The sequence below is a fragment of the Pseudomonas cavernicola genome, assembly GCF_003596405.1.
GTDB lineage: Bacteria > Pseudomonadota > Gammaproteobacteria > Pseudomonadales > Pseudomonadaceae > Aquipseudomonas > Aquipseudomonas cavernicola.
Window position 1 is genome coordinate 229,675 of the sequence record NZ_QYUR01000002.1, and the last position, 115,343, is coordinate 345,017.

Consider the following 115,343-nt stretch of genomic DNA (forward strand, 5'->3'; position numbering starts at 1 on the left):
TTTCCAACGCATCCGCTCCTCCCGACGCCTCGAAGCTGAATGCCTGCGCAACGTCGAAGTCATGTGGTTGCTCAATCGGCTCAAGCCGGACTTCAAGACCATCGCCGATTACCGCAAGGACAACGGACAAGCGTTCAGCGCGACCTGTCGGGCCTTCGTGCAGTTTTGCCGTCAAGCCGGGCTGATCGCCGGAGAGTTGGTGGCCATCGATGGCAGCAAATTCAAGGCCGTGGCCTCAGCGCGTCGGCATGTGGATCTGAAGAAGCTCAAGCGTCAGCAAGAGAAGCTGGATAAGCGTATCGCCCAGTACCTGGCGGAGCTGGATGAGGCGGACAAGTCCGAAGCCAATGAGGCCGTTGACCGTAGTGCGGTAAAAACGGCGCTGGAGCGACTGCAAGCCAAACAGGCCGACAACCTGACTTGCCAAGCACTGATGCAGGCCCTGGAGCTTGAGCAATTCATCACCACCGAGAGCGATGCCCGGATGATGCGTACCCCTCGGGGTGGGCGCGTCGCTTACAACGTGCAAACAGCTGTGGACGCCGAGCATTGCCTGATCCTGCATCACGAGGTCACACAGGACGGCAACGATACCCAGCAGCTCGAGCCGATGGCTAAAGCCGCCCAGTCCGAGTTGCAGCAGGACGTGCTGACGGTCACTGCCGATGCCGGTTACTCCAACGGCGAGCAGTTCCAGGCATGCGAAGATGCCGGCATTACCGCCTATGTGCCGCCCAACCGGGCAGTTAACAACCGGGGTGGTGATACGCAGCTGTTCGAGCGAAGTGATTTCACTTACGACGCAGAGAGCGACCAGTACCGCTGTCCGGCAGGCAAGTTGCTGACGCTCAAGCAACTGAATCGCGGGGAGCGTATCTACCACGCGGCGATCAGCGACTGCAGCGCTTGCCCGCTCAAGGCACAGTGCACCAACGCCCAGCGTCGCTACCTGAGACGCCATGCCCACGAGGCGGCCTTTGAGCGAATGGAGCAGCGGCTGCAGGCGCAGCCCGAGATGATGGCGAGTAGGCGGTCCATCGTCGAGCATCCATTTGGCAACCTCAAACAATGGCTATTTGGTAATGGTCGCTTCCTGCTTCGCCAATTGAAGGGAGCACGAACCGAAATGGCCTTAGCGGTACAGGCCTATAACCTCAAAAGAGCGATCAACGTGCTCGGCGCACGCCACCTCATCGGATTGATGGGCTGATACAGCCTTTTTCTCCCCTGGGTCCGCACACAGCAAAACGCCCCGAACCAGTCGGGGCGTTTGCTTGGTCAACCATTAGTACGTTTTCGCACAGCCTGAATTGCCGGGCGTTTTTGTGTGCGCAATCGCCAATGCCATCCGTAGGAGCCAGCAGCGAGCTGGCTCCTACAGGGTCAGGCCGTCACCCCAGCGAAGCCCGCGCGGATGCTCTCTTCGGGCAGGTTGTCGCCGATAAACACGATCACGCTTTCGCGCGGCTCGTCCTCACGCCACTCTGCGTCCCAATCGAAGCCATACAGCTTGAGCACACCCTGAAACACCATGCGCCGCGGCTCACCGGTGATGTTCAGCACGCCCTTGTAGCGCAGCAGCGAGTTACCGTGGTTTTCCAGCAGCTCATTCATGAATTCGCTGAGCTTGTCGATATCCAGCGGCTGCTCGCTGCGCAGCACCAGGCTGGCGATCCGGTCAGGCGCGCTGCCGCGAACCGGTAGCAGTGGCCGCGCGGTCAGGCCAGGGCCGAGATCCGCGTTCAGATTGAAGCCGCGCACATCGAGCAGTTCCGCCAGATCGATCCGCCCATGCGTGACCACACGGATTGGTGCACGACGGTTGATCCGGGTCAGGCGCTGGCTGAGCGCCTCGAACGTCGCCTCATCGACCAGATCGCGCTTGCTCACCAGCAAGCGATCGGCAAAGCCAACCTGCGCCTGGGCGATGGCCTGCATCAAGTGCTGCTCGGCGTGCGCGGCATCGACCAGGGTGATGATGCCGTCGAGGATATAGCGCTCACGCAGTTCCTCGTCGACGAAGAAGGTCTGCGCCACCGGCGCCGGATCGGCCAGGCCGGTGCACTCGATGACCAGGCGATCGAAGGCGATCTCGCCGCTGTCCAGGCGCTCCAGGAGCAGGTACAGGGCCCGCTCCAGATCGCCATGGATGGTGCAGCAGACGCAGCCATTGGCCAGGGTCATGACCTGCACCGGGCCATCGCCGAGGAGCTGAGTGTCGATGCCGGTCTCGGCGAATTCGTTCTCGATCACGGCAATCTTCAAACCATGCTCAGCCTTGAGCAGATAGCGCAGCAAGGTGGTCTTGCCGGCACCGAGAAAGCCGCTGAGCACTGTTACTGGAATGGGGAAATGCGACATTCGAAGCTGCTCTCAAAATGAAAGGCTATGCCAGTGCAGCTGTTGCACCGCGGGCTGACTGTGTTGCGGAGTCCGTAGGAGCGAGCCTGTGACCCACTTGGATGTGGGAAATGCGGCAAGCTGTATGGAACGGCTGCCGCCTCGCGAAGCTTTTGCGCTGCCGGCATTCGCTAGCAGAGCTAGCTCCTACACAATGCGGTTGTTCGGCCCAACCCAATACTTAACCTCTACATAGCCAAATGACACGCGCCGCGACGATGCGTGGCGCGTGGATTACAGCAGAAGAGTTCAGCAGCAGCGGATCGGCCTCCCCTTCCCGCCGCCGTAACGCGCTTCTTGGCGTTCGCGGAAGAACTCCTCGTAGCTCATCACCGGTTTGTCTGGATGCTTGTTGCGCATGTGCTCGACGTAATTGTCGTAGTCCGGCATCCCCACCATCAGGCGCGCAGCCTGACCGAGGTACTTACCGAGACGACTCAGATCATTGAACATGCGCAATCTCCTCCAACTAGAAGGCTATCTTTAAGCATCTGGCACCGGCTGGAAAGCGGTTTCCTTATCCGTGCGCTCTTTGTGGCCCCAGGCGGCTATACCGACCTTGAGCGCATAGAACAGGATGCTGAACACCACCAGCAGGAACAAGGTCGTCAGCCCCGCGTTGGTGTAGGCGTTGATGATCACGTGCTGCATCTGGCCGATATCCTTGGCCGGTGCCAGCACCTGACCGGCCGCCAGCGCATCGCTGTACTTGTTCGCCAGCGCCAGGAAGCCGACGGCCGGATTGGCATCGAACAGCTTGATCAGGCCCGCCGTGGTGGTGCAGATCAACAGCCAGACGGCCGGCAGCATGGTGACCCAAACGTAGCGCTGACGCTTCATCTTGATCAGCACGACGGTGGCGAGCATCAGCGCGATACCGGCGAGCATCTGGTTGGAGATACCGAACAGCGGCCACAGCGTATTGATCCCGCCCAGCGGATCGATCACACCCTGGTACAGCAGGTAGCCCCACATCGCCACGCAACCGGCCGTGGCGATCAGGTTGGCAGTCCAGGACTCGGTGCGCCGCAGTGCCGGCACGAAGTTACCCAGCAGGTCTTGCAGCATAAAGCGTCCGGCACGGGTGCCGGCATCCACCGCAGTGAGGATGAACAGCGCCTCGAACAGGATCGCGAAGTGGTACCAGAAGGCCATGGTGTTCTCACCCGGCAACACCTGATGGAGGATCTGCGCGATACCTACCGCCAAGGTCGGCGCACCGCCGGCACGAGACAGGATGGTGGTTTCACCGATGTCCTTGGCGGTTGCCACCAGCACTTCAGGGGTGATCGCAAAGCCCCAACCGCTGACCGTGGTCGCCACACTCGCCACATCGCTACCGACTACGGCAGCCGGGCTGTTCATCGCGAAGTAGACGCCCGGCTCGATCACCGAAGCGGCAACCATCGCCATGATCGCCACGAAGGATTCCATCAACATGCCGCCATAGCCGATGTAGCGGGCGTTGGTTTCATTGTCGAGCATCTTCGGCGTGGTGCCGGAGGAGATCAGCGCATGGAAACCCGACACCGCGCCGCAAGCGATGGTGATGAACAGGAAGGGGAACAGGCCGCCTTTCCAGACCGGGCCAGTACCATCGGTGAACTGGGTCAGGGCCGGCATTTTCAGCTCGGGCATGACCACCAGGATGCCGATCGCCAGCGCGACGATGGTGCCGATTTTCAGGAAGGTCGACAGGTAGTCGCGAGGCGCCAGCACCAGCCACACCGGCAGTACCGCGGCAACGAAGCCATAGCCGACCAGCATCCAGGTGATTTGCACGCCGGTGAAGGTGAAGGCTTTGGCCCACTCAGGGTCCGCTGCGATCTGCCCACCCAGCCAGATGGAAGCGAGCAGCAGAGCAACCCCGACCACGGAAATCTCGCCGATGCGCCCCGGGCGGATATAGCGCATGTAAATGCCCATGAGCATCGCGATCGGGATGGTCGCCATCACGGTGAACATGCCCCACGGGCTGTCCGCCAGGGCCTTGACCACGATCAGCGCCAGCACCGCGAGGATGATGATCATGATCAGGAAGCAGCCGAACAGGGCAATGGTGCCCGGTACGCGGCCCATTTCCTCGCGCACCATATCGCCGAGGGAGCGGCCATTACGGCGAGTGGAGAGGAACAGGATCATGAAGTCCTGCACCGCACCGGCGAGCACGACGCCGGCAATCAGCCAGAGCGTACCAGGCAGATACCCCATCTGCGCCGCCAGCACCGGGCCGACCAAGGGACCTGCGCCGGCGATCGCGGCAAAGTGGTGACCGAAGAGCACATGCTTGTTGGTCGGCACATAGTCCAGACCATCGTTATTCATTACCGCCGGGGTCGCCCGCCGCGGATCCAGCTGCATCACTTTGGTGGCGATAAACAGGCTGTAGTAACGGTAAGCAACCAGGTAGATGGCTACTGCGGCGACCACTATCCACAGCGCATTGATGGCTTCGCCGCGGCGCAAGGCCACGACACCCAAGGCACAGGCGCCGACTATCGCCAACACCAGCCAAGGCAGGTGGCGTAGAACGCTATTGTTATTATTCATCGAGAACTCCGAACAGATGGACGCACAAGTGGCCGTGCAAGTTTAGCCGCTCCTGGGCAATTCACTATCAGACCTTGGTATAGAGCCTCCGGCACGCTTAACTGGAGAGCATAAAAAAGCCGGGCAAAGCCCGGCTCGGTGGGAGCGGATTTCGTTTAAGCAGGTTGCTTGGCATAACGCGCCAGTTGCGAGTCACGGCTCATCACATCGAGGGTGGCAGCCAGCACTTGCTCGCTGGTTACGTCTGCCCTGGGGAAAATGGTGCCGAAGTTCTGATGAGTGACTTGGGCAAAATGCGCCCGGTCAGCCTTCTCAACACCCAGCAGAGTGGCGTAAGCATCCAACGCCTCGCCCTGCCCCTGCGCCATGTCTTCGGCGATGGAGTCGAGCATGCCATTCATGGCGAACAACGAACGACCGCCATAGCCCAGTTTGACGCTGGTGTCGCAGCCGTTAGTGCCGGAGGTCAGACCAAAGGAGGCATTCCCTGAAGTGACGTTGGTGGAAATAGCCAGCAGGTGCGGAACCAGGCCACTCTGGCCTTCGAACAGCATATTGCCCCAGCCGCAGCCCTTGCCGTCGGCCGCTTGGGCCTGAGCCTGAGCTAGCAAACTGGCCGCGCTCAGGACCCCGAGAATCAAACCTTTGCTCAGCAGTCGCTTATCCATATCTGCGCTCCGCAGTGAAATTATTAAAAAACGCTTTAGCAGCTTTGGCGACACTTGCTCACCTGTCAAACCGATGGCGGCATTAGCGCTACACTGCGCGCAGTTTTCTGCCAGAACCTGTTCAAGATCGTCGCGAGCGCAGGTCAGGGCCGCACCCGTTCTCGAAAATGCTCCCGGCATTTTTCCTACCTCCCCCATCCATGGGGTCGCCTACGGGTAGCGGCATTCCCCACCTCCATGCGGGTCACAAGGCGTAGCGAGTCAAACAGGCGAGGGCGCGGAATTTACGAGTTGTAAATGAGCAGTCAGCCTGTTTTCAACGCAGCATGGCCAAGCGCAGCAGATCATGAGCAGGCTCTTAGCTATAGTGGACAAAACTGCCAAGGAGTCATTGCATGAGTGAGTCAGCCAACGAGCGGCGGCGTTTTCAGCGCATCGCCTTCGACGCCAGCACCGAAATCGCCCAGGGCGAACGGCGCTGGGTGGTTGAGTTGCATGACCTGTCGCTCAAGGGCTTGCTGGTAAAGCGCCCGCACAATTGGAGCGGTGACCACGACCAGCCGTTCGAGGCTCGCATTGAGCTGAGTGCCGACGCGCAAGTCACCATGGAAGTGGTGCTGACCCGCATCCAGGGGGACCTGCTTGGGTTTGTCTGCCGGCATATCGATCTCGACTCCATCAGCCACTTGCGCCGTCTGGTCGAACTCAACCTGGGCGATGAAACACTGCTGGAACGCGAGCTGGCCTCGCTGGACGGAGAATAAGGCGGCAACACAGTAGGCTGGGTAGAGTCCACAGGACGAAACCCAGCTTCACAGGCACTGGGTTTAGCTTCGCTCTACCCAGCCTACCCCGAACTTCTCTTTACTCGAACAACGCATCCAACGCCTGTTCAAGACGCGTCACCGCAATCACCTGCAACCCTGGCGGGTTCTCTTTTGGCGCATTACCTTTCGGCACGATGGCGCGCTTGAAGCCGTGCTTGGCCGCCTCTTTCAAGCGCTCCTGACCGCTCGGCACCGGGCGCACCTCACCGGACAAGCCGACCTCGCCAAACACCAGCAGATCATGCGGCAGCGGCCGATTGCGCAGGCTGGACATCACCGCAGCCATCAAGGCCAGGTCCGACGCGGTCTCCAGTACCTTGACCCCGCCGACCACATTAAGGAACACATCCTGGTCGTGAGTTGGAATTCCGCCATGCCGGTGCAGCACTGCCAGCAACATGGCTAGCCGGTTCTGATCCAGCCCCAGAGTGACCCGCCGCGGGTTGGCCAGGTGACTGGTGTCGACCAACGCCTGCACCTCGACCAGCATCGGCCGCGTACCTTCCCAAGTCGCCATCACCACACTGCCCGGCACCTCCTCCTGAGCGCGGGTGAGAAAGATCGCCGAAGGGTTGGAAACCTCCTTCAGGCCGCGGTCGGTCATGCCGAACACGCCAAGTTCGTTGATCGCGCCGAAACGGTTCTTCACCGCACGCAGCAAGCGCAGTCGGCCATCCGATTCGCCTTCGAAATACAACACGGTATCGACCATGTGCTCGAGCACTCGCGGCCCCGCCAGCGACCCCTCTTTAGTAACGTGGCCAACCAGGAAGATCGCCGTGCCGCTCTGTTTGGCATAACGCACCAGCAACGCCGCACTCTCGCGTACTTGCGAAACGCCGCCGGGCGCCGACTGCAATTGCTCGGTGAAGATGGTCTGGATCGAGTCGATCACCATCACTTTCGGCTGCTCGATGCGTGCGGTGGCGATGATCACCTCGATGCAGGTCTCGGTCATCACCTTCAACTGGTCTTCCGGCAAACCCAGGCGCCGCGCACGCATGGCCACCTGCTGCTGAGACTCCTCGCCGGTGACATACAGCGCCGGCAGGCGCGTGGCGATATTGCACAGGGTTTGCAGGAGGATGGTCGACTTGCCGATCCCCGGGTCGCCGCCGATCAGCACCACCGAGCCATCCACCAGGCCGCCCCCGAGCACCCGATCCAGCTCAGCAGACGCCGTGGAGAAGCGCGGCATCTCCTCGACGCTGACCTCGGCCAGGGTCTTGATCTGCGCCTGTTGCCCAGCCCAGCTCGCTCGCCCATTGGCAGCCTCGCTGCCGGCTTCGATCATGCTTTCGACCAGAGTGTTCCACGCTCCACATTCACCGCATTGCCCGGCCCATTTGGGGAAGGTGGCACCACATTCGGTGCAACCGTACATACGCTTGGCCTTGGCCATAGCGGACTCCTGTCAGAGGAAAGTCCGCATGATAGCCGTAGCTGGCACCGCAAGCAGCCGCGGTGGTGTTCAAGCACCTCTGCCGTTGGCCGCCTGCTTCAGTTGCCGAGCGATTTCGACGTTGAGCGTCACCCGTTCGTTCTTCAGCACTTGCAGCGCCTCCGCATCCAACGGCTCGCGGCCGTCCTCGACCCGATAGATGCGTTTGTCCAGCGCCTCGTAGTCCGCCGCCAAGCGGGTGAAATGCGCATCGCTGCCATGCAAGGCCAGCAGCTCGGCATGAAACTCTGGAAACTCCCGCATCAGCGGATGGTATTCGAGCGTCATAGTCTGTCCCCTCCTCCGGTTGGTTGATCTCGTTCTATCAGCCTAGTCCAGCCACCGTCGGTCGACCCTACCCTCGGTCGTACCGTCAGGCAGCAACCCCGTTGGGCCTGACCGCCGGCGCTGGTCAGCTTCGCAGCGCATCGCACACTCGTACTGGGAGGCGCCTTGGCACTGCATTACACTGCCGTCACCAATCTCAAAAACAGGGAGTAAACCTATGAGCGTGCTCAGCGAATTCAAGGCCTTCGCGGTCAAGGGCAATGTCGTCGACATGGCGGTCGGGATCATCATCGGTGCCGCCTTCGGCAAAATCGTTTCGTCGTTCGTGGGTGACGTGGTGATGCCGCCGATTGGTTTGCTGATTGGTGGCGTGGACTTCTCCCAACTGGCCATCTCCCTGAAAGCCGCCGAGGGCGATGCTCCGGCAGTCGTGCTGAGCTACGGTAAATTTATCCAGACGGTTCTGGACTTCATCATCGTCGCCTTTGCCATCTTCATGGGGGTCAAGGTGATCAACAAACTCAAGCGTGAAGAAGCTGCGGCGCCGACGCTGCCGCCGGTACCGACGCCGGAAGAGGTTCTCCTAACGGAGATCCGTGACCTGCTCAAGACTCCACAAAATAAGTAGAGCCCGCGTTGCGCCGGTTCGCTACCGAGCCGTTTAGACCGTCAGACAAAATGGCGCCGTAAGCGCCATTTTCATTGGCTAGCGTCAAGCAGCTAGGGTGGATTAGCCGCGCAACGGCGTAATCCATCAAACTGGGCTAGCTCGCCGCAGTCGGTGGAAGCCCCCGGGGATTCCACCCGACGCACATCGCTACAAGCCATTCGCGTTACCAATAGTTTTCCACCGCGACCTGCCCTGGGCGACGGGTCAGGCTGAGCTGCATATCCCGTGCTTTCAGCAGCGCCCGGCAGTCATCGATCATCTGCGGATTGCCACACAACATCACTCGCGAAGACTCCGGCACCAGCGCCAAGCCAGCAGCGCACTCCAGCTCGCCGTTGGCGATCAGCGTCGTCACACGTCCATGCAAGGTGCCGGCAACCTGCTCACGGGTGACGATCGGCAAATAGGTCAGCTTGTGCGCATACTCCTGCAAATACTCACGCTGCATCAACCGCGAAATCAGCTCCTGATAGGCCAATTCGCCGGTAGTACGCGCGCTGTAGACCAACACGATGCGCTCGAAACGCTCCCATACCTCGAAGTCCTGCAGAATCGACAGAAACGGTGCCAAACCGGTACCTGTGCCCAACAGCCACAGATCTTGGCCATCGATAAAGCGATCCAGGGTGAGAAAACCAAAAGGTTGGCGCTCAACCAACAGCTGATCACCAGCCTGCAGGCGGTTGAGTTCGCTGGTGAACTCACCATCCGGCACGACGATGGAGAAGAACTCCAGGTACTCATCATGGGGCGCCGAGAGCATCGAATACGCCCGCCAGACTTTTGTGCCATCGGCCTTTTCCACCCCAAGGCGGGCGAATTGGCCAGCGCGAAAACGAAAATGCGCATCACGCGTGCAGCGCAGGCTGAACAAAGTCGGCGACCAGGGGCGAACGTCTAACAATGTTTGGCGAGTGAACTTGTCTTCGCTGGCGGTCATACATCCGTTCCCAGTTAACGTTTGACCTCAGTCTCCCGCAAATAGGCGCTCGGCAACACCACCGGCGCTGATATTCGGAACGGTTGAGGTGGTTGCCGAGGCAATGGCTTGATTGGACGACTATGGCAAGTCGCTACCCCTGCGCGCTGAGTCACCAGCTATTCGGGCTGCAAAATCAAGGAACCGACTGCGCAATGCGTGCAGCGGCAATGCCCGCGGAAACACTGAAAGAGTCTGTTTGCGTCATTCCCGCGAAGGCGGGAGCCCAGGGCCCAAAGCTCATCTGGATGCCCGCCGGCGCAAGCGCCGCAGGGTAAGTTAAGCGATACCCGTCGATCACTTATCAGGTGGACGCTGGAGCGTCGAGGGCTGCATTCCCACGCAGAGCGTGGGAACGATCAGGTGGAATACCCCTACTCATTACACTTCAGGAAAGCACTCGGGCATGCCGGCGCTTCATTCGCTTGCCAGAGAGTGAGGGCTAGGGGTCCTTCGGCAGGCAGCAAACATATCTAGCTTAGGATCATAGACATTGGTCTTCACTTCCAGCAGACCAAGCATCGAATGAAACAGGTTGTCATGACTGAACGACTTTGCCCGCTCACCCTTAAGGCAATCATTGTCCAAGGCGAAGGTCCGCTGATAAGAGTCAGAAAACCAGGTCAACATGGCAACATGCGTTTGCTGTTCAGGGGCCATTACATAAGGCGTGCCATGCAGGAACAGGTTGTACTCGCCCAATGATTCGCCGTGATCAGACAGATAGAGCATGGCGGTATCCAGTTTGTCCTGATTGCTGCGCAGTAGATCGATCAGGCTGGCCAGCACATGATCGGTATAGGCCAAAGTATTGTCATAGCCATTGGTAATACTTTCCCGCGAGCAATCACTCAACGCATTACTTTCGCAGACTGGGGTAAAGCGCTCGAACTCTTTCGGGTAGCGCTTGAAGTAGGCTGGCCCATGACTGCCCATCTGGTGCAGAACCAATACGGTGTCTTGATCTAAACGATCGATGTAGCCTTGCAAATCTTTCAGCAGGATTTCGTCATGGCATTCACGATCGGCACACAGCCGTGGGTCTTTGAGATTACTCACATTCTCAAAAGAAACCTGATCACAAACTCCCTTGCAGCCTGACTGGTTGTCCCGCCACAGCACATGCAATCCGGCGCGTTTCAAAACATCGAGCAACCCTTCTTGGCTTTTCGCTTGAGCAGCACTGTAGTCCTTGCGGCCTAGATTAGAGAACATGCAGGGCACAGAAACTGCCGTCTCGGTACCACATGAACTCACATTAGAAAACGCAATCAAGCCGCTCTCCGCCTGTAGCTCCGGTGTAGTGTTGCGCTTGTAGCCAAGCACACCAAAGTTCTCCGCGCGAGCGCTTTCACCCAAAACCAGCACGGTAAGAGAATGCCGCTTGTGCGTAGACCAAGCGGGTGCTTTGACTGCGTCCACGCCAATGGTTTGCAATGTTTTATGAGTTGAGGCGAGCTCCTCACGAAGATAGCCATTGGCTGCTCCGAGGAAGTTACTCGGCGCCACCATCAGCCGCAGCTCGTGGTGATTACGAAACAGTGAAGAAAGCCCTTGGTAATTAGTTAACGCCACCACGCCAAGGACAGAGAAAGAAGCGACACTGACTAACACCTTACTCATCAGTTCACGGTGCCAGGGCCGATAACTAATCGGCATTCTCCACAACCACCAAGCCGGCAGAACACCTAATACAAATAAATGCACCGCCAACTTTATAGAGAGTAAATCGCGCACCTCTGCCACATCGGTTTCGGCAATATTGCGCAGCATTCCCTTATCGAGGAGAACACCATATTGGCTCATAAAGTAAGCCACGCCGGCCCCAATCAATAACAACAGGGTCAGAGCAGGCTTAAACACCCATTTAAAGGCTAACAAGGTCAGCACGAAGTTAAAAATCGCCAAGACCATAAGGGCAAACGCCCCCATCATGACCACGCCTTGCCAGCCCGCCGGGGTAATATCGTGCAGGTGACGCCAGAGCGGAAAATTGTAAAACGCCAACAGACAAACACTAACCAGCAGCGTCACTAACTCGGGGCGTACAGTTTCACGTTTCAACATGATTGGTTCTGCTTAATCCAACTCAGAGATAGGCACGATCCGAATCCGACGGATGCTCTTGCCCAGAATTGGCGAACCCTACTTAAGTAAACTTAAAAATCTGGTGAAAAACTTGTTGGCCAATTTTCACAATCAGGCCCGTAGGATGGGTGAGCGCTCGGCTTGGCCGGGTGTGATTGGACGCTGAGCATCCTGGCTGCGCTCCCACGCTGGGGCATGGGAGCGATCAATTAGGCAATTGATCGGTATCGCTGCGCTCAACCCACCCTACGAGTTGAACCGCGACGCTACCGAATGGGCAAAACCGTTAAGTGCTCGAGCGAAAAACCACATAAACTAGCGGCATGGCGAGTTTTAATCTAAATCAATGACTTGCGTAATAGTCACGATTACAGAGTCCTTAGTTGATGCCTCTATTCAGCACACCGTTTGCCAGTCTCGACCTGTTCCGCCAGCCGCCTCAGCGCGACGACCCGTTACAAGCCTTCGATGCGGCCGACGAATACCTGCTCAACCACCTGGCCGAGCAGGGTGTGACGAGCGAAACACGCCTGTTGCTGTTAAACGACAGCTTTGGCGCGCTGGCTGCCAGCCTGGCTGGCAAGGCCCAGGTCACCAGTAGCGGCGACTCCCATCTAGGTGCTTTGGCGCTGGCGAATAATCTGGCGTGCAATAACCTGGCGGCGGACAGCGTGCGCTTTATCCCGGCCAGCCAGACAGTGCCCGGCCCGTTCGACTGGGTGCTGATCCGCGTGCCGAAAACCCTAGCACTACTGGAAGAACAACTGATTCGCCTGCAAGGCCAGCTGGCACCTGGCGCGCGCGTCGTCGCCGCAGGCATGATCAAGCACTTGCCGCGTACCGCTGGCGATTTGCTGGAGCAATACATCGGCCCGCTGCAGGCTTCACTCGCAGTGAAAAAGGCCCGACTGCTGTTCGCCACGCCCAGCGCGAAAACCCCGGTGAGCTCGCCCTATCCCTCGCGCTACCAGTTGGACAGCCCACGCATCGAGCTGATCAACCACGCCAATGTGTTCTGCCGGGAAGGGTTGGATATCGGCACCCGTGCCTTTCTGCCGCACCTACCGCAAAACCTCAACGACGCGCGCGTTGCCGACCTCGGTTGCGGGAACGGCGTGCTCGGGATCGCCTGCGCCTTGGCCAATCCCAATGCGCGGCTGACGCTGGTGGATGAGTCGTATATGGCCGTGCAGTCGGCGGCTGAGAACTGGCGCGCAGCCCTGGGTGAGCGACCGGTAGAGATTCGCCCGGGCGATGGCCTGGCTGAGCAGGCGGAAGACTCGCTGGATCTGGTGCTATGCAATCCACCGTTCCACCAGCAACAGGTAGTCGGGGATTTCCTCGCCTGGCGGATGTTCCAGCAAGCCCGAGCGGCACTGGTCAAGGGCGGTGAGCTATGGATAGTCGGCAACCGTCACTTGGGCTACCACGCCAAGTTGAAACGGCTGTTCCGTGGTGTTGAACAGGTCGCGGCGAATCCTAAGTTTGTGGTGTTGAAAGCGATCAAGTAGCCGCGAAGCAGAGAGTCTCGGCGTAGGTTGGCGCTGAGCGCAGCGATGCCCAACGAGGAGTCGCCCGCGACTCCCAATACCCCGGCTCGCGTATGAAAGCCCGGCCTTGCCGGCCGGTTGTTGGGCATCGCCTTCGGCTCAGCACCAACCTTGTATGTTGTTTTCCGTCAACCGGGTTAACCTTTCAGGCCCTGCGCTTGACGCAGAGAAACAGTTACTGGGGAGGCCGTTCCAACCTGGAGGTGAGTTCACACTCAACCTCGCCCGTAGATTGGCCCCCCGCCTCATTGCCCACCGCGTGGAGTATCCGGAAGCCAGCTCATTGAGGTGGACTTCGCATCACAAGGTTGCAGCGGCAAGAAGTGCGAGGTCGGGGAACCGGTAGCTATTGTTGCTCAAATGCCGGGCGAGATGAAATCAATGAGCGTATTTGTCGGTGTGGATGTGGGTGCCAAGACAGTTGTCTTGGCATGGCGAAAGGGTGGTCGCACGCGGGGCAAGCTGGACATCCAGCAAACGCCCGAGGGGCACGCCCAGGCGGTGGAGCGGATTAAAGCGCTAAAAGCCGTCCAAGTCGTGATGGAGGCCACCGGCGTTTACTACTTGGACTTGGCCGTTGCCTTGAGCAAGGCCGGGATCGTCGTGTCTGTCATCAACCCCAAAAGCTTCCACCACTTTGCCCAACTCAAGTTGGCGCAAAGCAAGACCGACCCGCTAGACGCGGCCCTCCTGGCCGAGTACGCCGAGCGGATGACGCCAGCCCCTTGGACTGCGCCGGATACCCTCCGTATGGCGCTGCGTGACATCGGCCGACAAATCAATCGGCTGACCGCGACCCGTACACAAGCCAAGAACCGCCTGCACGCCTTGCGCTCCAAACGTGACACGCTGGCGCTGCTGATTGAAGACGAAGTTGAAGCGGTCGAGAGGCTGGATCAGCGCATCGAGCGACTCAGCAACGCTGCACAGCGCCTGATTGCCGAGGACGCCGTGTTGAACAGTCAGTTTCAGCATCTGCTGGCAGCCAAAGGTGTTGGCGTTGCCAGTGCTATTGCGTTACTGGCTGAACTCAGTGTCCTGCCCCAGCATCTGAAGGCGCCGCAAGTCAGTCGCTATGCCGGGCTAGATATCCGCCTGTGCCAATCGGGCAGTAGCGTCAATAAGGCTTCACGGCTGAGCAAGGCGGGTAATGCCTATCTACGAAGCGCCCTCTACATGCCGGCACTGAGCGCGGTACGACATGACCCAAACGCCAAGGCCTTCTACCTGTCCCTACAACGCCGTGGCAAAAAGAAAATACAGGCCGTATGCGCCGTCATGCGCAAGTACCTGACCGGGCTTTGGGCCTGCATCCAACTGGGCGAACCCTTCGACTCCAGCAAGCTATTCAGCAAAATCCATCTGGCTGAAGCTTGACGTCCAACAGAGTATCTACGGCGTACTCAAGCCCGCCGCATTCATGAACAGCCGCAATAACCAGGACACCAGCCCCAGCGCCAACACGCTGCCTGTCCAGATAGCGAGCAACCAACCCAAGCGTTGCCACAGCGGTTTCTTTCCTGAGGTTTCGGCCGCATCGGTGGCCTGTGGTTTACGCATCACGTTGCACCTTCTGTAGGAGCGAGTTCTGCTCGCGATCGGGCGTGGCACAAAAGCATCGCGAGCAGATACAAGAGCACACTAGTGATAGCCATCTTCATGGGTCACCTTGCCGCGGAATACGTAATAGCTCCAGGCGGTATACATCAGGATGAAGGGGATGATGAACAACGCGCCGACCAGGATAAAACCCTGACTCTGCGGTGGCGCGGCGGCCTGCCAGATCGTCACCGACGGCGGGATGATATTCGGCCACAGACTGATACCCAGACCGCTGTAGCCGAGGAAAATCAGCACCAGGGTGAGGATGAACGGCGAGTAGTTGCGGTTGTTCTGCACCGCCTTCAACAGCGCGTAGAGGGTCACCAGCACCAGGATCGGCACCGGTAGGAACCAGAACAGATTCGGCAGGCTGAACCAGCGCTGGGCAATTTCGGCATGAGCCAAGGGTGTCCACAGGCTGACAATCCCGGTCACGGCCAACACCGCAAAGGCCAACGGTCGCGCGAGATCGTGCATATGCTGTTGCAGCCGACCTTCGGTTTTCATGATCAACCAGGTGCAACCAAGCAGGGCATAGGCCGCGATCAGTGCCAGCCCGCAGAACAGCGAGAAAGGTGTCAGCCAATCCAGCGAGCCGCCGGCGTAGGCGCGATTCACCACCGGAATGCCGTCGATGTAAGCGCCCAACGCAACGCCCTGGAAGAAGGTCGCGGCCAGCGAACCGCCGATGAAGGCCTTGTCCCAGATATGCCGCTTGTGCGCCTTGGCCTTGAAGCGAAACTCGAACGCCACCCCGCGAAAGATCAGCCCCAAGAGCATAAAGATCAGCGGCAGATACAACGCGCTCAACACCACCGAGTAAGCCAGCGGGAAGGCACCGAACAGCGCCGCGCCGCCGAGCACCAGCCAGGTCTCGTTACCGTCCCAGACCGGCGCCACGGTGTTCATCATCACGTCGCGCTCGGCGTCATCTTTGACGAACGGGTAGAGGATGCCGATGCCCAGATCGAAACCATCCATGACCACATACATCATGATGCCGAAGACGATGATGATTGCCCAAATCAGCGAAAGATCGAAGCCCATGGTCAGTTCCTCTCGCTCGAGTTGTCGTCTTCCAGCCCTTCGCCCGCTGCGGACAAAGGCCGGGCCGGTGTGCGTTGCTGCCCTGGGCCACCAACGCCCTGCTCCTTGCCTTCATCGGTGATCGGGCCCTTGCGCACCAGGCGCATCATGTAGCCGAGGCCGACCCCGAACAGCGCGAAGTACACCACTACGAACAGCGACAAAGTCAGGCTCATCTGCGCGAAGCTGTGCCCGGAGGATGCCTCTGCGGTGCGCATCAGGCCGTAAACCACCCAGGGCTGGCGACCGACCTCGGTCGTGAACCAGCCGGCGAGAATGGCGATCAGACCGGACGGCCCCATCCATAGCGCCAAATAGAGGAAGGGCTTGGACTGGTACAGGCTGCCACGCGAACGCAGCCAGAGGCTCCACAACCCGGTGAAGATCATCAACATACCGAGACCGACCATGATCCGGAACGACCAGAACACGATGGTCGAGTTGGGCCGGTCTTCCGGCGGGAACTCCTTCAGCGCCGGCACCTGTTTATCCAGGCTGTGAGTCAGGATCAAGCTGCCGAGGGCGGGAATCTCCAGTTTGAAGCGGGTCTCCTCGGCCTTCATGTCCGGCCAGCCGAAAAGGATCAGCGGCGTCGGCTCGGTGCCGACGTTTTCCCAATGCCCCTCGATCGCGGCGATCTTCGCCGGTTGATGTTTCAGGGTATTGAGGCCATGGAAGTCACCAATGACCGCCTGGATCGGCGCAACGATAAGCGCCATCCACATGGCCATCGAGAGCATACGGCGGATCGCCGGGTTATCCCGCCCGCGCAGCAAGTGCCAAGCCGCGGACGCGCCAACGAAGAAGGCCGTGGCAACAAAGGCCGCAGTGGCCATGTGCGCCAGGCGGTAAGGGAATGACGGGTTGAAAATCACCGCCAGCCAATCCACTGGGATCACCCGGCCGTCGACGATCTCAAAGCCTTGCGGGGTTTGCATCCAACTGTTCGAGGCGAGAATCCAGAAGGTCGAGATCAAGGTGCCGATGGCCACCATCACCGTCGCGAAGAAGTGCAGCCCAGGGCCGACGCGGTTCCAGCCAAACAACATGACACCGAGGAAGCCCGCTTCGAGGAAGAACGCGGTGAGTACCTCGTAGGTCAGCAAGGGCCCAGTGATACTGCCGGCAAAATCAGAGAAAGCGCTCCAGTTGGTGCCGAACTGATAGGCCATCACCAGCCCGGAAACCACACCCATGCCGAAGTTGACGGCGAAGATCTTCGACCAGAAATGGTAGAGGTCGCGGTAGACCTCCTCATGCGTTTTCAGCCATAGGCCTTCCAACACCGCCAGATAGCTGGCCAGGCCGATGGTGATCGCCGGGAAAATGATGTGAAAGGAAATCGTGAACGCAAACTGCATTCGGGCGAGATCCAGAGCCTCTAAGCCGAACATGGGACATCCTCAATCAGGTTGTACGGGGCACAGCTTTTTTCAGGCCACACCAGTAGCTCCAAGCATTGGAGAATAGCGCTACGGAATTATTCTTGTGTGGCGGAGGTAAAGCGGAACAGCAGGCCAAAAAGGCCCCACGCAACCCAGAAAATGTGGGTATTGACGTGGATCAATCAACACATAAAGAGTAGCGCTTTGTACCCTGCGAACCGCTGTGGTCGATTGTCGCGCGGCGCAGTCAGCCGCCGGACAAAGCCTCGGGGGTATCCACATCGCGCAGCACGCCCGGATCGTCCAACTCGATGCCCAACCAAGCCTCCTCGTGGGCGTCCAGCACGGCCTTGGCGCCATGATCACCGGTCAGTGCTTCCAGTTCCCGCCAGTAACGCCGACCGAAGAGCACCGGGTGACCACGCTCGCCGGCATACAGGGGGAACACGATGCGCTCGGAATCGGCGGCGTAAGCCAGGTGTTGCAAGCTGGACTCGGCGATCCACGGCATATCGCCAAGCAAGACCGCCACGGCCCTGCTGCGCTGCTCGGCCACAGCGCGCACGCCGGCAGCCAGACTATGGCCCATGCCCAGGTCGGCCGCGGCACAACGAACCAGCCGCACCTCGGCGCCGAGGCCCAAGGCTTGCGGGTCATCCTCCGGGCGCAGCACCACGTAGACCTCGGCAAAACAACGCTGGGCCACAGCCACCGTAGCAGCTAACAGCCGCGCACCATCGGGCAGGCTGGCGCGACGCTTATCACTGCCAAAGCGCCGGCTGCGTCCGGCGGCGAGAATCAGGGCGATGACTGGGGGGCTGGTGGGCATGCTGGGATCACTCATTGAATAACTGAAGTGTAGGCCGCAGCCTCTCAAACAAAAGGCGTTGCGTAGGTTGGCGCTGAGGTAGGTTGGTGCTGAACGCAGTGATGCCCAACAAGGAGTCGCCCGCGACTCCCGCGCCCTGGGCTTGCACATACAAGCCCGGCCTTACAGGCCGGTTGTTGGGCATCGCCTTCGGCTCAGCACCAACCTACGAACTTGCGCAGCCCCTCAAGCAAAAGGCGTTCCGTAGGTTGGTGCTGAACTCAGTGATGCCCAACATGGAGTCGCCCGCGACTCCCGCGCCCCGGGCTTGCACATACAAGCCCGGCCTTACAGCAATGCTGTTCACTTAAGCATGCGTCTTCGCCTTTTATCCCCTCGCCCCTCTGGGGAGAGGGTTCGGGAGAGGGGTGCATGCCAAATGAATTCACTTTTGCCCGCTATTTACCCTCTCCCCCAGCCCCTCTCCCGTAAACGGGAGAGGGGAGCCCAGGCGCACATCGCTTAAGTGAACAACATTGCCTGTTGTTGGGCATCGCCTTTGGCTCAGCGCCAAACAACGAACTTGCGCAGCCCCTCAAGCAAAAGGCGTTGCGTAGGTTGGCGCTGAGCGCTGCGATGCCCAACAAGGAGTCGCCCGCGACTCCCGCGCTTAGGCTTGCACATACAAGCCCGGCCTTGCAGGCCGGTTGTTAGGCATCGCCTTCGGCTCAGCGCCAACCTACATCGCGGGCAATCCCATTGCGCACCCGGACGATATCGGCGAGCACCGCCAGGGCGATTTCCGCCGGGGTCTTGCTGCCAATGTTCAAACCAATCGGCGCCTGGATACGGGCAATCTCGAGTTCGCTCAGGCCACCCGAGCGCCGCAGCCGCTCGATACGCTTCCGGGTGGTCAGACGCGAACCCATCACGCCGATATAGAACGCCTCGCTGCGCACCGCTTCGATCATCGCCAAATCGTCGATCCGTGGGTCGTGGGTCAACGCCACCACGGCGGTGTCAGCGTGACAGCCGCCGGCGGCAATCACTTCGGAGGGCAGTTCGCGGCGGATTTCCACCCCCTCTAACTCGACGCCTTCCAGCACCTCTTCGCGCGGGTCGCACAGCACCACCTCGAACCCCAGGGCTTTGCCGAACTCGGCGCACACCTGCGCCACACTGGAATAGCCGGCTAGCAGCAAACGCTGGGCGGCGCCAATGCGTAAACGCACGCCGTCTGGCTGCCGCTCGACCCGTGGGCCCTGCACGCGATCATCCAACAACCGCCGCGTGCCTTGAGGCAAGGCGATCTCACGAATCAGTCGGCGCTGGCCGAGCAAGGCGCCTTCCAGCTCACGCAGGTGGGCCTGCACCGTGCAATCGGCGGCGAGGTTTTCCACCAGCACTTCCAGCACGCCACCGCAGGGCAAACTCACCCGTGAACGCTGGTCGCTGCCATCGCCATAACGCACCAGCGTCGCCGGCTCGGGAAAGGCGCCCTCGGCCAGTCGCTCGAGAAAGTCCTCTTCGACACAGCCGCCGGACAACGAACCAAGCCATTTTCCCGCCTCGTTCACCACCAGCAGCGAACCCGGCGCACGCGGCGCCGAACCGTAGGTGAACAACACGGTGCACAGCCACACGCGCTGACCGGCCAGCGACCAGGCAAGCGCCTGGCGCACGACGAGCAAGTCGAGGTGCTGCACCTCAGTGCACCGCCGCGTCGCGCAGCTCGGTTACCCGGGCAGTGGTGAGGTCGCCCGGCAGGCCGCCCCAACTTTCGCGCAGGTAATTGAGCAGGTTGCTCAGTTGCTCATCGCTGAGCTTGTCGACAAAGCCCGGCATCGGCTGCATACGCTCGAAGCCGCTGAATTTCTGGGCATGAATGCCGTCATCGATCACCCGCAGCAGGTTGCGCGGGTCAGCCAAGCGCAGGATGGTATTGCCGTTCATCGCCACCGCCACATGCGGCACGCCCTCGCCATTGCCGCCGTGGCAACCGGCGCAGACGTTGAGGTAATCCTGACGGCCTAGTTTGGCGCTGTCGCTGAGCTTATCCAGCGACGGCGGCACCACTAGCTTGGCCGGTGGTGGCTGATCGCCCATCAGGAAGGTAGCCATGGCCTGGTGATCATTCAGCGGCAGGGACTGAGTGCTGTGATGGAACACCGGAAACATCTCGTTGAACATCGAACCCTGGGCGCTGATGCCATATTTGAGGAAGGTCGCCAGATCCGCCGGATTCCAGCCGCGCGCAGCCAAATCGTCGGCCAGCAAGCTGGGCGCCTGATAACCGAGCAACTCACCACCCTGCATGCGCTTGTCCTGCTCCAGCGCACCGCTGATGCTGCGCGGGGTGTGGCATTCGCCGCAGTGCCCCAGCACCTCGACTAGATACTGGCCTTGCTGCCACGCCTCGCTCTTGCCCTCGGTCGGCTGCAGTTGCACGCGATCCCTATAAATCATGTTCCAGAACGCCAGACCGAAACGCAGGTTGAACGGAAAGCTCAGGCTGGTTTGCGGGCTGGGTTTGGCAATCGGCTCCAGGCTCATCAGGTAGGCGTAGATCGCATCGGAATCTTCGCGTTTGATCAGGTGGTAGGAGGTGTAAGGCATCGCCGGATAGAGCTTGCTGCCGTCCGGGCGCTTGCCCTCGGTCAGCGCATTGAACAAGTCATCGGCGGTGTAATTGCCAATGCCGTGTACTTTGTCCGGGGTGATGTTGGTGCCATAGATGGTGCCGAACGGCGAAACCAGTGGCAGGCCACCGGCATAGTCGGCGCCGCCTTCGATGCTGTGACAAGCCACGCAGTCCGCCGCGCGGGCCAGGTATTTACCGCGCTCGATCAGTTCCTTGTCGGCGGCCTGGGCGGCCAGTGGCAGCAACAGGGCGGCGCCGATCAGTAAGGTCCTCATACTCATCCCTCCTTGACCAGGCCAAGATCCTCGATCACCGCACGCGTCGCGGTGTAGTAGCGCACATAGCCTGTGCAGCGGCAGATGTGGTGGCCGAGGGCGCCCTCGATCTCGCCTTCCAGCTGGCTGCGCTTGATCGGCTGACGTTGCAGTTTTTCCACCAGCACCGTAGCCGCATTGACGAAGCCCGGCGCGCAATAGCTGCATTGGAAGCTGAATTGGTCGACGAACTTTTGCTGGATCGGGTTCATCTGCTGCACCGCGCCACTCGCATCGAGCTTGGCGAGGCCTTCGATGGTGCGAATTTTTTTGCCGTCGAAGAAATGCGCGCCGGTGATACAGGTGCGCATTTCCTCACTGGTGCCGTCCGGCTTATCCAGAATCGCCACGCAGGCATGGCAGACGCCCTGGCCGCAGCCCAGGCGCGAGCCGGTGAGGTTTTGATACTCGTGCAGAAAGTCGATCATCATCAAGTCGTCCGCCACTTCGATAGGGCCGACGGCTTGTCCGTTGATCGTCATGCTCAGCGGACGGTTAGCCATTGAGGGCCTCCTTGATACGCGCGGGAGAAACGGGAAGGTCACGGAAACGCTTGCCGGTGGCATGCGCAATGGCGTTAACGATGGCGCCGACCACGGGAATCATCACCACTTCGGCGATGCCCTTGGCCGGGTCGCTGGCGGACAGCGGCGGCAGAATTTCCGCCGTCTGCGACCACACGGCCACATGCTTGGCCAGTGGCAGCTGGTAGCGGTTGAAGTTCCAAGTGCCCTCGCCCGGGCCGCCTTCATACAGCGGCATTTCTTCCAGCAAGGCGTGGCCGATACCCATGGCCACGCCGCCTTCCAACTGCCCAAGCACCAGCTCCGGCACGATGACGCGGCCGCATTCGAGCCAGGAGTGATGATTGAGCACCTTCACTTCGCCACTGCCGCGATTGACCTTGACCTCGACCAAGGTGGCGACCGGGCTGTAGTAGGTGACCATGGCGTTGTTCAGTTGGGTCACCGGGTAGTTCACCGCCACGCGGTCGAGCAGGTGATAACCCTGGGTCTTCATCCGCGATTTCTTCGCGCTATCGGCGCCGTCGCCGTATTTCACCGCTAGCGCATCCAACGGTACGCTTTCGCGCTGACCGTCGATCTCGAACTCGGCAGATGCCCAGCTCCAACGGTTGAAGCCATGCACGCTGACGCCGGTGACCAGGCCCAGTTCGTGGGCCTTTTTCGCCAGCACTTCAAAAGCAATCGGCTGCATGCCGCCCGCCGTCAGCTTGCCCTCGACCCAATTTGCATCCTCGCGGCGCACCACGTAGGGGTTAGCCGCACCACCGAAAATCCCCTGCCCCCAGATGCTCAGCGCCGCCGGCCACAAGCCGTGGTTGAACAGCACCCGCGCCGCCTCACGTGTGGCGTGGCCGGAGTAATAGGCCGAGTTGGTCGCCGAGGATGCCGAAGCCAACTTACCGACCCAGCGCGGGTTCTTCAGCGCCGCATCCTGATCGGCCTGGCTAATGATGTACGGGTTGCCACTGGTGGTCAGCGCCAGCTCGGCCCAGTCGGTCTCACCAGTTTTGATTTCATCCGCCGGGTGGCCGAGGAAGTCGGCCACCAGCAGCGCCTGGGAGGTGGCCATGCCGGTGCCCATATCGATACCGACATGGCGCAGCTTGACCTTGCCCTCGGCACTGAACTCGACGCTGGCCAGCGGCGACTCGGAACCGGTGCCGAAGTCCTTTTGACAGATGGCGAAACCGACGCCATAGAGATGGTCCGGGTCGTCCTGGTCGAACTTCTGCTTGCGCTCGACACGGGCTTTCCAGAGTTCGTGCCGGGCGGCTTTATCGAGGATTTCTTCAAGACGCAGCGCACCGGCCGGGATCGCCCCCTGGGTGTTCTTCATCCCGGTCTTGAGCACGTTTTTCTTGCGCAACTCGATGGCGTCGACAGCCAGCCGCTCGGCCAGTTCATCGACCATCATCTCGGTCGCGGCCATGGTCTGCAGGGTGCCGTAGCCCCGCATGGAACCGGCCTCGACGCCGCGCGAATGGTAGGCGGTGGCCGCCAAGTCGCTGCGTGGCAGGTAATAGATGGACTGCGCCGCAGTGGCGCCGACCGCCGCGACCGAAGAGCTGTAGTTGGCGCGGCCGCCGCCGTCCACGTCCATGTGGGCGCGGAAGATCTGGAAGCTATGGTCCTGCTTATTCACCGCCAATTGATAGTGCATGTCGAAGGGGTGGCGCTTGATGCCGCTCTGGAACTGCTCGTAGCGGTCATTCGCCAGGCGCACCGGCACACCGTTGCCGTATATGGCCGCGAGGGCGGCGTAGAACACGAAGATGTTGTTGTCTTTGGAGCCGTAACCGACGGTGTAACCGGGGTGCAGATTCAGCTTGGCGACGCCGAACTGCGACGGCGCGAGCATGTGCGCGGTCTGCTCAGCGACCTCGAACGGGCACTGGGTGGAGACCACGAAGTGCAGAGTCTTGGTCAGCGGATCGAACCAACCGTTACCGTTGTCGGTCTCCAGTGCGGCCGGTTCGACGGACTGGGTCCGGTAGCGTTCGTCGAACACCAGCCAATCGTCCGGCGGCGACGCCAGCTGCGCCTGCATCTGCTCGGCGTAATACAGGCCTTGTTCGGTCAGGTCGCCATTGATCTTGGCTTGCTGGCTCCAGACCGGCTTACGTTCACGGATCAGCGGGAACAGCATGCTGTCCTTGAGACTGGAGAAGGTGTCATCGGCAAAGGGGTTGTCGCCGCCAACCCGAACGTAGCGGAAGCTGCCATAGGGGTCGGTCTGGTACAGCTCGGCCTTGGCGCCGTAGCGGATCACCTTGTCGTTGAACTTGAGCTTGTTCTTGGCCTGACGGAAACGCTCGAAGTCCTTCCAGATCAACAGCGCCACCGGGTGGCCGATGAACATCGGCACCTGACCTTCCGGCAGGAACGGATCGGGCCCGTGAGATTGCGGCCAGGCGATGCCATCCTTCTGCAGGTCGGCGGCGGTGACGATGCGGTCCGGCTGCAACTCGGCAGGCAGCATCGACAGGTCGAAGCCTGCGTAAAGATGGTCCGCCTTGGTCGCTTTCAGCAGCATGGCGTGGCCCTGCTGGGTCGGCCAGCCGGGCATATCCTTGGCGCGGATGTCGCGGGAGAAGACCTTGGCGCCACAGGCCTTCGACACCCCGTCGATGCGCGCGCGGGCCTGGCCGTTGGCGCTGTACCAGGGTTGCGGGCTGGCGATCACCTGCGGTTCAAATAAGGCGGCGAACGCGCGGCTACCGAGCGGCGCCAGCGTCACGCCGATGCCGGCGATGATACTGCCCTGCAAGAAAGCACGCCGGGAGAATTCACGGTTAGACATACCGAATCCTCAGGGCAGTGGGTTGCACCCTGCCCCGTTAAATTATGGAAGTGTTCAGCACAGCCATCCCTCAGGCTTAAGGGATGGATAAAAGAATAGTCGAGGTAAAACCTGACTTTAGAGTCAATTCTAACGAAGTACATCCGTGCGACAAAAGCATTTTTTGCCCTGAGAGTCAGAAAACACCGTGTTCGACTAATGCAACCCGCCGCTCTAGACCGCGTGCTAGCCTGACGCCCCCCGGAGTTCGCCAGGTAAAAACCGCCCATCATGTCGACCCACGACAAACTCCTGCTGCGCCACCACCATCCGTTTATCGCCTTCTGGCTGGCCCGTGTCTGTACCGCCAGCGGCTTCCAGATGCTCACCGTGGCCATCGGCTGGCACATGTACCAACTGACCGGCAATGTGCTGGATCTGGGCTGGGTCGGCTTAGTGGAGTTTCTGCCGCGCCTGCTGTTCATGCTGCACACCGGGCATGTGGCCGATCGTTACGATCGGCGCAAGGTTGTGGCGCTTTGCCAGGGTGGTCAGGCGCTGGTCGCCATTGCCTTGGTGCTCGGCAGCAGCAGCGGCGAAGTGACCCGCGAGATGATTTTCGTGCTGGCCTTCCTGCTCGGCACTGCCCGCGCCTTCGAGATGCCGGCAACGCAAGCGCTGCTGCCGAGCCTGGTGCCGACTGCGTTGTTCCCCGCAGCGGTCGCCGCTTCGGCTTCGGCGATGCAGACCGCGACCATCGTCGCGCCAGCCCTTGGCGGTTTTCTCTTCGCCTTTGGCAGTCTCTGGGTCTATGCCCCCACTGCCCTGCTGTATGTCGTGGCCTGTGCGCTGATGCTCAGCCTGCCGCGGCGCCAGGAGCCGCTGACTCAGGAACGCCCATCACTGCATTCGTTGCTGGCCGGCATTCGCTTTATTCGCAGCCGACGCGATATTTTCGGCGCCATTTCGCTGGACCTGTTTGCCGTGCTGCTCGGCGGCGCCACCGCTCTGCTGCCGGTGTTCGCCAAAGACATCCTGCTGACCGGCCCTTGGGGCTTGGGCCTATTGCGCTCCGCACCGGCGGTAGGTGCCTTGCTGATGGCCTTCTGGCTGGCGCGCTTCCCAATCGAGCGTCAGGTCGGGCGGATCATGTTCATCTCGGTGGGCGTGTTCGGTGTGGCGACCATCGCCTTCGGCCTCTCCACCTCGTTCTGGTTCTCGCTGCTGGTGCTGGCCATCCTCGGCGCGGCCGACATGATCAGCATGGTGATCCGTGGCGCCTTCGTGCAGTTGGAAACCCCGGATGCCATGCGCGGCCGGGTCAGTGCGGTGAACGGCTTGTTTATCGGCGCCTCGAATCAGCTCGGCGAATTCGAATCCGGCCTCACCGCCCACTGGTTCGGCACCGTGCCAGCGGTGGTACTGGGCGGCGTCGGCACCCTGTTGATCACCGGCGCCTGGATCAAACTGTTCCCGACCCTGGCCAAACGCGAACGGCTGCACGAGCCGCCCACACAGGTAAACGCCCCATAGGCTGGGTAGAGTCCAGCGGGCGAAACCCAGCGGGCCGCCCCCGCAGATCGAAGCGCTGGGTTTCGCTACGCTCTACCCAGCCTACCCGTCTGTTCCCGACCCTGGCCAAACGCGAACGGCTGCACGAGCCGCCCACACAGGTAAACGCCCCGTAGGCTGGGTAGAGTCCAGCGGACGAAACCCAGCGGGCCGCCCCCGCAGATTGAAGTGCTGGGTTTCGCTACGCTCTACCCAGCCTACCCGTCTGTTCCCGACCCTGGCCAAACGCGAACGGCTGCACGAGCCGCCCAACCCGTAGGTTCTTCGTAGGAGCGGGCCATGCCCGCGAAAGCCTCTCAAGCAAAAGCTTCGCGGGCATGGCCCGTTCCTACAGGTTTTGCGCTTTCCGGCTGGAAAGAGAGAAAACCAGCTTCGCGCCTATACCAGCATCGCCTTGGCGATCTCTTTGCGCTTGCCCTTACCCACCAATTGCTCGACCAGGGTCAAGGCGAACTCCAGCGCGGTGCCTGGCCCCTGGCTGGTGATGCAGTTACCGTCCACCACCACTGGCTGGTCGACGAAGGTGCAACCGGAGAGCCGATCACTGAAGGCCGGATAACAAGTCATGCGGCGCTGCTTGAGCACACCATAGCTTTGCAAGGCGACTGCCGGCGCGGCGCAGATACCGGCGAACAGCTTGCCGGCCGCCGCGTGCTCACGCACCCGCTCAGCCAACGGTTGGTGGTCGGCCAGGTGCTGAGCGCCAGGCATACCGCCCGGCAGTACGATCAAGTCGAAGTCCTGCGCCAACACGTCGACCAGCATGGCGTCGGCGGTCAGTCGCGTGCCGCGGGCACAGGTCAGCATCCGCCGGTTTTCGATGCTGGCCACCAGCAGCTCGATGTCGGCACGCCGCAGCACGTCGATCAAGGTCACGGTTTCAAGGTCTTCCACGCCATCGGCGACGGCGAGCAGAGCACGAGCAGTCATGTTGATTCTCCTGAAGAAACCAGAACGAAAGCTGTCCGTTTAGTCATCAATTCAACGCGCCTGATTAAGCGCACTTGGCGAGCTGGTATGATGCGCGCCTTTTTTCAGTCCGGCAGAAAAACAGCGCTGCGACGGCCGTATGACCGAGGGCGGTAGTTTTCACGCAGCCTGGCGACGACTGTGCTTTGCTTTGGCCTGACTGAACATTCACGGCGCTGTGCGCCACGGGGAGCCCACCATGCTGGAAAGACTATTCCAACTCAACGCGCATAACACCGCGGTGCGCACCGAGCTCCTCGCCGGTCTCACGACTTTCCTGACCATGGCCTACATCCTCTTCGTCAACCCGAGCATCCTCGGCGAGACCGGCATGGACAAAGGTGCAGTGTTCGTCGCCACCTGCCTGGCGGCGGCCATTGGCTCGGCGATCATGGGCTTTATCGCCAACTACCCGATCGCCCTCGCCCCGGGCATGGGCCTGAATGCCTTCTTCACTTACACCGTGGTGTTGCATATGGGCCACACCTGGCAGGTGGCGCTCGGTGCGGTATTCCTCTCGGCGTGCATGTTCTTTCTGCTGTCGATCTTCAAGATCCGTGAATGGATCATCAATAGCATCGCGCTGGAGCTACGCTCGGCGATCGCCGCCGGTATCGGCCTGTTCCTCGCCCTGATCGCCCTGCAAAACGCCGGCATAGTGGTGGCCAACAAGGCCACTCTGGTCGGCATGGGCGACCTGAGCAAACCGGAACCGCTGCTGGCCGTCCTTGGCTTCTTCCTGATCGTCGCCCTGGAGGCACGCAAGGTCACGGGCGCGGTGCTGATCGGTATCCTCGCCGTCACCGGCGCAGCCATCGCCCTGGGCGTCTCCAAGTTCGGCGGGGTGGTGTCGATGCCGCCGTCGCTGGTGCCGACCCTCCTACAACTGGACATCAAGGGCGCGCTGGATATCGGCCTGATCAGCGTGATCTTCGCCTTCCTCTTCGTCGACCTGTTCGACAACTCCGGCACCCTGATCGCCGTGGCGAAAAAAGCCGGACTGATGCGCAAGGACGGTTACATGCCGAAGATGGGCCGCGCGCTGATCGCAGACAGTAGCGCCGCAATGGTCGGTTCGGTGTTGGGCACCTCGACCACTACCAGCTACATCGAATCGGCGGCGGGCGTCAGCGCCGGCGGACGCACCGGCTTGACCGCCGTGGTGGTCGCCATCCTGTTTCTCCTGGCGCTGTTCTTCGCGCCGTTGGCCGGTAGCGTACCGGCCTTCGCCACCGCCCCGGCACTGCTGTTCGTTGCCGTGCTGATGACCGCCGGCCTGGCGGAAATCGACTGGAGCGACATCACCGTCGCCGCCCCGGTGGTGATCACCGCGCTGGCCATGCCGCTGACCTTCTCCATCGCCAACGGCATCGCTTTCGGCTTTATCGCCTGGGCCGCGATCAAACTGCTGGCCGGCCGCTGGCGCGAACTGAACCCAGCACTGGTGATACTCGCGATTTTGTTCGTAATTAAACTGGGCTGGTTCAACGCCTGAGCCAGTAGGGTGGGCTTCAGCCCACCACCACCTTGGCATTGGTGGGCTGAAGCCCGCCCTACACAATAGAGTTATCCATGAGTGCTCCACAGTTCGACCCGGCCGCCTACCTGGCCCAGCTGGAAGAAAAGAAAAACCGCCTGATTGCCTTGCTCGCGCCCTTCGCTGCACCGGAGCCGGAAGTCTTCGACTCGCCGCGCGAGCATTACCGCCTGCGCGCCGAGTTCCGCCTGTGGCGGGAGAATGAAGAGCGTTTCTATGCGATGTTCGCGGCCGGCGATAAACACACACCGATCCTGCTCGACGACTTTCCGATCGCCAGCACCCGCATCAATGACTTGATGCCGCGCCTGAAAGCCGCTTGGCAGCTCAGTTCGGCGCTGAGCTTCAAGCTGTTTCAGGCCGAGTTCCTCACCACCCTGGCCGGTGACGGGCTGATCACCCTCTGCTACCACCGCCCGCTGGATGAGCATTGGCAGGCGGCGGCGCAACAGCTTGCGACGGAGCTGGGCGTAAGCCTGGTTGGGCGCTCGCGCGGTCAGCGCCTGGTCATCGGTCGCGACTATGTCGTGGAAGAACTGGACGTCGCCGGGCGCACCTTCAGCTACCGCCAGCCGGAAGGCGCGTTCACCCAGCCGAACGGCGCGGTAAACGAGAAGATGCTCAACTGGGCCTTCGATGCCCTCGGCGAGCGCCAGGACGATCTGCTCGAGTTGTACTGCGGCAACGGCAACTTCACCCTGCCGCTGGCCACTCGCGTGCGCAAAGTGCTGGCCACGGAAATCAGCAAGTCCTCGGTCAACGCCGCGCTGGCCAACCTGGCCGATAACAACGTCGACAACGTGACCTTGGTGCGCCTCTCCGCTGAGGAGCTGACCGAAGCGCTGAATGAGGTGCGGCCGTTCCGCCGTCTACAGGGCATCGACCTGAAGAGCTACCAGTTCGGCAGCGTATTCGTCGACCCGCCGCGCGCCGGCATGGACCCGGACACCTGCGAGCTGACCCGGCGCTTCGAGCGCATCCTCTACATCTCCTGCAACCCGGAAACCCTGGCCGCCAACATCGCCCAGCTGCATGACAGCCACCGTGTCACGCGCTGCGCACTCTTCGACCAGTTCCCCTACACCCACCACATGGAAAGTGGGGTGTTGCTGGAGCGCCGTTAAGGCTACAACAGCAGAATACCCGCGCCCCAACTACCGATGGGCGGCGCGGGTGCTCGGCTAATGGGTGTCCCCTATTACTCCTTTATTGGACTCATTCGATTGCGGTAGATGGGTTAAAGGCTCGGCACGCCCGTGCCGAGCGCCGGCTATGAGTCGCAAATTATTTCCCCCGGCAGCGCCGTATGGGCCTTGCAGTTATAGCGCGGCCGGGCAGCGCGTGCTTCCTGATAGCCCCCATCCCTAGCCACTGGTCCCCAATCGCCATGGACCGAACCCGCAGGGAACTATCCTTTCATTACTGCCCCCAAGGGCAGCAACCCATTCTTGCCGATAGCGTCACGGTGAATGCCATGAAGACAATCCTTACCGGCCTTGCCCTGGCCAGCCTTTGCCCCCTGGCCCTGGCAACTAGCATGGACGCGTCCCATGAACTGCCAGTGGAGGTCTACAACTACTCGATGGAACTGGATATTGCCAAGGTCATCGCCATAGACACCCCGCCTTACGTCTGCGAGGTCGTGCCTACACGCATGACCTATGAGGACTCCAAGGGCCAGCGGCATATCCTTGAATACCTGGTATGGGGTGGTGGCTGCAGCGGCGACTGATGCAGCATTGGACTACGAGCTACGAGCTAAAGAGGTCGGAGTGGTTTTTTTTCGACTAAGTAACTAGTTGGTCAAAAACAAATTACTCCGACCCCTTTATTCTTTTTGGCAGCAAAACTCGCGCGCGACGTGACATGGTGGAAACTCCTTGTCCCGGAACATGACGCCAAAAGATTAGACGAGATCGAATCGGATAACCGTGGTCTGTCCCCTAATACTCTTTCAGGTCCCGTCCCCTTTTCCTTTTTTATGGCCGCCTTACTCCATAGACCGATGCGGCGTAAGCTGCATCTACTTCTTCAGCAGCCCCTTCACTGTTTCCCCGAATATCGGGCGGGGCCTCGGACAGTTCAATGACTGCATCAAGCTCTTTGCAATACACAAGAGTACTGGCCCAAGCGTGATGAATTTGGCTTACGCCATCCGCCAAAGACTGAAGCTTGCCCATATCAACCTGAGTATAGGTTCCGTCAAGCCTTTTGAATTTCAAACCAATCATTTCAACTCTCTCAATTTCCAGTTGGCTATGCTTTCGGAGTTTGTGCCTGGGTAGTTCCACTCCAGTTTCCCACTTGCCGTTTTTCCGCCGCGCACAAATTCAGCATATGGCGCATCCAGCACATTCCTTAATCAGTGAAAAAGGGGACAGATTTATTTATCAGACAGCATTTTCCCGCCAAAAATAAATCTGTCCCCTTTTCTTATCCAGCAGCGGTCATATAACCTTTGAGGCTGTCCCAAGAGAAAGTTTCTTTGACTACGGCTCCCAGATTGCCCTTGTTATTGATAGCACTAACGGTTGCGGCACTAGCCATAGAGGTCAGCGCTGCTGTTGCAGCGACGTTACCAAAACCTGCGGCAGTCCCTCCTGCGACACCTGCCGCCATTGCCGTTCCTGACCCCGCAGTTGCACTAGCCATTGTGCCGAACGCTGGGCCAGAAAAATAAATCTGTCCCCTTTTTCGGTCCTATTATTTTAAAAATCCAGAAAAAAAACTATTGCATATAGCAATAGAGCAACACTTGCTAACGCAGTCCGCCATGCCGGATTTGCATCCTTACCTAGCCCTCCCGGGCCAATAGATACCCTTCCTCCTCTTAAATATCCATAAACAGCCTGAGCAAACCACAATTGCACCATCAAAACAGTGAAGAATTTTTTCCAATCCCCACCAAATCGCCAAAAGCAACTTACCAAAGAAGCAGAAAGCAGCACCCCGCCAAGAATATTCCCATACCTATGTAAAGCTTCAATCATCTCAATCTGCCTTAAGAATCTCTTTTGAATTATCAAACAGTGTATCCCACACACCTGAAAGTCCCAATGCATTCGAAACCTTTAAAGCATCACTGGCTGGCATTCCCTTGGCGATGGCGTAACGCTCAAATCCGTCACTTAGTGCGGCGGTAGTCGACGCCTTAACAAGATCGTCTTTTAAATATCCAGATAAAAACGATGTAATGGTCGAAGCGTTCGACAACCCTACAGATACACCTCCAGTAGTAACTATCGCCCCTGCACTCAGAACATCTCCAAGATCACTAATCATTTTTGCATCTGCGGCCTTTACCCAGCGTAAAGTGCTCACATCACCGAGATCAATATTCGCCCCTGTCGCTACACACTCAGCGGTATTAGGGGACAGACCACGGTTTGCTAAAACAACAAACCAGACTCAGGCATTGGGGGCCAACCTGGGCCGCCCTGACTTTCCTCGCGTTACTCTTGACGAGATCGGATCGAATAACCGTGGTCTGTCCCCTAATACCCGTCGTCCCCTAATACTTTCGATTAATCAGAGCACACCCTCAGTAAAATCGTGGTCTGTCCCCTATTACCCCGTCCCCTATTACCCCGGAACATGACGCCAAAAGATTAGACGGGATCGGATCGGATAACCGTGGTCTGTCCCCTAATAGATCCTTCAAAAATCATATTTTTTTGTGCGACTCCAATAAAAATAACTTCAGGATATCCAGAGCTTGCGCCTCTGTTTTTCCCCAACCAAGCTCATTCCTATTGCCTCGTTCAGAGTAATACACGACCCATTCCTCACCAGATTTCTGCAAACAAAAGGCCTCGTTCTTCTCTTCATAAATCCCGTATGAAGAAGTTGAAATACCCTTCCGATCAAGAAAGCTTATTAATTCTTTGACTGTCCACATTATCGTTCTCCTAATTTTCCTGTATCTAGGTAATACTGAACTCTTCCTGGAAGTTTATCTTGAATTCCAGTACCTCTTTGATCAAACCAACCTGCTGCGTTTGCTCTCTCTACACCTTCAATCACACCATCAACAGAGTAAACGGATGGAGGAGATGTAGGTACGTTTGATAGAGCTCTTGCATCCAATGGAACGCCTACAGGGGATATATATCTACCCGATGTTTCCCCATATCGATCAACTAAAATTAGCGGAGAACCCTCCGGAGAAGGTTGATAGGTGATCGTTCTTTGGGTCCCTGGAATAGCTCCGTCATACGGAGGCCACCACGTCGAGCCATCGGGTTTAACCCATCCTGCGGCTTCTGCCTGCACGCGTTCTTGAGCCAATAGCCCGCGCTCGTTGATATTTAAGTTAAGGCCCCGATAAGTTCGATCCGCATAGCTCTGACTAAATCTCCCATATGATGAAGTTTCATCTGAAAGAGTTGTTCCATACGGCGTTAACTTGCTTAGTAATAGGGGACAGACCACGATTAATCAGAGCACACCCTCAGTAAAATCGTGGTCTGCCCCCTATTACCCCTTACTTTAGTCGGCGTCCGCCTCCTATTATTGCGTGTTTAGTAAGCACCATACTTCAAGAGCACTGAATTTATATCAATTTCTCCATTTCGAATGAACTCAAATTCCTCCTTGGTTATTTCCAACTCTTTCAGTCGCCCCCCCACCTCTCCGGAGATGTATCTCAGCACGAAATTATCACCTGTCTTTCTAACACTCCAGAATGGACCAAAAAACTCATCCTCTGATGCCAAACTCTTTTTCTCCGGATCTAGTACTGGATTTCTCTTATCAAACTCATCCATATACACCTACCATAATTGAATTTCCTCGAAATTAGGCTTGGATAAAAAATTCATTACAGCCTCTGAGGCTCCTCTAGAGAAATAGGGGACAGACCACGTTTTTATAAATGCAAATTCAACTCAGTAAATCGGGGTCTGTCCCCTATTACTCCTTTTTTTGAAGTGGCTGTGCTCTCGAGCAGGAAAAGTCGGGGCCAATTCAGACCACCCTTAGTTTCTGTTTCGACAATGAATCAGCCACGAGAATAGCCTCCTCATACTTTTCTAAGTCTTCACCAACCCACGACTCACCACCACGAGCAACATGAAACTTAACTAGAGCACCGAGTTCGTCACTGGAAATAATTGCTCGAGCTATCTCACTTGAGTTACTGGACCTCCAAGCGTTAAAAAACTCCTCGACAAACAAGCACGCATAGACAACGTAATCACACTCAACATAATCATCTATATGCACAGAATTAACGAAGCACTCATACCCTGTTTTATCCGGAAAATCACTTGCAGATACATTCGTGTCACCTTTTGCAAGAGATGCCAAAAAGGTGCACCCATCCCGTTTAAAAAAGCCGGGAGCAAGCAGTTCTGAAAGCTCAGGCGGCAACATCCTGCCATCCCAGCTTGAGCCCTGAATTACTTGATCCATTTTCTTATTCATCGCAAGCATAGTTACTCACCCAAGTATTTCTTCATGCCTTTCTCGACAGCGCCCTGAAACTTATAATCTTTCAGCAGCTTGTTGACAGACTTAGGCGCGTTCGGAAATGAATTCGTTGCTGGATCATACAAATACTTGTTACCGTCATTATCCTGATAGTGCAACTGTCCAGGACGCTGGCCAGGGTTAGGATTTTCCACATCGAGTCGTTCCTTACCCTTGCCTTTCCAAATCGTTTTGCTCGCAGTTTGAACACCGCTCTCTCCTAACATCCCCCCCTTTGCCGCGGTGGCAGTCCCTTTCGCACGAACAAGACCGCCAGACGCCGCTATTTCCAACAGTTTCGCAGCAGTTGCAGTCCCCTCACCATACTCTCGCAGGATCAGGGCATTCTGCAAAAAAAGGGGACAGATTTATTTCCCCTTGAGCGGTCGCCCCTGTCCTCTCAACTCAACACGCCGCCCGGCAACCCGCTCAACTTCTTCTATAAACTTGGCATTCCCTGTTAACTGTCCACGCTGCAGTGCTTCACGAATCAGCTTTAGTTCCGTCTCGGGAATTGCTTGGGTAACGAAACCCATATAACTCACTCGGCGCTCTTTTTCTGTATCGGCAAGTCCAAGATAACAAGGGTCGCAGTCAAGCCAGCCGCCCCCATCCTCAGCCCCAATCCGGGCACGATAACTCGACCAAGGATAATGGTCTGGGCGTTCCACCATTCTGGCCCGAACAGGGTTCAACTCGATGTAACGACAACAGGCCAGAAGGTACGCGTCGGTCTGCACTACGCTCGATTTGTAACGGCTCTCCCATAGCGTCCCCGAACGACCTTCCAACCTGTTTCGGTAGCGCGTCATCCGCGCCGCCAAGGTTTTCATTAGCTGTCCCAAGCCAGTCATCGACTCGCCCGGCTCCAGCAACAGATGGACGTGGTTGGTCATCAAACAGTAAGCGTAAACTCGCACGCCGAAGACTTCTTTCAACTCTTTCAGATCGGCCAGATAGCGCCGAAAGTCTTCTTCCTGCATAAACACAACCTGACGATTGTGACCCCGCTGCACAATGTGGTGTGGGTAGTTCGGCAAAACTACTCGACCCATCCTGGGCATAAAGTTTTCTCCTTCCTTGGACGAAATCAGTCAGAGGAGATCAGCAGAAAATAAATCTGTCCCCTTTATCCTTTGTGGCCTGTCCCCTATTGTCCTTGGGCATAAGCAAACCTCCCTCCATGAAAGTATCAGCCTAGCAGGCCAGAAAAATAAATCTGTCCCCTTTTTCCGTCCCCAAATACTCCTACTTCTGTATCTTATTCCGCGTATTATACCGCTCCAAAATATAAACAAATTCAACGGGGCAATCTGGATATATCCACCGCTCCCAGTTTGAGATAAGCCAATCTTTAGATATTGCATGTCCGGAAGGTGAGAAACTTTCACGTGGGAGTTGAATTAAAACTAAACCTGCCTTATTCCCAGACGAAACGATGAGAGTATGTCCACACTCCGGATCTGGAAAGTCAACAACCATAAAATCAACAACAGCTTCGTAGGGCCACTTTGCAGGCAAACGAAGAATAGCCCCTCTAGAGATACTTGACTCAGAGTAATCGACAAGCTTCGTACTTTTCATTATTTGACCTTCAAGTCGTGGCCGCCGGAATAGTCTTTCGACCCAGGTACGGACTCCAAGTTAAACTTAACCTCCCCCATATGAGCACCTGTCTTTCCATTAACCACTTCAAAGCGCCCATGCTGGGTATCTACCGCATACAAGCCACCACTTTGACTAACATATACATCTCTCCCATTAGTTCGACTTAGCTTGCTATCTTTCTTCCAACCATAAGAAACAGCAACTTCCTGAGCTGTTTTCTTGACCTCTGCAACACGCTCGCCGGGGGGGAGTTTTACTAACCCTCGTTCGAAGGAGTCGACGGTTTTTCCATTTGGTAAACTCCCCTCACTATACATGTTCCCCGACGGCAACTGATGCTCAGGGTTTGTATAGCTAGTGCCTCCTTGCGGCCCATCCAACTGCGACCCTCCCGTATGGGTCGGGAGCTCAACTCTTCCATCTGCCCCATACCCTCCACCAGCTACATCATTGCCTGAAAGAGGGTCAACAATCGGGTTGACCAGAGGGCCATACTTTGGATCAAGCGTATGGATCGGGAACGCGGTTCCAACAACCAGCGCCCATAGCTCAGCAGATAAACGCACTTGCTCTCGAGCATTTGCTCCTGTCTTAGCAGTAGCTTCCATCAGGGAGTTCGCAGCTTCACTCAAATTCTGCTGGTTACCGGATGTCGCAGCAGCCGATAGAAGAACGACGCCCAGAGCTTCTACTACAGGCACCCCTAATAGAAGAGGGCCGAAATTCTGCTGCACCCCGTTCTGCGGATGCTGCAGCTTCGCCAAGAGGGCCAAGGTCTGCTGAGCTTTCGTAGGATCCTGTTCAGCGAGTTGTGCAACACGATCTGCGACTGCTTGGTTTTCCGCCCCTCCTGCATTCTCAGTAATTACGCCCACTAGTCCTCTAGCCGCTGAAGCCCTTTGCTGCGCATCGCCTTTATTCAACTGCCTTAGTACTTCCACTACCCTCAGATGCCGTTGAATTTCTTCGAGGCTTTTACCCTCTGCGAGGCTCGAGCCTGCAATGATGAGCTTGCCGACGTTCGCTAAAGCCTCCTCACTACTCTCCCCATACCTCTCAACACTCTGTTCCCACTGTTCATAGGTCTCAACCGGATGACTCACCGCATCAACGGACGAACTGCTCGCATACAGATCCGTCCGCTCCTCCTCGTCCTTGGTGACCTCATAAGCTTGGGAGAGATCCCGGTTCAACCCAGCCGTGGAGTCGTTGCTGGTCTCGGCGTCGTTGCGCACGACGACGTCACCCGCCCCTACCGTGGCTCGAACGATCTGATCACGCTCCTTGCGGTAGTCGTAACCACTAACACTCCAGCCACTTTCCCCTTTCTTGCCCTTGCCGACCTGGCTGGGGTCTTGAACGATGCTGGTGCCAGTGGCCTGCCCTGTTTCACCAGAGCTAAAGCCATAGCTACCGCCTACGTTGAGGTAGTAGCCATGCTCCTTGTCTTCGCCCTTGATATCGCGGAAGCCCAGGGTGCCTGTGTCCAGCTTGAGGTTGCCGCTGTCCGAGGCGAGCAGCGCGCCGTCGAGTTGGGTGTGGTTTTCGGTGCGAATGTCCAGCCGGTCCTTGGCGGTGATGCTGGTCTGCTCTTCTATCCAATTGGTCTTGCCGGTAGTTTTGCCGTAACCCACCGAGCCACTGACACTGACACCGGCGCCGACGGTGACCGTGGCGCTGATATCGAACTCCTTGCCTTTGACCTTGCCAGTATCTGGCACCGACGAGACGCTAAGGTCGCCCCCAACTCGCCCGATCACCTCATCGCCGCGCAGTTCGGCACCGGCAATGGTGGTGTCCTTGCCGCTGGTGAAGCTCAGGCGATCACCGGCATAGAGGTAGGCTTCCTGCTGGCGGTCGCCTTCACGCTCCAGCTGGCCTTTGCCCATACTGACGCTGGCGTAGACACCAATGCCTTGCTGGCCGACGGCGATGCCGACCTCACCGCCGCCGCTGCGGCGCGTGGACTCCTCGTCGAACTCATTCCCGGCGGCACGAATCGTCAGATCGTTGCCGGCGTTGAGTTTGATATCGCGCTCCGCCTTGGTCTGAGTGCCGATCAGGGTCAGGTCGTTAGTGGCCTTGAGATCGATATCGCGACCGGCTTGCAGTTGGGTTGGCAGCGAGGTGCCGCGCGTCTGCTCTTCAATCGCTTCGCCACGGCTACCGCCGATACCGACCTTGAAGCCGCCGGCGGTTCCACCATTGATGCCGCCTTGGCCGCGGCTCTCCTTGTTTTCATTGGTAGCGGCACCACGCGCCACATCCAGCGTCACGTCTTTGCCGGCCAGGCTGATGTCGCGCCCGGCGTGCAACTGGCTGCCGCTTACGGTTAAGCCATCACCGGCCACTGCGTTGATATCGCGCCCGGCATCCAAGGTGGAGGCACGATTGCTTCGGGTCTCCTGGCGGCTGCTGGTTTCCTGGCTGGCCGAACCTAGATGAACGGCAATGGTCGGGCCCGACACGAACTGTCTGACCGCATCGACGGCCTGCAGGGCGCTGGAGCCCTTGCTGACTCCGTTATCGCCCTTGCCCGCCCCGCCCACGGCATCCTTGGTATTACCGTAGTTATGGCTGACGTTGACGGTGAGACCAGTGCGTTCGCGCCTGTCACTTTCCTCTTGAACGAAAGTCTCGCGGGCGGCATCCAGGTTGATGTCACGGGTGGCTCGCAGGTTGATATCGCGCTCGGCCTGAAGGTCGGAGCCTCTCTGATTGATATCGCGACCGGCTTGCACGCTCACGTCCTGGCCGGCGCTGATCTGGCTGGCAGCGGCGGTTTCTCGCTGCTGGCGGTCTTTTTCCTGGCTACGCTCGGCGCCGATGAAGAAGTTGACCCCGTTAGCGTCGCCAGAAACGCCGATACCCACCTGCTTGTTCTTTTCCCAATTGCGCTGCGTGCTGGTGTCTTGGGCCGCCACGACATTCACGTCACGCCCGGCGTCGAGGCTGACGTTGCCGCCGGCACTGATGCCGCTGCCGACGACATTGATGTCCCGCTCGGCCTGCAATTTCGCATCACGATCCGCCACGACCTGGCTTCCGACGGTGGTGCTGCTTTGCGCTTCCCTGCCAGCTTTTTTGGCCGAGGAGACGGAAAGGAAGCCTCCCGATGTGGAAAGCCCAACCTTCTTCTTGTACTGCTCGCTCAGGCTGTACGCCGTGTCATTGGCCGACACCAAGTTGATGTCGCCGGTGTCGTTAACCAACCCCGCACGCAGCTCGACATCGTTGCCAGCCGTGGCTTCGCTGGCGCGTAGGCGGATGTCGTTGCCGGCAGCAATCACCAGGTCATTGCCCGCATCCAGTTCGCTGGCGACCTGGGTTGCTGTGGTTTGCAGCTGGCTCTTGCCACTCTTCGACAAGCCAAGGAAGCCAGACTTGGTCTTCTTGCTGTATGAACCGTGCTCTTCGACGCCAGACAGCACGGCGACGTCGCCCGTCGCACCTACCAAGAGGTCATTGCCAGCCTTGAGCTGGCTGCCGATGACACTGACATCGCGGCCGCCATTGAGGCTCATGCTGCCGTCTGCACTCTGGCTGGCGTTGATGGTGAGATCGTTGCCGGCCTTGATCACCGAAGCGACGTTGGTGCTGTTGTAGCTCTCCGACTGCGTACTGCTGCTACGGCCGAAGGAGCCTTTCTTCTTTCTGAAGTAGTAAGAGGAGCTCTCGTCCTTGGCGGAGAGGATGTTGATGTCCTGCTCGGCATCCAGGGCGACGTTGTGCTCGGCCTTGACCTGGCTGCCCAACACCGTCAGATCCTGCCCGGCGCTGATGGAGATGTCTCGGCCCGCGCCCAACTCGGTCGCCTGCTGTTTGAGCGAGCGGGTTTCCTGGGTGACTTTCTTACTGCGCGAGGCGAAGTGATCCTCGTTGGCTGCCGCGGCCAGGGTCACATCCCCCGCAGCGCTCAGGGCGATGTCGCGACGGGCATCGATCTGGCTGGCAATGGCGGAAATGTCGCGCCCGGCATTGATCTGGATATCACGCCCGGCGTTGACTTCGGCACCCAGTTGGGTGACGTGCTCGTTGAGGTAGGCGCTGCCACGGGCCTGCCGGGTGCGTTCTTCGACTGAGGCGATGGTTACGTCACGCCCGGCGTCGATGCTGAGGTCGCCCTTGCTGTCGAACACAGCGCCCAGGTTAACGACATCACGCCCGGCCTTGAGGCTCAGACTGTTGGCGGCCTCAATGCGCGAGGCGCTGTCGACGTAGTCCTGTGTCCGCTGCTGGCCGGCGTAATTGACCTCATGGCGGGTGACGTTACGCTGGTTGAGCAGATCACCGGTGACCGCGGTCAGGCTGACGTCACGCCCGGCGATAATACCGCCCCGGGTGTTGGTGAGATTCTTATCGGCCAGCAGATCCAATCGGTTGCCGGCCTCGATCAGGCCCGTGTTAGCCAGATCACCACCCGCCCTGGCACTGAGGTTATTGCCGGCCCGCAGGGTGCCGCTGTTATTCAGCTCACCGCCACTGATCAAGCTGACGTCCTTGCCCTGAATCAACGCGCCATTGGGGCCCAGCCGGTTATTGGCCTGGGCCAGGTAGAGCACCGGCACCAGCACCTTCTCGCCGTTGACTTCGTACTCTTCGAGCCAGACGATGTCGTGGGTCAGCGCGGCGACCTGTGCGGCGGTCAGGGTGACGCCAAGGGACAGGTTCAGCGCCTGTTTGCTGGCGATGGCATTGTTCATCAGGTAGCGGAACATCGCCTCGTCGCTGGTCAGGCCATTGAGGAAACGCTGGCCTGTGCGTGCGACTACCGCCTCGCGGACCAGGCGTTGCTCGTAGAGGCCGTCGCCCAGGCGCTTCTGGGCCTGATCCGAGTCGTAGCCGAGGTTACCGAGCATGTAGTCGGAACTGAGGAACTGCTTAAGGTTGGTCAGCTCCGGGTTGGTTTCGATCAAGTACTTATGGCTGTTGGTCGGGGTGGCACTGCTGGGCAGGCCCTGCACCTGGGCCACTAGCTGCGCCACGGGGGGAGCGATGGCAAGCTGTGCCTGATTGGCGCTGGGCACGACCTGGGGCACGCCGGCATTGTTCTCGCTGTTCCCCAGGCTGACCTGTTGGCCGCTGACCGCGGTAATGCTCGCAACATTCCCGGCGCTACGTTGGATCTGCTCAGTGGAGCCCGGCAGCGCAAGCGCCCCTGACAGGACTTGGCCGCTTAGAGCGACGGGCGCCGCTGCGCCCCCCGAATCGACCGCGCCGGTGGTGCCACTCGCCAGCAGGCTGCCGCCGCTGTTGCCCAGGCTCCAGGCACTGCCCTCGACCTGCCCGGCGGCCAAGCCGCCATGGGTGGCGATGGCCAGGCTGCGTCCTTGGGTTGCGGTATGGCTCAGGCTCTGCTCGCGCTGGCCCAGGGCAATGCTGCGACCGGACAGGGTGCGGTCGCCTGCGGAGGTTTGCGCGGTGCTGGCGACGCTGCTTTGGGCCGCCTGGCCGCTGAGGCGGAACAGGCCGTTCTGGCCCTGCGGCAGGCTGAAACCAGGCAGAGTTAGCGGGTTGATTTGTTGCTGCTGAAGGTCGGGCGGCAGCTGCGGATTAAGGCTTATTACCGTAGGAACCCTGGCACCACCAGCTTTTTTGTGTCTCAATCTGAAGAGTGATGTCGCGCCGCGACACCAGCACGCGTCCACACCATTTCGTGACTTGTTAGTCGCCGAGAGATATTGACATTCCCCCGCCTGAACAACCGCAAAGCGACAGTTATTTGACGTTTACTTATGAATTAAATCAGAGAAAACACTGAAAGCTTGAATAGCCGCCGGAGCTGCGACTCGTACACCAGAAGAGTAACTCGGATGTGCAACTCACCCACCATACAAGTCAGCCCTACCAACTTCCATACCGACCAGATGCCAAAAGCTGGAATATCCACACAATTTCTCGCGTTACCTTGCCTGACCCGGAACGGATCTTCAACAAAAACTTCCCTTCATCAGGAATTCCAAAAACGAATATGGCCTAACAAAACTCTCCATACGACCCAACCAATCTACCCCCGAATCATAGCCAGAATGCATCTATAAGATTTAATACATAATCTCATTCCAGAAGATCACGCCCAGCATCAGACTAATTATATCTGCCACGAGTATAAATTCTCAAGCTCACTACCTGAATGCTCAAAAGAGAAGCAACTTCTATATTAATATCCCTAGCGGCGCTAACTGAAGAGTTGGTATTCAAAAACATACCGCCCTCAACAACCAAATCCCGCTCAGCAACAATACTGGCAGAAACAGAAGAAGATTCTTGTACAACCTGAGTTGTAAAATCCTCTTCCCAGACCAAATGGGAACTCTCGGAGCGACCAGCACTACCACAACTAAAGCAACGCACTCCTATAGCTCCTGAATTCAATATGGAGGTCGTCTCGAACTTATCCTTCCTATTTATGAAAGAGTCAGCCTTAACAAAGATATCCGCGCCACTTTCGATAGTGGCGGAAATATTCTCGACTGAGTTGGAACGCACCAGTTGATCATCCTTGGCAATGCCCAGCGCCCCCAGGCTATAAACATCCGCATACCTATTAGTGAAGTTATCCACCCGCAGCGCCATCTCGTCGCCGCTGAAAATCAAGCCGTTTTCGTTAAGCAGCGTCGGCGCGTACAGGCGCAACTTCTCCGCACTACCCAAGGTGCCGTAGTTATTCAGGGTGCCGGCGCGCACGGTCAGATCGGCGGCGGAGGTGAGCTTGCCGCGGTTAGTCAAAAGGCCCGAACTGGTGAGGCTGGTCAGCCCGCCGCCGGTGATGCGAGCGGCCGTGGGCAGGTCGATGCTGGCGGCGCTGAGGCTCAGGTCGCCGAGGCTGGTGAGGCGGCCGTTGCCGCTGTAGCCGCCGGTCAGGTTGATGTTGAGGCTGCCATCGCTGGCCAGTAGGCCGTCGTTGACCCAGGTATGGCCGCTGCCGTTGAGGGACTGGGCGGCCAGCAGTTGGCCGCTGGCGGTCTGGGTGAAGGTGCCGATATTGAGGGTCAGGCGCCCGGCCTGGAGCACGCTGCTGTTGCTCCAGCTGTCCGCGGTCAGCGTCAGGGCGCCGTTGGTGACCAAGCTGCCGCCGGCCTGGGTGACTTGGCCGGTGGCGATGTCGAAAGTGCCCGAGCCGGTGTGCAGGATCTTGCCGCCCGCGTTTTGCAGGCTGGCTACATCGAGGGCGAAGGCGGCGTTGGCGGTTTCCAATACGCCGAAGCGGTTATCCAAGGCGCCACTGGTGATCTGCGTCTTGCCACTGCTGCCGAGCGCACGCAGGGTGCCGCCGGTGTTGTCGAGACTGGATGCCTGCAGGCCGAGAGTTCCATCGCTTTCGAGGATGCCGAAATGGTTGTCGAGTGCGCCGCTGAGGCTGAAGTCGATCTGCCCGGCGGCCACCTTGCCGCCCTGGCCCAGCGCTTCGCCGCGGTTGTTGAAACTGCTGCCGGTCAGGTTCAGTCGGTTGGCGGCATAGAGGCCGCCGCGTTGGTTAGTGAAGCCGCTGGTGCGGATGACATTGTCGCCATTCAGCGCCGAGAGGTGACCGGCGCTGTTGTCGATGCCCTGGTCGGCCTGGATATCGAGGGACTGAGCCTGGGTGATGCCGCCGTCGGCGTTAGTGAACAGGCCGCCGGTGACCAGCTTCAGCCAGCTGGAAACGCTGCTGAGCACGCCGCCACGGTTGTCCAAACTGCCCGCCTGCACGGTCTGGCTGCCGGCCCGGCTGAGGATGCGACCGCCCTGGTTGTTCAGCGCGCCGCTCAGGCTCAGGTTCATATCGCCCTGGCTTTGCAGGGTGCCGGCGCTGTTGTCGAGGCTTTGCGCGGTCAGGTTGAGTTTACCGAGCTCGCTGTAGATCAGGCCGTCCTGGCTGTTGTTCAGCTGGCCGCTGAGGCTCAGGGTCAAGTCGTTGCGGCTGGCGAGGGTACCGGAAGCCGAATTGTTCAGCTCGCCGGCGATCAACGTCAGCAGATTCTGGCTGGCTAGCTTGCCGCCACGGTTGTCCACGCTGGCGGCCTTGAGCAGCAGCGGTCCGCCGCTGGCCAGTTGGGCATTGCCGCTGTTGGTCAGGGCGCCAAGCAGGGTCAGGGTCATGGCGCCATTGCTGGACAGTTTGCCCCCGGTGTTATCCAGCGCACCGGCGCTGTACAGGGTAAGCGACTGCCGGGCACTGAGCTGGCCGGAGCGGTTGTCCAGGTTCTGTGCCAAAACGTCCAGCTTGCCGGCGCTGTCGATCAGGCCGGCGTTCCGATTGTCCAGCGTGCCGTTGATAGTCGCCGTGAGATCGCCTTCGGCCGAGAGAACACCCGTGACATTGTTCAGGCTGGCGGCTTTGACCTGCTGGGTGCCTTTGCTGACCAGCGCGCCCTGGTCGTGGTTGTCCAGCGCGCCGCTCAGGTCGATGGCAAGATTGCCTTCGCGGCTCGACAGGGTGCCCTGGGCTGAGTTGTCCAGGCTGCCGCCCTTCACCTCCAAACCCTTCCAGCCGGAGAGCAGGCCGCCGTTGGCATTACGCAAAGCGCCGGCCTGCACGCTCAGTTGCTGGCTGCTGATGAGTCTGCCCTGGTCGCCGTTATCGAGGCTGCTGGCCAGCAGGGAGAAGGATTGCGTGCTGGAGATTTCACCGCTCTGCCGATTATCCAGCGCCCGCAGGTTGTTCACGACCAGCGGGCCACGGGCGGAAAGCAGGCCGCCACGGTTGTCCAGATCGCCGCCCTTGAGGTCCAGCGTCAGGCCCGCTTCGCCGATCAGGCGGCCTTGCCGTTGGATCAGCCGCGCGAGCGTCAGGCTCAGATTGCCCTTGGCGGACACTTCGCCGCCCTGGCTGGAGTCCAGGCTGGCTGCCTGCACGCTTAGCGCGCCGTCGCTGATGATTAGCCCGTTGCTGCGGTTGTCCAGCGTGCCGGCGTTCAGTGTCAGGCCCTGCTTACCGCTCAGGGTGCCGCCTTGGCTGTTGTTCAGATCGCCACTGGCCAGTTGCAGCGTGCCGGCGCTGGTCACCAAGCCGGCGTCACTGTTGTTCAGCGCACCGGTAGTGAGTTCTAGATCGGCGGCGCTGGAGAGCAGCCCCTTGGCGCTGTTGTTCAGCGAAGCGGACTGGACCTTGAGATTGCCACTGGCGACCAGGGCACCGTTGTCGTGGTTATCCAGCTCGCCCTGGAGCGTGGCCTCGATGTCTTCACCACTGGCGAGGGTGCCGCCGGCACTGTTGTCCAGGCTGCCCGCCGCAACCTGCAAACGCTTGGCCGCCGAGAGCGCGCCTTGCAGGTTGTTGATTAGGGCACGGGTGATGCGCAGCTCCAGCGCAGCGCCGCTGATGATGCGGCCGCCGCGGTTGTTCAGCTCGTCGGTGACCAGGCTGAAGCCGCTGGTGCTGGAGATTTCGCCGCCTTGGCTGTTGTCGATCGAGGCCGCGTTCTTCAACAGCAGCGCGCCGGGGGTGGCGATCAGGCCCTGATTGCCGTTGTTCAGTTCGCCATGGTTGAGGTCGAGGGTCAGCGCGGTTTCGCTGACCAGTTCGCCGCGGTCGTGCTGATCGAGACCCTGCAAATCGGCATTCAGCGCGCCCTGGCTGGCGATCCGCCCCTGGCTACTGTTGTTCGCTTGGGCAGCCTTGAGCTGCAGGCGACCACTACTGGTGATGCTGCCACTCTGCTGGTTATCGAGCGCTCCGGTGCCGATGCTGAGATCGCCCTTGGCGCTGATGCGGCCGCCCTGGCTGTTGTCCAGCGTGCTGCTGGCGAGGATCAGTTGGTCATCGGTGACCAGCTTGCCGCCGCGGTTGTTCAGGGTGCCGGTGACGATATCTAGCTTGCCGGCGCTGGAAAGAACGCCGCCGGCATTATCCAGCGTAGCGGAGCGGACCTTCAGCCCGCCTTCGCTGATCAGCGCGCCCTGGCCATGGTTGTCCAGCGCACCGCTGAGCTCGAGATCGAGCCCTTGCTGGCTGGTCAGGGTGCCACCCTGGCTGTTGTCCAGGGTGGTGGCTTTCAGCAGCAGGCCATCGCGCCCGGACAGCAGGCCCCGGGTGTGATTGAGCAAGCGTTGCACGGTCAACGTCAGGCCGGCATCGCCGATGATGCGGCCGGCGCCGCTGTTGTTCAGCTCATTGGCACTCACCAGCACGGCGGCGCGGCTGGAGACTTCCCCGCCGACGCTGTTATTCAGATTCGTCGCGTTGAGGTCGATGCCTTGAGTGGCGGCGATCAGCCCGCCATGGCTGTTGTCCAGGGTGGTGGCTTGCAGCTTCAGCTTGCCCTGGCTGATCAGCTCGCCACCCTGCTGAGTGAGCTCACCCACCTCGGCGTTCAGGTCGCCCTTGCTGGCCACCTGGCCCTGGGCGCCATTGCCCAGCCGCCCGGCCTTGAGCTCGAGCTTGCCGTCGGCGACGATGCTGCCGCCGCTACCGTTGTCGATCTGGGTCAGATTGAGAGCGAGGTCATGCTTGCTGCTCAACAGACCCTGCTGGCTGTTGTCCAGCCGGTTGCCGGAGACGCTCAGCGCGCCATCGGCGATAACGGTGCCGCCCCGGTTATTCAGTTGGTTGCCGTCGAGGTCGAGCCGCCCCTTGCTGGACACAATGCCGCCCTGGCTGTTATCGAGGCTGTCGACCAGCACCTTCAGCGGCCCCTGGCCGATCAGCGCGCCGCCGCCCTGGTTGTTCAGTGCGCCACGCACCTTGAGGTCGATACCCGCCTGGCTGACGAGCGTGCCCTCCAGGCTGTTATCTAGCGATCCTGCGCTCAGGGTTATGCCTTGGCGCCCGGAGAGGATACCCTTGGCCCGGTTGAGCAACAGCTCAACGGTCAGGGCCAGGGCATTGCCGGCGATCACTTTGCCGGCACCGCTGTTATCCAGGCTTGCGGCCTGAATGCTCAGGTTCGCGGCACTGGAGATTTCGCCGCCCTGGTTGGTCAGCGTAGCGGCCGTGATGGCCAGCCCCTGCTGGCCGGCGATCAGGCCGGCGGTGCTGTTGTCGATGGTGTTGGCGCGCAGGTCAAGACGACCGTTGCTGAGCAGCTCGCCGCCGTTGCGCTGGTTCAGCGTCGCGACCTCGACACTGAGATCGCCTTGGCTGGATAGCTGTCCGCCCTCGCTGGAATCCAGGCTGTCGGCAGCAACAGTGGCTCGCCCATCAACGATGAGGGTGCCGCCACGGTTATCCAGCGCTCCGCCCTGCAACAGCAGATTGCCACGGGTGCTGAGCAGCCCGGCGCCGGAGTTGTTCAACTGCTCGAGTGTCAGCTGAAGGTCGCCACCGCTGAGCAAACGACCAGCGTCGTGGTTATCCAGCGTCCCGGTCGTCAAGGTCAGCAGTTGCGCGCCGCTCAAGGAGCCGCCAGCGCTGTTGTCGATCTGCTTGCCACTCAAGGTCAGGCTGGTGTTGCTGGCCAGCAGCCCCCTGAGGCTGTTGTTCAGGCGTTCGAGAGTGGTGTTCAGTCCCACCTCGCCGATGACTCGGCCGCCGTCACTATTGTTTAGCGAGCCAGCCGTGATGCTCAGGCCACGCTTGCTGGAAATTTCGCCGCCTTTGGCGTTGTCGATGCTGGCGGATTCGAGCCGCAAATCGCCCTTGGCGGCGATCAGACCTTGTTGATGGCTGTCGAGGCTACCGGCCTTGAGATCGAGCGAGCCCTCACTGAGCAGTTGGCCGCCTTCGGACAGGTTCAGGCGTTGATCCACCTGAACGTCCAGCGCCCCTTGGCTGGCAACCTGCCCCTTCGCACTGGAATCGAACTGCTCGGCTTGCAGCTGGAGTTTCCCGCCACTGAGCAGTTTGCCTTGCTGGCGGTTATCGATGACGTTCGCTGTCAGCAGCAGGTCGCCACCCGCCCTGACCCTACCCTCGTTGGCGTTGACCAGCTGGTCAGCCGAAAGCGTGAGCAGAGCGCCGCTCAGTACGCGACCACCCAGGCTGTTGTCCAACAGGCGAGTTTCAAGCGTCAGGGCTTTACCGGCACTGAGCACGCCCAGGGAATGGTTGAGTAGGTGGTCGGCTACCAACTTCAGACCGGCCTCGGCGATCAGGCGTCCTTGGGTGCTGTTGTTCAGCTGGACGGCCTTGAGCTCCAGGTTCTGGCTGCTGGAGATTTCACCGGACTGGCGATTGTCGATGCTAGTCGCCTCGACCGAGGCCTCGCCTTTGGCGGAGATCAGCCCCTGGTCGGCGTTGTCGATCGACTGCGCGCGCAGGAGCAGTCCCCCGCCGCTGAGCAGTTGTCCAGCGCCATGCAAACTGAGTTGGCCCGTTAGCCGAACGTCCGCCACGCCATTGGCCACCACGCGGCCAGCGGCGCCCGAGTCCAGGCTGTCGGCCCGCAGGCTGAACTGCCCGCCGCTGAGGATGGCGCCGCCGTTCCGGTTGCTGGCGGTGCCGCTAGTCAGCTGCAAGTCACCCTGGCTGCTGAGCTTGCCGGCGTCGTTGTTCAACGTCGTGCTGTGCAGCTGAGTGGCGGCGCCACTGGCCAGGGTGCCCTGGGCGTTATTCAGCTCCCCGCTGCTGAGCGTCAGCTTGCCGGCGCTCAGTAAGACACCGCCGCGGTTATCCAGCGCGTTGCTGACCAGCAGCAAATCCTTACCGGTGCGCAGGCTACCGGCGGCGTTGTCGAAAGCCCCTTGGATAGTCGCGCTCAGGTTGCCGTTGGTTTGAATCCGCCCTTTGTCCCGGTTAACCAGGCTGCCGGCCTTGAGCGTGAAATCCTTCTCGGCCGCCAGCACGCCTTGCTGGCTGTTATCGAGCAGGCCGCTGGTCTCGAGGTCGAGTTGCCCCTCGGCCGCCACCAACCCACCCTGGTTGCTCAGGCTGGCGCTCTTGAGCGCCAACGACTGGGCGCTGGAAATCTCGCCCTCGCTCCGGTTATCGACGCTACCGGCATCGATTCGCAGCGCGCCCTGGCTGCTGACCAAACCCTGTTGGCTGTTGTCCAGCACACCTGCTTGCAGCGTGAGCGCGGTCTTGCCGAGCAGTTGGCCGCCCTGGCGCTGGCTCAGCCGCCCCAGTTGCGCGTTCAGTTCGCCCTGGCTGCTGACTTGACCGCCCACGGCGTTATTCAGTGCCGCGGCCTTCAGCTCCAACTTGCCGCCGGCGGTGATGCTGCCTTGAGCGTGGTTGTCCAGCTCGCCAGTGACTGCCAGCGTCATATCGCCGGTACTGCTGAGCCGACCCGCCGTGCTGTTGTCCAGGCTGCCCGCGACCAGGTTCAGGCGCTTGACCGCCGAGAGCACGCCGTTGAGGTTGTTCAGCAGAGTGCGGGTGATGCGCAGTTCCAACGCCTCGCCACTGGCGATCTTGCCGGCGCTGTTGTTCAGCTCGGTGCTTTCCAAGCTGAAGGTCCGGTCGCTAGAGATTTCGCCGCCCTGACTGTTATCGATGGTTGCGACATTTTTCAGCAGCAGGCTGCCGGGGGTGGCGAGCAAGCCCTGGCGACTGTTGTTCAAACGCCCGCCGGCGAGGTCGAGGGTCAGCGCGGTTTCACTGAGCAACTGTCCGCCGCCCTGCTGATCCAAGCCCGCCAGATTGGCAGTTAGCGCAGCCTTGCTGGCGATACGGCCCTTTTCGTTGTTATCGACCTGCCCACCCTTGAGCGTCAAACCGCCTTGACTGACGATGACGCCCTGCCCGCGGTTATTCAGATCGCCCGTCAGCTCCAGGTTGAGGGTGCCGCCGCTGAGCACTTGGCCCCCAGTGCTGTTGTTCAGGCTGGTGGCCATCAGGGTCAGCGCCTGCTCACTGGCGATGCTGCCCTGGGCGCGGTTATCGATGGCGTCGGCCTGCAAAGTCAGCACACCGGCACTACCAATCACGCCGCTCTGGGAGTTGTCGAGCTGTCGCACTTCAAGCCCGAGAGCGCCGCCAGCGGATACTTCCCCGCCGTGGTCATTGCTCAGGCGTTGCGCTTTGATCTGGGCCCCAGTCTTCGCCGAGACAACGCCGCCGGCGCCGCTGTCGATGCTCTGCGCGCTAAGGCTCAAATTGTCGCCGGCGATCAAGCGACCGCCCTCGCGCAGATTCAGTCGATCTTGCAGCTCGACCTGCAACGCGCCCTTGGCGCTCACCTCGCCGCCGTTACCTGCGTCCAGGTCAGTGGCCCGCAGGTGCATACGGCCAGCGGAACTGATCCGCCCTTGTTCGCGGCTATCGATGCTGCCGCCGGACAGGTGCATGTCGCTCTGGCTGCTGAGAGTGCCGCCCTGATTGTTCAACTGTGCCGCCTGCACGTTCAGCTTGGCATTGCTCGTGAGCAGGCCCTGCTGGTTCTGCAGCGCAGCGGCCACCTTCAGATCGGCATCGCCCTGACTCTGGATCAGGCCGCCCTGACGGTTGTCCAGCGTCCCCGCTTCGAGGGCCAAGGGGTTATCGGCAAGGATCCGCCCCTGCCGGTTGTCCAACTGCCCGGCGCCGATCTGCGTCTGGCCCTTGCCGTTCAGGGTGCCGCCCTGGTTGTCCAAAAGCTCAGCGGTCTGCACGCTGAGCTGGCGGTTGGCGACCAGGCTGCCGCTATTGCGCAGGCTCTGGCCGGTCAGCGTCATGTCGCCAGTTGTATTGCGGCTGCCATCGGTATTCACGCCCGCTTCGATGACGCCCTGGTTGGTGAGCTGCCCTGCCTTCAGAACAATAGCGTCACGCGCAGCCAGGCTCTGCCGGTTGGTCAGCGCGCCTGTGGCCTGCGCATCGACACTGCCGCCGGCATAGAGCTTGCCGTTGAGCTCGGCACTGCCGGCCTTGAGCTGGATATTGCCGCTGGCGGCGGTCTGCGCCAGGCTCAGGTGGCCGTTGGCATCGATCCGGATATCGCCGGCACTGGCGGCCATGTCCCCGGCCAGCTTCACCCCAACCCCCTGTTCGGTGCCGACCAGGCGAATGGCGCCGGCGTACATGCCGCCGAGCGCCGAGCTGTCGATGGCCAGTTGCGGTTTGGCGCTGCCATCGTCGGCCTTGGCGGTGCTACTCAGGTCGTCGGCCTTGACCGCGTTGCGCCCAGTGATGACGTTGAGCTGGTTGGCGTACAGCGCGGCGTTGAGCTTGGCGCTGTGGGTGATCAGATCGAACTGGCTGATGTTGGCAGCATTCAGGCCGGCGCCTTCAATGGCGATCTCGCCGCCGTCCACGTCGAAGCGATCCAGCCGGCCGTTCTCGATCATCGGCTTGCCGGTGGTCAGGGTGGCGCGCGGGGTGTTGATGAAGCCACAGCCGTTGCAGGTGATGCCGTGCGGGTTGGCCACGATCACCCGCGCCGCCTGCCCGGCCACCTCGGTGTAGCCCTTGAGCTGGCTGGCAGTGCCGCCGCTGACTTCGTTGAGGATGAGGCCGGCCGCCTGACCCTGGAGGTTGGGGTTGCCGAGGACGAGGCCACCGAGCTGGGTGCCCTGGGTCCGGTCGGTGGCGTTGTTGAGGATCAGCCCCTGCGGGTCTACGTTGTAGGCGCTGAACCGGTTATGCGACAGGCCGCTGCCATTGGGCGTGGCGATATTGACGATGGGCACGCCATTGCCGGCCTGGCCCAGGCTGGTATTGCCCCCAGCGGCCGCATCCACGGCCAACTCGGCGGCGGTGGACATGATCGGATTGAGGAACATCACGCCGATCAAGACCGTGGCGATGTTCTGGAACCAGGGGCTGCGGACGTCCATGTGCATTACTCCTACCTTGAAGCTAAATCAGAAGAACAGCTCGAACCGGAAGTACACCGGGTGCTCGCGCCGTTCGATGCTGTCTGGTCGCTCCAGCGAGCGGGCGAAGGTCAGGTTGGCGGCCAGGTGCTGGCCGCGGGTGGAAAGCTCGACGGCGTTGCCTGAGAGGCGGCCACGCAGTTCGGGGTTGTAACGGCCGCCGTGGATCACGCCGACGTCGTAGGCGAAGGCGACGCTGTATTCGTGCATGAACGGCCGCAGCGACTCCCAGCCCACCGGCCGCCGCCAGCGCAACTGATTGCGCCAGTAGCCGCCGGTGTCTCCAGAGAGCGACTGCTCCTTGAAGCCGCGCACCGAGCTGAGCCCGCCGACACTGATGCGTTGCGGGCTGAACAGCACGTCTTCGCTCTTCTGGCCGCTGGCCAGGCTGTCGAAACTGAAGGATTCGCCCCACGCCTGGAACGGCTGCAGAACGCTCGCGGTGAGGCTGTACTTGTTGTAGCGCGCGACCGGTTCGCCGCCGTGCGGATGGCCCTCGTGCTGCGCGTCAAAGGCACCAATGCCGTGCTGCCAACCGAGATCGAGGTTGGCGAAGGCCGAGCCAATCCGCCGGCCGTGGTTGAAGCCGAGCTGACCTTCCGACAGGCGCTGGCTAGAGGCGTCGATAAGGCTGTCTTCGATGAAATTGCGGGTCCTAAGCTGGCTGACGCCGACGCTGGCAGCCGTTTTGCTGACGCTGTCGCGGTGCAGCACACGCTCGCCACGCAGTTGATGGGTCTTGCTCTCGCCGTCCAGATCAAAGGCGAAGCCGTTGGCCTCGTTGCGGGTCCGATAATAGCTTTGGCTGTAGCTGTAGCTGAAATTCCACCAGCCGTAAGGCAGGCTGTAGAACAGGCTTCGATTGGTCGAGTGACGGAAGCGGTCGCTGACGGTATCGCCACCACCGCGCAGGCTGAGCTGGTCAGCCAGACCGAGCGGGCTGTCCCAGTCGAGGCTGGTACCCCACTGCTGCTCGCCGGTACTTTGCTCGCCATCGTTATGGCGGTTGAGGCCGACCCGCCAGGGCTTGGCCGGCTCGCCCTTGAGCAGCACGCGGCTGCCGCCGACCTGCTCGCCCGGCACCAGCTCCAGTTGCGCAGGCCGCGAGGGCAGGCGGCCCAACTGATCCACCAACTGCTCCAGCTCGCGCAGGTTGAGGACTTCGCCGGCCCTGCCGGGGAACGTCATGGCCATTTCACGTGGACTCGCGATGACCGACTCGGCCAAACCTTCAAGTCGCCCTTCAACGACAAGCACCTCAAGCTCGCCGTCGGACAAGTCCTGCTGCGGCAAGTAGGCACGCGAGGTGACATAACCTCGGTCGAGGTAGTACTGGGTGATGGCTTTCAGCAGCTCGTTGAGTTGCCCGCTGCCGAGGCATTTACCTTCGAAAGGCTCGAGCAATTCGCGCTGACGGCTTGCGGAGATGAGCGATGCGCCTTGCAGACGAATGGTGCGGATCTCGAAGCAGCGCTCGTCTGCACTGGGAGCGGCTGGCTCGGCCGGTGCGTCGCGCCCCGGCAATTGCTGCAACTCTTCTAGGCGCTTGCGCTGCTCTTCCAGCACGCGCTCCTGACGGTCGCGGATCAGGTCGCGATCACCGGGCAATGGGGCGCTCCCCGGCGCAACAGCCGCCTGGGCCGAAAGCTGGGAAAACAGCAGAGAAAAACCAGCAGCGAACAACGGCTGACGCATCGCAACCATCCTTGGCGAAGTAGCACCTCAATATCAGGCCGTCATCTTTAATGGCGCCAAAAGCATTCCTCAAGCGGTTTTCCGGCTTGCCCGTAGCTGCTCATCGCTTTGGGAAAAGTCCTACATCAGCCGTGGAATGGTCGCGATTCCACCGTCTCGGATGAACAGTTCCTGGCATTGCGAACGACAGGTCTTCAGGCAAAAACACGCGGCCAAGCGACGGTCTCGTAGGTTGGCGCTGAGCATAGCGATGCCCAACAAGGAGTCGCCCCGCGACTCCCTGATATTCGGAGTCCCGCAGAACAGCCCGGCCTTGCAGGCCGGTTGTTGGGCATCGCCTTCGGCTCAGCACCAACCTACGTTGCGCTCGCCCGATGGCTTTGCGCAGATCAGGTGGGTGGGCGGCAGCGCTTCGTAGGTGCGAGCCTGTGCCCCATATGGATGTGGGGAATGCGGTAAGCCGTAAGGAACCGCTGCCTCCTCGCGAAAGCCCTCAAGCAAAAGCATCGCGGCCAAGCGACGGTCTCGTAGGTTGGCGCTGAGCATCGCGATGCCCAACAAGGAGTCGCCCCGCGACTCCCTGATATTCGGAGTCCCGCAGAACAGCCCGGCCTTGCAGGCCGGTTGTTGGGCATCGCCTTCGGCTCAGCACCAACCTACGTTGCGTTCGCCCGATGGCTTTGCGCAGATTAGGTAGGTGGGCGGCAGCGCTTCGTAGGTGCGAGCCTGTGACCTATATGGATGTGGGGAATGCGGTAAGCCGTAAGGAACCGCTGCCTCCTCGCGAAAGCCCTCAAGCAAAAGCATCGCGGCCAAGCGACGGTCTCGTAGGTTGGCGCTGAGGATCGCGATGCCCAACAAGGAGTCGCCCCGCGACTCCCTGATACTCGGAATCCCGCTGAGCAGAGATGGCCTACGGGGGTGTCGCGAAGGGAGCTCGCCACCCAGGCCACTAGGCACGGCTCAAGCCGCGCAGCGCCATAAAGGCCAAGCCCACCGACACCACCTCGAACAGCAGCAGATAGAGGTTGAAGGTCTGCTGCAGGCCGCCATCCAGCCACAGCCCGGCGATGCGCCCGAAAGCCAACGCCGCATAGAGCAGCACCAGCAATGTCAGTGCGGCGCGAGTCAGCTCAAGGCGCACCGTGGCCAGCAACAGAAACACTGCCAAGCCCAGTTGCAGGGCACCGTAGTAGGCCCGCACATCGGTGATCGCCGCAGCTTCCATCAGCAGCATGCCGCTGAGATTGACCATCTCTTGTGGACGGATGAAATAGGCCAAACCACAGCCGGCCAACACCACGGCCTGCACGGCCAGCAGGATTCGGGCGAACAGCATCTGGCACATCTCCTGGCAAGGTTACGGAGCCTCGAGGATAGGCCGCACAGCCATATCCGGAAACAGGCAGAGACTTGGGCATGGGCAATTCCACCGCTATGCTGGCTTATTGTTTCCCGAGAAACCCCGCCATGCGCTATTTTGCTCTGCTCACCGCACTCTTTGCCGGCACCCTGCAAGCCGCCGACCCCATCGCCATCGACGTTTACCGCGACCCCAACTGTGGCTGCTGCAAGGCCTGGATCAGTCATCTGGAAAGCAACGGGTTCAAGGTAGCGGACCATGTCGAAAGCAACATGAGCGCGGTGAAAAGCCGCCTCGGGGTGCCGCCGCGGCTGGCGTCCTGTCACACCGGGGTGATTGACGGCAAGTTCGTCGAAGGCCATGTGCCCGCCGCGGCTATTCTCAAGCTGCGCCAACAGCCCGACCTGCTCGGCGCCGCCGTGCCTGGCATGCCCACTGGCTCGCCAGGGATGGAGCGCGGCGATGTGCGGGACGCTTATCAAGTCATCGGCCTCAGCCGGAATGGCGGTGAGCGGGTGCTGACTGCATACCCAGGCAACTGACTCATCCGCTAACCCTCGGAGCCGCTATGTCACCCTTGGTTTATTGGCAACTCGATGTATTCGCCGAGCGCCCGCTGGCCGGTAACGGCGTGGCGGTATTCCCCGACGCCTGCACGCTATCGCCCGCCGCCATGCAGGCGCTAACTCAGGAACTGCGCCAGTTCGAATCGGTCTTCCTGCTGCCCGGCGAAAGCCCCGACGAATATGGCGCGCGCATCTTCACAATGGAAGAAGAGCTGCCCTTCGCTGGCCACCCGATTATTGGCGCGGCCGCACTGCTGCATCATCTGCATAACCCTGCCGCAACCGCCGAGTGGACGCTGCAGCTGGCGGCAAAAAGCGTGCATCTGCGCACACGCCGGCAGGGCTCGGGCTTTTACGCGGAGATGGATCAAGGTCTGGCCACGTTCGGCGCGCGGCTTAGCACCGAACAAGCCCAGGTGTTTGCCGAGGCCTTTTCGTTAAGTGCCACCGACCTGGATGACCGTTACCCAGCCACGGTGGTCAGCACCGGCCTGCCCTACCTGCTCTTGCCGGTCACACCGCTGGGGCTGACGCGGGCAAAACAACGCCGCACGTTCGACGCCGAATTGGCCGCCTACGGTGCTGCATTCGTCTTCTTGTTGGAGGTGGATGGCCACGAAGGACGCACCTGGGACCCACTCGGCGTGATCGAGGATATCGCCACCGGCAGTGCCGCCGGGCCGGTCGCCGCCTTTCTGGTGCAGCACGACCTGCATCGGCGCGGCGAAGCCTTCAGCCTCAACCAAGGGCGTTTCCTTAACCGCCCCAGCCGGCTGGATGTCTGTGTTGGCAGTGACGGCCGCGTTAGCGTAGGTGGCAGCGTACAGCTACTGGCGCGCGCCGAACTGCAAGCCAACGCTGCCGAACTGGGCTGACAGTCGGACTGGCGCCCGCGCCCATCAGTAGCAACACTCTAGCCCCAAGGATCAGGAGGACGCCGGTATGCTCTGGAAAAAAGCACGACGTAGCGACAATGTGGTGGACGCCCGCGACAGTGACGGTGGCGGAGGTGGAGGCGGCCGCCTGCGCATCGGTGGCGGCAAGGGCCTGAGCCTCGGAGCGGTCGCCATCATCGTGGTGATTGGCTTGATGACTGGCCAAGACCCGTTGCAGATCCTCGGCCAACTCGCCGGCCAGGCCGGTGCACCGGCCAGTTCTGTCAGCCCGCAAGCAGGCCGCACGCCCGCGACTAACGATGCGCAGTCGGAGTTCGTTCGTGCCGTACTCGGTGATACCGAAGACACCTGGCGGGCGATCTTTCAGCAGGCCGGCAAGCAATACCAAGACCCGACCCTGGTACTGTTTCGCGGCGGCGTGAACTCGGCCTGCGGTTTCGCCTCATCGGCAACCGGGCCGTTCTACTGCCCCGGCGACCGGCAGGTGTACCTCGACCTCGACTTCTTCCGCGAAATGGCCCAGCGCTTTGCCGCCGCCGGCGATTTCGCCCAGGCTTACGTGATCGCCCACGAGGTGGGCCACCATGTGCAAACCTTGCTTGGCGTCTCCGCTCGGGTCAGTGCAGCGCGCCAGCGCGGTGAAAAACTCGAAGGTGACAATGGCTTGTTAGTCCGCCAGGAATTGCAGGCCGACTGCCTGGCTGGCGTCTGGGCCTACCATGCGCAACAGCGGTTGGATTGGCTGGAACCCGGCGACCTGGAAGAAGCCCTGAGCGCCGCCAATGCGATTGGCGATGATCGCCTGCAAAAACAAGCGCGCGGCCAGGTAGTCCCCGACTCCTTCACCCACGGCACCTCAGCGCAGCGCGTGCGCTGGTTCAGTACCGGGTTCGAAAAGGGCCAGGTCAACAGCTGCGATACGTTTAAGGCGGTGAGACTTTAAAGCGAGCGGAATGTCCTAGCGACCTGTTTACGTAGGGTGGAATCCCCGGAGGGGCTTCCACCGCCTACCGCGAACCCACTGACCGCTAGCCCAGCTTGGTGGATTACGCCGCTGCACGGCTAATCCACCCTACCTGCTGTAGGGCGAAATCCAGTTGCTCGAGAAGCAGAGGAGCTTTGCGATCTGTCATCGAGTTTTCCTTCCTTGGAAAGTGGGGGGTGTTTCCCTCGCCCCTAGCCCCCGCTCTGCGCCCCGGCCTGAACGCAGAGCGCTCAGGCGCTCATCGGCACACGAGCCTGCGGCTCTAAAAACGTACCTCTTCGCCCCGCAGGGAGAGGGGAATTACAAAAGCATGCTCTGCAACTCTGCACAATCGCGTGCAAAGCCATCTGTAAGCTCTGGCCAGGGGTTTTCCGGTAGGTTGACCAATACCCCGTAGGCGCCCGCCGCGCGGGCGCAATCGAGGTCGAAACGGTAGTCGCCGACCATCACCAGCTCGTTCGCCGCGACGCCCCACTGTTCAGCCAACTGCAGCAGGCCACCGGGATGCGGTTTCGGTGGTGCTTCGCCACGGCCGACAACGTCGACGCTGGCGAAGCAGTCTCCGAGGCCGATGGCCGCAAGCGTCAACAACGCCAGTTCGTGGGCATTGCGCGTAAGGATGCCGAGCCGGTAGCCGCGCGTATGCAGCTCACGCACCAGTGAGATGGCGCCAGGCGCTGGCTGGGCGACGAGCGCCAGCTCCCGTTCATGCGCCAACAGCCAGGCATGCTTGGCCGCCGCCTCATCCTCGGGCAACGCTGCCAGGTGATGGAGGATGTCATCCTCCGCCGGGATGGCTAACTCACGACGGATGGCGTCGAAGTCATGCACCGCCATCGTCAGGGTGCCGTCCATGTCGAATACCCAGTGCCGCGCTTCGTTCAACCTCACTTCCAGTCCTCACGCACCCGCGTCAGCCCCTCTTGCGCCACCGAGGCCACCAACAAGCCAGCGCGATTGAAGATGCTGCCGCGCGAGAAGCCACGGGCATTGCCCGACCAGGGGCTGTCCATGGCGTACAGCAGCCAGTCGTCCATCCGCAGGTCGTTGTGGAACCAGATCGAGTGATCGAGACTGGCGACCTGCATGAACTTCTGGAACACCGAAACGCCGTGCGGCTGCATCGAGGTGGTCAGCAGGTTGAAATCCGAGGCGTAGCCCAACAGGTATTTATGCAACTGGCGTTCATCCGGCAGGTTGCCGTCCGCGCGGAACCAGGCATATTTCACCGGCTCACAGACCTGGGGATCGAACGGGTTGACCTCGGTCACCGGGCGAATTTCGATCGGCTGGGCGCTGGTCGCCCGCTCACGCATGCGCTCCGGGATCGTCGCCGCAGACAAACGTGCCAGCTCGGTTTCCGACTTGAAGTTTTCCGGCCCGGGCACATCCGGCATCTGTAGCTGATGGTGCAAGCCTTCTTCGTCGTACTGAAAGGAGGCGCTGCAGGTGAAAATCGGCGCGCCCTTCTGGATCGCCGTCACCCGACGGGTGCTGAAGCTGCCGCCATCGCGCACCCGATCGACTTGGTAGACCACCGGCAGGCTAGCATCGCCCGGACGTAAAAAGTAACCGTGCAGCGAGTGCACATGACGCGCCGCTTCTACCGTCTGGCTCGCAGCGGATACGCACTGTCCAAGCACCTGGCCACCGTAAAGCTGACGAAAACCGAGATCCTGGCTGACGCCGCGAAACAGGTTTTCCTCAATCTGTTCCAGGCTTAGCAAGGCCACTAGATCATCGAGTATTTGGCTCATCGGTTTGTCCTCATCAAGCGCTCGTTCATTCAGGTACGGCTTCATTCAGCGACAGTTTCATTCAAATAGGCTCATTCAGGCACTAAGCGGCGCAAAGCTGGATAAGCCGGCAGCGAACTCAGGCGCTCGTCCCACACCGCGCGCCCCAGGGTGAAATGGTAAAGGCTTTGCCAGCGGCTGTCGGCAAGACCGAGCAATTCATGCACCGCCGGGTCGAAATAACAGCCAATACCAGTACCAGATATGCCTGCGGCTTCGGCCTCGAGGTAAAGCAGCTGACCAATCTGGCCACACTCCCAGTAAAGCCGTGGATAGTGCCAGGCGCCTGCGGCCAGGGCCTGATCGAAGCGCGCCAGCATCGCCAGGGCGACACAGCCATCACTGGCAATCGCCTGCCCGCAGGAGAGAAATTCGGCCAACCCACGGGCATCGCCTGCGAGCAAGCGATACAGCGGCAACTCGGCGTCCACGCGCTCCCAAAGGAAATCCTCGCGCAGCGTTTGCGCCTGCCCGTTACAACGCGCCAACCAGTACAGGCCCGGCGCCAGCCCCTGCACGCGATGAACAAACAGCAGCAGATCGACCTGCGGCGGCTCGCCCGTCACGGCAAAAGGCACCGGCGAATTGCCCGGCATCAAACGCTGCAACCACGCCAACAACAGTCCGGCATGAATGCCACTTTTGCCGTCCATGGCCTGCGCACTGCGGCGTCGATGCAGCAACGGGCGCAGCGGCAGGCCGGGATTATCCGCCACAGCTCTGCCCGCTTCCGCCAGCCAAGGTTGGGGCGGCAAGGCCGGCGCACGGCAGAGCTGCTGCACCCGCGCCAACTCCGGCCACTCAAGGGTGTGGCGCGATAGGCGATTGGGTGTACCCGCCACCGGCAAGGCGGCGAGGCTGTTTAGCAGCGCGCCGGGGATGCGTGGCTCAGCCGTCTGCGCGGGGCCGATCCACAGCAGCGCATCCACCGCTTCAGGCTCGGAAAAGCCCTCCCGATCCAGCCCGAACAGCGCATCCAACTGCGCCTCGCCCGTGCCGCGCAGCAACTTCACCTGCCAGCCCAAGGGGCTCGCGGCGATGGCCAGGCAAGCCAGGGCATGGCCAAGGTCATGCTGACAGTAGCGGTAGGCCCGCTCGCCGTATTTCCAGGCCTCGCGCCAAGGGATGCTGGCCAGCGCCAAGAGAAAACCACCGGCGGGTAATGCCTGCGCCAGCTCCCCCCCAAGCGGCGTCGGTAACTGCGCGCGCACTTCCAGGGCATGGGCATCGGCACTGTAATGGGCGAGCACGCCAACCTGCTCCAGCGCACCCGGCGGCAGCAACAGATAGGCCTCGGTCGGATGCAGGTTGCCACTCGATGGATTGACCCGCAGCGCCCAGCGGCTGCCTCCGGCCTCCTTCCAGGCCGACAGCCCGAGGCTGTCATACAGCAGCTGCGACAGGCTGGCGCGATTGAGCGGCGCCACTTCACCCAACGGGCCGGCGAACACCGTGTCATAGGCCGGCGACTCTTCCAGTGGGCGATGCAGCAGCTCGATCAGCCGCGCCCCGGCATAGCGCCGAAACGCCGCGGGTTGGGTGGCCCAGTCCAATTGTCCCGGCCCCGGCGCGTAGCGATCGGGCCGGTGCATGCTGAGTTGGTGATAGGCGCGAACGCCGTCTTGCGGGGTCATTGGCGCTGCTCCAGCCATTGCTCACGGTTCAGCCGATACAGCACATGGCGGCGCAACGGGTGGCCAAGCGGCAGTGTCGGGTGGTCGAAATCATCCTGCGGATCATGCTGCATCCCGAGAGCGGCCATCACCGCGCGCGACCGTCGATTAGCCGGTACTGTGAAGGACACCAGCTCAGCCAACTGCAAGCGGGCAAACCCGCAGGCCAACGCCGCCTGCGCCGCCTCACGGGCAAAACCCTGGCCCCAGTGTTCGCGCGCCAGACGCCAGCCGATTTCCACCGCCGGTGTGAAAGCCGCCGTGAAGCCAACCTGCAACAACCCGGTAAAGCCGATAAAGGCGCCACTGTCCTGCCTTTCCAGCGCCCACAGACCGAAGCCGTGCTGGTCAAAATGCGCCTGGATGCGCGCCGCCAAAGCATCGCTTTGCGCACGAGTCAGGCAAGCGGGGAAATACTCCATCACCACGGGATCGGCGTTCAGCGCGGCGAACGGCTCCAGATCACTGGCGCGCCATTGGCGCAGCACTAGACGTGGGCTTTGCAACTCGATCAATTCAGCCATCAGCACTCTGCTTGAGAGGTTTACGGTCGAGCAGCCATACTGCGCCACCATCATTCCGAACCTGTTCATGATCTGCTGCGCGTCGGCCATGCGGCGTTGAAATCGTGAACAGGCTCTCAGGGCCCTATTGTATGCGTCTGCCCCTCGTCTACCACGACGACTACAGCCCGCCCTTCCCGGCCAGCCATCGTTTTCCGATGGAGAAGTTTCGCCTGCTGCGCGATCACCTGGTCGACAGCGGCCTGACCAGCGACGCCCACCTGCTGCGTCCCGAACTCTGCCCCGCCGATGTGCTCGCCCTGGCCCATGACCCGGTCTATATCGAACGTTTCCTCAGCGGCGAGCTCAGCCGCGAGGAACAACGCCGTCTCGGCCTGCCCTGGAGCGAAGCCCTGGCGCGGCGCACCGTGCGCGCCGTGGGTGGCTCGCTGCTAGCCGCAGAACTGGCGCTCAAGCACGGCCTGGCCTGCCACTTGGCAGGTGGTACTCATCATGCCCATTACGATCACGCGGCCGGCTTCTGCATCTTCAACGACATGGCGGTGATCAGTCGTTACCTGCTGGCCGCCGGCAAAGTCAGCCGCGTGATGATCTTCGATTGCGACGTGCACCAGGGCGACGGTACCGCACGCATCCTCGCCGATACGCCGGAGGCGATCACCGTTTCCTTGCACTGTGAAAAGAACTTCCCCGCGCGCAAGGCCGACAGCGACTGGGATATCCCGCTGCCGATGGGTATGGGCGACGCCGATTACCTGAAGGTGGTCGACGACGCGCTGAACTACCTGCTACCGCTCTACCAGCCGGATATCGTCCTCTATGACGCCGGTGTGGACGTGCACAAGGACGACGCCCTGGGCTATCTCAAACTGACCGACCAAGGCTTGGCCGCGCGCGATGAGTTGGTGATACGCCAATGCCTGGGGCGGGACATTCCGGTGGTTGGGCTGATCGGTGGTGGCTATGACCCGGATCGCGAAGCGCTAGCCAGACGCCACGGGATGTTGCATCACAGCGCCCAGCGGGTCTGGCAAGCCCTCCTTTAGGGCTCGGTGTTGCCGAAACGTTTTGTACCCGCGGGTTTGCAGACCACGGCCAAGCGGTTACAACAGCAAGCATGTTCAACAGGGAGTCCGCCATGACCCGTTTTATCAAGACCACCGCCGCTGGCGGGCTGCTGTTCATCCTGCCTCTCGTGCTGATTTTCATCCTGCTGGAAAAGGCCGCGCACCTATTGCGCGGGCCGCTGCTCAAGCTGCTGCCGATGTATGAGCAGCACACCGTCGCCGGCATCACGGTGTTCACCCTGCTGACGATTGTGCTACTGGTGGTGATCTGCTTCCTGGCCGGCTTGCTGGCCCGGACTGGGCTCGCGAAAAAAATCCTGGCAGCGCTGGAAGATCATGTGCTGGCGCATCTACCGGGCTACCAGTTGCTGAAAGATGCGACGGCGCGCATGGCCGGCGTCGATAACGTGGATGGCGCCAGTGTTGGCCTGATTGAAGACGACGATGGCTGGCTTTTTTGTCTGGTGCTCGAGCCGCCCAAGGCGGGCTGGGTCGCGGTCTACCTGGCGGATGCCGGGCCGGGGGGTGGCACCGCAGGGGAAGTCCACCTATTTCCCAGCGCACGGGTGCGCATGACTGAACTGGCGTGGCCGCAAGTCTTGGGCTGCCTGCGACGTGGCGGGCGCGGTGCAGTAGAGCTGGCCGCGCCCTGGCTACCGAAACCCTAGAGGCTTATTCACAGAATGCAATCCGCAGACAAGGACGCTCCATGCCACTGGAGCCACCTCAACCAGGTTTGCTTATTAGCGGTATCGGAAAAAATGGTGCTGCCTTTGTTCGGTTACCTTACGCAATGGGGTTGATATGACGCTCGGAACTTGGGAGCTCCTTTCCTACATCATCACGGTGGTGGCCTTGCCATTCGCCATTGGCGTGTTCCTCTACGAGCAACGCAAGGAGCGTGAGAATGAAGAGGAGGCCATATGGCAACAGATTTCCGACGCCTACATCGCCTTCTTGGAGGTGGTGTTGGCCAACCCAGACCTGAAGCTGCGCAGCCAGCCCGCTACACCAGATTTGACTGACGAACAGCGGGAACGCATGTGGGTCGTCTTCGACATGCTTATCTCCCTATTCGAACGCGCCTATCTGTTGGTCTTTGAAGCCGAAATGGACGAAAAGAAACGCCGCCGCTGGCATTCATGGGAGGACTACATGCGCGAGTGGAGCCGGCGTGAGGACTTCCGCGAACGTCTACCGGAATTGCTCCGTGGCGAAGATCCGGATTTCGCCCGTTACATCCGCTGTCTAGCGGAAGAAGAAGTCCGGGGCGGACAACCCTTACCGTTGCGCTAGTCACCCATGAGTGATGATCTCAGCGGCCTTGGCGGACTGCTTCGATCTGCTTGCGGAACGGACCACCTAGCAGCCTAACGGCTTCAGGCTCAGTCCCGCAGTTCGCGAAGCCGTCGCTCGATAAACCGCCGTTCCGGCTCCTGCTGTGTGAGGCTGAGTGCCGTTTCGTAGGAGGCGCGGGCTTGTGCGGTCCTGCCCAGGCGCCGACACAGTTCCGCCCGCGCCGAGTGTGCCAGGTGGTAATCCAGCAAATCCCCGCGCGCCAGGATGGTCTCGACCAGATCCAGCCCTGCCTGGGGGCCGTCGCGCATGGCGACCGCTGCGGCGCGGTTCAGCTCCACTACCGGCGAGGGAGCCGCTCGCATCAGCACGTTGTATAGACCGACGATCTGCGCCCAGTCCGTCGCGGCGGCATCGGGCGCTTCAGCATGTACCGCGACAATCGCCGCTTGCAGCGTGTAGGGGCCGAACCGCCGCGACGACAAAGCCCGCTCTACCAGCGCCGAGCCCTCCGCTATCTGAGCCTGGTCCCACAGCGAACGGTTCTGGTCGTCCAGCAGGATCAGCTCCCCCGTCGGCGAGGTACGCGCCGCGCGCCGCGAGTCGTGCAGCAGCATCAGGGCGAGAAGCCCCATCACCTCGGGCTCCGGCAGTAGTTCGAGGAGCAGCCGTCCCAAGCGGATCGCCTCGCCCGAGAGATCGGCGCGGGTCAGCGACTCTCCGGATGAGGCCGAATAACCCTCGTTGAACACCAGGTAGATCACCCGCAGCACGCTCTCCAGCCGATCCGGCAGCTCGGCCAGTGTCGGCACCTGATAGGGAATGCGCGCGTCGCGGATCTTGCTCTTGGCGCGCACGATGCGCTGGGCAATCGTCGATGGCGCAGCAAGGAAGGCTCGCGCGATCTCCTCGGTCTTGAGGTCGCACACCTCGCGCAGCGTCAGCGGTACCTGGGCGTCCGGCGGCAGGGCTGGGTGACAGCAGGTGAAGATCAGCCGCAGGCGGTCGTCCTCCACATCTTTGTCCTCCCCTACTGCGGCATCGTCGCTGTCGGCGTCCAACTGGTTGGCGCGCGCCGCCAGCGAGGCATCGAACCGGGCGCGACGGCGCAAGCTGTCGATGGCCTTGAAGCGGCCGGCCGACACCAGCCACGCCCGCGGATTGCCGGGCACACCGTCGCGCGGCCATTGTTCCACGGCCGCGATAAAGGCGTCGTGCAGTGCCTCCTCGGCGAGTTCGAAGTCACCGAGCAGGCGGATCAGGGTGGCGAGGACGCGACGCGAGTCGGAGCGGTAGACGGCGTCCACTCTCTCGCGCAATTGTCCAGCCGCATCCTCGATCATCTACAGCCTCCCTAGTGGCCTGTGTGGCTAGTTCCATTAGTCAATTTCGGCGCCTGAAGCCCCGATACTGCGTTGCCGCTCCTCACCATAGCCCTGCTATGACTCGTCACGGCGCCTTGTCGCAGGACTCCAGACATCCGAACTTGAGTTAACCAACTAGCCGTACAGGCCACTAGACCCCTGCGCTACGGCTGGAGGTCGAGCACCTTCATAGTCTGCATATCGAAAGGTGCCGAGAAATGCTCATGCACGACCTGCCACTTGCCGTTCGTCTTGCGGTAACCGACGGTCACGCGCATCCAATGCGCTTCTACTTCGCCGTTTTCTCCTACCCCACCGCAGCGGGTGAGTCCATGGCCGAAGGCCACGTCGCTACCGGCGGCGATCTTGAAGTCGTGGGCTTCGAAGATCATCCCGCCTGGACCTGCCGGGCACATGGCAAAGCAGGCTTCCCAGTGTTTTTTATAAGCGTCCAGGCCCTTGAATTGCAGCTGGGCGATGGCATCGAAGGCAAGAATATCCGCTGCGTAGTGGGACACGATGCCCTCAATATCCCGGGCACGGACGGCTTTCAGCCAGTTGTCCAGCAAGGTGCGGATTTCAGCCTCGGCCGTTGCTTTGGCGGTATCGATGTTCATGCTCTTTCTCCTTCTTTATCGAGTAGGTTGACTCGGTTTTCGCCGCGCACGTCATGCTCGCGACACAGAGGCTTCCGGACCGCAACAGGCAGCCGGAGTCTCGGCGGATGGGTTGCCGGTCGTCGCCTCGTCGTAGCGATCATGGTGGCGCACCCAATCCATGATCTCGGTCTCGTCACGGCCCTTCGGCATGAGATCGAGGTAGTTGTACGCGCCGACCAACATGTCCAGCCCGCGCGCATAGGCGGAGTAGGTGTGGAAGATGTAGCCGGCCGCGGTCATGTAAAACGTGCTGAGGCCGGGCATTTCCTCACCTGGGTCTTTACTCGCCTCGTAGTTGTAGATGACCTTGCCCTCGGCGATTTGGTTCGGGGTGGCCGACACCTGGTAGTCGTAATTGAAGTCGCTGGCATACGACGACACCCACTTGAAGCGCCAGCCCATGCGCTTCTTGAAGGACTGGAACTCGCGCCAGGGCGCGTGCGAGACCACCACCAGCGATACGTCGTGATGGGCGAGGTGCAGGTTGGCGCCATCAATGTGATCGGCCAGGAAAGAGCAGCCAGGGCAACCTTCCTCCCAGCCGGGACCGAACATGAAGTGGTAAATGACCAGTTGGCTGCGCCCGTCGAAGAGCTCGGCGAGCGTCTGCTGGCCGTCCGGCCCGTCGAACCGATAGGGCTTGTCGACCTTGACCCAGGGCAGCGCGCGCCGCTCGGCGCTCAGTTGGTCGCGCTGCCGGGTGAAGGCTTTCTCGCGAATCAGATGTTGCTTGCGCGCGGCAATCCACTCCTCTCGCGACACGACTCTCGGCTGTTCGATAGTGTTCGTTGTCATGATGTTTTCTCCTTTGGCTTGGGCTCCTTCGCATGAGTCTTCGCAAGGAGCTTGTTTGCGATCAGCGCGGTGACTCCACCCGCCGATGTCGCGCCGGCGACCGCCAGCACCATGGATGCGAGGCATGCGGGACACATAGGCTCGTCCTCTCGCGTATCCGCTCTGAGCGGCTACGACTGGGTCAACTCCTTGATCGGGCGTACCTCGACGCAACCCAGACGCCCCGGTGGGATCTTCGCGGCCACCTGGATGGCTTCATTCAGATCCTTGGCGTCGATGAGGTAGAAGCCTGCCAGTTGCTCCTTCGTCTCGGCGAAGGGACCGTCGGTGATGGACAGCTTGCCGTTCTGCAGCCGTAGCGTGGTGGCGGTCTCGATAGGCTGGAGGGCTTGCGCGGCAATAAAGTGCCCGCTCTTCTGGAGCCTTTCCTCGTAGGTCAGGCATTCGTCAACCACGGCGTTGTAATCGTCGGTGGTCATGGCGCCCAGCTTCTTCTCTTCGATATAGATAAGGCATAAGTACTTCATGGCGGTCTCCTCTGCGTGGTTGAACGGCTGTAACTATCCATAGTCGTTTGGCGGAGCCAGAAATCGACAACCCGCTGCGGCGGATTTGAAGAATAGACAAGCGGCGAGGTACGGCAACGGGGGTGAATCGCCCGAATTACCCAGCACAGGGGGCTGTCACCCCGCTCAGGGCCGCAACCAGGCCCGGCGTTGCCCGTGGCCGATGGACGCAGACGCGCCCAGCTGACGGATCAGCGCGGCCTGCCACTCGGGAACCGTGAAGGGATCAGCCGCCACCAGCAGCGTGGTCTTACCGGCGACCAAGGTCGCCACCGGCACGCCGTCGCGATAGAGCAGGCGGTTGCCCGCCAGCGCCGGCACCTTGCTGCCATTCAACAGGGTCCCCAGCAAGTTCAGCGGGTCACAGGCGGACAGGCTGACCAGGTTGCCGTCCGCCGGGCGCTTGCGCACTTCGCGTAGCAGGCCGACTGCTTCCGGCAGGGCAAACTGCTCGCCGGAGACCCCGGCGACGAAGCGCCCGCCGCGGATTTCTCCGCGCGCCTCCAGGCGGTGATAAACCCGCAACAATTCGCGCCAGGGCGGCAGCCAGTCGGCCTCGCGCTCCAGCAGGTGCCAGCAGACCACGCCATAGCGGCGCAGTAGGGTGCGCGCGACATGCTCCAGCGCCTCCACCGCCACCCTGCCCCGCGACACCTGTTCCTCGCCGCGCGTGCGCAGCAGGGCCCAGCGCCCGGCATCCTGCATGTTGGCCAAGGCCAGGCGCGCGCGGCGGTCGTGGCGGCTGCGCCGGGCTGCCGGCAGCAACAACGAACGCAGGCCACCGAAACTGTCGGCGTTGGCCAGGCCGAGGGCCACCAGTTCGCCCAGACAGTCTTCCAGCTCACTGCGCAGGAGGTGTACCTCGTCCATCAGTTCATCGAAGAACAGCGCACCCTGGCTGGCCAGCACCTGACGCACGCGCTCGGCACGGGCGGACAGCTCGGGCGCCGGCGCATCCGCCAGACAGGCGCGCCACAGACCCAGGCTCTTGCGCGGCAACAGGACGATCGGCGTGCTGCGCAGAGGCCCGCCGGCGGCGCGGCTACGCCCGGCCAGGCGGCACCAGACCACGCGGCCAGAGCGGCACAGGTCGTCCAGCCAGTTGATACCGTAGTCGACCACCCGGCTCGGCAGTATCTCGCTCTCCCAGGCGCCGGCCGCCGCCTGGAAGCCCTCCAACTGGCCGAGCACCCCGGCCAGGGCCTCGGCGCCGTGCACCCGGCTGGCTGGCGCGACGCGCTGCCAGTCGAAGAGAAAACGCATGAAATCGGCGCGCTCTACCGGCTCGATCTCGCGGCGCAGGCGCTTCACCGTGTAGCGGTGGATGCGTGCCAGCAGATGCCGCTCGCACCACTCCTCCTCTCCACAACCGGGGGTAAAGCGCCCGCGCAGCACATAACCCTCGTGCTCCAGGCCGACCAAGGCGTAGGTCAGCGCAGCCGGCGCCAGGCACAGGTCGGTGGCGATTCGCGCCAGCGGCACGGGGCCGAAGCCACTCAGGCGCGCACGCAGCACCTCCAGCAGCGCCGCTTCCGCCTCCCAGGGCTGATCGAATCCAACCGGCGCCTGGATCGCCGGCTTCGCCTCGCCCTGGGGATAAAGCGCCTGCAACTGGCACAGGCGCTCGGCTGGCAACCAGAGGGCCGGCCGACCATCCAACTGTAGACAGGCGGCGCGCCTGGCCTGGGCCAGCTGCGCCAGCCAGTCCGGCCAGCCGGCATTGGCCCGGGCCTCGGCCACGGTGATGCAGGCCAGGGTCATCAGGGCCTCGTGCATCTCGTCGGCATCGCGCACCTCGGGCCAGGCTTCCTGGCGCACCGCGTCGATGGCCTCGGTATCCAGCGCACCGAGATCGTCGGCCGACTCCGGGTCGGACCAGCGTCGGCGTTGCACCGCCTGGGTGCGGCGCTCTTCCAGCGGCGCATCGTCGAGGAAGGCGTAAGGGCGGGCACTGAGGATCTCCGCCGCCAGCGCCGAGGGCGCCGGCAGGTCGCGGGCGACCAGCTCCACCTCGCCCGCCTCCATGCGCCGCAGCAGGGCCAGCCAGGCCTCGCAGTCCATGGCCTCGTGCAGGCAGTCGTCGAGGGTCTGCGCCACCAGCGGATGATCGGGAATCTCGCGCTCGCCGACGATGTTCTCCTGGCACGCCACCTGGTCCGGGAAGACCGTCGCCAGCAGGTCCTCGCTGCGCATACGCTGCAGCTGCGGCGCCACCTTGCGACCGCCGGCGAAGCGCGGCAGGGCCAGGGCGATGGTGGCGCTCCAGCGCCAGCGCACGCCGAACAGCGGCGCATCCAGCACGGCCTGGACCAGCACCCGCTCGGCGCTGCTGGAGTGCAGATAGCGCCACACCTCATCCAGCGGGAAGCTGTGGCTGGTGGACAGCGAAAGGATCAGTGCGTCCTCGGTGGCGGCAGCCTGCAGTTCGAAGTTGAAGCTGCGGCAGAAGCGCTTGCGCAGTGCTAAGCCCCAGGCACGGTTGAGCCGACTGCCGAAGGGCGAATGGATGATCAGCTGCATGCCGCCGGATTCGTCGAAGAAGCGCTCCATCACCAGCCGCTGCTGGGTCGGCAACGCGCTCAGGGCAGCACGCGCCCGCGCCAGGTATTCGACGATCTGCCGCGCTACCGGCTCGCTCAGGCCGATGGTCTGCATCAGCCCGGTGACGGCCCTTTCTGTAGGAGCGAATTCATTCGCGATCGGGACGGCATCGGCGTCGCCTGCATCGCGAATGAATTCGCTCCTACAGGGTTCATCGCCTGTCAGCAGCCACTCCACCTGCTCGCGTAGCCGCGACACCCCGGCCGATAGCTCGTCGCTGCGCCCCGGCGCCTCGCCCAACCAGAAGGGAATGCTCGGCGGCATGCCCTGAGCGTCCTCGACCCGCACGCGACCCGGCTCTACCCGCAGGATGCGGTAAGACTGGTTGCCCAGCTGGAACACATCGCCGGCCATGCTCTCGATGGCGAAGTCCTCGTTGAGGGTGCCGACCTGCAGGCCTTGCGGCTCCAACAGCACGCTGTAGTCGCCGGTATCGGGAATAGTGCCGCCGGAGGTTATGGCGGTCAGACGGGCAGCACGACGGCCGCGCAGACGCTGATTCACCGCGTCGCGATGGAGGTAGGCGCCGCGCACTCCGCGGCGGCCGCTGTAGCCCTCGGCGAGCATCTTCAGCAGGGCCTCGAAGGTGGCGCGCGGCAACCCGACATAGGGCGCGGCGCGGGTCAGCAGTTGGTAGAGGCCGTCCTCGCTCCACTCGCGACAGGCCACCTCGGCGACTATCTGCTGGGCCAACACGTCCAGCGGCGCCCAGGGGATGACCAGGGCATCCAGCTCGTCGCGGCGCACGCAGTCGAGCAGCGCCGCACACTCGATCAAGTCGTCCCGCGACTGCGGGAACAGCCGGCCCTTTGGCGTACCGCCGACGCTGTGGCCGGAGCGCCCGACCCGCTGCAGGAAGGCGGCGATACTGCGCGGCGAGCCGAGCTGGCAGACCAGCTCCACCTCTCCGATATCGATGCCCAACTCCAGCGACGCGGTGGCCACCAACACCCGCAGCTCGCCGCGCTTGAGGCGCTGTTCGGCGTCCAGGCGCAGCTCCCTGGCCATGCTGCCGTGATGGGCGGCGACCGCGGTATTGCCTAGCCGCTCGGAGAGGTGACGGCAGGCGCGTTCGGCCAGCCTCCGGGTATTGGTGAACACCAGGGTCGTGCGGTGCTGCGCCACCAGTTCAGCCAGGCGGTCGTAGACCTTCTCCCAGGCCTCGTTGCTCATCACCGCTTCCAGCGGCAGCGGCGGCACCTCGATGGCCAGATCACGGGCGCGGCTGTAGCCGACATCCACAATCACGCATTCAGTCTCGGCAACCACTCCCCCACCCCCTCGAGGGAGTGGGTCAGGGAGAGGGGCGGCACTCGCAAGAGCCTCGCCCCCCACCCCCTCCTCCACCGGCAACGGCCCTTGGCTGCCGAGCAGGAAACGCGCCACCGCCTCGATGGGCTTCTGCGTGGCGGACAGGCCGATGCGCTGCAACGGCCACCGACACAGCGCCTCCAGGCGCTCCACGCTGAGCATCAGATGACTGCCGCGCTTACTCCCGGCGATGGCATGAATCTCGTCGACGATCAGGCTGCGGCAGCCGGCCAGCATCGCCCGGCCGGACTCGGAGCCCAATAGCACATAGAGGGATTCCGGGGTGGTCACCAGGATATGCGGCGGGCGCTTGCGCATCGCCCCGCGCTCGCTCTGCGTGGTATCGCCGGTACGCACCGCCGTGCGGATCTTTACATCGGCTAGCCCCTGGCGCTGCAATTCGGCGCGGATGCCGGCCAGCGGCTCCTCTAGGTTGATGCGGATATCGTTGGACAACGCCTTCAGCGGCGACACGTAGACCACGGTGCAGCTGTCCGGCAGGCAGCCGCCCTGCGCCAGCCCTTCGCGCACCAGCTCATCGATGGCGGCGAGGAAGGCCGTCAGCGTCTTACCCGACCCGGTGGGCGCGGCCACCAGGGTGGACCGGCCGGCGCGAATCGCCGGCCAGGCACCCGCCTGCGCTGCCGTAGGCCGCGCAAAGGTGGTGCGGAACCAGGCGGCCACAGCGGGATGAAAACCATCCAGCGCCGCAACGCTGGATGACGACAAAGCAGGGGTAAGGGTCATGAGGCCCACTATGCGAGCCTAGGGCTGCAGCCTCAAGGACCGCCGATCGTGGGTAGGATGAGCGGAATATTTCTGCTGCGGGGCGCCGACGCCGTGACGGTCGGCTTTCGACCCAAGCTGACACTCGAAGACATCTACGAAAACCGGGGGCAATTGGCCACGCGAACGCCCATCCGCAGCTAGATAAGTTTGCCTGCAAAACTTATGACCATTTGCGCGCTGAAGGTCCGCATTGAAATCCCTATCGTTTCGGGTAGATGGGCTCTGATAGCCAACTCAGAACAGCCGTACTAGAAGTACTAAACCCGCCACCCGCAACGATTGCAGTTATTTTTCACGCGAATAGCGCTTTCGACAAAGCATTTACCTGTTTTAACCTCGAATGCCGATAGCCGAGTTGCCGCTCCGCCTGGCCATCTATACAACAGCCGCTCGTTCAGGAGCGGCCACCAACGCTCGACCTGTCCCGCTGTGCCGCCTGAGCAACATCTGCTCTTACCTCTGTACCACAGACCCAAAAAACATTGAGAACGCCTACTGGGTTATCCCCCGGTTGGTATCAGCCCTTTACAAAAATAAAAGGTTAACGATGTCTACCAACGAACATGAACTGCAGCGAGGGTTGGGCGAGCGACATATCCGCCTGATGGCCCTCGGCGCCTGCATCGGTGTCGGCCTGTTCCTCGGCTCAGCCAAAGCCATCCAGATGGCCGGCCCGGCCATCATGCTGTCCTACATCATCGGCGGCCTGGCGATTCTGGTGATCATGCGCGCCCTCGGCGAGATGGCCGTGCACAACCCGGTGGCCGGCTCCTTCAGCCGCTACGCGCAAGACTACCTCGGGCCCTTGGCGGGCTTTCTCACCGGCTGGAACTACTGGTTCCTGTGGCTGGTGACCTGCGTGGCGGAAATCACCGCCGTGGCCATCTACATGCAGATCTGGTTCCCCGATGTGCCGCGCTGGATCTGGTCCCTGGCGGCCCTGGCGAGTATGGGCACCATCAACCTGATCACCGTACGCGCCTTCGGCGAGTTCGAGTTCTGGTTCGCCCTGATCAAGATCGTCACCATCATCGCCATGGTCCTGGCCGGCGCCGGGATGATCTTCTTCGGCTTCGGTAACGACGGCATCGCCACCGGCATCGGCAACCTGTGGAGCAACGGCGGCTTCATGCCCAACGGCATCCAGGGCGTACTGATGTCGCTGCAGATGGTCATGTTCGCCTACCTCGGCGTGGAAATGATCGGCCTCACCGCCGGCGAAGCGCGCAACCCGCACAAAACCATCCCCAACGCCATCAACTCGGTGTTCTGGCGCATCCTGCTGTTCTACGTCGGCGCACTGTTCGTGATCATGGCGATCTACCCGTGGAACGAGATCGGCACCCAGGGCAGCCCCTTCGTCATGACCTTCGAACGCCTCGGCATCAAGACCGCCGCCGGCATCATCAACTTCGTGGTCATTACAGCAGCGCTGAGTTCCTGCAACGGCGGCATTTTCAGCACCGGGCGCATGCTCTACAGCCTCGCCCAGAATGGCCAGGCGCCGAAAACCTTCAGCAAGACCTCGAGCAACGGCGTGCCGCGCAACGCTCTGCTGCTGTCGATCTTCGCCCTGCTGCTCGGCGTATTGCTGAACTACCTGGTGCCAGAAAAAGTCTTCGTCTGGGTCACCTCCATCGCCACCTTCGGTGCGATCTGGACCTGGGCGATGATCCTCCTGGCGCAGCTCAAGTTCCGCAGCGGCCTGACCCCGGCCGAGCGCGACAAGCTGCAATTCAAGATGTGGCTGTTCCCGCTCAGCTCCTACCTGACGCTGGCCTTCCTGGTGCTGGTGGTGGTGCTGATGGCCTTCTTCGAAGAAACCCGCATCGCCCTGTACATCGGCCCAGCCTTCCTGGTGCTGCTGACCGTCCTCTACAAAGCGCTCAACCTGGCACCGAAAATGGAAACCAGTGGCGAGCTGAACAGTGTGACTTCCTGAGTGATCGAATCATAAAAATTGCCCCGCGAATCAGGCTGTGCGAAAACGTACTAATGGTTGACCAAGCAAACGCCCCGACTGGTTCGGGGCGTTTTGCTGTGTGCGGACCCAGGGGAGAAAAAGGCTGTATCAGCCCATCAATCCGATGAGGTGGCGTGCGCCGAGCACGTTGATCGCTCTTTTGAGGTTATAGGCCTGTACCGCTAAGGCCATTTCGGTTCGTGCTCCCTTCAATTGGCGAAGCAGGAAGCGACCATTACCAAATAGCCATTGTTTGAGGTTGCCAAATGGATGCTCGACGATGGATCGCCTACTCGCCATCATCTCGGGCTGCGCCTGCAGCCGCTGCTCCATTCGCTCAAAGGCCGCCTCGTGGGCATGGCGTCTCAGGTAGCGACGCTGGGCGTTGGTGCACTGTGCCTTGAGCGGGCAAGCGCTGCAGTCGCTGATCGCCGCGTGGTAGATACGCTCCCCGCGATTCAGTTGCTTGAGCGTCAGCAACTTGCCTGCCGGACAGCGGTACTGGTCGCTCTCTGCGTCGTAAGTGAAATCACTTCGCTCGAACAGCTGCGTATCACCACCCCGGTTGTTAACTGCCCGGTTGGGCGGCACATAGGCGGTAATGCCGGCATCTTCGCATGCCTGGAACTGCTCGCCGTTGGAGTAACCGGCATCGGCAGTGACCGTCAGCACGTCCTGCTGCAACTCGGACTGGGCGGCTTTAGCCATCGGCTCGAGCTGCTGGGTATCGTTGCCGTCCTGTGTGACCTCGTGATGCAGGATCAGGCAATGCTCGGCGTCCACAGCTGTTTGCACGTTGTAAGCGACGCGCCCACCCCGAGGGGTACGCATCATCCGGGCATCGCTCTCGGTGGTGATGAATTGCTCAAGCTCCAGGGCCTGCATCAGTGCTTGGCAAGTCAGGTTGTCGGCCTGTTTGGCTTGCAGTCGCTCCAGCGCCGTTTTTACCGCACTACGGTCAACGGCCTCATTGGCTTCGGACTTGTCCGCCTCATCCAGCTCCGCCAGGTACTGGGCGATACGCTTATCCAGCTTCTCTTGCTGACGCTTGAGCTTCTTCAGATCCACATGCCGACGCGCTGAGGCCACGGCCTTGAATTTGCTGCCATCGATGGCCACCAACTCTCCGGCGATCAGCCCGGCTTGACGGCAAAACTGCACGAAGGCCCGACAGGTCGCGCTGAACGCTTGTCCGTTGTCCTTGCGGTAATCGGCGATGGTCTTGAAGTCCGGCTTGAGCCGATTGAGCAACCACATGACTTCGACGTTGCGCAGGCATTCAGCTTCGAGGCGTCGGGAGGAGCGGATGCGGTGGAAATAGCCATACAGGTACAGCTTGAGCAGGTCCGCCGGATCGTAGGCAGGACGCCCCGTACTCTTGGGAGTGGCTTTGGCAAACCCGAGTAGCTTGAGGTCCAGTCGAGCCACGTAGGCATCGATCACACGGACCAGATGGTCGTCGGGAATCAACTCTTCCAGCGAAACCGGAAACAGACTGGTCTGGTCTCGCGCCTCTCCTTGGATGTACGCCATAACGAAAAATGCCCGTATCTTTCGATGCGGGCATTTTCTTCAACTACCAATCAGAACGCTAGGTTTTCACACAATCTGGAATGCGGGGCTTTTTTATGGCTCACGGATTGCCGGGGACATGAAAGGTTAACGCCGAATAGGCAAGAGGGTGTTGGCTGATGGTTCTGAGCCATTACCCGTTTGCCGTGCAGGCTGATAGAACGGTTTCGCCCTGCTGGGCGAGTTTCTTTTGGCATTGCCCCAAAAGAAACCAAAAGGTCTAGCCCCGGCATCCGGCCCGCTTGCGGCGGGTTCCCTCTCTCCATCGTCGCTCCGGGGTCCCGCGACGAAGGGCAATCCATGGCCAATCGTCGCTTTCGCGGCATCCCTGCCGCTCAACCCCCTCCGCAACGATTCCGCTCGGCCTCCTGAAGGGGCTCTGTCCCCGCTCCACTTTTTGTCTCAGATCCACCAGGCAGCTGTTGGCACCGGATAGTTTAAAAAACTTGCAGGCGACACCCCGGGGCCCCGTCAGGAGGCCGAGTGGAGGTACTGCGCAGGGGGATGCGAGGCAGGACGCCGAGCGAGGCACGAAGGGACAGGGACGTCCCTTCGTGGCGTGCCCCCGGAGCAGTGCCGAAGCGAGGGGAGTCGAAGCGCAGCGCAGACCCGGATGTCGGGGTGCGCTTTCTTTTGCTTACTTTTCTTTGCGCAAACAAAGAAAAGTGAGGCGCCCGAGGGGGCGCAACCAGAAGCATCAGCCAGCGCGGTAAAAGGCCCGGGCACCGCTTCAAGGCCAACAAGCAGCAAGGCTCTTGCAACCCTCTTGCCGATCCGGTGTTAACCACCATCCCGGAATTCCGTGAAGAACCTTTTTTATGGCTTCGATGTGAGTACGCGGGCGATGGAAAACCGAGCCGGTCGCGACAGGCGTAGAGCGGCCAGTAGCGGATACTCGGAAATAGATACTGAAGCTGGCGAATCTCATCAGCCATGCGTCGCGTGGTGCGAGAAACCCGGTGGCTCCAGCTTGGCTTCAGGCGGGGATATCCACTCTGCGCTGCCGCACATGCAGCGTTTCCATGAGAACCGCATGGACTATCTGACGCGAGACTTCGATATCCGCTTGATCCAGATGATCAGCCCATCTTCTGCTAGCCGTTAATCAGCAAATGGCCGGCCAGCAGGCCCACGCCAATAAACAACACTCGCTTGAACTGCAAGGCACTGACCCGCTGCTGCAGCCATTGGCCCAGCAATATGTCGGGTATGGGTTGACCTCTCTGGGCGTGTTTACACAGCCTGGGCCAAAAGCAGTCATTCGAGTCCACTGATCGAAAACAGGGCGGCCACCGGAACACCGAACACCACCAGCCAGACGACCACCTCGGTGAGCAGGGTTTGTCCGGCCGCCAGCCCCAGGGCGCCGTGCACCAGGCTAGCGACCAGCCAGAGGCCGACGGACATCTGGACAGTCGTCGGCCTGGCGAAACCGAATGCTCGACCCAGCTCGATCACGCAGCCGAGAAACAGCAGGCCCACGCCGGTTGCGATTGCGGTGTGCATGATTCTTCCCTCATTTGCCCGACGCTTGCGGCATTGCACGCAGGCTTATCCGGGTTAGTCACCGGTAGAGACGGCTCAGGCGAGGCCGCCGTTGGCGCGCAGGATCTGGCCGTTGACCCAGCCGCCATCGCGACCGACCAGGAAGACGACGACGCCGGCGATGTCCTCGGGTTGGCCCAGGCGCTGGAGGGGCGGCATCTTGGCGAACTGCTGGATCTGCTCTTCGCTTTTGCCGTGGAGAAACAGGTCGGTGGCGATCGGCCCAGGGGCAACGGCATTGACGGTGATGTTGCGACCGCGCAGCTCCTTGGCGAACACATGGGTGAATGCCTCGACAGCCGCTTTAGTCGCGTTGTAGACGGCATAGCCAGGCAGGTTCAGCGCCAGCGTGGTGCTGGAGAAATTGACGATGCGGCCGCCGTCGTTGAGGCGTGCTCCCGCTTCGCGCAGGGTGTTGAAGGTGCCGCGGGTATTGATGCCGAAGGTTTGCTCGAACAGCTCGTCGCTGGTCTCGGCCAGTGGCACGGTCTTGAGGATGCCGGCGTTGTTGACCAGCACGTCTACCTTACCCAAATGCTGTTCGGCCTCGTCGAACAGACGACGCACATCCTCAGCATTGGCGACGTCGGCCTTGACCGCGATGGCCTGGCTGCCCCCCTGGCGCAGCTGGGCGACCAGGGCGTCGGCCTCGTTGGCGCTGCTGGCGAAGTTGATGACGACGGCGAAACCCTCGGCGGCGAGACGCTTGGCGACTTCAGCGCCGATCCCGCGCGAGGCGCCGGTAACGATGGCTACTTTCTGAGTGGTGGTGGACATGACGAACCTCCTGATGAGTTGGAGGTTGCAGACTCACATGTTTACCAATGCGGATAAATGCTGGATATTCACCATGACTATTCAATAAATATCAACAATCGTGAGGCGGCATGGACCAGGTCAAAGCCATGAGAGTCTTCGTTCGCATCTATGAGCGGAGCAGCTTCACTCTGGCCGCCGAGGATCTGAACATGCCTCGCGCTACCCTGACTCACAGCATGAACCAGCTTGAGGCGCGGCTCGGCACCCGCCTGCTCGAACGCAGCACACGACGGGTAAAACCGACGCTCGACGGCGAGGCCTACTACGGACGTTGCGTGCACCTGTTGGCTGAGCTGGAAGAAGCCGAGCATGCGTTCCGCAGCGTGGCGCCCAAGGGGCGTCTGCGCGTGGACCTGCACGGCACGCTGGCAAAGCACTTCGTGGTGCCTGCCCTGCCGGAATTCCTCGCCCGCTACCCCGAGATCCAGTTATCCATGAGTGAGGCCGACCGCTTCGTCGACCTGATTCAGGAAGGCGTGGATTGCGTACTGCGTGCCGGCACCCTGAGCGACTCGTCGCTGATCGGCCGCCGCGTCGCCACGCTGGATCAGCTCACCTGTGCCAGCCCGGCCTATCTGCGCAAACATGGCGAGCCGAAAAGCCTGGACGACCTGGCCAGACACCGCGCGGTCAATTACGTGTCGAGGACGACCGGCAAGCATTTTCCGTTCGAATTCCTCGTCGACGGCGCGTTGCAGGAGGTGCAGATCGACGGAGCGGTTTCGGTGTTCGGCGCCGAAATCTACGCAGCCTCCGCCCTCGCTGGCATCGGCCTTATCCAGGTGCCGCGCTACCGCGTGGCGAGCCAGTTGGCGGAAGGTTTGCTGCGGGAGGTGTTGCCCCAGTTTCCGCCGCCGCCGATGCCGGTTTCGGTGCTCTATCCGCACAACCGGCACATGTCGCCGCGCGTGCGGGTGTTCGTCGACTGGCTGACCGGGCTGTTCGCACAGGTAGGCGCGGCGGAGGCGGCGGCGCACCTGTCCAAGTGATGAAACCCAAGAGTTGATGACGTATCCGCCCGCAGCCGGGAAGCAGCCTACCGGTCGGCGAAATTCCCAATCGACGCGGCCGCATCCGGCGCTGCATGAGCCAGTCCGGACGGGTTGCGCTGTTCTGTCAGAACCGCTGCTTTCGGCTTGCTCACTACACACCGCCCCCGCATCAAGCGAGCAACCGCAAGGGAATCCAGCGAGAACCCGCCATCGGCCTTAAAAAGGCCTCGGCCAGAGTGAACAGCAGAGTCAGAAAAAACCTCCCGTAACCACTGTGGCGCTGGCGGGATTGATTGCCTGTAGGGCAGTGGGCAATTGCATGGACTTGACCAAGCGTTTGCATAGCATCCGACCACCTGCTTGCATCCGACTAGACCGCCATGTCTGTGAGTCGCGTGACCGGCAGAGAACGGCCAAGAGCGGGCTTACCCGGCTCGCCAGAACTGGGTGGGAGGTCGTTCAGACCGCACCACCGGTACCTGACATTCGCGACACATTGATCTTTGCCATCTCTTCGGGCAAAGCCGACCCTCGATCAAGACTGTCGGTTGGACTCGGGGCGATTCCCATCCCGTTCCCGGTGTGGATAAAAATGCCTGCCAGCGGCCGTGCGGGTTATTGATCCGCGTTCCAATCGTCGGCAGGGGCGTCGTAGACACTTCTTCCGTCCTGAAGAGGTTGCTCGCCTGGTAGGGGAACTTCTCGCGGTACCGGTTCGAATTTGACTGGCAGCGTAACGGTTTTGGTGAGATTTCCTTCGATTTGTCCAGATAGGTAATTGACCCCTCCCATCACCCCGGTGGCGGGGTTCTCCATCAGACTACGCCACTCATCGTTCAAGGCGACGTTCAGGATCACCCGAAGCTGCTCTACCATTTCCGGCCGTTCGTTCTCGTGCAAGATGGCGCTAAAACCCGCCGCTGCAATGGAAATCATCATGCCTGCTACCTCGCCGACCGCCGCTGCGGCAGCGCTTGCAGCGCCTCTGGGGACGAGCGTGGCCTCCAGTTTTTCGCTGGTCCGTTTCGCCAGAGACGATATGCTTGCGTCCGATGGCCCAGCTCCCGTGCCACCAGCGGCATTGCGGATCCGATCGACCAGGGCCACATAGGCCGGCAAACTGTCGATCGGATCGGCGTGGAGAATCTGGTAGAGCGAAGCGCTGTGGGCTGGTGGAGGCGCCAGCGCGATCGCTGGAATGTCTTTGAGCCGCCGGTCGAATTGATCTAGAGGTACGCCGTAGCGCTGCGCGATTCCCTGAAACTGCTTGTCGAGGAGCTGGACGTAGAGTTTCATCGCCAGCTCCATGACCGCGTCGGGATCGATCTCCTTGGCGACGGGTTCCAGCACGCGATCGTGGTATTGCTCCTGCAGATAGGTAGCCAATCGACTTGCGGCCGGATCTGTCTCTGCCCCTGTGCTCGCCTTGTACCAAGCCACCTTGATAGTCAGCCATTGCTGGGTCCAGTAGCTGGTAAACCACGGAATGAACTCTGCCTCGTTGCGCTGATAGACGCGGTCCCTCCAGCTCTCCATGGAGCGGCGTGCGTAGTTTTTGACCGATCCGGTCGCAGCTAGCGACGCGGCGACTATGTCCCTATCGACCTGCCGCCAGGTATTTTCCGAGATCAGAACCGGCGGAGTCAGGTCGGGGGCACGATCTGGAGTGGCACATCCCGCCAACGCCACCATCAAGACGACGATCAGGGAACGCAGATTCATGATCGCAGTCCCGTAAAATAGATTCGACAGCGGTAGCCCACCCGCCAGCGGATAGGTTTCAACCAAGCACTTCACACTGCTCATACTGGTTTAATTGCTCCGCAGACCTCAATGGGCTGCGCTCTTCCTCCTAACAAGCTGCATGTGGTGCTTTTTGCAGTTTTGCCAGCCCCCTATCCGAACGGAACGTCCAGCACGTCCGACCACGGTGTCTTGAGTATAGGTGGCGAAAAGGGGATCAAGAAAATCCGGCGAGAAGGCACGGTTTCGGCTCGCACCGGGGGCAGGCCGTTGAAGAAAGTGTTCGAGAATTTGTGTATTTCTCATTGAGCGGAAAGGCCGAACACTCGTCGGCCTCCTTCCGGGGCGGGATGACCGCTCCACATCGGTAAGCGGACGTTGAGTCCTCGCAGGGTCGAATGACTGGAACGGGTCGTTTTGAGCCGGTCGGAGGGGCTCGCGCAAGTGCTCATCCCGTTTGCAAATGCTTGGTCAGATCGAATGCAAATGACTGGTCCGTGCCAATGCAAACCGGCGGTCAAGTGAGGCGCAATTTCGCAGGCGGGAATGTCGGAAAACCGGGATGGCCACAGAGGTCTTCATGGCGCATTCCCGCCTGCCAATTATTTCAGGTGCTTGTCAAAGAACTCCGCCGTGCGGGCATTGGCCAATCTCGCCGCAACAGCGTCGTAGTGCGCGCCCGCGTTGCGCGCGAACGCATGGTTACAGCCCGGGTAGAGATGGATATCTACCTGGTGGTTGCCCTGCAGAGCAGTGAGGATCCGCTGGCGCGTCTCGGGCGGGACGAATTCGTCCTCCTCGGCGATGTGCATGAGCAATGACTGGTTGATGTTTGCCGCTTCGTCCAGATGCTGGTCGATGCCCACGCCGTAATAGGCCACCGCGGCGTCCGCATCCGTACGAGTGGCGGTCAGGTAGGCCAGCAGGCCACCCAGGCAGTAACCAACTGCCCCGACCTTTCCTGACGCGCCGGGAAGCTTCAGCGCCGCACTTATCGTGGCGGCGATGTCGGACACCCCGGCGTCGACATCGAAGGCGGTGTAAAAGGTCATCGCCTTGTTCCACTCGTCTTGGGTTTGGTCGGTCAGACTGACGCCTGGCTCCTGGCGCCAGTACAAATCAGGGCACACGGCGATATAGCCAAGGGCAGCCAATTGGCGACAGGTCTCGCGCATATCTGCATTGATGCCGAAGATCTCCTGGATCACCACAATAACCGGGGCAGAATCCGCCTTCGGCAAGGCGACGAAGGCCGAAAAATCGCCATCGGGCGTCGTGATCACGAGCGCGTTGCTGTCCGCGTTTTGAGTATTCGTGGGCGTGCTCATCTGAAGTTTCCTCGTCGTGGGGGCTGAGATCGGGGAGCTGTTCGGCTACGGACTCAGCCCCCCGCGATGTAGCGCTAGTGGCCTGTGTGGCTAGTTCCATTAGTCAATTTCGGCGCCTGAAGCCCCGATACTGCGTTGCCGCTCCTCACCATAGCCCACTATGACTCGTCACGGAGCCTTGTCTCAGGACTCCAGGCATCCGAACTTGAGTTAACCAACTAGCCGTACAGGCCACTAGCACCTGCTTGAGATCGGTTGCTCGGAACGAGTTGATGTAGTTTTTGAGCACGACGGGCTCATCGGGTCGATTTAGAACTGTTGGATGAATCTGGCCCCCTTCAGATCCCGGAGCGAAGAAAGGTGCATCCTCGGTGGAAAATTCATGGCGAATGTGAACGACCAGATCGCATGGGCCGTGGGATACCAGGACCCCGGTGCCTTTCGCAAAGTCTTCCACAAGGTCATAGGGCTTTCGCCCTGGGACTACCGCCGCCGTTTCAGCGTTAGCAAGATCGGTCATCAATCGACGATAGAAACCTCCTCGTGATCTTGAAAACAGACGGAAAGCTACAATTGAATCCCCGGTTATTTTGAGATCCCCGAGTGGCCACTTTGAACCGTTCTGAGCCTGTCGCGACCGGCTGAGGTCGGCCAGAGGCGGTCAGTCGCTCCAGTCTTGTCGATCGAGGCCTTGTGCAGACGACTATCTGCTAGTCACGACCATTCTCAACCGTGACTGGACCCGACCAGGAGAAACACTATGCAACGCATTCAAAAGATCACCCCATGCTTGTGGTTTGACGATCAAGCCGAAGAGGCCGTTGCGTTCTATACCGCCATCTTTAGAGATTCCAAGATCGTAAGCATCAGTCGGTATGGGGAAGCGGGGTATGAGTTCCATGGGAAACCCGCGGGAACAGTAATGGCCGTGGCATTTGAACTGGATGGGCAGGCGTTTACTGCTCTCAACGGCGGCCCGTTATTCAAATTCAACGAGGCCATTTCGTTCCAAGTCAATTGCGACACGCAGGATGAGGTGGACTACTACTGGGGGAGGCTCTCTGCTGGCGGAGACGAAAAAGCACAACAGTGCGGCTGGCTCAAGGATAAGTACGGCGCCTCATGGCAAGTTGTTCCCAGCGTTTTGCTCGAGATGCTCAATGACCCCGACGCTGAAAAATCCCAAAGAGCCATGCAGGCGATGCTGCAAATGAAGAAGATCGACATTGGCAAACTAAAACAGGCTTTTGCTGGAGCGAGCTAGCCTGGACATTCCCTGGGTGGAAAACCGCTTTTTTGGTCAACCATTGCCTGCGAATGGCGGGCTCATCCCGGCACGGCTTGAATGTCTACCAGCGCTGCAGACCGTGGCGCCCTACAGTCGTGCTGCCCTCGGGTAGAATACCCGCTCCTTTGCACCGACTACCGCCTCGCCCATGACTGACTCTGCCGACGCCAACGCCCACAGCCACCCAGTCGCCATTATTGGCGGCGGCCCCGCCGGACTGATGGCGGCAGAAGTGCTGGCGCTGGCCGGAGTTAAGGTCGAGCTGTTCGATGCCATGCCTTCGGTTGGCCGCAAGTTTCTGCTGGCTGGCGTCGGCGGGATGAATATCACCCATTCGGAGCCAAAGCAGGCGTTCCTCTCCCGCTACGGCACGCGCCGTGAACAGTTCGAACCGCTGCTGGCCAAGTTCGGCACCGATAGGCTGTGCGCGTGGATTCATGGCCTGGGCATAAACACCTTCGTTGGCAGCTCCGGGCGGGTGTTCCCCACCGATATGAAGGCCGCGCCCCTGCTGCGGACCTGGCTCAAGCGCCTGCGCGAGCACGGCGTGACTATCCATACTCGCCACCGCTGGTTGGGCTGGGATGCCGACGGCTGCCTGCGGATCGCCACGCCCGAGGGCGAGCAAGCCATACGGGCCGACGCCGTGCTGCTGGCCCTGGGTGGCGGCAGCTGGGCGCGGCTGGGTTCCGATGGCGCCTGGGTGCCCTTGCTGGAGCAGCGCGGCGTGCAACTGGCACCTTTGCAGCCGAGCAATTGCGGCTTCGAAGTCGTGGGTTGGAGCCCATTGTTTCTAGAGAAATTCGCCGGGGCGCCGGTCAAGTCGACGGCCATCCGCCTGGACCAGGAACCAGCGCGATTGGGTGAGTTCGTGGTCACCGCCCAGGGCGTCGAGGGCAGCCTGATCTATGCGCTGTCCGCGCGAATTCGTGAGCGGATCAATGCCGAGGGTGCGGCGACTATCCTGCTCGATCTGCTGCCGCAGAAAACCCAGCAGCAGGTCGAAGCGCTGTTGCGTAAGCCGCGGGGCAGCAAATCGCTGAGCAACCACCTGCGCAGCCAACTGGGCCTTGAAGGCGTGCGTGCCGGGTTGTTGCGCGAACTCAGCGACGCCGTGACCTTCGCCAATCCCGCCCTGCTCGCCGCGGCGATCAAGGCGCTACCGCTGACACTGGTGAAAACCCGCCCGCTGGACGAGGCCATCAGCAGCGCCGGCGGCGTGTCGTTCGAGGCCCTGGATCAGCAGTTGATGCTGAGGCAATTGCCCGGAGTGTTCTGCGCCGGCGAAATGCTCGACTGGGAAGCGCCCACCGGCGGCTATTTGCTCACCGCCTGCTTCGCCAGCGGCCGCGCTGCGGGGCTAGGCATATTGAAATGGCTGCAGCAGTGCTGAACCGATAAACAGTTGCCGGGTAGCGGGCTTACCCACTCAAGGCAAAGAGCAGCCCACCTAGGGCATCTTCTGCACCATCGCAAAGAGCAGACGCAGAGCGTCTTGGGCTGCATTCCTTTGCTGCGCGTGGGTACGCCGCCTGAGACGCTCCGCGTCTCGCTCGGGTTTACTTCAGATACCAACCCCAAGGCTCGGTGCCGATATATTCAGTCACCTGTTTCACTTCCAGGTAATTCTCCAGCCCCCAGCGCCCCAGTTCACGGCCAATGCCGCTGTGTTTCATGCCGCCCCACGGCGCTTGGGGAAAGGTCGGCTGCGAACAGTTGACCCAAACGATGCCAGCACGCAGGGAATTGGCCACCCGCGCGGCTCGCTCCAGATCGCTGCTCATCACCGCGCCGGCCAAGCCGAAGCGGCTGGCGTTGGCCATGCGCACGGCATCTTCTTCACGCTTGAAGCGCTTGATGCAGAGCAGCGGGCCGAACACTTCCTCGCGCCAGATGATGCTGTTCTCTGCCGGTTCATCGAAGATCGTCGGCTCGATGAAGTAACCGCTATGCAAGTGCGCCGGACGCTTACCGCCGGTGAGCAGCCGCGCGCCGCTGGCCTTGCCCTGCTCGATGAAACCAATGACCTTGTCATGCTGGCCCTGGCTGACCAACGGGCCGAGCTGTACGCCCTGTTCCAGGCCTTGACCGATGCGGATGTTGCGGGTGGCTTCGATCAGCCGTTCGAGCAGCCGCGCGGCGATGCCTTCCTGCACCAGCAGGCGTGAGGTGGCGCTACAGACCTGGCCCTGGTTCCAGAAGATGCCGAACAGAATCCACTCCACGGCCGCCTCGACATCGGCATCGTCGAAGACGATAAAGGCCGACTTGCCACCCAGCTCCAGGCTGATGTTTTTGATATCCGCGGCGGCGGCCGACATGATCTTCGCGCCGGTCGGCACACTGCCGGTGAAGGCCAGTTTGTCCACCATCGGGTGCTGGCTTAGCGGGCCGCCGGCCTCGGCGCCAAGGCCGGTCACCAGGTTCAGTACCCCCGCCGGCAGGCCGATCTTGTCGGCTGCCGCGGCCAGTTCCAGCGCCGTCAGTGGCGTCAGCTCGGAGGGTTTCAGCACTACCGTGGCACCCGCAGCCAGCGCCGGTGCGACTTTCCACGAAGCCATCAGCAACGGGTAGTTCCAGGGGATGATCTGCCCCGTCACCCCGACCGGCTCACGGCGAACCCGGCAGCGGAAACGCTCATCCGGCAGCGCCAGCGGCTCGTCCTGGCGGCTGTCCAGTTCCCGCGCCAGCTCGGCGTAATAACGGAAGCAGCCAATCGCATCGGCGATATCCCACTGCGCTTCCGGCAGCGGCTTGCCGTTGTCGCGCACCTCAAGCAGGGCCAGCGCATCCTGGCCGCCCTCCAGTTCGTCCGCCAGGGCCTCCAGCCAACCCGCGCGCTCGGCGCCGCTGGTCTGCCCCCAGCCATGTTCGAAGGCTCGCCGGGCGGCGCGCACGGCATGGTCGATGTCTTCTTCAGTGCCGGCCGGCACGCGCTGGATGACTTGCTCGCTGGCCGGGTCAAGCACCTCGAAGTAACCACCCAGATCCGGGCTGACCCACTCACCGTTGATATACAGCTGATCGCGCATAGAGCTCTCCATCCGGGACGCTAAACGCCGGCTCGGCGGTTTTGCAGATAGCGGGAGGTGAACAGCAGCGCCAGCGAGGCGCAGATGATCACCGTGGATATGGCGTTGATCTCCGGCGTCACGCCACGGCGGATCGAGGAGAAGATGTAGATCGGCAGCGTGGTCTCGGAGCCAGCGACGAAGAAGGCGACTATGAAGTCGTCGAAGCTGAAGGTGAACGCCAGCAGGAAGCCGGCCAGCACCGCCGGGGCGATCTGCGGCAAGGTCACCCGCCAGAAAGTCTCCAGCGGCGGGGCATAGAGATCGGCCGAGGCCTCCAGCAGCGCGCGATCCAGCGCCTCGACGCGGGTGCGGACGATCACCATCACCAGCGCCATGGTGAACAGCGAGTGTGCCGCCACCACTGTGGCGAAGCCCATGTTCAGCCGCGGGATGCCCAGATCCAGCGCCGCCAGCAGCGGATTGAGCAGGTCGAACAGACTGATGAAGGCGATCAGGGTGGCGATGCCGATGACGATGCCGGGGATGATGATGGCGCTGTAGATCAGCGCCTCGAACAACAGCCGCACGCGCTTGCCGACCCGTTGCAGGCCGAACACCGCCAGGGTGCCGAACAGCGTGGCGATCACCGCAGAACACAGGCCGATCATCAGGCTGGTGGCGAGCGCCTCCATGATGAAGGGGTTGCCGAACGTCCGGCCGAACCACTGCGTCGAACAGCATTCGAAGGCCGCCGCATGGCGGCCAGCGTTGAAGCTGAACAGCATGATCAGCGCGATCGGCGCGTAGAGGAACAGATAGACCGAAGTCGAATAGCTTCTTAGCCACATCTCAGAGCACTCCGTCCGACTGCTTGCCGCCCAAGCGCGCCACCAGTTTCAGGTAAAGGGCGATGATCGCCAGCATCATCGCCACCAAGGTCATGGCCACCGCGCTGCCGAACGGCCAGTTGCGCGATTGCAGGAACAGGTCGACCAGGGCGTTGCCGACGAAGAACACCTTGCCGCCACCGAGAATCGCCGGGATCAGGAACTCGCCCATCAGCAGGATGAACACCAACATCACCCCAGTGATCACCCCCGGCGCCGACAACGGCAAGGTGATGCGGCGAAAGGTCTCGAAGGCGCCCGCGCCGAGATCGCCGGAGGCTTCCAGCAGGCGCTTGTCGAGCTTTTCCAGGCTGACGTAGATGGGGAACACCATCAGCGGCAGGTAGCCGTAGACGATGCCGATCAGCACCGCAGTCGGCGTGTTGATCAGGCGCACGTCGTCCAGGCCAAAGCTGGCCAGTAGCGCCGGAATGCCCTTGCCGCTGAGGATGAAGATCCACGCGTAGGTGCGGATCAGGAAGCTGGTCCAGAACGGCACTATCACCAGGGTCAGCAACAGCGACTTGTTGCGCTTGACCTTCACCGCCAGGAAGTAGGCCAGCGGGTAGGCCGCGAGCAGGCAGATCAGGGTGCCCGCCGGCGCAAGCACCAGGGTATTGGTGAAGGCCTTGGCTCGTGACGCCAAGTTCAGGTAGTTGTCCAGGGTCAGCCCTGCGCTGTAGCCGCCGACCGCGCTACGCTCGCCGAGACTGAACACCAGGATGATCAGCAGCGGCAGCAACAACAGCAGCAGGAACCACAGGGTCGAGGGCAACAGCAGGAGCCAGGTGACCCGCCGACCGAGGCTCTTTCCGGCAACAGCTGGCTTAGCAGCGCTCGCCGCCTGAAGCGGGGCGCTAACGGCAATATGCATAGGTGAATCCTTACTCCGCATGGATCAGAAAGCCTCGCACCAGCAGCCCCCTCTCCCCAGGAGGGAGAGGGGAACTACCGAATCAGCAGAGAGCTACGCCGCCTTGAAGCGCGCCATCAACTCGGCGCGGGCCGGACTGGTGAGGGTCGCCGCGGCGCCGAACTCGAGGGTGCTGAGCTGCTCGGCGGCCGGATACATGATCGGGTCGTCGAGCATTGCCTTGGGCAGCAGCGCATCCACCCGCTTGTCGCCGCTCGGGTAACCGTGGGCCTCCACCTCGCGCTTATTCACCTGCGGGTCAAGCAGGAAGTTGATGAAGGCGTAGGCCGCCTCGCGGCGCTCGGCGCTCTTCGGAATGGCGAAGAAGTCGCTCCACAGCTCGCCGCCCTCGCGGCCCAGGACGTACTGCATGCTCGGGATGTCGCGGCGCAGTTGCAAAGCGTCGCCGGTCCAGCACATGGCCATCCAGGCATCGCCGTTGCGCATGGACGGCTGGTAGTCGGAGTTGATCGCGAACAGGTGCGGCTTGACCTCCAGCAGCAGCTTCTCGGCATCGGCCAGCTCCTTCGGGTCCAGCGAGTTGAAGCTGTAGCCGAAGGACTTCAGGGCGTTGCCGATCACGGTCAACTGGTAATCGTGGACCATCACTCGGCTAGACGCCGCGCCCTGGCTCAGCTCCCAGAACTCCTTCCAACTACTCGGCTTGCCGCTGAGCTTCTTGCTGTCATAGACGAAGCCGGTGGTGCCCCAGTCCTTCGGCACGGCGTAGACCTTGCCATTGACCACGCCCTGCTCCATGAAGCGTTTCTCGAAGGAGGCCGGATCGAAGTTCGGCAGCTTGGCGAGGTCCAACGGCTCGATCAGGCCCAGCTCGACATAGGTGCTGATGGTGTAGTTAGTCGGCACGAACACGTCCCAGCCGCTGCCGCCGGCCTGCAACTTGGCGAGCATCTCCTCGTTGGAGCCGAACACGTTGACCTGCACCTGGGCGCCGGTGGCTTCGGCGAAGGCCGTGAAGTTCTCCGGGTTGTGGTAGTTCGGCCAGGTGGCTAGCACCACGCGGTCGCCGATCTTGCCCTTCTCGCCGGCGAAGGCCTGGCTGGTCAACAGACCGGGCATGTTGCTGGCGACGACCGCAGCGGCCAGGCCCAGCCCGGTGCGACCGAGAAACTCGCGCCGGGTGATGGAGCCGTTCTGCCAGCTGCGCATCGTCTTGATGAAGCTCTTACGTTCGTCCATCGCACTCTCCCGTCTGTTAGCTTTTGCTGTTGTTCTGCCTACTCGGGAACCGCCCGGAAACAACACACGACCGGGCTCCGCAGGGTCTGCCCTGCGCTTTAGAGCCTGTCTCGAATCTTTTCCGCAGCCCATAACGGCGTTATAGAACAGCAACAGGCCGCTTTTGCGCCTTCTCCCGTTTACGGGAGAGGGCTGGGGAGAGGGTTAGTGGGCCAAGACCCTCTCCCCCGGCCCCTCTCCCACAAGTGGGAGAGGGGAGTTTCCGAGATCCGAAACAGGTTCTTACAACGTCATCGCCAGGCCACTGGCCTGATCCCAGCCCACGCGCACCGGCGCGCCATGCTCGAAAGCGCTGCTATCCTGCGCGCCGTGACAGGGCACGCGCACGCAGACGATGCCGAACGGCTCGGTGCGCACCCGGTATTCGGTGAGGTTGCCGAGGTAGATGCGGTCCTCGACGCGCCCGCGCAGGCAAATCTCGCGCGCCAGCGGCGCACTCTCGGCGCCGATGCTGATCTGTTCCGGGCGCACCGCGATGCAGCCCGCTTCGCTGGCCTTGAGCGGCGGGCCGCTGGGGGTCGACGGACTGGCCAGCTCCAGGCCCTGGGCCGTCTGCAGCACCACGCGGTCGCCCTCGATGCGGCGTACGGTGCCGTCGAACAAGTTGGACTCGCCGATAAAGTCCGCCACGTAGCGGCTGGCCGGGGTCTCGTAGAGCTGCTCAGGGCTGGCGGTCTGGATGATCAGGCCGTCCTGCATGATGCTGATGCTGTCGCTCATCGACAGCGCCTCCTCCTGATCGTGGGTGACCAGCACGAAGGTGATGCCGACCTCGCGCTGCAGGCGTAGCAGCTCGGACTGCATCTCCTTGCGCAGCTTGCGGTCCAGCGCCGCCAGCGGCTCGTCGAGCAGCAGCACGGTGGGCTGGTTGACCAGCGCCCGCGCCAGCGCCACGCGTTGCTGCTGGCCGCCGGACAGCTCGTGCGGCTTGCGCTCGCCGAAGCCAGACAGGCGCACCATTTCCAGCGCCTGCTCGGCCAACCGGCGCTGCTCCGCTCGGCCCGGACGCGAGCTGCGGTAGCGCAGGCCGTAGGCGATGTTCTCCAGCACAGAGAGATGGGGGAACAGCGCGTAACTTTGGAACACCATGTTCACCGGGCGCTGATACGCCGGTACCCCGACCATCGGCTGGCCGGCCAGCAACACCTCGCCTTCGCTGGGTTGCTCGAAGCCGGCAATCATCCGCAGGGTGGTGGTCTTGCCGCAGCCGGAGCTGCCGAGGAAAGAGTGGAAGGAGCCGCGCCTGACCTTGAAGCTCAGGCCGTTAACCGCCGCCACGGCGCCATAGCGCTTGACCACGTGGCGAAACTCAATATCGAACGCTTGGCTGGAATCGTTCACCGCAGGCCCCACTCTTCTAAGTGCTTGTGGGGCTCAAGCTAACAATCGCGGTTTTGCGCTGTATATATCCCTCGGGGGATAGGCGCGAGACAGGAAAACGCAAAACCTGTAGCGAAAGCCTCTCAAGCAAGAGCATCGCGAGCAGAGCTCGCTCCTGCAAAGAGATGCAGGGACGTAGCCCCCTTGCTCAAATCGCCGTGCGCAACGACGACTCGCCATCCACCTCCGATCCCGACAGCTCGCGGATGAACAGCCCCAGCAGCTCGGCCTGGCTGCCGATGCCGAGCTTGGCGTAGATGTTCTTGCGGTGGATCTTCACCGTGCCGGGACTGATTTCCAATTGTTCGGCCACCGAGGCGCTGGAGTGGCCGCGCAGCAACAACTGGACGATTTCCTGCTCCCGCGCGGTGAGGGTGTGCGCGCCGAACTGCTCGAAGGCGGCGCGGATCTTGTGGTCCAGGTCTTGCGCCGGTCGCGGTTGCTGTTCGCGGCACTGCTGCCAGGCCTCCTGCACCACCTCCTCGACCACCTGCTGCGCGCAGTCGAGCAGCTGCAGTTCGTCGCGGCTGTAGGTCGGGCTGGCTGTACTGCGCATCAACGACAGCACGCCTTTGGCGCCGTCAGCAAGATCGACGAAGAAGGCCACTTCTTCGGCCAGACCGGTCAGTTGGTAGTAGTTCAGGTAGTACTCGCCAAGGTAGAAGTGGTCCGGGGCGAACTGACGCAAGCGCCACAGGCCGGGCGGCTGGTTGCGCGTACAGGCGAGGTAGAACGGGTCGAGCAGATAGGGCCCGACCTGATAGTTGTCGACGTAGACCTTGCGCTTGTCCGCCGGGAAGGTGTCGAACAGCGCCAGCGGGCGGTGATTTCCCTCATAGACGAACAAGACGAAGTGATCGACGTGACAGATCTGCTTCAGCCACTGGCTGAGGCCAAGCAGGCGCGCACGGCCGCTGGGCAGGGCCAGCAGATGAGCGACACCGGCAGTCCAGTGTTTCAGTTCCTTGTGGCGCATAGGCTTGTCGTGTGATGGTGCGCAAGGGCGGAAAAGCCAGAGACACACTATAGACGTTCAGGATTCCACACATGAATGCACATTTTGCGCCATTATCCTGAAACCCCGCCGCACCCGCCCGTGTGCCCCACCCGGCAAGCCCCGACACCTACCGTGCGCGAATTTACCACCCGACTGGGCACCAGCATGATCCGGCCCGGCACCAGGAAACGTCACCCGCCACCACACTGCGGGTAACGTTAACCCTCTGACTCAAGGCTTTTTCTTTCTCGGTCCCGTATTGAAGCTCGGTACTTTGCGCACGGCTTTCACCGGTGGCTCGGCCGGTTCGTCGCTTTCCAGCCATTTGCCCAAGGTCTTTTTGCCGCCACCACCGACCACTTTCGGCTTTTTCGGTTTCTTCGGTTTTTTCAGCACCTGGCCGCTCGAGTCGGTAATCGGCACTCGATGCTCGGGTTCGAAGTCCTGCTCCTCGATGCGTTGCAGGGTCTGCCGGGTCAGGGTTTCGATGGCCGAGAGCAGTTGCACTTCATCGGCGCAAACCAGCGAGATCGCCTGGCCGCTAGCGCCGGCGCGGCCGGTGCGGCCAATGCGGTGGATATAGTCCTCGGCGACGATCGGCAGGTCGAAGTTGACCACCAGAGGCAGATCGTCGATATCCAGCCCGCGCGCGGCGACGTCGGTGGCCACCAGGATCTGAACTTCGCGGTTCTTGAAGCGATCCAGCGCACGCTGGCGGGTCGCCTGCGGCTTGTCGCCGTGGATGCCGTCGGCGCTGACACCTTGCTGTTGCAGCAGTTCGCTGAGTTGGTCGACACCGTTGCGGGTTTTGGCGAACACCAGCACCTGGCTCCAGCGCTGTGTCTTCAACAGGTGGCTGAACAGCTCTGGCTTGCGCTTCTTGTCTACCGGAATGACCCACTGCTTGACGCTGTTGGCGGCGACGTTGCGCGGGCTGACTTCGATGCTCAGCGGGTTATCCAGCGTCTGCCCGGCGAGACTGCGGATGGCGTCGGAAAAGGTCGCGGAAAACAACAGGGTCTGGCGCTTCTTCGGCAGTGCGGCGTAGATGTCGCGCAGCTCCTCGGAGAAACCGAGGTCGAGCATACGGTCGGCCTCATCCAGCACCAGGGTTTGTAGCTGGGCAAACTTCACCGCGTTCTGCCGATAGAGGTCGAGCAGCCGGCCGGGAGTGGCCACCAGCACGTCGATGCCCTTGCGCAGTTTCATCATCTGCGGGTTGATGCTGACGCCGCCATACACCGCATAGGTGCTGAGCGGCAGGTGCTGGCCGTAGACACGAAAGCTCTCATGCACCTGCTCGGCCAGCTCGCGAGTCGGCACCAGCACCAGCGCGCGCACCGAGTTACTGGCGACTTGCGGGCCTTCCAGGGTCAGACGTTGCAGCAGCGGCAGAGCGAAGCCTGCGGTCTTGCCAGTGCCAGTCTGCGCCGCCGCCATCAGGTCGCGCCCGGCCAACACCGCCGGAATCGCCTGGTTTTGTACCGGCGTGGGGGTTTTGTAATCGAGAGCTTCGAGGGCGCGCAGCAGGGGTTCGATCAGGCCAAGTGTGGCGAAAGTCATGACAGTAACCAGGGCGTTTCAGGGAAGGCGGCAGTTTACCCTGTCCGCCGTGCCGAGAAGAGATTGTCTGCGGCCGGGCTGCTGTAGGAGCGGATTTATCCGCGAACAAGCGCGACTGGGTGCTGCCCCATCGCGAATAAATTCGCTCCTACAGGCCTGCGCGGGCGTTTCTGAGGGCTTCGCCAATCTTCGCTGCGGGTACTTTTTGCAGTTTGCACAGCAGGCTGTGGGAGACCCGGCTGATGCCATGGGTATGACGTAACTGGTCGGCCAGGTAAACGGTCAGGTTGGCCGCCATTTCCGCATCGGCCAACGCCCGGTGGGCCTTGCCGGTGACCGGTAGTTTGGCCCAGCTGTTCAGCGTGCCGAGTTTGTGATTCGGCGCCTGCGGCAGTAACCGCCGCGCCAGCAGCATGGAACAGGCGAAAGTCTGCGGTCGGGTGCGCTGGATCAGCGCCAGCTCGGCATCCCAGAATTTCTGGTCGAACGAGGCGTTGTGCGCCACCAGCGGCGTGCTGCCAACAAAATCCGCCACCTCTCGCATCACCTGCGCGGCCGGTGGCGCCGAGTGCAGCATGCTGTTGCTGATGCCGGTGAGGTTCTCGATGAACGCCGGCACCCAGACCCCGGCGTTCATCAGGCTCTGGTAGCGCTCGACGATCCGTCCGTCTTCCAGGATCACCGCCGCGATCTCGGTGGCGCGGCAGTTCTGCCCAGGGGAAATACCGGTGGTTTCAAAGTCGATTACTGCAATGCGTTCCAACTTCAGGTTGTCTCGTTTGAGTGAAGAATAAGTACGGTGCCCGGCTTAGCTTTTCAGCAGCAACGCGCCTTCGATTGGCACATACCGGCTGGCTGAGCGCATCAGCGCCTGTGCGGTCAGGCTCGGCACGCCGTAGACCGTGGCTTCGATGCCGTGAGTGGCGCGCACCTTGTCCAGGAGGATGGCGAAGTCGCCATCGCCGGAGGCGAGCACCACTTCATCGACGCGCGACGCGGCGTCCATGATGTCGATGGTGATGCCGACATCCCAGTCGCCCTTGGCCGAGCCATCGCTGCGCTGGATGAACGGCTTGAGCTTCACCTCGAAGCCAAGGTTGCGCAGGATCCGCTGGAACTGCTGCTGTTTGGCGTCGCCGCGCTCGATGGCGTAGGCGTAGGCCTCGACTATCTGCCCACGCTGGCCGATGTCCGCCCATAACGCGGCATAGTTGAAGTGGCACCCATGTGCCTGGCGCACGGTGTAGTAGAGGTTCTGTACATCGGCGAATACGGCGATTTTCTTCACCGGCAATCCTTTTGGCGCGGGTCGCGCTGTGGCTGACAACTGCGACTTACAGCTAAAGTCGGCGCTCAGTATGCCAGCCCCAAGGAAAGGACAGCCAATATGCCGCCGATTCCCGACTCAGCGTCCCGGCACGATGCCCCGGCTTTATTAATTATTGATCTACAACAGGGCATGCGCGAGCCGCAGCTGGGTCCGCGTAATAACCCCGAAGCCGAAACCCGCGTCGCCGCACTGCTCAGCCACTGGCGCGCCCACGGCTGGCCAGTGGTGCATATCCGGCATATCTCGCGCTCGCCAACTTCGGTGTTCGCCCCCGGCCAGGCGGGCGTGCTGTTCCAGCCAGCTTTCGAGCCCCAAGCCAATGAGCAGGTGTTCGAGAAAAACGTGCCGGATGCCTTTACTCATAGCTCCTTGGAGCGCTGGCTGCGGGTACGCGGCATCGAGCACCTGGTCATAGTCGGCGTCTCCAGCGAGAACTCGGTGGAGTCCACGGCGCGCAGTGCCGGCAATCTGGGTTTTCACACCGTGGTGCTGAACGACGCCTGCTTCACCTTCGCCAAGTCTGATTTCGACGGCCGGCCGCGCAGTGCCGAGGAAGTGCATGCCATGGCGATGGCCAACCTGCAGGGCGAATACGCGACGGTGCTGAACTGCACCGAGTTGCTGACGAGCCTCTTTGCTGAGCCCTCTTGACCCCTACCGGCCACCGCTCGCCCTCTCCCCGCATTTGGAGCGGCTGCGCCCATCGGCTACAGTGGTGCCCTGTTTTTTGCAGCGATAACCCACGATGAACCCGCTCCCGATCCTCCGCGACTCCTGGTACTTCTTCACCCGCAACTTGGCGGCCATCGCCCTGCTCTGCCTGCCACTGATCGCGCTCGAAGGCTTGGCCCAGCAGGCGGTCGGCGCCTGGAGCGGGAGCGAAGCGTCCCCCGTCTATGGTCTGGTGGTCGGGCTGCTGTTCTACCCGCTCTACACGGGGGCGCTGATCCTCTTCCTCGATGCCCGTAGCCGCGGTCTGCAACCACGCACGGCAGATCTGCTGGCCATGGCACTGCGGCTGTGGCCGAGCTTCGCCGTGCTGGCGGCCCTGAGCACTCTGCTGATCATGCTCGGCGTTTCGCTCTTCGTGCTGCCGGGGCTGTGGGTGATGATCAAGCTGGCCTTCGCTGAATACTTGCTGGTCCTGCGCGGGTTGAGCCCGCTGGCGGCCCTGCGCGCGAGCTTTCAAATGACCACTGGGCATTTCTTGCGGATTCTGTTGTGCATCCTCTGCGTGATGCTGCCGCTCTGGCTGCTCGACTGGCTGGCCTTCTCGACGGAGGACCAACAGCCGGATGCGCTGCTGTCGTTCGTGCTGGATTGCACCAATGGCTTTCTCCAGCTATTCGCCAGCGTGGTGCTGTTTCGCCTGTTCATGCTGGTCAGCCATGAGCCGGCAAACGCTTGAATTCGGGCTAGGCTAGTAGGGGCTGATTTTCCAAGGAGGATCCCCCTATGGCAGACGCCAACCCCAGCATCCTGTCGCATGTATCCCTCGGCACCAACCAGTTCGAGCGCGCCGTCGCCTTCTACGATCAGGTTCTCTCGACCCTCGGCTGTAAACGCCTCATGGCTCATCCCGGTGCTGTGGCGTACGGCCGCGAGCACCCGGAGTTCTGGATACACACGCCGCTCAATGGCCAAGCGGCGACGATCGGCAATGGCTCTCATATCGGCTTCTTCGCCCCAGACCATGCGGCCGTGCAGGCCTTCTACGCCGCCGCGCTAGCTGCCGGAGCAACCCCGGAGGGCGAACCCGGCCCTCGACCGGACTACGGCGAACCCTATTACGGCTGCTTTGTCCGTGACCTCGACGGGCACAAGATCGAAGCCGCGTATTGGGATAGTGCGTCGATCTATGAGCTGTATACCGAACCGCACTAGCCGGCAGCGCTTGGCCACTGCCGCGCTTAGCCACTAGTGGCCTGTGTGGCTAGTTCAATTAGTCAATTTCGGCGCCTGAAGCCCCGATACTACGTTGCCGCGGATCAAAGTAGCCCAGCTATGACTCGTCACGGCGCCTGGTCTCAGGACTCCAGGCATCCGAACTTGAGTGAACCAACTAGCCGTACAGGCCACTAGGGTTGCGGCTGGTAATGCTTGGCCGCGTGCTCGACCCAGCCCTCGGCCAGCATCTGCTCTAAGGCCTCGGCGATTTGTTGCCGCTCCGCGCGCAACGGCCGCTGCCGGGAGAAACCGAGAAACAATTCGGTGCGGGCCGCGGGCTGATAGCGGGCCTTGGCGATCTGCGCCGCCAGGGCCGGCTCCCGCAACTCGTAGTCGACCTGACAATCGGTGCCGATCACCACCGGCAGGCGCCCGCGCACCAGCATCTGTAACAGCTGCGTCTCGCTACTGACACCACGCTTTTCCAGCTGCCGATCCGAGTCAAACGGCTCGAAATAGGCCGACTCCAGGACATAGCCGATTGGGTGAGCACGCAGCTGCGGGTAATTGGTCAGCGCGGCGGCGAACGCTGGCGCCGCATAGAAGCGCGGCGCACAGGCGTAATAGGGCCGCGCCAGATAGTCGATATAGCGCTCACGCTCCGGGGTTTTCGCCAAGCCGGTCATCAGGTCGGCCTTGCCCTGCTGCAACTCCGCCAGGCCGCGCGCCCACGGCACGCGCTGCACCTCGAAGCGCAGCCCGGTGCGCTTGCCCAGTTCAGCCAGCAGATCAATGTCCAGGCCGACCAGGTGTCCATCCGCGCCCAGCATGCGAAACGGTGGCCAGACATCGGTCATCACCCGCAACGGTGCGCGCTCCTGCGCCAGCGTCAGGCTGGCCAGCAACGTGAGCAGCAGTAAGCCATAGCGCATCAGCCGCGCCGAAAGGGCTGGGGTTTAAGCCCTGACAAGCGCGGCAGCAGAACCCGCTCGAACAGCCGTGGGAAGAAGCGCGCCAGCAGCCGGGCGCGCCAGTCGACATTCGACAACACCAGCAACCGTCGGCGCTTCAGCGCGCCCTGGTAGATCGCCTCGGCGACATCCTGGGTCGAAGCCACCTTGCCCATCGCCAGCGGCGGCTGATGGGCGATCGAGTCGTCGCCGACCAAGGCGTTCTTGCGCAGGTCGGTGGCGGTAAAGCCGGGGCAGACCAGCATCACATTCACCCCCGAGCCTTTGATCTCATAGCGTAAGGTCTCGAACAGCCCATGCAGTGCATGCTTGCTGGCGTTGTAGGCACTGCGATAGAGCAACGGGGCGAAGCCGGACAGTGAGCTGAGGACGATGATCTGCCCATTCCGGTCGATCAGGCTGGACAAGGCCGCCTTGGTGCAATGCAGCGCGCCGAAGTAGTTGACTGCCATCACCCGCTGGAACACCGCCAGTTCGGTCTCGGCAAAGGTGCTGCGGTGGGTGATGCCGGCGTTGTTGATCAGCACATCGATACCACCGAAATGCTCAATCGCCTGGGCTACGGCGTGCTCCACGGCGACGGCATCCGCCACGTCGCAGCACAGGCCAAGGGCCTCGGCGTTATGCTGATCGGCCAGGTGCCGCACCAGGCTCTCCAGTTCGGTTTTGTCCAGGTCGAGAATCGCCAAACGCGCACCCGCCTGCGCTAGCCGCTCGGCCAGCGCTCGGCCAATTCCCGCGCAGCCGCCGCTGATCAGCACCACCTTGCGGTCGAACACCTTGCTAGCGAATACCTTGCGATACATGACCATCCCCTGGAACAGGCGCTGACTGCCGCGCGAAAGGTTGTTATGGCAACGTTTGATGTGTGCCGTCGCAACAGGGCGGCGACTGGGTGTGCTTACAGCCGCAGAAATACAGGGTCTCGCTCTGTTCGGCATGGTATTTCAGCGGGTGGATGCCGCTACCCTTATGCGTCCCGTCGCAGAACGGCTGCGTGGCACTGCGCCCGCAACGACACCAGAAATAATCCAGTCCGGCAACCACTTCAACCTCATAAGGACCGCGCTGGGCAATCACCACGTCTGTCATGAGCCTTTCCTCATCCGGGGGTGCGCGGCGTTCAGGCCTGGGCCGTAGGCGACCGCTCGGGTAAGCTCGCGTCTTTCCAGCATAGTCCAAGCCCATTTGGCCCAGCCCATGACCCTGCCCCCGTTCCTGCGCCTCACCCTGCTTAGTTTGCTCGCCCTTGGCGGCGTCCTGTTTACCTTGGTCTACTCCCTGACCTGGCACCCAGCCGCGCGCGAGCCGGCGCCGCTGGCCTGCGCTGCCCAGGCACGGACGCTGCAGCCCGGCCAAGCGCTGAAGGTGATGACCTGGAACGTGCAATACCTGGCCGGCAAGCGCTATGTGTTCTGGTACGACTTGGCCGACGGCAGCGGCCCGGATACCCGGCCGACCGCGGCGGACCTGGCCTATAGCCTCGATGAAGTGGTCCGCGTACTGCGCGACGAACAACCGGACATCGTGCTGCTGCAAGAACTGCACGAGAACACCAAGACCACGGATTACCAAGATCAGCTGGGGCTTCTGCGGGAACGTCTGGCTGACCTCTACCCGTGCAGCACGCAGGCCTTCTACTGGAAGGCCGCCTTCGTCCCCCACCCGAAGATTCGCGGCAGCGTCGGCATGAAGCTCGCCACCTTGAGCCGTTACCAGATCGCCCAGGCCGAGCGCCTGCAGCTGCCGCAGATTCCAGCCGACCCGCTGACTCGCCAATTCAACCTTAAACGCGCCCTACTGGTGAGCTACCTGCCGGTCCGCGATGGTGGTCAACTGGCGGTGATCAACGCCCACCTGGATGCCTTCGCCCAAGGCGACGACACCATGCAGCGGCAAATCGCCATGAGCGCCGGCCTGCTCGAGCAGTTAAGCGCCGCCGGCACGCCCTGGGTCATCGGCGGCGACTTCAACCTGCTGCCGCCCGGGCAATATCAGCACCTAGCCGAACAGCAACGCAGTTGGTACGCCGCCGACAGCGAGCTCAAGGTGTTATGGGACAAGTACCCGATGATCCCCAGCATTGCCGAAGCCAGCGGCGCCGAGCAGGCGGCCTGGTACACCCACTTCCCCAACGACCCGCGTGTCAACGGCCCGGACCGGACCCTCGACTACCTGTTCCACAGCCCGCAACTGGTTCGTCTCGCCGCTACGGTGCGCCAGTCCGATACCCAGCGGATTTCTGATCATCTACCGCTGATCGCGCGCTTCCTACTGCCGCCAGGCAGCTAAGACTTTCTGCAACGTGGGAGCGCTGCCGCGTTAGACGCTGGAGATGCTGCAGCGGCGGCGCGGCGACTTCCTACTGGACTATCAGACGACGGTGGAACAAGCCCGGCAGCAGCTAGGTATGGCTGAAATGCCATTTTTGCCGCTGCAGCAGATGCCGGTGCACTTCATCGTCTCCAAGCACACACCCGCCAGCGCCCGGCTACGCGATGCGCTGGACCGGGCCTATCTAGAGCTGGAGGCGGCGGGGGAGGATTTGCGTCTGCAGTAACCCCGCCCGCCTAGCGACGCGGCTTGGCGCGCGCCGTCGGTTCGGCGACCAACGGGTCATCTGGCCAGTAGTGCTTGGGGTAGCGGCCTTTCAGATCCTTTTTCACCTCGGCATAGGTGCTGCGCCAGAAGTTCGCCAGATCCTGGGTCACCTGCACCGGCCTGCGGGCGGGCGAGAGCAGGTGCAGCTTGACGATCTGCCGGCCGCCGGCAATTCGCGGGGTTTCGGCCAGGCCGAATAACTCCTGCAAACGCACCGCCAACACCGGCGGTTCCTCGCTGTAATCCAGGCCGATGCGCGAGCCTGACGGCACCTGCACTGTGCATGGTGCCCACTCATCAAGGCGCTGCGGCAGCGGCCAGGGCAGCAGGTTCTGGAGGATTGCCGGCAGATCGAGATTACCGAAATGACTGAGCCGGGAGACCTTGCCCAGGTAAGGCTGCAGCCACTGTTCCAAGCTCGCCAGCAGCGCCGCATCGGACACATCGGGCCAATCGCTGTTGTCCTGCTGCGTCAGGTCGAGCCGCCGCAGCAGCGCGACACGGGCCTGCCACTGCCGCAACTCCGGCGTCCACGGCAACAACTCCAAGCCTTTGCGCCGCACCAGGCCGAGCAAGGCGCGGCTGCGCGTGGCCTCATCGAGGTTGTTCAACGGCTCACGGGCCAGCACCAACTCACCGACCCGGCGCTGTCGCTCGGCCCGCAGCACGCCTTCGCGCTCGTCCCACTCCAGCTCTTCGCGACCGCTCACTTGCTCGCTCAATACCGAGTCGAACAGCGCCGGGTCGAGTTCAGCCGCCAGGTAAATCCGCTCTTCGCGCTGGCCCTGGCGGCTGCCAAGGTCGGCCACCACCAGCCAGGGCTGCTTCATCAACGCATCGGGCTCGGCGAACTGCGCAGCGCGACCATTGGCCAAACGGTATTCGCCGCCACCGGCACGCCGCTGCTGGGCCACCCGATCCGGATAGGCGAAGGCCAGCAAGGCGCCGAGCCAACGCGGATGCTCGGGATCGGCGACCGCCTCGCTGGACGGCCCCCGCCCTGAAGTTACAAGAGCAGCGCGAAACTGCCGGGCCAACTGCCGCGCTCGCTGTACGCCGCCCTGGGCGCCCCGCGCCACGCGCTCTGCGCCGGCCAGCAAGGCCAGCCGGCTGTGCAAGTCAGCACCGCCGCCGCGCTGGATATCCCGCTCACCGAGCAGCGCGGCCACATCGCAAGCCAGGCTGCCGAGGCCCAGCGCCTGCCCACGCAACAGTAAATGGGCGATCCGCGGGTGCGCCGGCAGTGCGGCCATGGCCTGGCCGTGCGCGGTCAGCGTCCAGCCACCGTCAGCTTTCAGGCTCAAAGCACCGAGCCGACCCAATAACTCCTGGGCCTGGGCATAAGCCGCCGCCGGCGGCGTATCCAGCCAGGCCAGCTCCCCAGGCTGCACGCCCCAGCGCGCCAGTTGCAGGGCCAGTCCGGCCAGGTCGGCCTGGAGAATTTCCGCGCTGCCATGCGCCGCCAATTGCTCGTGCTGCGCTTGCGACCACAGCCGGTAACACGCGCCCGGTTGCAGACGCCCGGCACGGCCAGCCCGCTGCGTGGCGCTGGCGCGGGAGATGCGCTGGGTATCCAGGCGGGTCATGCCGCTACCTGGATCGAAACGCGGCACCAGCGCCAAGCCGGCATCCACCACCACCCGCACGCCGTCGATGGTCAGGCTGGTCTCGGCGATATTGGTCGCCAGCACCACTTTGCGGATGCCAGATGGCGCTGGCTCGATGGCCGCGCGTTGGGCGCTCAAGTCCAACTCGCCGTGCAACGGGCAGAGCAGAATCTCGCTACGCCCCCGCAAGGCGTCTTCAAGCTGCTCGTTGACCCGGCGGATTTCGGCCTGGCCAGGGAGAAACACCAATAGGCTGCCAGGCTCATCGGCCAGCGCTTGCAACACCGTCTGCACGACCCTCGGCTCAAGCCCTTCTTTTTCATAAGGGCCGCCCGGCAGAAACGGCCGCCCCCAGTGTGTCGCGACCGGGTACATGCGCCCTTCGCTGCGCACCACCGGGGCGTTATCCAGTAACGCCGAAAGCCGCTCCCCCTCCAGGGTGGCGGACATCAACAGGACTTTCAGCGGCGGCTGGTCGAGCCCCGCGCTTTCGCGAAAGATCGCGCGCCCATTCAGGGTCAGCGCCAAGGCCAAGTCGGCATCCAGGCTGCGCTCATGGAATTCGTCGAAGATCACCAGGCCCACTCCGTCCAGCGCCGGGTCGTCCTGCAAGCGCCGAGCGAGGATGCCTTCGGTGACCACCTCGATACGGGTTCTGGGGCCGATTTTGCTCTCCAGACGGATGCGGTAGCCGACCGTGTCGCCGACCGCCTCCCCCAGTTCACTGGCCAGCCGCTCAGCCGCTGCCCGCGCCGCCAGCCGCCGAGGTTCGAGCATCAGAATCGATTGCCCGGCCAGCCACGGCTCGTCGAGCAAAACCAGCGGCACACGGGTGGTTTTACCGGCGCCGGGTGGCGCTTCCAGCACGGCCTCATGGCGCTCGGCCAGGGCCGCGCGCAAGGCCGGCAATACTGCGTCGATGGGTAACGGGGTCATGGGCATGCCATCGGAGGTGTCCACAGTAAAAGCCGGCGATTATAGCGGCGAACGGCCAACCACTCGCGGTGGTCTCAGCAACGTCCGGCGCGCTCGCAACGGAGCGGCATTGCCACAGCCGGCTTGATATAGTTGTGCCATTACTTTCTGGAGGTGCTTATGCGCATGCGGTCTCGTGTCATCGGCGGCGTTATGGCCGTTACCCTGTTCACTCAACTGAGCGCGTGCGGCACGCTGTTCTTTCCCGATCGCCGCGGGCAGATTGAAGGAAAGATCGACCCGGTGGTTGCCGGCCTGAATGCCATCGGCCTGCTGTTCTATGTGATCCCCGGCCTGATCGCATTCGGCATCGACTTCGCCACGGGCGCCATCTACCTGCCGGACGGCCATACCGCGCAGGTCGACCCTCAACAGTTGCAAGAGACCATCGGCGCCGACGGCAAGATCGACAATGCCCAGCTCAAGGCGCTGATCGAGCGCGAAACCGGCCGCGACCTGCCGCTCGATGATCCGCGCTTGATCCAGCACACCGGCAGTATCGAGCAACTGGCCGCCTACGGTCTGCACCCGGCAGCCTGAGGCAACCCAGCAGCAACACCGCCCGCGCTAGCTGAGAGTGCTGTGCCACAGCATAGAAACCACCGGTTAGCGCTGGGTAAATAAGGATTTCGCCCAGCAGGAGCAGCCAATGCCTAACGCTGTAACTTTCCCCAGCCCGCGCTTGCTCGCCAGCCATCTGGAACGTTTACTGGCTTACCACGGCTGGGCATACAACCGCTTATTGGCCAACCTGGAAGCCCTCGACGAGGACAACTACCGTGCGCCGTGCGGGCTATTCTTTGGCAGCTTGCATGGCACCCTCAACCATCTGGCGGTAGCCGATCGCATCTGGTTGGCGCGCGTGCGCCACGAGCCGCCCCCCTTCACCCGTCTGGATGCGGAGGCCGTCAGCGAACGTAACGCCTTAGCCGGTTTTCTCGCCGACGGCGTGCATGCCTGGCGCCTGCTGCTTAGCGAACAGGATGACCAGCGTCTCGGCATGCCGCTGGCCTATCAAAATATGCGCGGCGAGCCACAACTGAAGCCGCTGGCGGATATCGTCCTGCACCTGGTCAACCACGGCACCCATCATCGCGGCCAGATTAGCGCGGCGCTGACGGCGCTCGGCCAACCGGCACCGATACTGGATTACATCTACTTCCTGCCGGAGACGGTATGAGCCGCAGCGCCGTGCATGCTCGCCTGCTGCGCCAGGCAACCTTTGCCTCATTAACGGTGGCGTGCATTCTGATCGCGGCTAAAGGCGTGGCCTGGTGGTTGAGCGGCTCGGTCAGCCTGCTGGCCGGCCTGACCGACTCCTTGCTGGATGGTGCCGCCTCCCTGCTCAACCTGCTGGCCGTGCATTATTCGCTGCGCCCGGCGGACGATGATCACCGCTACGGTCACGGCAAGGCCGAGGCCTTGTCGGGCATGGCGCAGGCGCTGTTTATCGCGGTCAGCGCCGTGCTCGTCGCGATTCAGGCGGTTGAGCGCCTGCAGCACCCGCAGCCCCTCGGCGCGCCCGGCCTGGGCATCGCCGTGATGCTGCTCGCGCTGGGGCTGACGGTCGCCCTGCTGCTGTTCCAACAGCGGGTGATCCGCGTCACCGGTTCCACCGCGATTCGCGCCGACTCCCTGCATTACCGTTCGGACTTGCTGCTCAACAGCAGCATTCTGCTGGCACTGGCTCTGGCCTACTTTGGCTGGCCGCAACTGGATGCGCCATTCGGCCTGGGCATCGCCGCCTATATCTTGTGGAGCGCGGTGCAGATCGCCCGCGAGGCAATCTCGGTGCTGATGGATGAAGAACTGCCGGTCGATGTCAGTTCGCACATGCTCGAACTTGCCTGCAGCGTGCCCGGCGTGCTCGGCGCGCATGATCTGCGTACGCGAATCTCCGGTGCCCACTGGTTTGTGCAACTGCATCTGGAGTTGCCGGGCGCGCTGACCTTGACGGTCGCCCACGGCCTTTGCGAGCAGGTCGAGCAGGCCATACGCGCCGAATACCCGCGCGCCGAGGTGCTGGTCCACGCCGACCCGCAGAACGTGCCAGCGCAGCAGGCCGAGGCCTGAATCGCGCCTCTGGTTGACGCTATCGCAGCCCTTCCCGTCAGGCCTGCAGCGCCTACCGATAACGCTGCACAACCGCAACGACCCGCGCATTACCCGCAGACAACAAAAAGGGAGGTCAAATGACCTCCCTTAGGGAATTCGTCCGCTGCTGGCAATTGTGTCGCCGCTTTTCTCGCCCGCCTGGTTGGGCAGTGCGGACCCGGTGGCCGTGGCGACCCGGTGGGATCGGCGGCTTCGACGCGCCTGATTGGGCGGGCCGGGTGGACTCTTCTGTCCGGGTCATTTAACTGAGGTAAAGCTTAAGCCTATTGGCGCAGCAGAGGATTGCGAAAATTGCTCAATGCAGGCCTACTTGCGCAATCTTTTACTATCAAAGCACTATGTATCGCAATCTATAATAGAAGAGTGGCCGCCATGAACAAACTTGATCGTTACGACCTCAATATCTTGGCTGAACTGCAACGCGATGCGCGCATCTCCAACCAGGAACTGGCCGAACGCATCGGTCTCTCGCCCTCGCCCTGTTCGCGGCGAGTCAAGCAACTGGAAGATGACGGCTACATACTCCGCCAGGTCGCGCTGCTGGATCGCAAGAAGCTCGGCCTGACGCTCACCGCCTACGTACAGATCGGCATGGATCGGCACACTCCGGAGCGTTTCGAGCATTTCGAGTCGGTGATCAACCAATGCCCGGAAGTGCTCGAATGCAGCCTGGTGACCGGGATGGATGCGGACTACCAGCTCAAGGTGGTGGTGCCGGATATGGATCACTACCAGAAATTCCTGCTCGGCCAACTGACCCGCATCGAGGGGGTCTCCAGCGTGCGTTCGAGTTTTGTGCTCAATCAGGTGATCTCCAGCACCCAACTGCCGCTGCAGCACTTGCGCAGCTAACAACGCCTCACTGGAACATAAGCCCCGCTGGAGCAGGCCGACGAAGCCCCGGCGACAGCGGGGCAGCATCGCGTATAATTGCCGCCGTTTTGTTGTACCCCCCGCGTGGCCCCGCCATAAGAGCTCCCGCTCACACAACAACAGCCCGGCACCTCTAACAGAGAAGCCGATGCGCCCGCCCCGCCGTTTTGTCAGCCCGTAGCTGGCGTTGTCTATGCGTATTGCTGGAGGTCGCGATGGAACCGGAAATGTTTGAAGAGTGGATGATGATCATCCTGGTCGGCGGTCTGGTGGCCTTTATGGCGTTTATCGTCTGGGATCTGGCGAAGAAGTCCAAAGCCGGCCGCTACGGCACCATGATTTTGTTTCTCGCCCTGGGCCTCGGGGTACTCGGCTTTGTGATCAAGACCTTTGTCATCGCCGGTATGGAAGGCATGTAGGCTGGGTAGAGTCCACAGGACGAAACCCAGCATTCGATTAGCTGGGTTTCGCTACGCTCTACCCAGCCTACCTCAGCCGCCTCAATCCAGCTGTGCCGGCACCGCTTTCCACTCGCCCAAGCCCAGGTCATCCAGACTCCAGGGGCCAATGCGAACCCGCACCAGCCGCAAGGTCGGCAAACCGACTGCCGCTGTCATGCGCCGCACCTGGCGGTTGCGCCCCTCGCGAATCACCAGTTCCAACCAGGCGGTCGGCACGCTTTTGCGAAAGCGCACCGGCGGGTTACGCGCCCATAGTCGCGGCTCGGCCAATTGTCGGGCTTCGGCCGGCAGGGTCGGGCCATCGTTCAGCTCGACGCCGTCACGCAGGCGCTGGAGCTGTTCCGCCGTCGGCTCACCCTCCACCTGCACCCAATAAGTCTTGGCCAGCTTGTGCTTGGGGTCGGCGATACGCGCCTGCAACTGGCCGTCATTGGTCAGCAACAACAGGCCCTCGCTGTCGCGGTCCAGGCGCCCGGCCGGGTAGATGCCGGGCAGCGGGATGAAATCCTTCAGCGTTGCCCGGCCTTCGCCGTCACTGAACTGGGTCAGCACATCGAAGGGCTTGTTGAACAGGATCAGTTGCGGCTCAGCCGGCGGCGCTTTGGCCACCCGGCGTGGCGCGGCGGGCTTGCCCTGGGATTTCGCAGCAGGATGACGAGGGGCGGGACGCGTTGGACGGGCCATGGTTACAAAAGGTGTCGGGGCACAGGCAAAAGTGAGCGGCCATGCTAGGTTGAGCGGCATCCTCACGGCAAGAGCAAAGCCGCCATGCCCCGTCCCTTGCGCCCGACTTGGTTGCTCAACCTGCTGACGCTGCTCGGCCGCAACGGCACCCCCTATCGCGGCCCAGCGTCCGACCATTTCGACGGTGCACGCTTTCACAACCTCGAGCCCACTCCGCATAAGAGCTTTGCCAGCGTTATGAAGTGGCAACTCAACAGCCCGCGGACCAAGTGGGTCGACCAACCCGGACCAGCAGTGCCGCCCAAGGTGCAGGAACGGGTGCATGGTGCGGAGCTGCACGTCACCTATATCAACCATGCCACCTTGCTGATCCAGCAGCACGGGCTGAACATCCTCACCGACCCGGTCTGGTCCAAGCGGGTCAGCCCGTTCAGCTTTATCGGGCCGAAGCGCCATCACCCGCCAGGGCTGAGCCTGCATCAGTTGCCGCCGATCGACCTGATCCTGGTCAGCCACAACCATTACGACCACCTGGATCTGCAAAGCCTGCATCAGTTGGCCAAGCGTTTCCCCGGCGCCAAAGTGGTGAGCGGGCTGGGCAATGGCGAGCTGATACGCAAAACCGGCTTCACTGATGTAGTCGAAGTGGATTGGTGGCAGTCGCTAACCCTGAACCCCGAGCTGACGCTGCATGCCGTGCCGGTGCAGCACTGGTCGGCGCGTACGCGCGCCGATACGAACCAGACGCTGTGGCTGGGCTTTGTCCTGCAATCGGCGGACGGGCCGCTGTTGTTTCCCGGTGATAGCGGTCTCGGCCCGGAATTCCAGCTGATTCGTCAGCGCTTCGGCCCGTTGCGTTTCGCCGCGCTGCCGATTGGCGCCTACGCGCCGCGCTGGTTCATGCGCGACCATCACATGAACCCGGATGATGCGGTGCAGGCTCACCGACAGTTGGAGGCGCAGAACAGCATGGCCATCCACTTCGGCACCTTCCGCTTGACCGACGAGGGCCAGTTCGACCCGCCGGCCGACTTAGCCAAGGCATTGCGCCAGCACCAGGTCGAGCCGGCACGTTTTCGTACACCACAGCCGGGCGAGTGCTGGCAGGTCGAGCCACTCGCCGCCAAGCCGTAGACCGAACGCTAACTCGGGCGGCGCTAGCCCCTTCGTGGCGTTACGTCCAGCGCTGACCGCTGCGGACGCTGCCATTCCGGCGGAGCCCACAGGTGTTTCAGACGCAGCGCCAACGGACCGGGGCGGGCCACGTCGCGGAACATATCGACCCACTCATGCAGATTCAGCCACAGCGGGTTGTGACTGTGCACCTGCCGCACAATGCCGTAGTCCACCGGTTCGCGCTCCTCGACGAAGGTGCCGAACAGGCGGTCATAGATGATCAGGATGCCGCCATAGTTGCGGTCGATGTACTGCGGATTACGGCCGTGGTGGGCGCGATGATGCGACGGTGTGTTGAACAACCATTCGACGGGCCGCGGCAACCGACCAACCCCCTGGGTATGGACGAAATACTGATAGGCCAGACTGACAGACAGCATGAACAGCACCCACTCCGGGGCGAAGCCAAGCCAGACCAGCGGCAGATAGAACAGCCAATTACCGGCGACGCCGTAGAACAGGCTCTGGCGCATGGCGGTAGTCAGGTTCATGTGCTCCGAAGAGTGGTGCACCACATGTGCTGCCCAGAACCAGCGGATGCGGTGACTGGCGCGGTGGAACCCGTAGTAGCAGAGCTCCAGCAGCAACAGCAGCGCGATGAACGCCAACGGGGTCATCTCGAAATCGAGCAAGCGCGCCGCGTACACCAGGTGGTAGACAGGCAGAACCATGAAAGCCACCAGCAGCGCATCGCCCACCAGGTAGATCGCACCCAGGCCGAGGCTGGCCAGCGAATCACGCATCTTGAACACCCCGCGCCGGCGCAGCGCCAGCCATTCGCCGCCGAGGGTGGCGATGAACAATGGGGTCAGGATCAGCAACAGGTCGCGACGCAAGTCGATCTGCTCGACCAACGTCGCCAGCAGAGAATACAGCTCAGACATAGTGAACTCCGGGGTCGGCAGGAACGGCCCCAGCATGTCGAAAGATGGGCTACGTCACTTGACCTGATCCGCTATCTTTTTGACCAATCACGCCAAGACCTGCCCCATGACCAAACAGCGTATCGCCGCCAGCTATGCCCAACTGCTCTATGAGTTCCTCGCCCGCCGTGGCATCGATGGCGAAGCGCTGCTCGGGCCCTTGCCCCGCAGCAACGATGGATTGCTGCCCTTGCCGCTCTGGCAGGACTTGCTGCGACGGGCCGACGAACACCTCGGCGAAGCGGCCATCGGCCTGCGCATCGGAGAAGGCATAGGTCCGCGTCATTTCGGTGTGGTCGGGTATGCCGCGCTGGCCTGCGCCACCCTGGGTGACGCCCTGCAACGCCTGGAGCGCTTCCATGGCCTGGTCTACGACCTGAATCCGGCCACCCTGAGCGTGAGCGGTGCGCAATTGCTGCTGGAATGGGGTACCGAGCACAGCCGCCCAGGACAGCGGGTGGATGAGACTGGCGTCGCCGCGCTGGTTCATCTGGCACGCCAGCTCTGCGGGCAACCACTCGCACCAACCGAAGTGCGCTTCGTCAACCCGGCTCCTCAGGACGTCACGCCATACACGGAATTCTTCGGCTGTCCGGTGCGCTTCGACTGTTCGCACACGCGGCTGGCGTTGCCGCTGGAATACTTGCAACTGTCCTTGCGCCAGGCCGATCCAGCCTTGCTCGCCCTGCTCGATGCCCAGGCCGAAGGCTTTCTCCGTCAACGGGCCGACAACAGCCTGACAAGCACCTGTCAGCAGGCCTTGATTCCTTTGCTGCGTGAAGGACATACCAGCCTGGCGGCACTGGCTGGACGCCTGCACCGCTCGCCGCGCAGCTTGCAGCGCCACTTGCAGGCAGACGGCAGCAGCTTCCAGCAACTGCTCGACGACACCCGCCGACAATTGGCCGAGGGCTATCTGCGTGACCCGCACCTGCCTTTGGGGGAAATCGCCGCCCTGCTTGGCTTTTCCGAACAGAGCGCCTTTAGCCGGGCCTTCCGCAACTGGCACGGCAGTAGCCCGCTGGCCTGGCGTCAGGCGGCGCTGGCCGACTGACCGGAGTCATCGGAACGGCGGCTCGTCGAAGCTGCGCAGCTTGCGCGAGTGCAGCGAGTTGAGCTGGTTACGCAGCAGATCCAGGGCGGCGATGCCGATATGCAAATGTTGGGTTACCGCACGCTCATAGAACGCCCCGGCCGCGCCGGGCAGTTTGATTTCGCTGTGTAGCGGCTTGTCCGAAACGCACAACAAGGTCCCGTAGGGCACCCGCAAGCGATAGCCCTGGGCGGCGATGGTGCCGCTTTCCATATCCACCGCCACCGCCCGCGCCAGGTTGATCAGTGGTCGCTCCTGGGCCCAGCGCAGCTCCCAGTTACGGTCGTCATAGGTCAGCACGGTGCCGGTGCGCAAGCGCCGTTTAAGCGCCTCGCCACGCTCCCCAGTGACGTTCGCCGCGGCTTCCTGCAAGGCCATCTGCACCTCGGCCAGGGCCGGAATCGGGATGTTCGGCGGCACCACCCGATCGAGGATGCCATCGCGGCGCATATAGGCGTGGGCCAACACATAGTCGCCGATGGTCTGCGATTGGCGCAGGCCGCCGCAGTGGCCGATCATCAGCCAGCAGTGCGGGCGCAGCACGGCCAAATGGTCGGTGATGTTCTTCGCGTTGGACGGGCCTACACCGATATTGACCAGGGTCACGCCATGCCCGTCGGTGGCGATCAGGTGGTAGGCCGGCATCTGATAGCGGTGCCAGACCACGCCTTCGATGATCGCCTGCGTCTCGCCGCTATCCATGCCGCGCTCGATGAGCACATTGCCGGGCAGCACCATGCGCACGAAGCGTGGATCTTCATTCAGCAGGTTCAAGCCGTGGCGGATGAACTGATCGACATAGCGGTGGTAGTTGGTCAGCAAAATCCACGGCTGCACATGCCGCCAGTCGCTGCCGGTGTAGTGCACCAGGCGGCGCAGGGAGAAGTCCACCCGCGCCGCATCGAACAGTGCCAGCGGCATCGGGTCGATGTTTTCCCAGTCGTACAGGCCGTCGGCGACGCCATCCGAGGCCGCCGACAGGTCGGTGCTGGGGAACACCCGCGCCAACTCCGCCGCCGTCACCCCGGAGCCGGCCAGTTCATCGCCCTGCTCCACCACATAGGGGTAGGGAATGTTCTGCTGGCTCACGCCGACCTCGACCTGCACGGTGAAGTCGCTCATCAGCGGGCGCAATTGCTCCAGCAGATAGTTACGAAACGCTTTCGGATGAGTCACGGTGACGCTATAGGTGCCCGGCACCTGCACCTTGGCATAGGCGCGCACGGTGGTCGGCACCTCGCCTTGACACAGGTAGGTCAGGCGCAGTTCCGGATAACGGAACAGTCTGTGCTGGCTCGCGTCGGGTTTGATGCGCTCTTTCAGGTAGTTTTTGAGGGCATGACTCAGCCCGCTGGTGGCCCGCTCATGCAGGGCGGCGAGCCGGTCTACCGCCTCTTCGGCGGTTTGGGCGACGACAAAGGCTTCGGTGTAACTGGTCACGGTGGGCATTCCTGTCTGATCACGCAGATTTCTATCTTGCCTGCATCGTCGAGAAAAGACATGACCGTACGCCTGCTTATCGAGCAGATCTCGTTATTCGCCACATCTGTAGGCTGGGTAGAGCGAAGTGAAACCCAGCATTGCCCGGCGCTGGGTTTCGCCTGGCGCTACCCAGCCGAGTGACTTACAGCAGATGCGGGGTCGCCCGCGCCACCAGCGCCTCGACATCCACTCCGCGCGGCAAGGTGCCGTACACCCGCCCGCCCGCGCCCAGGCGACTGGCGATAAAGGCATCGGCGACCACCGCGTTGCCGGCCTCCAGCAGCAGCTTGGCCTGCAAGGCGACAGCCACGTCCTCGGTCAACTGGCGCGCGCGGTATTGGATATCGTTGGTGTCGCGGAAGGCCGCCTGCAACTGGCCGATATGCGCCTTCAGCCGGGCATCGCCATGGCCGTCGCCCAACTCGACAAACAAGGCGTCGAGCACACCGGGCTCTTTCGACAGGGCGCGCAGCACATCCAGGCACTGAACGTTGCCCGAACCCTCCCAGGTGGAGTTGACCGGCGCCTCGCGGTACAGCCTTGGCAGGATGCTGTCCTCGACATAGCCGGCGCCACCCATGCACTCCGCCGCTTCGTTGATCATTGCCGGCGCGCGCTTGCAGATCCAATATTTACCGACCGCGGTGACCAAACGGGCGAACTTGTCTTCTTGCTCGTCGTGGCCGTTGTCCAGTGCGCGGCCCATGCGCATCGTCAGGGCCAGCGCGGCCTCGCTTTCCAGGGCCAGATCGGCCAACACGTTCTGCATCAACGGCTGCTCATTGAGTACCCGGCCGCCGACCTTGCGATAGGCGCAGTGGTGCGCGGCCTGGGTCAGCGCCTGGCGCATCAAGGCGCTGGAGCCGACCATGCAGTCGAAGCGGGTCAACGCCACCATCTCGATGATGGTCGGCACACCGCGACCTTCTTCGCCGATCATCCAGGCAAGCGCGCCGCGATATTCGACCTCGCTGGAGGCATTCGACCAGTTGCCCAGCTTGTTCTTCAGGCGCTGGATATAGAACTCGTTGCGCGCGCCGTCCGGCCGATGCCGTGGCAACAGGAAGCAGCTCAGGCCCTTGTCGGTCTGCGCCAGGGTCAGGAAGGCATCGCACATCGGCGCCGAACAGAACCACTTATGCCCGACCAACTCATAGGCCTGGCCCGGCCCCGGAATGCCGACCGGATGGGCATGCGTGGTGTTGGCGCGAACATCGGTGCCGCCTTGTTTCTCGGTCATCGCCATGCCGATGGTGGCCCCGGCTTTCTGGCTGAGCGGCAGATTGCGCGGGTCATATTCGGTCGAGAGGATCTTCGGCAGCCAGATTTCGGCGATATCCGGCTGCAGTTTGAGCGCCGGTACGCTGGCGTAGGTCATGGTCAGCGGGCAGCCACTGCCGGCTTCGGCCTGGCTGTGCAGGTAGCTCATGGCCGCACGGGCGACTTGCGCGCCAGCACGGGGATCGGTCCAGGGCAGCGACGGCAAACCATGCTCGATGGCCGTCCGCATCAGCTCGTGGTAAGCCGGGTGAAACTCCACCAAATCGATGCGATGACCGTAGCGATCGTGACTCTTGAACACCGGTTTGTTCTCGTTGGCGAGAAAGCCAGCGGCCATCAACGGCCCGCCGGCCAAGGCGCCGTAGGCGTCGATCCGCGCTTCGGCCCAGCCGCCGCCGAAGCGCCGCGTCCACTCTTGCAGCGGCAGGTCGACACGGTAGAGATTGGCGCCCTCCAGCGACGGCACCTGGTTGAACACTTCATGGGTTTCAGCGAACTGATGCAGGCTCATGGCTGGGGTTCCTCGGCAGGCAATTGGGCGCCAACGGCGCGTAGGCAGAAGGTGACCAGGGTTTGGCTGACCTCGCCCAAGTCGGGCAACGCATGGCCGGCCGCCCGCGCCGCGCGGGCCGGCGGCGACAGGGGGCCGACCAGGGATTCGGCAGTTGCGCCCACCAGGCAGGCCGCCACCAGTGAAATGGCGGTTAGGCGGAAGGCGCCAGCGGCAACCCCTTCGCGCAACAGATCGGCGTACAGCTTGGCGTAGGCCTCGCGATAGAGCAGGCGCTGCTCGTCCACCTCAGGGTCGACCGGCTCGGCGATCAGGGCGAAGGCCAGGCGCCGACTGTGCCAGGCACGCGCGGCGAACTGCCGTAAGCCCTCGGCCAAACGCTGATCTGGCGTGCCGGGGCCGCGTAGCACCGCAGCCAGGGTGTCGACCTCAAGCTGGCTGGCGCGGGCGAAGACTTCCGCCGCCAACTCGCCCTTGCCACGAAAGTGCCGGTACAGACTGCCCGTCGCAATGCCGACATCCTCGGCCAGCGCCTGCATGGTCAAGGCGGCGAACCCACCCTCGGCCACCCGCTGCAGGGCGCAGTCGAGAATGCGTTCGCGCAACTCGAGGTCTCGGTCTTGGCGGGCAACGGTTGGGCGATAGGCCATGGTCTGAATCCAGATTCATTTGTGAATCCAGTGAATCACGATTCAGAGCTTGGCTAAAGTGGGATATCGGTCAAAACAGCCGCGAAAAGTCCGCAAATGAAGGTCAGCGTCCGCGAAGCTCAACCAACAGGCAGCAAGACCGCGCAGCAGCCTGCATTCAGCCCAACCTCTGCGGCTGCGCACACGCCGCAGCGCCGGGTTTCACTGACCTACGCATGCTGCGGGTTGGTCGCGGCCTGGCAGAGCAGCCAGTCATGCAGCAACGTTTGCAGCGCCTCGAACTTCACTGGTTTGGCCATGTAGTCGCTCATCCCGGCTGCCAGACAACGCTCGCGGTCGCCACTATGGCTATGCGCGGTGATCGCCAATACCGGCAGCTCCATGCAGCCCGGCAACCCGCGCAGCGCGCGGCAGGTGGCGAAACCATCCATCACCGGCATCTGGCAATCCAACAGGACCGCATCCACGGATTCCCGACGCAGCAGTTCGAGGGCCTCGGCACCATTGTCCGCGCAGCGCACCCGGTAGCCGAGTTTCAGCAACATGCCGCGCATCACCAACTGATTGATGCCGTTGTCCTCGACCACCAAGACCGTGCACTGCTCGGGTTGACGCACTGCTTGCCCCATAGCCCGACGGGGCAACACTTGCTGCGGGTTGGGCGCCGCCAGGAACAGCGGCAGCCGCAGCTGAAAGCAACTGCCCTGGCCCAACTGCGACTGGTGGCTCAAGCTGCCGCCGAGCAGCCCGACCAACTGCCGACAGATCGCCAAGCCGACGCCCAGACCGCCGTATTCGCGAGTCATCGAGCCATCCAATTGATGGAAGCGCTGATACATCGAGCCATCCACCGGGGTACTGAAGCCGATACCGCTGTCGATCACCTCAACGCGCAGCGCCAGGCTCTCCTTGGTCACATCGGTACAGCTAACGCGCAAGGTGATGGCGCCACGCGGGGTGAACTTGATCGCGTTATCCAACAGGTAGCCCAGGCTCTGGGCCAGCTTGCCGGCGTCGCCTTCCAGGGTGTCCGGCAGGCTGTCGTCCAACTCCAGGGTAAAACGCAGGCCCTTGTCCTCGGCGCGCGGGGCGAACTGCGCGCGCAGGCCGTCGAACAGCCCACGCAGGCTGAACGGCTCACGCCAGGGGTAGAGCTTGCCCGCTTGCAGTTCAGTGAGGGCGAGGATGTCGTTGACCATCCGCATCATGTCGCGCGACGAGGTCGTGGCGGTCTTCTGGTATTGCTCCAACTCAACATCCATCGGCACCGTCTGCATCAACTCCAGCGAGCCGATCACGCCGTTCATCGGCGTGCGCAGTTCGTGGGTGACGGTGGCGAGAAACTCATCCTTCAGGCGGTTGCTGTTAGCCAACTCCTGGTTCAGCGCCTCCAACTTGCGCCCGGACTCATAGAGAATCCGCGTGCGCTCTTCCTTCATCGAGTTGATGCGGTCGGCCAGGGCCAGCGACAGCAGGCCCACCTCAATCGCAGAGCCAATCTGGCTGGCATACATGGTCAGGAACGCGTTCGGCAGATAGCCCAGCACCATCAGGGTGTTGACGATGCCGCCGAGCAGAAAGGCGCTCCAGGCGATGATGAAATAACGCGCCACCCGCATGTCACGCCGCCAAGCCAGAAAGCCGGCGGTGAAAATCACCACGGTAAACAGCAGTGCCACATAGGTCGCCAGACGCAAGGAAAACGCATAACTGGCGGTGAGCGCCAGCAGCATCACCAGCGCCCCCAGCGCCATCATCCCGAGCAGACTGCGATCGACCCACGGACTGTGCTCCGAGGTATGTAGAAAACTACGGGCGAACTGACAGCCGAACAATGCCGCTGAACCGATCAGGAACGGCGTGGACACATTCGCCCACCACGGGCTATCCGGCCAGAAATACTCGATACCGGCACCGTTTACCGAGACCTGGTAAAGACCAAACGAGGCGATATAGAAGATGTAATAGAGGTAGCTGGTGTCGCGCACGCTCAGGTAGATGAACAGGTTGTAGATCAGCATCACCAGCAGCACACCGTAGATGATGCCCAGCACATAGATGCGCCTCGGCTGCTCTTCCAGATAGGCCGTCGGCGACC

General features: G+C 61.8%; 95 protein-coding genes and 5 pseudogenes (2 of these 100 only partly in view). 33 read left to right on the forward strand and 67 right to left on the reverse strand.

Features of this window, described 5'->3' with window-relative positions; translation table 11 throughout:
- Positions 1–1,210: the 3' portion of an IS1182 family transposase gene (locus tag D3879_RS01390; protein WP_119952353.1), read on the forward strand. It extends 215 nt beyond the left edge of the window; 1,210 of the gene's 1,425 nt are visible here — the last part of the coding sequence; its start codon lies off the left edge, out of view; the stop codon is at positions 1,208–1,210.
- Between the two features lie 173 nt (positions 1,211–1,383).
- Here the strand turns inward: D3879_RS01390 and yjiA are convergent, their stop codons facing one another.
- The 4 genes from yjiA to D3879_RS01410 all read right to left on the reverse strand — a co-directional run bounded on the left by yjiA (position 1,384) and on the right by D3879_RS01410 (position 5,618).
- Complete coding sequence (yjiA, locus tag D3879_RS01395; protein ID WP_119952354.1) at positions 1,384–2,361, reverse strand: GTPase; 978 nt, start codon at positions 2,359–2,361, stop codon at positions 1,384–1,386.
- A 288-nt stretch (positions 2,362–2,649) separates the two neighbouring features.
- A complete protein-coding gene (locus tag D3879_RS01400) occupies positions 2,650–2,853 on the reverse strand; it encodes a YbdD/YjiX family protein (protein ID WP_119952355.1) in 204 nt (67 codons plus the stop codon).
- A 30-nt stretch (positions 2,854–2,883) separates the two neighbouring features.
- Entirely contained in the window at positions 2,884–4,950 is a 2,067-nt protein-coding gene (locus tag D3879_RS01405) for a carbon starvation CstA family protein (protein ID WP_119952356.1), read from the reverse strand.
- 155 nt (positions 4,951–5,105) lie between these two features.
- Entirely contained in the window at positions 5,106–5,618 is a 513-nt protein-coding gene (locus D3879_RS01410; RefSeq protein WP_119952357.1) for a DUF3015 domain-containing protein, read from the reverse strand.
- 395 nt (positions 5,619–6,013) lie between these two features.
- Here D3879_RS01410 and D3879_RS01415 point away from each other — a divergent pair, with 395 nt between their 5' ends.
- Positions 6,014–6,382, forward strand: a complete 369-nt coding sequence (locus tag D3879_RS01415; RefSeq protein ID WP_119952358.1) for a PilZ domain-containing protein — start codon at positions 6,014–6,016, stop codon at positions 6,380–6,382.
- A gap of 100 nt (positions 6,383–6,482) precedes the next feature.
- Here D3879_RS01415 and radA read toward each other — a convergent pair whose 3' ends face one another.
- Both radA and D3879_RS01425 read right to left on the reverse strand, forming a co-directional pair.
- On the reverse strand, positions 6,483–7,847 hold the full coding sequence (gene radA, locus D3879_RS01420; protein ID WP_119952359.1) for a DNA repair protein RadA: 1,365 nt from the start codon (positions 7,845–7,847) through the stop codon (positions 6,483–6,485).
- 69 nt (positions 7,848–7,916) lie between these two features.
- On the reverse strand, positions 7,917–8,174 hold the full coding sequence (locus D3879_RS01425) for an HP1242/YdcH family protein (RefSeq protein WP_119952360.1): 258 nt from the start codon (positions 8,172–8,174) through the stop codon (positions 7,917–7,919).
- 217 nt (positions 8,175–8,391) lie between these two features.
- On the opposite strand from D3879_RS01425, the gene mscL reads away from it, so the two are divergent.
- Complete coding sequence (mscL, locus tag D3879_RS01430) at positions 8,392–8,802, forward strand: large-conductance mechanosensitive channel protein MscL (protein ID WP_119952361.1); 411 nt, start codon at positions 8,392–8,394, stop codon at positions 8,800–8,802.
- Between the two features lie 205 nt (positions 8,803–9,007).
- Here the strand turns inward: mscL and D3879_RS01435 are convergent, their stop codons facing one another.
- Both D3879_RS01435 and D3879_RS01440 read right to left on the reverse strand, forming a co-directional pair.
- The gene (locus tag D3879_RS01435) at positions 9,008–9,784 is read right to left on the reverse strand and encodes a ferredoxin--NADP reductase (RefSeq protein WP_119952362.1); all 777 of its coding nucleotides are present in this window, start codon (positions 9,782–9,784) and stop codon (positions 9,008–9,010) included.
- Positions 9,785–10,240: 456 nt separating this feature from the next.
- On the reverse strand, positions 10,241–11,890 hold the full coding sequence (locus tag D3879_RS01440; protein WP_119952363.1) for a phosphoethanolamine transferase: 1,650 nt from the start codon (positions 11,888–11,890) through the stop codon (positions 10,241–10,243).
- A 407-nt stretch (positions 11,891–12,297) separates the two neighbouring features.
- Between D3879_RS01440 and D3879_RS01445 the strand changes: the two genes are divergently transcribed.
- Both D3879_RS01445 and D3879_RS01450 read left to right on the forward strand, forming a co-directional pair.
- The gene (locus D3879_RS01445; protein ID WP_119952364.1) at positions 12,298–13,422 is read left to right on the forward strand and encodes a methyltransferase; all 1,125 of its coding nucleotides are present in this window, start codon (positions 12,298–12,300) and stop codon (positions 13,420–13,422) included.
- 420 nt (positions 13,423–13,842) lie between these two features.
- Positions 13,843–14,838 carry an IS110 family RNA-guided transposase gene (locus D3879_RS01450; RefSeq protein WP_119952365.1) on the forward strand — a complete coding sequence of 332 codons (996 nt, stop codon included), beginning with the start codon at positions 13,843–13,845 and terminating at the stop codon, positions 14,836–14,838.
- 15 nt (positions 14,839–14,853) lie between these two features.
- On the opposite strand, the gene D3879_RS01455 is transcribed toward D3879_RS01450, so the two are convergent.
- From D3879_RS01455 to D3879_RS01495, 8 genes are all read right to left on the reverse strand, one after another.
- Positions 14,854–15,021 carry a DUF2474 domain-containing protein gene (locus D3879_RS01455; protein ID WP_119952366.1) on the reverse strand — a complete coding sequence of 56 codons (168 nt, stop codon included), beginning with the start codon at positions 15,019–15,021 and terminating at the stop codon, positions 14,854–14,856.
- 81 nt (positions 15,022–15,102) lie between these two features.
- Positions 15,103–16,110 carry a cytochrome d ubiquinol oxidase subunit II gene (gene cydB / locus D3879_RS01460; RefSeq protein WP_119952367.1) on the reverse strand — a complete coding sequence of 336 codons (1,008 nt, stop codon included), beginning with the start codon at positions 16,108–16,110 and terminating at the stop codon, positions 15,103–15,105.
- A gap of 2 nt (positions 16,111–16,112) precedes the next feature.
- Entirely contained in the window at positions 16,113–17,543 is a 1,431-nt protein-coding gene (locus D3879_RS01465) for a cytochrome ubiquinol oxidase subunit I (protein WP_119952368.1), read from the reverse strand.
- A gap of 238 nt (positions 17,544–17,781) precedes the next feature.
- A complete protein-coding gene (locus D3879_RS01470; protein WP_119952369.1) occupies positions 17,782–18,363 on the reverse strand; it encodes a nucleotidyltransferase family protein in 582 nt (193 codons plus the stop codon).
- A 707-nt stretch (positions 18,364–19,070) separates the two neighbouring features.
- Entirely contained in the window at positions 19,071–20,048 is a 978-nt protein-coding gene (locus tag D3879_RS01480; RefSeq protein WP_119952371.1) for an XdhC family protein, read from the reverse strand.
- Between the two features lies 1 nt (position 20,049).
- Positions 20,050–21,258 (reverse strand): cytochrome c, encoded by a 1,209-nt coding sequence (locus D3879_RS01485; RefSeq protein WP_119952372.1) that lies wholly within the window; start codon positions 21,256–21,258, stop codon positions 20,050–20,052.
- A 2-nt stretch (positions 21,259–21,260) separates the two neighbouring features.
- Positions 21,261–21,800 carry a (2Fe-2S)-binding protein gene (locus D3879_RS01490; protein ID WP_119952373.1) on the reverse strand — a complete coding sequence of 180 codons (540 nt, stop codon included), beginning with the start codon at positions 21,798–21,800 and terminating at the stop codon, positions 21,261–21,263.
- Positions 21,793–24,624 carry a xanthine dehydrogenase family protein molybdopterin-binding subunit gene (locus D3879_RS01495; protein ID WP_119952374.1) on the reverse strand — a complete coding sequence of 944 codons (2,832 nt, stop codon included), beginning with the start codon at positions 24,622–24,624 and terminating at the stop codon, positions 21,793–21,795. The genes D3879_RS01490 and D3879_RS01495 overlap by 8 nt, the downstream gene beginning before the upstream one ends.
- A gap of 270 nt (positions 24,625–24,894) precedes the next feature.
- Between D3879_RS01495 and D3879_RS01500 the strand changes: the two genes are divergently transcribed.
- A complete protein-coding gene (locus D3879_RS01500; RefSeq protein ID WP_119952375.1) occupies positions 24,895–26,136 on the forward strand; it encodes an MFS transporter in 1,242 nt (413 codons plus the stop codon).
- Between the two features lie 417 nt (positions 26,137–26,553).
- On the opposite strand, the gene D3879_RS01505 is transcribed toward D3879_RS01500, so the two are convergent.
- A complete protein-coding gene (locus D3879_RS01505; RefSeq protein WP_119952376.1) occupies positions 26,554–27,105 on the reverse strand; it encodes a DJ-1 family glyoxalase III in 552 nt (183 codons plus the stop codon).
- Between the two features lie 238 nt (positions 27,106–27,343).
- Here D3879_RS01505 and D3879_RS01510 point away from each other — a divergent pair, with 238 nt between their 5' ends.
- From D3879_RS01510 to D3879_RS01520, 3 genes are all read left to right on the forward strand, one after another.
- The gene (locus D3879_RS01510; protein WP_119952377.1) at positions 27,344–28,639 is read left to right on the forward strand and encodes an NCS2 family permease; all 1,296 of its coding nucleotides are present in this window, start codon (positions 27,344–27,346) and stop codon (positions 28,637–28,639) included.
- Positions 28,640–28,716: 77 nt separating this feature from the next.
- Positions 28,717–29,805: a tRNA (uridine(54)-C5)-methyltransferase TrmA gene (gene trmA / locus D3879_RS01515; RefSeq protein ID WP_119952378.1), complete on the forward strand. Its 1,089-nt coding sequence runs from the start codon at positions 28,717–28,719 to the stop codon at positions 29,803–29,805.
- Between the two features lie 350 nt (positions 29,806–30,155).
- Positions 30,156–30,413, forward strand: a complete 258-nt coding sequence (locus D3879_RS01520; RefSeq protein WP_119954851.1) for a DUF2790 domain-containing protein — start codon at positions 30,156–30,158, stop codon at positions 30,411–30,413.
- Positions 30,414–30,660: 247 nt separating this feature from the next.
- Here D3879_RS01520 and D3879_RS01525 read toward each other — a convergent pair whose 3' ends face one another.
- The 15 genes and pseudogenes from D3879_RS01525 to D3879_RS01585 all read right to left on the reverse strand — a co-directional run bounded on the left by D3879_RS01525 (position 30,661) and on the right by D3879_RS01585 (position 54,449).
- Positions 30,661–30,912: a hypothetical protein gene (locus D3879_RS01525; protein ID WP_119952379.1), complete on the reverse strand. Its 252-nt coding sequence runs from the start codon at positions 30,910–30,912 to the stop codon at positions 30,661–30,663.
- Between the two features lie 202 nt (positions 30,913–31,114).
- The gene (locus D3879_RS01530) at positions 31,115–31,300 is read right to left on the reverse strand and encodes a DUF637 domain-containing protein (RefSeq protein ID WP_158592052.1); all 186 of its coding nucleotides are present in this window, start codon (positions 31,298–31,300) and stop codon (positions 31,115–31,117) included.
- An 89-nt stretch (positions 31,301–31,389) separates the two neighbouring features.
- Entirely contained in the window at positions 31,390–31,671 is a 282-nt protein-coding gene (locus D3879_RS26215) for a hypothetical protein (RefSeq protein ID WP_147411079.1), read from the reverse strand.
- A 1-nt stretch (position 31,672) separates the two neighbouring features.
- Positions 31,673–32,002 (reverse strand): hypothetical protein, encoded by a 330-nt coding sequence (locus D3879_RS26220; protein ID WP_147411081.1) that lies wholly within the window; start codon positions 32,000–32,002, stop codon positions 31,673–31,675.
- 343 nt (positions 32,003–32,345) lie between these two features.
- Complete coding sequence (locus D3879_RS01535; RefSeq protein WP_119952381.1) at positions 32,346–32,579, reverse strand: hypothetical protein; 234 nt, start codon at positions 32,577–32,579, stop codon at positions 32,346–32,348.
- Complete coding sequence (locus D3879_RS27745) at positions 32,579–33,112, reverse strand: TNT domain-containing protein (RefSeq protein WP_420800895.1); 534 nt, start codon at positions 33,110–33,112, stop codon at positions 32,579–32,581. The genes D3879_RS01535 and D3879_RS27745 overlap by 1 nt, the downstream gene beginning before the upstream one ends.
- An 89-nt stretch (positions 33,113–33,201) precedes the next feature.
- Positions 33,202–33,447 (reverse strand): hypothetical protein, encoded by a 246-nt coding sequence (locus D3879_RS01545; protein WP_119952383.1) that lies wholly within the window; start codon positions 33,445–33,447, stop codon positions 33,202–33,204.
- Positions 33,448–33,646: 199 nt separating this feature from the next.
- Positions 33,647–34,114, reverse strand: coding sequence for a hypothetical protein (locus D3879_RS01550; RefSeq protein WP_119952384.1), 468 nt, complete (start codon positions 34,112–34,114; stop codon positions 33,647–33,649).
- Between the two features lie 2 nt (positions 34,115–34,116).
- A complete protein-coding gene (locus tag D3879_RS01555) occupies positions 34,117–34,503 on the reverse strand; it encodes a hypothetical protein (RefSeq protein ID WP_119952385.1) in 387 nt (128 codons plus the stop codon).
- 15 nt (positions 34,504–34,518) lie between these two features.
- Positions 34,519–35,214 carry a transposase gene (locus D3879_RS01560; protein WP_119952386.1) on the reverse strand — a complete coding sequence of 232 codons (696 nt, stop codon included), beginning with the start codon at positions 35,212–35,214 and terminating at the stop codon, positions 34,519–34,521.
- Between the two features lie 184 nt (positions 35,215–35,398).
- Positions 35,399–35,734 (reverse strand): Imm45 family immunity protein, encoded by a 336-nt coding sequence (imm45, locus tag D3879_RS01565; RefSeq protein WP_119952387.1) that lies wholly within the window; start codon positions 35,732–35,734, stop codon positions 35,399–35,401.
- A pseudogene (locus tag D3879_RS01570) lies at positions 35,734–41,316 on the reverse strand (hemagglutinin repeat-containing protein); the annotation flags it as partial. The gene imm45 and the pseudogene D3879_RS01570, both read right to left, overlap by 1 nt.
- 529 nt (positions 41,317–41,845) lie before the next feature.
- Positions 41,846–51,376: a two-partner secretion domain-containing protein gene (locus tag D3879_RS01575; RefSeq protein ID WP_158592054.1), complete on the reverse strand. Its 9,531-nt coding sequence runs from the start codon at positions 51,374–51,376 to the stop codon at positions 41,846–41,848.
- A gap of 27 nt (positions 51,377–51,403) precedes the next feature.
- A complete protein-coding gene (locus tag D3879_RS01580; protein WP_119952390.1) occupies positions 51,404–53,110 on the reverse strand; it encodes a ShlB/FhaC/HecB family hemolysin secretion/activation protein in 1,707 nt (568 codons plus the stop codon).
- A gap of 952 nt (positions 53,111–54,062) precedes the next feature.
- Positions 54,063–54,449 carry a DUF4345 domain-containing protein gene (locus tag D3879_RS01585; RefSeq protein ID WP_119952391.1) on the reverse strand — a complete coding sequence of 129 codons (387 nt, stop codon included), beginning with the start codon at positions 54,447–54,449 and terminating at the stop codon, positions 54,063–54,065.
- A gap of 131 nt (positions 54,450–54,580) precedes the next feature.
- On the opposite strand from D3879_RS01585, the gene D3879_RS01590 reads away from it, so the two are divergent.
- The 3 genes from D3879_RS01590 to ypfJ all read left to right on the forward strand — a co-directional run bounded on the left by D3879_RS01590 (position 54,581) and on the right by ypfJ (position 56,878).
- Positions 54,581–55,015 (forward strand): DUF411 domain-containing protein, encoded by a 435-nt coding sequence (locus D3879_RS01590; protein ID WP_119954852.1) that lies wholly within the window; start codon positions 54,581–54,583, stop codon positions 55,013–55,015.
- 26 nt (positions 55,016–55,041) lie between these two features.
- Complete coding sequence (locus D3879_RS01595) at positions 55,042–55,914, forward strand: PhzF family phenazine biosynthesis protein (protein WP_119952392.1); 873 nt, start codon at positions 55,042–55,044, stop codon at positions 55,912–55,914.
- Between the two features lie 67 nt (positions 55,915–55,981).
- A complete protein-coding gene (gene ypfJ / locus D3879_RS01600; protein ID WP_119952393.1) occupies positions 55,982–56,878 on the forward strand; it encodes a KPN_02809 family neutral zinc metallopeptidase in 897 nt (298 codons plus the stop codon).
- 342 nt (positions 56,879–57,220) lie between these two features.
- Here the strand turns inward: ypfJ and D3879_RS01605 are convergent, their stop codons facing one another.
- The 4 genes from D3879_RS01605 to D3879_RS01620 all read right to left on the reverse strand — a co-directional run bounded on the left by D3879_RS01605 (position 57,221) and on the right by D3879_RS01620 (position 60,913).
- Complete coding sequence (locus D3879_RS01605) at positions 57,221–57,811, reverse strand: HAD family hydrolase (RefSeq protein WP_119952394.1); 591 nt, start codon at positions 57,809–57,811, stop codon at positions 57,221–57,223.
- Positions 57,808–58,677, reverse strand: a complete 870-nt coding sequence (tesB, locus tag D3879_RS01610) for an acyl-CoA thioesterase II (RefSeq protein WP_119954853.1) — start codon at positions 58,675–58,677, stop codon at positions 57,808–57,810. Before tesB ends, D3879_RS01605 begins: the two co-directional genes overlap by 4 nt.
- Before the next feature lie 71 nt (positions 58,678–58,748).
- Positions 58,749–60,350 (reverse strand): SagB/ThcOx family dehydrogenase, encoded by a 1,602-nt coding sequence (locus tag D3879_RS01615; protein WP_119952395.1) that lies wholly within the window; start codon positions 60,348–60,350, stop codon positions 58,749–58,751.
- Positions 60,347–60,913 carry a GNAT family N-acetyltransferase gene (locus D3879_RS01620; protein ID WP_119954854.1) on the reverse strand — a complete coding sequence of 189 codons (567 nt, stop codon included), beginning with the start codon at positions 60,911–60,913 and terminating at the stop codon, positions 60,347–60,349. The genes D3879_RS01615 and D3879_RS01620 overlap by 4 nt, the downstream gene beginning before the upstream one ends.
- A 131-nt stretch (positions 60,914–61,044) precedes the next feature.
- Here D3879_RS01620 and D3879_RS01625 point away from each other — a divergent pair, with 131 nt between their 5' ends.
- The 3 genes from D3879_RS01625 (at position 61,045) to D3879_RS01635 (ending at position 63,276) form a co-directional block, all read left to right on the forward strand.
- Positions 61,045–61,959, forward strand: coding sequence for a histone deacetylase family protein (locus D3879_RS01625; RefSeq protein WP_119952396.1), 915 nt, complete (start codon positions 61,045–61,047; stop codon positions 61,957–61,959).
- A gap of 92 nt (positions 61,960–62,051) precedes the next feature.
- Complete coding sequence (locus D3879_RS01630) at positions 62,052–62,648, forward strand: DUF502 domain-containing protein (RefSeq protein WP_119952397.1); 597 nt, start codon at positions 62,052–62,054, stop codon at positions 62,646–62,648.
- A 136-nt stretch (positions 62,649–62,784) separates the two neighbouring features.
- Positions 62,785–63,276, forward strand: a complete 492-nt coding sequence (locus D3879_RS01635) for a hypothetical protein (RefSeq protein ID WP_119952398.1) — start codon at positions 62,785–62,787, stop codon at positions 63,274–63,276.
- Positions 63,277–63,365: 89 nt separating this feature from the next.
- Here the strand turns inward: D3879_RS01635 and D3879_RS01640 are convergent, their stop codons facing one another.
- From D3879_RS01640 to D3879_RS01660, 5 genes are all read right to left on the reverse strand, one after another.
- Complete coding sequence (locus D3879_RS01640; protein WP_177412410.1) at positions 63,366–64,595, reverse strand: RNA polymerase sigma factor; 1,230 nt, start codon at positions 64,593–64,595, stop codon at positions 63,366–63,368.
- A gap of 209 nt (positions 64,596–64,804) precedes the next feature.
- The gene (locus tag D3879_RS01645; RefSeq protein WP_119952400.1) at positions 64,805–65,257 is read right to left on the reverse strand and encodes a YybH family protein; all 453 of its coding nucleotides are present in this window, start codon (positions 65,255–65,257) and stop codon (positions 64,805–64,807) included.
- A gap of 51 nt (positions 65,258–65,308) precedes the next feature.
- Positions 65,309–66,094, reverse strand: coding sequence for a DUF899 domain-containing protein (locus D3879_RS01650; protein ID WP_119952401.1), 786 nt, complete (start codon positions 66,092–66,094; stop codon positions 65,309–65,311).
- A 170-nt stretch (positions 66,095–66,264) separates the two neighbouring features.
- Positions 66,265–66,621 carry a YciI family protein gene (locus D3879_RS01655; protein ID WP_119952402.1) on the reverse strand — a complete coding sequence of 119 codons (357 nt, stop codon included), beginning with the start codon at positions 66,619–66,621 and terminating at the stop codon, positions 66,265–66,267.
- Positions 66,622–66,786: 165 nt separating this feature from the next.
- A complete protein-coding gene (locus D3879_RS01660; RefSeq protein WP_119952403.1) occupies positions 66,787–71,319 on the reverse strand; it encodes a DEAD/DEAH box helicase in 4,533 nt (1,510 codons plus the stop codon).
- 589 nt (positions 71,320–71,908) lie between these two features.
- Here D3879_RS01660 and D3879_RS01665 point away from each other — a divergent pair.
- The gene (locus D3879_RS01665) at positions 71,909–73,303 is read left to right on the forward strand and encodes an amino acid permease (protein WP_119952404.1); all 1,395 of its coding nucleotides are present in this window, start codon (positions 71,909–71,911) and stop codon (positions 73,301–73,303) included.
- Between the two features lie 129 nt (positions 73,304–73,432).
- Here the strand turns inward: D3879_RS01665 and D3879_RS01670 are convergent, their stop codons facing one another.
- The 4 genes and pseudogenes from D3879_RS01670 to D3879_RS01685 all read right to left on the reverse strand — a co-directional run bounded on the left by D3879_RS01670 (position 73,433) and on the right by D3879_RS01685 (position 77,218).
- Positions 73,433–74,857, reverse strand: a complete 1,425-nt coding sequence (locus D3879_RS01670) for an IS1182 family transposase (protein WP_119952405.1) — start codon at positions 74,855–74,857, stop codon at positions 73,433–73,435.
- A gap of 1,133 nt (positions 74,858–75,990) precedes the next feature.
- Positions 75,991–76,098, reverse strand: a pseudogene (locus D3879_RS26780) (sulfite exporter TauE/SafE family protein); the annotation flags it as partial.
- 55 nt (positions 76,099–76,153) lie between these two features.
- A complete protein-coding gene (locus D3879_RS01680; RefSeq protein WP_119952406.1) occupies positions 76,154–76,402 on the reverse strand; it encodes a hypothetical protein in 249 nt (82 codons plus the stop codon).
- Between the two features lie 75 nt (positions 76,403–76,477).
- Positions 76,478–77,218 (reverse strand): SDR family oxidoreductase, encoded by a 741-nt coding sequence (locus D3879_RS01685; protein WP_119952407.1) that lies wholly within the window; start codon positions 77,216–77,218, stop codon positions 76,478–76,480.
- A 110-nt stretch (positions 77,219–77,328) separates the two neighbouring features.
- Here D3879_RS01685 and D3879_RS01690 point away from each other — a divergent pair, with 110 nt between their 5' ends.
- Positions 77,329–78,249, forward strand: a complete 921-nt coding sequence (locus D3879_RS01690) for a LysR family transcriptional regulator (RefSeq protein ID WP_119952408.1) — start codon at positions 77,329–77,331, stop codon at positions 78,247–78,249.
- Positions 78,250–78,867: 618 nt separating this feature from the next.
- Here D3879_RS01690 and D3879_RS01695 read toward each other — a convergent pair.
- The 3 genes and pseudogenes from D3879_RS01695 to D3879_RS26860 all read right to left on the reverse strand — a co-directional run.
- The gene (locus tag D3879_RS01695) at positions 78,868–79,974 is read right to left on the reverse strand and encodes a hypothetical protein (RefSeq protein ID WP_119954855.1); all 1,107 of its coding nucleotides are present in this window, start codon (positions 79,972–79,974) and stop codon (positions 78,868–78,870) included.
- 623 nt (positions 79,975–80,597) lie between these two features.
- Positions 80,598–81,323: a dienelactone hydrolase family protein gene (locus D3879_RS01700; protein ID WP_119952409.1), complete on the reverse strand. Its 726-nt coding sequence runs from the start codon at positions 81,321–81,323 to the stop codon at positions 80,598–80,600.
- A gap of 235 nt (positions 81,324–81,558) precedes the next feature.
- Positions 81,559–81,729, reverse strand: a pseudogene (locus tag D3879_RS26860) (isochorismatase family protein); the annotation flags it as partial.
- Here D3879_RS26860 and D3879_RS26865 point away from each other — a divergent pair.
- From D3879_RS26865 to D3879_RS01715, 3 genes and pseudogenes are all read left to right on the forward strand, one after another.
- Positions 81,721–81,870 (forward strand): annotated as a pseudogene (locus tag D3879_RS26865) (GlxA family transcriptional regulator); the annotation flags it as partial. The pseudogenes D3879_RS26860 and D3879_RS26865 overlap by 9 nt on opposite strands.
- Positions 81,871–82,083: 213 nt before the next feature.
- Positions 82,084–82,587: a VOC family protein gene (locus D3879_RS01710; protein ID WP_119952411.1), complete on the forward strand. Its 504-nt coding sequence runs from the start codon at positions 82,084–82,086 to the stop codon at positions 82,585–82,587.
- A gap of 172 nt (positions 82,588–82,759) precedes the next feature.
- Entirely contained in the window at positions 82,760–84,004 is a 1,245-nt protein-coding gene (locus D3879_RS01715) for a TIGR03862 family flavoprotein (protein WP_119952412.1), read from the forward strand.
- A gap of 166 nt (positions 84,005–84,170) precedes the next feature.
- On the opposite strand, the gene D3879_RS01720 is transcribed toward D3879_RS01715, so the two are convergent.
- The 9 genes from D3879_RS01720 to D3879_RS01760 all read right to left on the reverse strand — a co-directional run bounded on the left by D3879_RS01720 (position 84,171) and on the right by D3879_RS01760 (position 93,913).
- Positions 84,171–85,643 carry an aldehyde dehydrogenase family protein gene (locus D3879_RS01720; protein WP_119952413.1) on the reverse strand — a complete coding sequence of 491 codons (1,473 nt, stop codon included), beginning with the start codon at positions 85,641–85,643 and terminating at the stop codon, positions 84,171–84,173.
- Between the two features lie 20 nt (positions 85,644–85,663).
- The gene (locus D3879_RS01725) at positions 85,664–86,473 is read right to left on the reverse strand and encodes an ABC transporter permease (protein ID WP_119952414.1); all 810 of its coding nucleotides are present in this window, start codon (positions 86,471–86,473) and stop codon (positions 85,664–85,666) included.
- Between the two features lies 1 nt (position 86,474).
- Entirely contained in the window at positions 86,475–87,386 is a 912-nt protein-coding gene (locus tag D3879_RS01730) for an ABC transporter permease (RefSeq protein ID WP_119952415.1), read from the reverse strand.
- Positions 87,387–87,479: 93 nt separating this feature from the next.
- On the reverse strand, positions 87,480–88,625 hold the full coding sequence (locus D3879_RS01735) for an ABC transporter substrate-binding protein (RefSeq protein ID WP_119952416.1): 1,146 nt from the start codon (positions 88,623–88,625) through the stop codon (positions 87,480–87,482).
- A gap of 282 nt (positions 88,626–88,907) precedes the next feature.
- Complete coding sequence (locus tag D3879_RS01740; protein ID WP_420800896.1) at positions 88,908–90,038, reverse strand: ABC transporter ATP-binding protein; 1,131 nt, start codon at positions 90,036–90,038, stop codon at positions 88,908–88,910.
- Between the two features lie 175 nt (positions 90,039–90,213).
- A complete protein-coding gene (locus D3879_RS01745; RefSeq protein ID WP_119952418.1) occupies positions 90,214–91,041 on the reverse strand; it encodes a LuxR C-terminal-related transcriptional regulator in 828 nt (275 codons plus the stop codon).
- Between the two features lie 252 nt (positions 91,042–91,293).
- Positions 91,294–92,625 carry an RNA helicase RhlE1 gene (locus tag D3879_RS01750; protein WP_119952419.1) on the reverse strand — a complete coding sequence of 444 codons (1,332 nt, stop codon included), beginning with the start codon at positions 92,623–92,625 and terminating at the stop codon, positions 91,294–91,296.
- Between the two features lie 148 nt (positions 92,626–92,773).
- Positions 92,774–93,388 carry a 3'-5' exonuclease gene (locus D3879_RS01755; protein WP_119952420.1) on the reverse strand — a complete coding sequence of 205 codons (615 nt, stop codon included), beginning with the start codon at positions 93,386–93,388 and terminating at the stop codon, positions 92,774–92,776.
- A gap of 45 nt (positions 93,389–93,433) precedes the next feature.
- Positions 93,434–93,913, reverse strand: coding sequence for a LabA-like NYN domain-containing protein (locus D3879_RS01760; protein WP_119952421.1), 480 nt, complete (start codon positions 93,911–93,913; stop codon positions 93,434–93,436).
- Positions 93,914–94,021: 108 nt separating this feature from the next.
- Here D3879_RS01760 and D3879_RS01765 point away from each other — a divergent pair, with 108 nt between their 5' ends.
- The 3 genes from D3879_RS01765 to D3879_RS01775 all read left to right on the forward strand — a co-directional run bounded on the left by D3879_RS01765 (position 94,022) and on the right by D3879_RS01775 (position 95,839).
- On the forward strand, positions 94,022–94,606 hold the full coding sequence (locus tag D3879_RS01765) for a cysteine hydrolase family protein (RefSeq protein ID WP_420800914.1): 585 nt from the start codon (positions 94,022–94,024) through the stop codon (positions 94,604–94,606).
- A gap of 94 nt (positions 94,607–94,700) precedes the next feature.
- Positions 94,701–95,363, forward strand: coding sequence for a YciC family protein (locus D3879_RS01770; RefSeq protein ID WP_119952423.1), 663 nt, complete (start codon positions 94,701–94,703; stop codon positions 95,361–95,363).
- A gap of 47 nt (positions 95,364–95,410) precedes the next feature.
- Positions 95,411–95,839 (forward strand): VOC family protein, encoded by a 429-nt coding sequence (locus D3879_RS01775; RefSeq protein WP_119952424.1) that lies wholly within the window; start codon positions 95,411–95,413, stop codon positions 95,837–95,839.
- Positions 95,840–96,033: 194 nt separating this feature from the next.
- Here the strand turns inward: D3879_RS01775 and D3879_RS01780 are convergent, their stop codons facing one another.
- Genes D3879_RS01780 through D3879_RS01790 form a run of 3 tightly spaced genes read right to left on the reverse strand, consistent with a single transcriptional unit; the run spans position 96,034 to position 97,905 of the window.
- Positions 96,034–96,774: a substrate-binding periplasmic protein gene (locus D3879_RS01780; RefSeq protein WP_119952425.1), complete on the reverse strand. Its 741-nt coding sequence runs from the start codon at positions 96,772–96,774 to the stop codon at positions 96,034–96,036.
- A complete protein-coding gene (locus D3879_RS01785) occupies positions 96,774–97,619 on the reverse strand; it encodes an SDR family oxidoreductase (protein ID WP_119952426.1) in 846 nt (281 codons plus the stop codon). Before D3879_RS01785 ends, D3879_RS01780 begins: the two co-directional genes overlap by 1 nt.
- A gap of 43 nt (positions 97,620–97,662) precedes the next feature.
- On the reverse strand, positions 97,663–97,905 hold the full coding sequence (locus D3879_RS01790) for a CDGSH iron-sulfur domain-containing protein (protein ID WP_119952427.1): 243 nt from the start codon (positions 97,903–97,905) through the stop codon (positions 97,663–97,665).
- Between the two features lie 108 nt (positions 97,906–98,013).
- Between D3879_RS01790 and D3879_RS01795 the strand changes: the two genes are divergently transcribed.
- Both D3879_RS01795 and D3879_RS01800 read left to right on the forward strand, forming a co-directional pair.
- The gene (locus D3879_RS01795; protein WP_119952428.1) at positions 98,014–99,105 is read left to right on the forward strand and encodes an endonuclease/exonuclease/phosphatase family protein; all 1,092 of its coding nucleotides are present in this window, start codon (positions 98,014–98,016) and stop codon (positions 99,103–99,105) included.
- A 37-nt stretch (positions 99,106–99,142) separates the two neighbouring features.
- Positions 99,143–99,373: pseudogene (locus D3879_RS01800) on the forward strand (bifunctional lytic transglycosylase/amino acid ABC transporter substrate-binding protein); the annotation flags it as partial.
- Positions 99,374–99,383: 10 nt separating this feature from the next.
- Here D3879_RS01800 and hrpB read toward each other — a convergent pair.
- Positions 99,384–101,957, reverse strand: coding sequence for an ATP-dependent helicase HrpB (hrpB, locus tag D3879_RS01805; protein ID WP_119952430.1), 2,574 nt, complete (start codon positions 101,955–101,957; stop codon positions 99,384–99,386).
- Positions 101,958–102,116: 159 nt separating this feature from the next.
- Between hrpB and D3879_RS01810 the strand changes: the two genes are divergently transcribed.
- The 5 genes from D3879_RS01810 to D3879_RS01830 all read left to right on the forward strand — a co-directional run bounded on the left by D3879_RS01810 (position 102,117) and on the right by D3879_RS01830 (position 105,403).
- A complete protein-coding gene (locus D3879_RS01810; RefSeq protein ID WP_119952431.1) occupies positions 102,117–102,536 on the forward strand; it encodes a polyribonucleotide nucleotidyltransferase in 420 nt (139 codons plus the stop codon).
- Between the two features lie 109 nt (positions 102,537–102,645).
- Positions 102,646–103,176, forward strand: coding sequence for a DinB family protein (locus D3879_RS01815; RefSeq protein ID WP_119952432.1), 531 nt, complete (start codon positions 102,646–102,648; stop codon positions 103,174–103,176).
- On the forward strand, positions 103,173–104,069 hold the full coding sequence (locus D3879_RS01820; protein ID WP_119952433.1) for a cation diffusion facilitator family transporter: 897 nt from the start codon (positions 103,173–103,175) through the stop codon (positions 104,067–104,069). The genes D3879_RS01815 and D3879_RS01820 overlap by 4 nt, the downstream gene beginning before the upstream one ends.
- Before the next feature lie 414 nt (positions 104,070–104,483).
- Positions 104,484–104,963: an Lrp/AsnC family transcriptional regulator gene (locus tag D3879_RS01825; RefSeq protein ID WP_420800897.1), complete on the forward strand. Its 480-nt coding sequence runs from the start codon at positions 104,484–104,486 to the stop codon at positions 104,961–104,963.
- A gap of 236 nt (positions 104,964–105,199) precedes the next feature.
- Positions 105,200–105,403, forward strand: coding sequence for a DUF2788 domain-containing protein (locus tag D3879_RS01830; protein WP_119952434.1), 204 nt, complete (start codon positions 105,200–105,202; stop codon positions 105,401–105,403).
- Positions 105,404–105,484: 81 nt separating this feature from the next.
- Here D3879_RS01830 and D3879_RS01835 read toward each other — a convergent pair whose 3' ends face one another.
- Entirely contained in the window at positions 105,485–106,054 is a 570-nt protein-coding gene (locus tag D3879_RS01835) for a pseudouridine synthase (RefSeq protein ID WP_177412411.1), read from the reverse strand.
- Positions 106,055–106,213: 159 nt separating this feature from the next.
- Here D3879_RS01835 and D3879_RS01840 point away from each other — a divergent pair, with 159 nt between their 5' ends.
- Positions 106,214–107,263: an MBL fold metallo-hydrolase gene (locus D3879_RS01840; protein ID WP_119952436.1), complete on the forward strand. Its 1,050-nt coding sequence runs from the start codon at positions 106,214–106,216 to the stop codon at positions 107,261–107,263.
- A 23-nt stretch (positions 107,264–107,286) separates the two neighbouring features.
- Here the strand turns inward: D3879_RS01840 and D3879_RS01845 are convergent, their stop codons facing one another.
- Positions 107,287–108,189 (reverse strand): sterol desaturase family protein, encoded by a 903-nt coding sequence (locus tag D3879_RS01845; protein ID WP_177412345.1) that lies wholly within the window; start codon positions 108,187–108,189, stop codon positions 107,287–107,289.
- Between the two features lie 106 nt (positions 108,190–108,295).
- Between D3879_RS01845 and D3879_RS01850 the strand changes: the two genes are divergently transcribed.
- The gene (locus D3879_RS01850; RefSeq protein WP_119952437.1) at positions 108,296–109,282 is read left to right on the forward strand and encodes an AraC family transcriptional regulator; all 987 of its coding nucleotides are present in this window, start codon (positions 108,296–108,298) and stop codon (positions 109,280–109,282) included.
- Positions 109,283–109,288: 6 nt separating this feature from the next.
- On the opposite strand, the gene amn is transcribed toward D3879_RS01850, so the two are convergent.
- A complete protein-coding gene (gene amn, locus D3879_RS01855; protein WP_476644155.1) occupies positions 109,289–110,761 on the reverse strand; it encodes an AMP nucleosidase in 1,473 nt (490 codons plus the stop codon).
- Positions 110,762–110,821: 60 nt separating this feature from the next.
- Between amn and D3879_RS27420 the strand changes: the two genes are divergently transcribed.
- Entirely contained in the window at positions 110,822–110,944 is a 123-nt protein-coding gene (locus D3879_RS27420; RefSeq protein ID WP_274381349.1) for a hypothetical protein, read from the forward strand.
- 1 nt (position 110,945) lies between these two features.
- On the opposite strand, the gene D3879_RS01860 is transcribed toward D3879_RS27420, so the two are convergent.
- The 3 genes from D3879_RS01860 to D3879_RS01870 all read right to left on the reverse strand — a co-directional run.
- Positions 110,946–112,595, reverse strand: a complete 1,650-nt coding sequence (locus D3879_RS01860) for an acyl-CoA dehydrogenase family protein (RefSeq protein ID WP_119952439.1) — start codon at positions 112,593–112,595, stop codon at positions 110,946–110,948.
- Positions 112,592–113,245 carry a TetR/AcrR family transcriptional regulator gene (locus D3879_RS01865; protein ID WP_119952440.1) on the reverse strand — a complete coding sequence of 218 codons (654 nt, stop codon included), beginning with the start codon at positions 113,243–113,245 and terminating at the stop codon, positions 112,592–112,594. Before D3879_RS01865 ends, D3879_RS01860 begins: the two co-directional genes overlap by 4 nt.
- A 209-nt stretch (positions 113,246–113,454) precedes the next feature.
- Positions 113,455–115,343, reverse strand: the 3' portion of a protein-coding gene (locus tag D3879_RS01870; RefSeq protein ID WP_119952441.1) for a hybrid sensor histidine kinase/response regulator. Its footprint extends 508 nt past the window's final position; the window shows 1,889 of its 2,397 coding nt (coding positions 509–2,397); the start codon falls outside the window, past its right edge; the stop codon is at positions 113,455–113,457.

Bases quoted from the DNA above. Each gene is read 5' to 3' on its own strand.
- yjiA (WP_119952354.1), bottom strand. From the start codon at position 2,361: ATGTCGCATTTCCCCATTCCAGTAACAGTGCTCAGCGGCTTTCTCGGT.
- D3879_RS01400 (WP_119952355.1), bottom strand. From the start codon at position 2,853: ATGTTCAATGATCTGAGTCGTCTCGGTAAGTACCTCGGTCAGGCTGCG.
- D3879_RS01405 (WP_119952356.1), bottom strand. From the start codon at position 4,950: ATGAATAATAACAATAGCGTTCTACGCCACCTGCCTTGGCTGGTGTTG.
- D3879_RS01410 (WP_119952357.1), bottom strand. From the start codon at position 5,618: ATGGATAAGCGACTGCTGAGCAAAGGTTTGATTCTCGGGGTCCTGAGC.
- D3879_RS01415 (WP_119952358.1), top strand. From the start codon at position 6,014: ATGAGTGAGTCAGCCAACGAGCGGCGGCGTTTTCAGCGCATCGCCTTC.
- radA (WP_119952359.1), bottom strand. From the start codon at position 7,847: ATGGCCAAGGCCAAGCGTATGTACGGTTGCACCGAATGTGGTGCCACC.
- D3879_RS01425 (WP_119952360.1), bottom strand. From the start codon at position 8,174: ATGACGCTCGAATACCATCCGCTGATGCGGGAGTTTCCAGAGTTTCAT.
- mscL (WP_119952361.1), top strand. From the start codon at position 8,392: ATGAGCGTGCTCAGCGAATTCAAGGCCTTCGCGGTCAAGGGCAATGTC.
- D3879_RS01435 (WP_119952362.1), bottom strand. From the start codon at position 9,784: ATGACCGCCAGCGAAGACAAGTTCACTCGCCAAACATTGTTAGACGTT.
- D3879_RS01440 (WP_119952363.1), bottom strand. From the start codon at position 11,890: ATGTTGAAACGTGAAACTGTACGCCCCGAGTTAGTGACGCTGCTGGTT.
- D3879_RS01445 (WP_119952364.1), top strand. From the start codon at position 12,298: ATGCCTCTATTCAGCACACCGTTTGCCAGTCTCGACCTGTTCCGCCAG.
- D3879_RS01450 (WP_119952365.1), top strand. From the start codon at position 13,843: ATGAGCGTATTTGTCGGTGTGGATGTGGGTGCCAAGACAGTTGTCTTG.
- D3879_RS01455 (WP_119952366.1), bottom strand. From the start codon at position 15,021: ATGCGTAAACCACAGGCCACCGATGCGGCCGAAACCTCAGGAAAGAAA.
- cydB (WP_119952367.1), bottom strand. From the start codon at position 16,110: ATGGGCTTCGATCTTTCGCTGATTTGGGCAATCATCATCGTCTTCGGC.
- D3879_RS01465 (WP_119952368.1), bottom strand. From the start codon at position 17,543: ATGTTCGGCTTAGAGGCTCTGGATCTCGCCCGAATGCAGTTTGCGTTC.
- D3879_RS01470 (WP_119952369.1), bottom strand. From the start codon at position 18,363: ATGCCCACCAGCCCCCCAGTCATCGCCCTGATTCTCGCCGCCGGACGC.
- D3879_RS01485 (WP_119952372.1), bottom strand. From the start codon at position 21,258: ATGAGGACCTTACTGATCGGCGCCGCCCTGTTGCTGCCACTGGCCGCC.
- D3879_RS01490 (WP_119952373.1), bottom strand. From the start codon at position 21,800: ATGGCTAACCGTCCGCTGAGCATGACGATCAACGGACAAGCCGTCGGC.
- D3879_RS01495 (WP_119952374.1), bottom strand. From the start codon at position 24,624: ATGTCTAACCGTGAATTCTCCCGGCGTGCTTTCTTGCAGGGCAGTATC.
- D3879_RS01500 (WP_119952375.1), top strand. From the start codon at position 24,895: ATGTCGACCCACGACAAACTCCTGCTGCGCCACCACCATCCGTTTATC.
- D3879_RS01505 (WP_119952376.1), bottom strand. From the start codon at position 27,105: ATGACTGCTCGTGCTCTGCTCGCCGTCGCCGATGGCGTGGAAGACCTT.
- D3879_RS01510 (WP_119952377.1), top strand. From the start codon at position 27,344: ATGCTGGAAAGACTATTCCAACTCAACGCGCATAACACCGCGGTGCGC.
- trmA (WP_119952378.1), top strand. From the start codon at position 28,717: ATGAGTGCTCCACAGTTCGACCCGGCCGCCTACCTGGCCCAGCTGGAA.
- D3879_RS01520 (WP_119954851.1), top strand. From the start codon at position 30,156: ATGAAGACAATCCTTACCGGCCTTGCCCTGGCCAGCCTTTGCCCCCTG.
- D3879_RS01525 (WP_119952379.1), bottom strand. From the start codon at position 30,912: ATGATTGGTTTGAAATTCAAAAGGCTTGACGGAACCTATACTCAGGTT.
- D3879_RS01530 (WP_158592052.1), bottom strand. From the start codon at position 31,300: ATGGCGGCAGGTGTCGCAGGAGGGACTGCCGCAGGTTTTGGTAACGTC.
- D3879_RS26215 (WP_147411079.1), bottom strand. From the start codon at position 31,671: ATGATTGAAGCTTTACATAGGTATGGGAATATTCTTGGCGGGGTGCTG.
- D3879_RS01535 (WP_119952381.1), bottom strand. From the start codon at position 32,579: ATGTGGACAGTCAAAGAATTAATAAGCTTTCTTGATCGGAAGGGTATT.
- D3879_RS01545 (WP_119952383.1), bottom strand. From the start codon at position 33,447: ATGGATGAGTTTGATAAGAGAAATCCAGTACTAGATCCGGAGAAAAAG.
- D3879_RS01550 (WP_119952384.1), bottom strand. From the start codon at position 34,114: ATGCTTGCGATGAATAAGAAAATGGATCAAGTAATTCAGGGCTCAAGC.
- D3879_RS01560 (WP_119952386.1), bottom strand. From the start codon at position 35,214: ATGCCCAGGATGGGTCGAGTAGTTTTGCCGAACTACCCACACCACATT.
- imm45 (WP_119952387.1), bottom strand. From the start codon at position 35,734: ATGAAAAGTACGAAGCTTGTCGATTACTCTGAGTCAAGTATCTCTAGA.
- D3879_RS01575 (WP_158592054.1), bottom strand. From the start codon at position 51,376: ATGGACGTCCGCAGCCCCTGGTTCCAGAACATCGCCACGGTCTTGATC.
- D3879_RS01580 (WP_119952390.1), bottom strand. From the start codon at position 53,110: ATGCGTCAGCCGTTGTTCGCTGCTGGTTTTTCTCTGCTGTTTTCCCAG.
- D3879_RS01585 (WP_119952391.1), bottom strand. From the start codon at position 54,449: ATGCTGTTCGCCCGAATCCTGCTGGCCGTGCAGGCCGTGGTGTTGGCC.
- D3879_RS01590 (WP_119954852.1), top strand. From the start codon at position 54,581: ATGCGCTATTTTGCTCTGCTCACCGCACTCTTTGCCGGCACCCTGCAA.
- D3879_RS01595 (WP_119952392.1), top strand. From the start codon at position 55,042: ATGTCACCCTTGGTTTATTGGCAACTCGATGTATTCGCCGAGCGCCCG.
- ypfJ (WP_119952393.1), top strand. From the start codon at position 55,982: ATGCTCTGGAAAAAAGCACGACGTAGCGACAATGTGGTGGACGCCCGC.
- tesB (WP_119954853.1), bottom strand. From the start codon at position 58,677: ATGAGCCAAATACTCGATGATCTAGTGGCCTTGCTAAGCCTGGAACAG.
- D3879_RS01615 (WP_119952395.1), bottom strand. From the start codon at position 60,350: ATGACCCCGCAAGACGGCGTTCGCGCCTATCACCAACTCAGCATGCAC.
- D3879_RS01620 (WP_119954854.1), bottom strand. From the start codon at position 60,913: ATGGCTGAATTGATCGAGTTGCAAAGCCCACGTCTAGTGCTGCGCCAA.
- D3879_RS01625 (WP_119952396.1), top strand. From the start codon at position 61,045: ATGCGTCTGCCCCTCGTCTACCACGACGACTACAGCCCGCCCTTCCCG.
- D3879_RS01630 (WP_119952397.1), top strand. From the start codon at position 62,052: ATGACCCGTTTTATCAAGACCACCGCCGCTGGCGGGCTGCTGTTCATC.
- D3879_RS01635 (WP_119952398.1), top strand. From the start codon at position 62,785: ATGACGCTCGGAACTTGGGAGCTCCTTTCCTACATCATCACGGTGGTG.
- D3879_RS01645 (WP_119952400.1), bottom strand. From the start codon at position 65,257: ATGAACATCGATACCGCCAAAGCAACGGCCGAGGCTGAAATCCGCACC.
- D3879_RS01650 (WP_119952401.1), bottom strand. From the start codon at position 66,094: ATGACAACGAACACTATCGAACAGCCGAGAGTCGTGTCGCGAGAGGAG.
- D3879_RS01655 (WP_119952402.1), bottom strand. From the start codon at position 66,621: ATGAAGTACTTATGCCTTATCTATATCGAAGAGAAGAAGCTGGGCGCC.
- D3879_RS01660 (WP_119952403.1), bottom strand. From the start codon at position 71,319: ATGACCCTTACCCCTGCTTTGTCGTCATCCAGCGTTGCGGCGCTGGAT.
- D3879_RS01665 (WP_119952404.1), top strand. From the start codon at position 71,909: ATGTCTACCAACGAACATGAACTGCAGCGAGGGTTGGGCGAGCGACAT.
- D3879_RS01670 (WP_119952405.1), bottom strand. From the start codon at position 74,857: ATGGCGTACATCCAAGGAGAGGCGCGAGACCAGACCAGTCTGTTTCCG.
- D3879_RS01680 (WP_119952406.1), bottom strand. From the start codon at position 76,402: ATGCACACCGCAATCGCAACCGGCGTGGGCCTGCTGTTTCTCGGCTGC.
- D3879_RS01685 (WP_119952407.1), bottom strand. From the start codon at position 77,218: ATGTCCACCACCACTCAGAAAGTAGCCATCGTTACCGGCGCCTCGCGC.
- D3879_RS01690 (WP_119952408.1), top strand. From the start codon at position 77,329: ATGGACCAGGTCAAAGCCATGAGAGTCTTCGTTCGCATCTATGAGCGG.
- D3879_RS01695 (WP_119954855.1), bottom strand. From the start codon at position 79,974: ATGAATCTGCGTTCCCTGATCGTCGTCTTGATGGTGGCGTTGGCGGGA.
- D3879_RS01700 (WP_119952409.1), bottom strand. From the start codon at position 81,323: ATGAGCACGCCCACGAATACTCAAAACGCGGACAGCAACGCGCTCGTG.
- D3879_RS01710 (WP_119952411.1), top strand. From the start codon at position 82,084: ATGCAACGCATTCAAAAGATCACCCCATGCTTGTGGTTTGACGATCAA.
- D3879_RS01715 (WP_119952412.1), top strand. From the start codon at position 82,760: ATGACTGACTCTGCCGACGCCAACGCCCACAGCCACCCAGTCGCCATT.
- D3879_RS01720 (WP_119952413.1), bottom strand. From the start codon at position 85,643: ATGCGCGATCAGCTGTATATCAACGGTGAGTGGGTCAGCCCGGATCTG.
- D3879_RS01725 (WP_119952414.1), bottom strand. From the start codon at position 86,473: ATGTGGCTAAGAAGCTATTCGACTTCGGTCTATCTGTTCCTCTACGCG.
- D3879_RS01730 (WP_119952415.1), bottom strand. From the start codon at position 87,386: ATGCATATTGCCGTTAGCGCCCCGCTTCAGGCGGCGAGCGCTGCTAAG.
- D3879_RS01735 (WP_119952416.1), bottom strand. From the start codon at position 88,625: ATGGACGAACGTAAGAGCTTCATCAAGACGATGCGCAGCTGGCAGAAC.
- D3879_RS01745 (WP_119952418.1), bottom strand. From the start codon at position 91,041: ATGCGCCACAAGGAACTGAAACACTGGACTGCCGGTGTCGCTCATCTG.
- D3879_RS01750 (WP_119952419.1), bottom strand. From the start codon at position 92,625: ATGACTTTCGCCACACTTGGCCTGATCGAACCCCTGCTGCGCGCCCTC.
- D3879_RS01770 (WP_119952423.1), top strand. From the start codon at position 94,701: ATGAACCCGCTCCCGATCCTCCGCGACTCCTGGTACTTCTTCACCCGC.
- D3879_RS01775 (WP_119952424.1), top strand. From the start codon at position 95,411: ATGGCAGACGCCAACCCCAGCATCCTGTCGCATGTATCCCTCGGCACC.
- D3879_RS01780 (WP_119952425.1), bottom strand. From the start codon at position 96,774: ATGCGCTATGGCTTACTGCTGCTCACGTTGCTGGCCAGCCTGACGCTG.
- D3879_RS01785 (WP_119952426.1), bottom strand. From the start codon at position 97,619: ATGTATCGCAAGGTATTCGCTAGCAAGGTGTTCGACCGCAAGGTGGTG.
- D3879_RS01790 (WP_119952427.1), bottom strand. From the start codon at position 97,905: ATGACAGACGTGGTGATTGCCCAGCGCGGTCCTTATGAGGTTGAAGTG.
- D3879_RS01795 (WP_119952428.1), top strand. From the start codon at position 98,014: ATGACCCTGCCCCCGTTCCTGCGCCTCACCCTGCTTAGTTTGCTCGCC.
- hrpB (WP_119952430.1), bottom strand. From the start codon at position 101,957: ATGACCCCGTTACCCATCGACGCAGTATTGCCGGCCTTGCGCGCGGCC.
- D3879_RS01810 (WP_119952431.1), top strand. From the start codon at position 102,117: ATGCGCATGCGGTCTCGTGTCATCGGCGGCGTTATGGCCGTTACCCTG.
- D3879_RS01815 (WP_119952432.1), top strand. From the start codon at position 102,646: ATGCCTAACGCTGTAACTTTCCCCAGCCCGCGCTTGCTCGCCAGCCAT.
- D3879_RS01820 (WP_119952433.1), top strand. From the start codon at position 103,173: ATGAGCCGCAGCGCCGTGCATGCTCGCCTGCTGCGCCAGGCAACCTTT.
- D3879_RS01825 (WP_420800897.1), top strand. From the start codon at position 104,484: ATGAACAAACTTGATCGTTACGACCTCAATATCTTGGCTGAACTGCAA.
- D3879_RS01830 (WP_119952434.1), top strand. From the start codon at position 105,200: ATGGAACCGGAAATGTTTGAAGAGTGGATGATGATCATCCTGGTCGGC.
- D3879_RS01840 (WP_119952436.1), top strand. From the start codon at position 106,214: ATGCCCCGTCCCTTGCGCCCGACTTGGTTGCTCAACCTGCTGACGCTG.
- D3879_RS01845 (WP_177412345.1), bottom strand. From the start codon at position 108,189: ATGTCTGAGCTGTATTCTCTGCTGGCGACGTTGGTCGAGCAGATCGAC.
- D3879_RS01850 (WP_119952437.1), top strand. From the start codon at position 108,296: ATGACCAAACAGCGTATCGCCGCCAGCTATGCCCAACTGCTCTATGAG.
- D3879_RS27420 (WP_274381349.1), top strand. From the start codon at position 110,822: ATGACCGTACGCCTGCTTATCGAGCAGATCTCGTTATTCGCCACATCT.
- D3879_RS01860 (WP_119952439.1), bottom strand. From the start codon at position 112,595: ATGAGCCTGCATCAGTTCGCTGAAACCCATGAAGTGTTCAACCAGGTG.
- D3879_RS01865 (WP_119952440.1), bottom strand. From the start codon at position 113,245: ATGGCCTATCGCCCAACCGTTGCCCGCCAAGACCGAGACCTCGAGTTG.